The sequence below is a fragment of the Streptomyces sp. NPDC050610 genome (genome assembly GCF_040654875.1).
Lineage (GTDB): Bacteria > Actinomycetota > Actinomycetes > Streptomycetales > Streptomycetaceae > Streptomyces.
In genome coordinates, this window is sequence record NZ_JBFAIV010000007.1 from 230,687 (window position 1) to 324,416 (window position 93,730).

General features: G+C 72.6%; 78 protein-coding genes (1 of these 78 only partly in view). 34 read left to right on the forward strand and 44 right to left on the reverse strand.

What is annotated here, in order from left to right:
* Together AB0I22_RS11795 and AB0I22_RS11800 are read right to left on the reverse strand one after the other, a co-directional pair.
* Positions 1 to 651, reverse strand: the 5' portion of a protein-coding gene (locus tag AB0I22_RS11795; protein WP_363130562.1) for an SCO2525 family SAM-dependent methyltransferase. The gene continues 123 nt to the left of window position 1, outside the view; the window shows 651 of its 774 coding nt (coding positions 1–651); the start codon lies at positions 649 to 651; its stop codon lies off the left edge, out of view.
* A 375-nt stretch (positions 652 to 1,026) separates the two neighbouring features.
* On the reverse strand, positions 1,027 to 1,578 hold the full coding sequence (locus AB0I22_RS11800; RefSeq protein WP_363130563.1) for a MarR family transcriptional regulator: 552 nt from the start codon (positions 1,576 to 1,578) through the stop codon (positions 1,027 to 1,029).
* Between the two features lie 515 nt (positions 1,579 to 2,093).
* Between AB0I22_RS11800 and AB0I22_RS11805 the strand changes: the two genes are divergently transcribed.
* Positions 2,094 to 3,176, forward strand: coding sequence for a methyltransferase domain-containing protein (locus tag AB0I22_RS11805; RefSeq protein WP_363130564.1), 1,083 nt, complete (start codon positions 2,094 to 2,096; stop codon positions 3,174 to 3,176).
* A 200-nt stretch (positions 3,177 to 3,376) separates the two neighbouring features.
* Here AB0I22_RS11805 and AB0I22_RS11810 read toward each other — a convergent pair whose 3' ends face one another.
* The 4 genes from AB0I22_RS11810 to AB0I22_RS11825 are packed head-to-tail and all read right to left on the reverse strand — an operon-like array spanning position 3,377 to position 8,166.
* The gene (locus AB0I22_RS11810; protein WP_363130565.1) at positions 3,377 to 5,092 is read right to left on the reverse strand and encodes an FUSC family protein; all 1,716 of its coding nucleotides are present in this window, start codon (positions 5,090 to 5,092) and stop codon (positions 3,377 to 3,379) included.
* 25 nt (positions 5,093 to 5,117) lie between these two features.
* Positions 5,118 to 6,125 (reverse strand): acyl-CoA dehydrogenase family protein, encoded by a 1,008-nt coding sequence (locus AB0I22_RS11815; RefSeq protein WP_363130566.1) that lies wholly within the window; start codon positions 6,123 to 6,125, stop codon positions 5,118 to 5,120.
* Positions 6,122 to 7,294 carry an acyl-CoA dehydrogenase family protein gene (locus AB0I22_RS11820; RefSeq protein WP_363130567.1) on the reverse strand — a complete coding sequence of 391 codons (1,173 nt, stop codon included), beginning with the start codon at positions 7,292 to 7,294 and terminating at the stop codon, positions 6,122 to 6,124. Before AB0I22_RS11820 ends, AB0I22_RS11815 begins: the two co-directional genes overlap by 4 nt.
* Positions 7,294 to 8,166: an enoyl-CoA hydratase gene (locus AB0I22_RS11825; protein WP_363130568.1), complete on the reverse strand. Its 873-nt coding sequence runs from the start codon at positions 8,164 to 8,166 to the stop codon at positions 7,294 to 7,296. The genes AB0I22_RS11820 and AB0I22_RS11825 overlap by 1 nt, the downstream gene beginning before the upstream one ends.
* A 46-nt stretch (positions 8,167 to 8,212) precedes the next feature.
* Here AB0I22_RS11825 and AB0I22_RS11830 point away from each other — a divergent pair, with 46 nt between their 5' ends.
* Genes AB0I22_RS11830 through AB0I22_RS11840 form a run of 3 tightly spaced genes read left to right on the forward strand, consistent with a single transcriptional unit; the run spans position 8,213 to position 10,847 of the window.
* The gene (locus AB0I22_RS11830; RefSeq protein WP_363130569.1) at positions 8,213 to 9,016 is read left to right on the forward strand and encodes an SDR family oxidoreductase; all 804 of its coding nucleotides are present in this window, start codon (positions 8,213 to 8,215) and stop codon (positions 9,014 to 9,016) included.
* A gap of 30 nt (positions 9,017 to 9,046) precedes the next feature.
* Entirely contained in the window at positions 9,047 to 9,676 is a 630-nt protein-coding gene (locus AB0I22_RS11835; RefSeq protein WP_363130570.1) for a TetR/AcrR family transcriptional regulator, read from the forward strand.
* A 13-nt stretch (positions 9,677 to 9,689) separates the two neighbouring features.
* Positions 9,690 to 10,847, forward strand: a complete 1,158-nt coding sequence (locus AB0I22_RS11840) for an acetyl-CoA C-acetyltransferase (RefSeq protein ID WP_363130571.1) — start codon at positions 9,690 to 9,692, stop codon at positions 10,845 to 10,847.
* Between the two features lie 71 nt (positions 10,848 to 10,918).
* On the opposite strand, the gene AB0I22_RS11845 is transcribed toward AB0I22_RS11840, so the two are convergent.
* The 4 genes from AB0I22_RS11845 to AB0I22_RS11860 are packed head-to-tail and all read right to left on the reverse strand — an operon-like array spanning position 10,919 to position 14,380.
* Entirely contained in the window at positions 10,919 to 11,968 is a 1,050-nt protein-coding gene (locus AB0I22_RS11845; RefSeq protein WP_363130649.1) for a nitronate monooxygenase, read from the reverse strand.
* Between the two features lie 11 nt (positions 11,969 to 11,979).
* The gene (locus AB0I22_RS11850) at positions 11,980 to 12,762 is read right to left on the reverse strand and encodes a CoA-transferase (protein ID WP_363130572.1); all 783 of its coding nucleotides are present in this window, start codon (positions 12,760 to 12,762) and stop codon (positions 11,980 to 11,982) included.
* Positions 12,759 to 13,607, reverse strand: coding sequence for a CoA-transferase (locus tag AB0I22_RS11855; RefSeq protein ID WP_363130650.1), 849 nt, complete (start codon positions 13,605 to 13,607; stop codon positions 12,759 to 12,761). The genes AB0I22_RS11850 and AB0I22_RS11855 overlap by 4 nt, the downstream gene beginning before the upstream one ends.
* Positions 13,608 to 13,636: 29 nt before the next feature.
* Positions 13,637 to 14,380 (reverse strand): enoyl-CoA hydratase family protein, encoded by a 744-nt coding sequence (locus AB0I22_RS11860; protein WP_363130573.1) that lies wholly within the window; start codon positions 14,378 to 14,380, stop codon positions 13,637 to 13,639.
* A gap of 79 nt (positions 14,381 to 14,459) precedes the next feature.
* Here AB0I22_RS11860 and AB0I22_RS11865 point away from each other — a divergent pair, with 79 nt between their 5' ends.
* From AB0I22_RS11865 to AB0I22_RS11875, 3 genes are all read left to right on the forward strand, one after another.
* A complete protein-coding gene (locus AB0I22_RS11865; protein ID WP_363130574.1) occupies positions 14,460 to 15,371 on the forward strand; it encodes an SDR family oxidoreductase in 912 nt (303 codons plus the stop codon).
* Positions 15,368 to 16,291 (forward strand): SDR family oxidoreductase, encoded by a 924-nt coding sequence (locus tag AB0I22_RS11870; protein WP_363130575.1) that lies wholly within the window; start codon positions 15,368 to 15,370, stop codon positions 16,289 to 16,291. Before AB0I22_RS11865 ends, AB0I22_RS11870 begins: the two co-directional genes overlap by 4 nt.
* Before the next feature lie 94 nt (positions 16,292 to 16,385).
* Positions 16,386 to 16,790: a pyridoxamine 5'-phosphate oxidase family protein gene (locus AB0I22_RS11875; protein WP_363130576.1), complete on the forward strand. Its 405-nt coding sequence runs from the start codon at positions 16,386 to 16,388 to the stop codon at positions 16,788 to 16,790.
* Between the two features lie 397 nt (positions 16,791 to 17,187).
* Here the strand turns inward: AB0I22_RS11875 and AB0I22_RS11880 are convergent, their stop codons facing one another.
* The 4 genes from AB0I22_RS11880 to AB0I22_RS11895 all read right to left on the reverse strand — a co-directional run bounded on the left by AB0I22_RS11880 (position 17,188) and on the right by AB0I22_RS11895 (position 22,701).
* A complete protein-coding gene (locus tag AB0I22_RS11880) occupies positions 17,188 to 17,994 on the reverse strand; it encodes an ABC transporter permease subunit (RefSeq protein ID WP_363130651.1) in 807 nt (268 codons plus the stop codon).
* A gap of 92 nt (positions 17,995 to 18,086) precedes the next feature.
* On the reverse strand, positions 18,087 to 20,774 hold the full coding sequence (locus AB0I22_RS11885) for a CocE/NonD family hydrolase (protein ID WP_363130577.1): 2,688 nt from the start codon (positions 20,772 to 20,774) through the stop codon (positions 18,087 to 18,089).
* Between the two features lie 181 nt (positions 20,775 to 20,955).
* Positions 20,956 to 22,020, reverse strand: coding sequence for an MBL fold metallo-hydrolase (locus AB0I22_RS11890; protein WP_363130578.1), 1,065 nt, complete (start codon positions 22,018 to 22,020; stop codon positions 20,956 to 20,958).
* 99 nt (positions 22,021 to 22,119) lie between these two features.
* A complete protein-coding gene (locus AB0I22_RS11895) occupies positions 22,120 to 22,701 on the reverse strand; it encodes a helix-turn-helix domain-containing protein (RefSeq protein ID WP_363130579.1) in 582 nt (193 codons plus the stop codon).
* A gap of 139 nt (positions 22,702 to 22,840) precedes the next feature.
* On the opposite strand from AB0I22_RS11895, the gene AB0I22_RS11900 reads away from it, so the two are divergent.
* Positions 22,841 to 23,290: a nuclear transport factor 2 family protein gene (locus tag AB0I22_RS11900; protein ID WP_363130580.1), complete on the forward strand. Its 450-nt coding sequence runs from the start codon at positions 22,841 to 22,843 to the stop codon at positions 23,288 to 23,290.
* Between the two features lie 100 nt (positions 23,291 to 23,390).
* Here the strand turns inward: AB0I22_RS11900 and AB0I22_RS11905 are convergent, their stop codons facing one another.
* From AB0I22_RS11905 to AB0I22_RS11940, 8 genes are all read right to left on the reverse strand, one after another.
* Positions 23,391 to 23,930: a DUF1697 domain-containing protein gene (locus AB0I22_RS11905; protein WP_363130581.1), complete on the reverse strand. Its 540-nt coding sequence runs from the start codon at positions 23,928 to 23,930 to the stop codon at positions 23,391 to 23,393.
* On the reverse strand, positions 23,927 to 26,056 hold the full coding sequence (locus AB0I22_RS11910; protein WP_363130582.1) for a hypothetical protein: 2,130 nt from the start codon (positions 26,054 to 26,056) through the stop codon (positions 23,927 to 23,929). Before AB0I22_RS11910 ends, AB0I22_RS11905 begins: the two co-directional genes overlap by 4 nt.
* 8 nt (positions 26,057 to 26,064) lie before the next feature.
* On the reverse strand, positions 26,065 to 29,079 hold the full coding sequence (locus tag AB0I22_RS11915; RefSeq protein ID WP_363130583.1) for a glycoside hydrolase family 38 C-terminal domain-containing protein: 3,015 nt from the start codon (positions 29,077 to 29,079) through the stop codon (positions 26,065 to 26,067).
* A gap of 22 nt (positions 29,080 to 29,101) precedes the next feature.
* Positions 29,102 to 31,195 carry an endo-beta-N-acetylglucosaminidase gene (locus tag AB0I22_RS11920; RefSeq protein WP_363130584.1) on the reverse strand — a complete coding sequence of 698 codons (2,094 nt, stop codon included), beginning with the start codon at positions 31,193 to 31,195 and terminating at the stop codon, positions 29,102 to 29,104.
* A gap of 62 nt (positions 31,196 to 31,257) precedes the next feature.
* Positions 31,258 to 32,514 (reverse strand): glycosyl hydrolase, encoded by a 1,257-nt coding sequence (locus tag AB0I22_RS11925; protein WP_363130585.1) that lies wholly within the window; start codon positions 32,512 to 32,514, stop codon positions 31,258 to 31,260.
* 56 nt (positions 32,515 to 32,570) lie between these two features.
* Complete coding sequence (locus AB0I22_RS11930) at positions 32,571 to 33,401, reverse strand: carbohydrate ABC transporter permease (RefSeq protein ID WP_363130586.1); 831 nt, start codon at positions 33,399 to 33,401, stop codon at positions 32,571 to 32,573.
* The gene (locus AB0I22_RS11935; protein ID WP_363130587.1) at positions 33,398 to 34,291 is read right to left on the reverse strand and encodes a sugar ABC transporter permease; all 894 of its coding nucleotides are present in this window, start codon (positions 34,289 to 34,291) and stop codon (positions 33,398 to 33,400) included. The genes AB0I22_RS11930 and AB0I22_RS11935 overlap by 4 nt, the downstream gene beginning before the upstream one ends.
* An 11-nt stretch (positions 34,292 to 34,302) precedes the next feature.
* A complete protein-coding gene (locus AB0I22_RS11940; RefSeq protein ID WP_363130588.1) occupies positions 34,303 to 35,601 on the reverse strand; it encodes a sugar ABC transporter substrate-binding protein in 1,299 nt (432 codons plus the stop codon).
* Between the two features lie 178 nt (positions 35,602 to 35,779).
* On the opposite strand from AB0I22_RS11940, the gene AB0I22_RS11945 reads away from it, so the two are divergent.
* The 5 genes from AB0I22_RS11945 (at position 35,780) to AB0I22_RS11965 (ending at position 42,107) form a co-directional block, all read left to right on the forward strand.
* The gene (locus tag AB0I22_RS11945) at positions 35,780 to 36,820 is read left to right on the forward strand and encodes a LacI family DNA-binding transcriptional regulator (protein ID WP_363130589.1); all 1,041 of its coding nucleotides are present in this window, start codon (positions 35,780 to 35,782) and stop codon (positions 36,818 to 36,820) included.
* Positions 36,821 to 37,347: 527 nt separating this feature from the next.
* A complete protein-coding gene (locus tag AB0I22_RS11950) occupies positions 37,348 to 38,349 on the forward strand; it encodes an NADPH:quinone oxidoreductase family protein (RefSeq protein WP_363130590.1) in 1,002 nt (333 codons plus the stop codon).
* Positions 38,346 to 39,533 (forward strand): acyl-CoA dehydrogenase family protein, encoded by a 1,188-nt coding sequence (locus tag AB0I22_RS11955; protein ID WP_363130591.1) that lies wholly within the window; start codon positions 38,346 to 38,348, stop codon positions 39,531 to 39,533. Before AB0I22_RS11950 ends, AB0I22_RS11955 begins: the two co-directional genes overlap by 4 nt.
* The gene (locus AB0I22_RS11960) at positions 39,530 to 40,654 is read left to right on the forward strand and encodes an acyl-CoA dehydrogenase family protein (RefSeq protein WP_363130592.1); all 1,125 of its coding nucleotides are present in this window, start codon (positions 39,530 to 39,532) and stop codon (positions 40,652 to 40,654) included. The genes AB0I22_RS11955 and AB0I22_RS11960 overlap by 4 nt, the downstream gene beginning before the upstream one ends.
* A 670-nt stretch (positions 40,655 to 41,324) precedes the next feature.
* Positions 41,325 to 42,107 (forward strand): response regulator transcription factor, encoded by a 783-nt coding sequence (locus AB0I22_RS11965; protein ID WP_363130593.1) that lies wholly within the window; start codon positions 41,325 to 41,327, stop codon positions 42,105 to 42,107.
* A 210-nt stretch (positions 42,108 to 42,317) separates the two neighbouring features.
* On the opposite strand, the gene otr(A) is transcribed toward AB0I22_RS11965, so the two are convergent.
* From otr(A) to AB0I22_RS11980, 3 genes are all read right to left on the reverse strand, one after another.
* Positions 42,318 to 44,297 (reverse strand): tetracycline resistance ribosomal protection protein Otr(A), encoded by a 1,980-nt coding sequence (gene otr(A) / locus AB0I22_RS11970; protein ID WP_363130595.1) that lies wholly within the window; start codon positions 44,295 to 44,297, stop codon positions 42,318 to 42,320.
* 166 nt (positions 44,298 to 44,463) lie between these two features.
* On the reverse strand, positions 44,464 to 45,498 hold the full coding sequence (locus AB0I22_RS11975; RefSeq protein WP_363130596.1) for a methyltransferase: 1,035 nt from the start codon (positions 45,496 to 45,498) through the stop codon (positions 44,464 to 44,466).
* Between the two features lie 377 nt (positions 45,499 to 45,875).
* Complete coding sequence (locus AB0I22_RS11980) at positions 45,876 to 47,390, reverse strand: FAD-dependent monooxygenase (protein ID WP_363130597.1); 1,515 nt, start codon at positions 47,388 to 47,390, stop codon at positions 45,876 to 45,878.
* A gap of 186 nt (positions 47,391 to 47,576) precedes the next feature.
* Between AB0I22_RS11980 and AB0I22_RS11985 the strand changes: the two genes are divergently transcribed.
* Genes AB0I22_RS11985 through AB0I22_RS11995 form a run of 3 tightly spaced genes read left to right on the forward strand, consistent with a single transcriptional unit; the run spans position 47,577 to position 50,058 of the window.
* Positions 47,577 to 47,954: a PPOX class F420-dependent oxidoreductase gene (locus tag AB0I22_RS11985; protein WP_363130598.1), complete on the forward strand. Its 378-nt coding sequence runs from the start codon at positions 47,577 to 47,579 to the stop codon at positions 47,952 to 47,954.
* Positions 47,951 to 49,030 carry a succinyldiaminopimelate transaminase gene (gene dapC / locus AB0I22_RS11990; RefSeq protein WP_363130599.1) on the forward strand — a complete coding sequence of 360 codons (1,080 nt, stop codon included), beginning with the start codon at positions 47,951 to 47,953 and terminating at the stop codon, positions 49,028 to 49,030. Before AB0I22_RS11985 ends, dapC begins: the two co-directional genes overlap by 4 nt.
* Positions 49,027 to 50,058, forward strand: coding sequence for an acyltransferase domain-containing protein (locus AB0I22_RS11995; RefSeq protein ID WP_363130600.1), 1,032 nt, complete (start codon positions 49,027 to 49,029; stop codon positions 50,056 to 50,058). The genes dapC and AB0I22_RS11995 overlap by 4 nt, the downstream gene beginning before the upstream one ends.
* A 118-nt stretch (positions 50,059 to 50,176) precedes the next feature.
* Here the strand turns inward: AB0I22_RS11995 and AB0I22_RS12000 are convergent, their stop codons facing one another.
* The 5 genes from AB0I22_RS12000 to AB0I22_RS12020 form a co-directional block, all read right to left on the reverse strand.
* Positions 50,177 to 50,941: a cyclase family protein gene (locus AB0I22_RS12000; RefSeq protein WP_363130652.1), complete on the reverse strand. Its 765-nt coding sequence runs from the start codon at positions 50,939 to 50,941 to the stop codon at positions 50,177 to 50,179.
* 137 nt (positions 50,942 to 51,078) lie between these two features.
* The gene (locus tag AB0I22_RS12005; protein ID WP_363130601.1) at positions 51,079 to 51,852 is read right to left on the reverse strand and encodes an SDR family oxidoreductase; all 774 of its coding nucleotides are present in this window, start codon (positions 51,850 to 51,852) and stop codon (positions 51,079 to 51,081) included.
* A gap of 98 nt (positions 51,853 to 51,950) precedes the next feature.
* Positions 51,951 to 53,618, reverse strand: coding sequence for an FAD-dependent oxidoreductase (locus tag AB0I22_RS12010; RefSeq protein ID WP_363130602.1), 1,668 nt, complete (start codon positions 53,616 to 53,618; stop codon positions 51,951 to 51,953).
* Entirely contained in the window at positions 53,608 to 54,558 is a 951-nt protein-coding gene (locus tag AB0I22_RS12015) for an aromatase/cyclase (RefSeq protein ID WP_363130603.1), read from the reverse strand. The genes AB0I22_RS12010 and AB0I22_RS12015 overlap by 11 nt, the downstream gene beginning before the upstream one ends.
* Positions 54,559 to 54,608: 50 nt before the next feature.
* Entirely contained in the window at positions 54,609 to 55,397 is a 789-nt protein-coding gene (locus tag AB0I22_RS12020; protein ID WP_363130604.1) for an SDR family NAD(P)-dependent oxidoreductase, read from the reverse strand.
* Positions 55,398 to 55,666: 269 nt separating this feature from the next.
* Between AB0I22_RS12020 and AB0I22_RS12025 the strand changes: the two genes are divergently transcribed.
* The 4 genes from AB0I22_RS12025 (at position 55,667) to AB0I22_RS12040 (ending at position 59,327) form a co-directional block, all read left to right on the forward strand.
* On the forward strand, positions 55,667 to 56,122 hold the full coding sequence (locus AB0I22_RS12025) for a nuclear transport factor 2 family protein (protein ID WP_363130605.1): 456 nt from the start codon (positions 55,667 to 55,669) through the stop codon (positions 56,120 to 56,122).
* A gap of 44 nt (positions 56,123 to 56,166) precedes the next feature.
* A complete protein-coding gene (locus tag AB0I22_RS12030) occupies positions 56,167 to 57,840 on the forward strand; it encodes a class I adenylate-forming enzyme family protein (protein WP_363130606.1) in 1,674 nt (557 codons plus the stop codon).
* A 78-nt stretch (positions 57,841 to 57,918) separates the two neighbouring features.
* Complete coding sequence (locus AB0I22_RS12035; protein ID WP_363130607.1) at positions 57,919 to 58,218, forward strand: antibiotic biosynthesis monooxygenase family protein; 300 nt, start codon at positions 57,919 to 57,921, stop codon at positions 58,216 to 58,218.
* 74 nt (positions 58,219 to 58,292) lie between these two features.
* Positions 58,293 to 59,327 carry a methyltransferase gene (locus AB0I22_RS12040; RefSeq protein ID WP_363130608.1) on the forward strand — a complete coding sequence of 345 codons (1,035 nt, stop codon included), beginning with the start codon at positions 58,293 to 58,295 and terminating at the stop codon, positions 59,325 to 59,327.
* A gap of 74 nt (positions 59,328 to 59,401) precedes the next feature.
* On the opposite strand, the gene AB0I22_RS12045 is transcribed toward AB0I22_RS12040, so the two are convergent.
* The 6 genes from AB0I22_RS12045 to AB0I22_RS12070 all read right to left on the reverse strand — a co-directional run bounded on the left by AB0I22_RS12045 (position 59,402) and on the right by AB0I22_RS12070 (position 66,071).
* The gene (locus tag AB0I22_RS12045; RefSeq protein ID WP_363130609.1) at positions 59,402 to 60,706 is read right to left on the reverse strand and encodes an FAD-dependent monooxygenase; all 1,305 of its coding nucleotides are present in this window, start codon (positions 60,704 to 60,706) and stop codon (positions 59,402 to 59,404) included.
* Positions 60,703 to 62,553, reverse strand: a complete 1,851-nt coding sequence (asnB, locus tag AB0I22_RS12050; RefSeq protein ID WP_363130610.1) for an asparagine synthase (glutamine-hydrolyzing) — start codon at positions 62,551 to 62,553, stop codon at positions 60,703 to 60,705. Before asnB ends, AB0I22_RS12045 begins: the two co-directional genes overlap by 4 nt.
* A gap of 12 nt (positions 62,554 to 62,565) precedes the next feature.
* The gene (locus AB0I22_RS12055; protein ID WP_363130611.1) at positions 62,566 to 62,859 is read right to left on the reverse strand and encodes an acyl carrier protein; all 294 of its coding nucleotides are present in this window, start codon (positions 62,857 to 62,859) and stop codon (positions 62,566 to 62,568) included.
* Between the two features lie 94 nt (positions 62,860 to 62,953).
* A complete protein-coding gene (locus tag AB0I22_RS12060) occupies positions 62,954 to 64,213 on the reverse strand; it encodes a ketosynthase chain-length factor (RefSeq protein ID WP_363130612.1) in 1,260 nt (419 codons plus the stop codon).
* Positions 64,210 to 65,487, reverse strand: coding sequence for a beta-ketoacyl-[acyl-carrier-protein] synthase family protein (locus AB0I22_RS12065; protein ID WP_363130613.1), 1,278 nt, complete (start codon positions 65,485 to 65,487; stop codon positions 64,210 to 64,212). Before AB0I22_RS12065 ends, AB0I22_RS12060 begins: the two co-directional genes overlap by 4 nt.
* Before the next feature lie 56 nt (positions 65,488 to 65,543).
* Positions 65,544 to 66,071 (reverse strand): MarR family winged helix-turn-helix transcriptional regulator, encoded by a 528-nt coding sequence (locus AB0I22_RS12070; protein WP_363130614.1) that lies wholly within the window; start codon positions 66,069 to 66,071, stop codon positions 65,544 to 65,546.
* 146 nt (positions 66,072 to 66,217) lie between these two features.
* On the opposite strand from AB0I22_RS12070, the gene AB0I22_RS12075 reads away from it, so the two are divergent.
* Together AB0I22_RS12075 and AB0I22_RS12080 are read left to right on the forward strand one after the other, a co-directional pair.
* The gene (locus AB0I22_RS12075) at positions 66,218 to 67,888 is read left to right on the forward strand and encodes an MFS transporter (RefSeq protein WP_363130615.1); all 1,671 of its coding nucleotides are present in this window, start codon (positions 66,218 to 66,220) and stop codon (positions 67,886 to 67,888) included.
* A 306-nt stretch (positions 67,889 to 68,194) separates the two neighbouring features.
* On the forward strand, positions 68,195 to 68,950 hold the full coding sequence (locus AB0I22_RS12080) for an AfsR/SARP family transcriptional regulator (protein WP_363130616.1): 756 nt from the start codon (positions 68,195 to 68,197) through the stop codon (positions 68,948 to 68,950).
* A gap of 98 nt (positions 68,951 to 69,048) precedes the next feature.
* On the opposite strand, the gene AB0I22_RS12085 is transcribed toward AB0I22_RS12080, so the two are convergent.
* The 3 genes from AB0I22_RS12085 to AB0I22_RS12095 form a co-directional block, all read right to left on the reverse strand.
* Positions 69,049 to 70,461, reverse strand: coding sequence for a family 2B encapsulin nanocompartment shell protein (locus tag AB0I22_RS12085; RefSeq protein ID WP_363130617.1), 1,413 nt, complete (start codon positions 70,459 to 70,461; stop codon positions 69,049 to 69,051).
* Between the two features lie 169 nt (positions 70,462 to 70,630).
* Positions 70,631 to 72,043, reverse strand: coding sequence for a family 2B encapsulin nanocompartment shell protein (locus AB0I22_RS12090; protein ID WP_363130618.1), 1,413 nt, complete (start codon positions 72,041 to 72,043; stop codon positions 70,631 to 70,633).
* Positions 72,044 to 72,163: 120 nt separating this feature from the next.
* On the reverse strand, positions 72,164 to 73,405 hold the full coding sequence (locus tag AB0I22_RS12095) for a phosphodiester glycosidase family protein (RefSeq protein ID WP_363130619.1): 1,242 nt from the start codon (positions 73,403 to 73,405) through the stop codon (positions 72,164 to 72,166).
* Between the two features lie 221 nt (positions 73,406 to 73,626).
* Between AB0I22_RS12095 and AB0I22_RS12100 the strand changes: the two genes are divergently transcribed.
* Positions 73,627 to 74,496 (forward strand): phosphatidylinositol-specific phospholipase C/glycerophosphodiester phosphodiesterase family protein, encoded by an 870-nt coding sequence (locus AB0I22_RS12100; protein ID WP_363130620.1) that lies wholly within the window; start codon positions 73,627 to 73,629, stop codon positions 74,494 to 74,496.
* Here AB0I22_RS12100 and AB0I22_RS12105 read toward each other — a convergent pair.
* Complete coding sequence (locus AB0I22_RS12105; RefSeq protein WP_363130621.1) at positions 74,444 to 74,941, reverse strand: hypothetical protein; 498 nt, start codon at positions 74,939 to 74,941, stop codon at positions 74,444 to 74,446. The two genes, AB0I22_RS12100 and AB0I22_RS12105, sit on opposite strands and share 53 nt — an antisense overlap.
* A gap of 223 nt (positions 74,942 to 75,164) precedes the next feature.
* Here AB0I22_RS12105 and AB0I22_RS12110 point away from each other — a divergent pair, with 223 nt between their 5' ends.
* Positions 75,165 to 75,713, forward strand: a complete 549-nt coding sequence (locus tag AB0I22_RS12110; RefSeq protein ID WP_363130622.1) for a hypothetical protein — start codon at positions 75,165 to 75,167, stop codon at positions 75,711 to 75,713.
* A 216-nt stretch (positions 75,714 to 75,929) separates the two neighbouring features.
* Here the strand turns inward: AB0I22_RS12110 and AB0I22_RS12115 are convergent, their stop codons facing one another.
* The 3 genes from AB0I22_RS12115 to AB0I22_RS12125 form a co-directional block, all read right to left on the reverse strand.
* Positions 75,930 to 76,799: a YceI family protein gene (locus AB0I22_RS12115; RefSeq protein WP_363130623.1), complete on the reverse strand. Its 870-nt coding sequence runs from the start codon at positions 76,797 to 76,799 to the stop codon at positions 75,930 to 75,932.
* A gap of 123 nt (positions 76,800 to 76,922) precedes the next feature.
* On the reverse strand, positions 76,923 to 78,257 hold the full coding sequence (locus AB0I22_RS12120; protein ID WP_363130624.1) for an SWF or SNF family helicase: 1,335 nt from the start codon (positions 78,255 to 78,257) through the stop codon (positions 76,923 to 76,925).
* Entirely contained in the window at positions 78,254 to 81,229 is a 2,976-nt protein-coding gene (locus tag AB0I22_RS12125; protein WP_363130653.1) for a DEAD/DEAH box helicase, read from the reverse strand. Before AB0I22_RS12125 ends, AB0I22_RS12120 begins: the two co-directional genes overlap by 4 nt.
* A 384-nt stretch (positions 81,230 to 81,613) precedes the next feature.
* On the opposite strand from AB0I22_RS12125, the gene AB0I22_RS12130 reads away from it, so the two are divergent.
* Together AB0I22_RS12130 and AB0I22_RS12135 are read left to right on the forward strand one after the other, a co-directional pair.
* Positions 81,614 to 82,645, forward strand: coding sequence for an acyl-CoA desaturase (locus AB0I22_RS12130; protein ID WP_363130625.1), 1,032 nt, complete (start codon positions 81,614 to 81,616; stop codon positions 82,643 to 82,645).
* A 70-nt stretch (positions 82,646 to 82,715) separates the two neighbouring features.
* Positions 82,716 to 82,898, forward strand: a complete 183-nt coding sequence (locus tag AB0I22_RS12135; protein WP_363130626.1) for a hypothetical protein — start codon at positions 82,716 to 82,718, stop codon at positions 82,896 to 82,898.
* Positions 82,899 to 83,468: 570 nt separating this feature from the next.
* Here AB0I22_RS12135 and AB0I22_RS12140 read toward each other — a convergent pair.
* On the reverse strand, positions 83,469 to 83,732 hold the full coding sequence (locus AB0I22_RS12140; RefSeq protein WP_363130654.1) for a hypothetical protein: 264 nt from the start codon (positions 83,730 to 83,732) through the stop codon (positions 83,469 to 83,471).
* A 523-nt stretch (positions 83,733 to 84,255) separates the two neighbouring features.
* Here AB0I22_RS12140 and AB0I22_RS12145 point away from each other — a divergent pair.
* The 8 genes from AB0I22_RS12145 (at position 84,256) to AB0I22_RS12180 (ending at position 93,619) form a co-directional block, all read left to right on the forward strand.
* The gene (locus AB0I22_RS12145; protein WP_363130627.1) at positions 84,256 to 85,287 is read left to right on the forward strand and encodes a hypothetical protein; all 1,032 of its coding nucleotides are present in this window, start codon (positions 84,256 to 84,258) and stop codon (positions 85,285 to 85,287) included.
* Between the two features lie 288 nt (positions 85,288 to 85,575).
* Positions 85,576 to 86,844 (forward strand): FAD-dependent monooxygenase, encoded by a 1,269-nt coding sequence (locus AB0I22_RS12150; RefSeq protein ID WP_363130628.1) that lies wholly within the window; start codon positions 85,576 to 85,578, stop codon positions 86,842 to 86,844.
* A gap of 212 nt (positions 86,845 to 87,056) precedes the next feature.
* Positions 87,057 to 87,923 carry an FAD binding domain-containing protein gene (locus AB0I22_RS12155; protein WP_363130629.1) on the forward strand — a complete coding sequence of 289 codons (867 nt, stop codon included), beginning with the start codon at positions 87,057 to 87,059 and terminating at the stop codon, positions 87,921 to 87,923.
* A complete protein-coding gene (locus AB0I22_RS12160) occupies positions 87,920 to 90,649 on the forward strand; it encodes a xanthine dehydrogenase family protein molybdopterin-binding subunit (RefSeq protein WP_363130630.1) in 2,730 nt (909 codons plus the stop codon). Before AB0I22_RS12155 ends, AB0I22_RS12160 begins: the two co-directional genes overlap by 4 nt.
* Positions 90,646 to 91,176 (forward strand): (2Fe-2S)-binding protein, encoded by a 531-nt coding sequence (locus AB0I22_RS12165; RefSeq protein WP_363130631.1) that lies wholly within the window; start codon positions 90,646 to 90,648, stop codon positions 91,174 to 91,176. Before AB0I22_RS12160 ends, AB0I22_RS12165 begins: the two co-directional genes overlap by 4 nt.
* Before the next feature lie 59 nt (positions 91,177 to 91,235).
* On the forward strand, positions 91,236 to 92,003 hold the full coding sequence (locus AB0I22_RS12170) for an SRPBCC family protein (protein WP_363130632.1): 768 nt from the start codon (positions 91,236 to 91,238) through the stop codon (positions 92,001 to 92,003).
* Positions 92,000 to 92,656 carry an isochorismatase family protein gene (locus AB0I22_RS12175; RefSeq protein ID WP_363130633.1) on the forward strand — a complete coding sequence of 219 codons (657 nt, stop codon included), beginning with the start codon at positions 92,000 to 92,002 and terminating at the stop codon, positions 92,654 to 92,656. Before AB0I22_RS12170 ends, AB0I22_RS12175 begins: the two co-directional genes overlap by 4 nt.
* 81 nt (positions 92,657 to 92,737) lie before the next feature.
* On the forward strand, positions 92,738 to 93,619 hold the full coding sequence (locus AB0I22_RS12180) for an alpha/beta hydrolase (RefSeq protein ID WP_363130634.1): 882 nt from the start codon (positions 92,738 to 92,740) through the stop codon (positions 93,617 to 93,619).
* The last annotated feature ends 111 nt before the right edge of the window (positions 93,620 to 93,730 follow it).

Sequence of the window (93,730 nt, forward strand, 5' to 3'; positions counted from 1 at the left end):
GACCTTCGCGCTGTCGACCTCGCAGGCGGGGAAGAGCTCGTCGCCGACCAGATAGCCGCCCGAGTTCTCCATGAACGCGGCGGCGAACGGCGCGCCGGGCGCCAGCGATCCGATGAACGCGGCCACCGCGCCCTCGAACTCCCGATGGGAGGTCGACAGCGATTCCGCGACGAAGAACATCGTCCCGACCCCCTGATTCCGCAGCCGGTCCGGCAGCCGGAACAGGTCGCCCTCCTCGACGGTCACGGAACCGGCGAACCGCGCCCGCGGGTTGGTGATGTCCTGATATTCCTCTTCTTTGCACAGGACTTGCCAGAACGGGTCCCAGCTGTCCCCGTACCGAGGGATCTGGTTGCGCAGCCAGTCGACGTTCTGCGCCGACCGCTCGTACAGGGTGATCTCGTCGCACCACGGCAGGAGCGAGAGAGCGGGATAGAGATTGGCCCCCGCACCCACATCAATGCCCGAAACCGGCCATTCCGGGTTCGTTCGGAAGTGATCGGAGAAGTAGTCTCTTACGACATTGATGATCTCTTCGTCGTCGGGACGCAGTGCACTGTAGTTGTGCTGCGTGTATGACTGGGAGTCGAACGAGTCCCAAGGGGCGTCCCTGTTGAGACACAGCGTGTCACCCTCTGACGTGAGATCCATGCAACCGATGTTAGCGCCAAGTCGTCCCACCGGGCCTGCGGAGTAGAGGATTTACGGAAGGCGCATGACAGTGCCGGAGCGAAGGTGACAATGACCTTGAGAAGGCCTGGCGGAAGACGGTGCGTAATGATCGGGAACTGGCCGGGGCAACCCGAAGAATCCTCTTAAGATGTTCACTCGATAGTGAATGCGCGCACTGTTGACACGTTGATAGGGCGTGCTACTCGCAAGCGTTCCGGAGCCCGTACCGGCCATTTCGACCGCGATGGCCGCGGCCGGGACGCCGGACGCGCGTACGCCAGGGGCCGCGGACCGAATACGGACGTACGACTGCGCACCTGACCGGAAACCTTCGGTCCCGGAACCACGGGCCGCTCAGGGCTGAAGGCCGCCGAGGCGCCCCTCCAGCAGGACGAGCAGCTCGCCGAGAGTCTCCGCCAGGGCTGCCTGGCGCTCCGGGGCGACCCCGGCGAGCAGGGCCGACTCATAGCCGAGCTGGTCCGGCAGGAGCCGGTCGATGAGGACGCGGCCCTCCTCGGTGAGCGAGAGATGGGCGACGCGGCGGTCCCGCACATCGGGCCGTCGGGCGACGAGGCCGCGCTGTTCGAGCACGCGCAGCCGCTTGGTCACCGCCGCCCCCGACGCGAACGTCTCGCGCGCCAACTGCCCGGGCGTCAGCTCGCGCCCCGTACGGCGCAGCGTGCCGAGGATGTCGAACTCCGGGCGAGTGAGCCCCTCCCGCGCCAGCGGGGCGTCGGTGGCCTGTTGCAGCAGCGCCGAACAGCGGTTGACCCGGCCGATCACAGCCATCGGGGACGTGTCGATGCCGGGGTGGACCCGCTGCCACTCGCGTACTACGCGCGCGACGGTGTCGTCGGCGCGGTCGACGTTGTCAGCGCCCGCGGTGTCCTTGGCGTCTTCGGCCACGATGTCGGTCCTCTCCGCTCACAGTCCGTCCAATTCTGCCGCTTGCCGGAAGGAGAGACTGCCACCGCACGGCGCGCGGTCCCGCCTGGACCGCTGAGGCACGCGGGGCCGCCGTCGCACCGTCGGCGCCGCCCCGGCTGCGGCGCACCGCCGCCCTCGCGCCGAGGGCATCGATTGAGCTCAACGAGGCCGTCGGCAGGGGGAAATGGCGGCTCGACCCGCATCGTTCCGGCGAGAGCCTGCTGTGATCCAGTTTCGGTGTGTAGGTGTTTGGTAGCGTCGTGTATCTGTCTCGAAGAAGGGTGCGCGATGGGGAAGCACGGCGGTAAGCCGGATCCGGCGGAGAGCGACGGACACAAGCCGGACAAGCCGATTCCGCCTCCACCGCCTCCGAAGAAGTGACCGGGACCGCGGAGGCGGACGGCCCCGGAGAACTGGTGCGCGGTCTCGCCGATGCCGGGTTTCTCGCGCCGTCGTGGCGTTCGGCGTTCGCCGCCGTTGACCGTGGGCGGTTCGTGCCCGATCGGTTCTGGGTCCGGGAGGACGAGGGGTATGTGCCGGTGGTCCGTGCCGACGACCCGGACCGATGGCGGCGGTGCGTGTACAGCGACATACCGCTGGTCGTTCAGGTCGAGGACCCGCCCGGTACCGTTCCGGCCCGTGTTCCGTCGAGTTCGGCGTCCATGCCGCGGATCGTCGCCGCCATGCTCGGCTGTCTCAAGGTCGGTTCGGGGCACAGTGTTCTGGAGATCGGTACCGGTACCGGCTACAACGCCGCTCTCCTGTCCGCGCGCCTGGGGGACGAGAAGGTGACCACGGTCGAGGTCGACCCCGGGCTCGCAGACCGAGCCCGCCGCGCTCTGCGGGCCGCCGGCCACGAGCCCGCCGTGGTCACGGGGGACGGCGCCCGGGGCTGGCCGCGCGCCGCGCCGTATGACCGGCTGATCGCCACCTGCGCCGTCCACCGGGTGCCGTACGCATGGGTCGAGCAGACCGCGCCCGGAGGGATCATCGTGGTCCCGTGGGGCACCGCGCTTCACAACGGAGTACTGCTCCAGCTGACGGTCCATCACGGAGTCGGCGGCCCGGTCGCCCGCGGGCCAGTGGTGGAGGACAGCGCGTTCATGTGGCTGCGTGCCCAGACCCCGCTGCGCGACGTCATGTCCGCGGTACGCCATGCGCCGGAGGCCGTCGTCACCCGCACCCGGCTCGATCCCCGCTATCCGCTGGGCGATACGGATGCCGCCTTCGCCGTCGGCGTCATGGTGCCCGGCGTCAGCAGGTCGATCGGCCACGGGCCCGACGGCGAGTGGACCTTGTGGCTCGCCGACGCGGCCACCGGCTCCTGGGCGTCCCTCGACTACGTACCCGAAGCACGCGACTTCGAAGTCCAGCAGTACGGGCCGCGTGCCCTGTGGGCCGAGGTCGAGAGGGCCTACCGGTGGTGGACACGTGCCGGTTCGCCGCAGCGCACCCGCTACGGACTGACCGTCACGGCGGAAGGGCAGCGGGTATGGCTCGACCGGCCTGACAGCCCCGTTCCCGAGCTGCCATCGGAGTCGACCACCCGCACGAGGGCTCGTCCTCATCGCCCTTGAGAGGGGGCGCCTACGCGGCCGGTCTTCGCCTGCCCCGCGTCTCCGGCAGCACCCGTCGGCGAGAAACCGTTGGAACCGGCCGGCTGCCGCACGCCGCGGGGGACGTCGCTCACCACCTGAAGGGCAGCCCGATCCCTCCGTCCGCCCACGGCTCGTCGCACGATCAGCAGAGTCCCGGGGCAGCCACATGAGATGGCGTCTCAAGCCGCCATCGCCGGGGCGGACAGCCGGCGCACGAGCGACGCGAGGGTGCGGTGTCCCTCCTGTTCCGCGAGGGCCACTCGCTCCTCGGGCAGGGCGCGCTGCCACCACTCGCCGGAGGCGACGTCCACGGCCTCGCGCAGTTCGATGAGGGAGGCCGCGAGGCGGTCGCGGGCCCAGCCCGCCTCGTGGTGGTCGTGTGGCGTGGCGAGCAGGCGCACGGCCGATTCGCGGGCTTCGGAGACGTGGCGCAGGGCGGACTCGATCCGGTCCGTGGCGCGCCGGTTGGTGACCAGTACGCAGGCCAGTACGCCGATCACGGCGCCGACGACCGTATCGATCCAGCGGTCGGCGATGAGCCTCGACGCGGGGAGGTTGTTGGCGAACTCGGTGAGCAGCAGTGCCATCGGGGTCACGCAGACGCTGCCGAGCCAGTAGTTGCGGGAGATGAAGGCCTCCGCGCAGATCTGGAAGGCGAGTGCCAGGAGCACCATCGTCAGGTGCCCGGTGCGGATGAGGGGCAGCAGCGCGGTGAACAGGAGCAGCCCGAGGAAGTTGCCGATGGTGCGCTGGAGCGCCCGGTTCCAGGTGAGGGTGGTGTTGGCCTGGAAGACCGCGGCGGCGGTGACGACCGCCCAGTACGGGTGGCCGACGCCCACCGCCATCGAGGTCCAGCCCGCCACGGCGCACCCCGCCGCGACCCGTGCCCCGATCGGCAGCAGCGGGGAGCCCGGCCGGAGCCGGCGCAGTACGGCGCCGAAGCCATGCGGCCGGTCGGGGGAGGGGCGGCGGGGCTTGTGCCGGTCGCCCTCGGCGCCGACTCCGAGCAGCTCGGCGTGTTGTGCGGGCGTCAGCGCGACGAGGGGCAGCGGCCGGCCCTTGCGCAGGTCGCGGGCCCAGATCTCGAACCGGCCCGCTTCGTCGGCGCCGGGTGCGACGGCTAGCGCGGACTCGGCCCGGATCAGCAGCCGCTCCAGCTCGGTGTCGCGGTCCCGGACGAGGAAGAGGGCGTGCCAGGCCGCGTTTACGGCTGTCGCGGTGGCGTGCCGGGCGCCGCTTCCGGCGCCCGGTTCGGCCCGCAGCGCGCGGGCCGCGGCCTCCAGCGCGCGGGCGGTCATGATGCGTTCGGGCCCGCGCGGCCGGACCAGCGCGGGCGCCATGCAGACCAGCCAGGACAGGGCTCCGCAGGCGAGCACGATGCCCAGGTGGAAGGGGACCTCGCCGATCCGCTGCGGTACGAAGAAGGCGCTGGCCGAGACGAAGGTCACGATGATGTTGCCGGGCGGTCCGATGAGCGTGGCGTCGCAGACCGTCTTGTGCACGGCGGCGAGCAGCGAGGCGATCAGTACGAGCAGCGGCGCCGAGGTGATCAGGGACGAGCTGACCAGGGCGACGGCCACGCTGGCGACCATGCCGAGCACGACCCAGGCGAGGGTGCGGGCGCGGGCCGCGTACGGCTGCGCGTGGCCGTAGAGCGCGCAGAGCGCTCCGGCGGAGGTGTACAGGGCGAACTGGAGGTGGCCGGTGGCGAGCAGCGTCAGGTTGGGGATCGCCATGGCGATGCCCGCGCTGAGCGCGGATTTGTGCCAGATGTCCGCGGCGCGGTTCAGCTGTACGGCGCTGCGGACGGGCAGCGGGCGTGCGCGGACGCCGCGTGCCGGGGTGGACGGTGAGGGCTCCTTGAGGGTTCTCCGATGCTTCGCGTGCTTCGCCATACCTTAAACGTTAGCAGGTGTTTTACTAGCGAAATATATCCAGCGCCCGAGCCCGGCACTCCGCGGGCGTCCCCCAGGCCGAACGCAGCGCCCGCGCCTTCCCGATCCACAGCGACAGATCCAGCTCGGCGGTGTAGCCGATCGCCCCGTGCAGCTGGAGCGCGGTACGGGCCGCCGCGTACGCCGCCTCGCCCGCGGCGACCTTCGCCGCCGCGATCTCGGCCCCGGCGCCCGGCGCCCCCGAAGCGAGCGCCACCGCCGCCCCGAAGACCAGGGGCCGGGCGAACTCCAGACCCACGAGCGTGTCCGCCAGCCGGTGCTTCACCGCCTGGAACGAGCCGATCGCCGCACCGAACTGGGTCCGCTGCTTCACATACGCGACCGTCTGCTCCAGCAGCCCGAGCCCCGTACCCAGCGCCTGCGCGGCCGTCGCGAAGGCCGCCCAGTCGGCGGCGTGGTCGGCCGCGACCCGTACCGCTGGCCCGCTCGCCACCGTCTCGCCTCCCGGCAGCGGACGTGAGAGGCGGCGGGCGGGATCGAGGGAGGGCTGTACGGGGCCGTGCCCGCGGCACCTCCGCAGCTCGTCCGCCGCCGTGACGGCGAAGACCGCGTCGGCGGCGTCGGCGTCCAGCGCGTACGGACTGTGACCGGGCAGCACGAGCGTCACCGCCGCGCGGCCGTCGGCCAGCCGGGGCAGCCACTCCTTCGCCCCGTCCGCCTCGCCCGCTCGCGCCAGCCGGTCCCAGAGCGCGGCCGCGGCGACCGTCTCCACCAGCGGACCCGGAACGGCGTGCCGCCCCAACTCCACGAAGGAAACGGCGAGTTCGACGGGGAGTGGTCCCATGCCGCCGTACGCCTCCGGCACCGCCAGCGCGAACACCCCCGCCTCGGAGAGCCGGCCGAACAGTGCCCGGCCCGGCCCGTGATCGCCGGCCGCCCAGGCCCGTACCGCCGACGGCGTCCCGGCCTCCGACAGCATCCGGTCCAGGGTGCGGCCGAACTCGGTCTGCTCGTCGTCCAGGAGGAACCTCACGACCGACGCCCCTTCGGCAGGCCCAGCAACCGCTCGGCGATGATGTCGCGCTGGATCTCATTGGTGCCCGCGTAGATCGGACCGGCGAGCGAGAAGGTGTAGCCGTCCGCCCAACTCCCGTGCGCGGGCGCGTCCTCGGCGCCGTCCGACAGTTCGCCGAGCGGCCCGAGCAGGTCCAGCGCGCACTCGTGCAGCGCGATGTCCAGCTCGGACCAGAACACCTTGTTCAGGCTCGACTCGGCCCCGATGGAACCCCCGGCGGCGATGCGCGAGGCGTTGCCGTAGGTGAACAGCTGATACGCGCGGGCGCCGATCACGGCGTCCGCGACCCGGTCGCGCAGCGCCGGAACGCCCGTATCCGCGCTCTCGCGCCACAGGGCGACGAGCCGTTCGGCGGCGGCCGTGAACCGCCCCGGACTGCGCAGCGTCAGGCCCCGTTCGCTGCCCGCCGTGCTCATCGCGACGCGCCAGCCCTGGCCGGGCTCGCCGATGACGTCCTGGTCCGGGACGAAGACCCGCTCCAGCGACAGCTCGGCGAACGCGGGCTTGCCGTCGAGCCGGCCGATGGGCCGCACCGTCACGCCCTCCGCGTCCAGCGGGAACATCGCATAGGTGAGCCCGCGGTGCGGCCGGTCCGCGTCCGGATGGCTGCGGAACAGGCCGAAGGCGAGGTCGGCGAAGGCCGCCCGCGACGACCAGGTCTTCAGGCCGCCGAGCAGCCAGCCGCCGTCCACCCGCGTCGCGGTGGACCGCAGCGCCGCCAGGTCGGACCCCGCCCCCGGCTCGGACCACGCCTGCGCCCAGATCCGCTCGCCGCTCGCCATGGCGGGCAGCACGCGGGCGCGCTGCTCCTCGGTGCCGTGCTCGAAGAGGGTGGGCGCGAGGAGGTTGATGCCGTTCTGGCTGACGCGGCCGGGCGCCCCGGCCGCGAAGTACTCCTCCTCGAAGACCAGCCACTGAAGGACGGAGGCGGCCCGGCCTCCGTACTCCTCGGGCCACGAGACCACCGACCAGCGGTCCGCGTGCAGCGTGCGCTCCCACTCCCGGTGCGCCGCGAACCCCTCGCGCGTCTCCAGCGAGGGCAGCGGCACGGCCGGTACGTGCTCGGCGAGCCACTGCCGGGCCGCGGCCCGGAACGCGTCGTCCTCGGCGCCGAAGTCGAGATCCATCAGGAGCCCGCCTTCTTCATGGCGCGTACGTCCATGCCGCCCAGTGGGTCGGCCGCCGTCTCCGCGTTGTGGGCGTGCGCGAGGTGGTGCAGGCCGAAGACGGAGTCCAGGCCGGTGTGCAGGCCCTGGAGGTCCTCGGCCTGGTTGACGGCGCGCTTGGTCAGCGCGAGTCCCATGCGCGGCATGCCGGCGATACGGGCCGCCAGTTCGCTTGTACGGTCGGCGAGTTCGGTCCGCGGTACGACGCGGTTGACCATGCCCACCTCGTACGCGCGCCGGGCGCTCATCCGCTCGCCGGTGAACAGGAACTCCTTCGCGATGCGCGGCGGCATGACCCACGGGTGCGCGAAGTACTCGACGCCGGGGATGCCCATCCGCACGACCGGGTCCGCGAAGAACGCGTCCTCGGCGGCGACGATCAGGTCGCAGACCCACGCCAGCATCAACCCGCCCGCCACGCACGCCCCTTGGACGGAGGCGATCACCGGCTTCGGCAGCTCGCGCCACCGCCGGCACATGCCGAGGTAGACCTCGGACTCGCGGGCGAAGCGGCTCTCCGCGCCGGCCTTGTCCGAGTGGTCCCACCACAGCCCGGCCGTCCGGTCGAACGGCAGGTGGGCGTCGCGCTCGGGGGTGCCGATGTCGTGCCCGGCGCTGAAGTGCTCACCGGCTCCGGCGAGGACGACGGCCTTCACCGCGTCGTCGTCGGCGGCGCGGTAGAAGGCGCGGTCCAGGGCGTAAGTCATCGCGGAGTTCTGGGCGTTGCGGTAGGCGGGCCGGTTCATGGTGACGGTGGCGACCGAGCCGCTCACCTCGTAGCGCACCACCTGGTCATGGGCCGTGTCGTGGGGTTCGTCGTGGGCGGCGGTCATCGGCGACTCCTTCCCTAACAAGTGTTTGGTAGGTTAACGTACGGCCATGAGCAGCGTCGAGGAATCCCGCGCCCCCGTGCCGTACGTCCCCGGGCACGGACTGCTCGCCGGCCGCGGCGCGGTCGTCACCGCCGCCGCCGGAGCCGGCATCGGCGGGGCCACCGCCCGCAAATTCCTCCAAGAGGGCGCCCGCGTCGTCCTCGGCGACCTGCACACCCGCCGGCTCGCCGAGTCCACGGCCGCGCTCGCCGAGGAGTTCGGGGCGGACAACGTCGCCTCACTGCCCTGCGACGTCACCGACGAAGCCCAGGTCGCGGCGCTCTTCGACCTCGCCGAGGAGCGGCACGGCCACCTCGACATCGTCGTCAACAACGCCGGACTCGGCGGCACCGCCGACCTCGTCGAGATGACCGACGAGCAGTGGGACAAGGTCCTCGACACCACCCTGAACAGCACGTTCCGCTGCACCCGGGGCGCCCTGCGCCGCATGCGCGCGTCCGGCCGCGGCGGCGCCGTCGTCAACAACGCCTCCGTCGTCGGCTGGCGCGCCCAGCGCGGCCAGGCCCACTACGCCGCCGCCAAGGCCGGCGTGATGGCGCTCACCCGCTGCGCGGCCGTCGAGGCCGCCGACTACGGCGTGCGCGTCAACGCGGTCGCGCCCAGCCTCGCCATGCACCCGCACCTCGTGAAGGTCACCACCCCCGAACTGCTCGCCGAGCTCACCGAGCGGGAGGCGTTCGGCCGGTACGCCGAGCCCTGGGAGGTCGCCAACGTGATCGTCTTCCTGGCCAGCGGCTACGCCTCGTACATGACCGGCGAGTGCGTGCCGGTCAGCAGCCAGCATGCGTGAGCGACGAAGCCGGGGGACGAGAATGGGGGAGTGCCGAACAGCAAGAAGAAACCCACCGTGACCCCCTCGCCCGAGCGGCGCGGCGAACTGCTCGCGACCGCCGCCGAGGTCTTCGCCGCCCAGGGATACAACGCCACCACCGTCCGCCGGATCGCCGACGAGGCGGGCATGCTCGCGGGCAGCCTCTACTACCACTTCGACTCCAAGGAGTCGATGCTGGATGAGATCCTGACCGCCTTCCTCGACGAGCTCTGGGCCGGCTACGACGCCGTCCTAGCCGCCGGACTCGACCCCCGGCAGACCATCGAGGCCCTGGTCACCGAGTCCTTCCGGGAGATCGACCGGCACCGCGCCGCCGTCGCCATCTACCAGAAGGAGTCCCGCCACCTCGCCGCCCAGCCGCGCTTCGGCTACCTCACCGAATCGCAGCGGAAATTCGAGCAGGCGTGGCTCGGCACCCTGGAGCGCGGCGTCGCGGCCAAGGTCTTCCGCGCCGACCTCGACATCCGCCTGACCTACCGCTTCGTCCGCGACACCGTGTGGGTCGCCGCGTCCTGGTACCGGCCGGGCGGCACGCACAGCCCCGAGGAGATCGCCCGCCAGTACCTGTCGATGGTGCTGGACGGCATCGCCCTGCGAGAACCGCCACCGAACCGTTAGGGAGAGACACCCCATGGCCGAGGCCTACATCGTCGAAGCGGTACGCACCCCCGTCGGCCGCCGCCGCGGCGGACTCGCCGGAGCCCACCCGGCCGACCTCGGCGCGCACGTCCTCAAGGCCCTCGTCCAGCGCTCCGGCATCGACCCGGCCGCTGTCGAGGACGTCGTCTTCGGCTGCCTCGACGCCGTCGGCCCGCAGGCCGGCGACATCGCCCGCACCAGCTGGCTGGCGGCCGGGCTCCCCGAGGAGGTGCCCGGCGTCACCGTCGACCGGCAGTGCGGCTCCTCCCAGCAGGCCGTCCACTTCGCGGCCCAGGCCGTGCTCTCCGGCACCCAGGACCTCGTCGTCGCGGGCGGCGTCCAGAACATGTCGCAGATCCCCATCGCCTTCGCCAGCCGCAAGGCCGCCGAACCGCTCGGCCTGACCGACGGCCCCTTCGCCGGGTCGAGCGGCTGGCGCGCACGCTACGGCGGACTGCCCGTCGACCAGTTCCACGGCGCCGAACTGATCGCCGGGAAATGGGGCATCTCCCGCCGGGACATGGAGGAATTCGCGCTCCGCTCCCACCAGCGGGCCGTCCGCGCCCTCGACGAGGACCGCTTCGCCCGCGAGAGCGTCGCGTACGGGGACGTGACCGCCGACGAGGGCCCGCGCCGCGACACCTCGCTGGAGAAGATGGCCGCGCTCAAACCCGTCGTCGAGGGCGGCAGCCTCACCGCGGGCGTCTCCTCCCAGGTCTCGGACGGCGCCGCCGCCCTGCTCCTCGCCTCCGAACAGGCCGTACGCGACCACGGGCTGACCCCGCGCGCCCGCGTCCACCACCTCTCCGTACGCGGCGAGGACCCCATCCGGATGCTGTCCGCGCCCATCCCCGCCACGGCGCACGCGCTGAAGAAGACCGGCATGGCGATCGACGGCATCGACCTGGTCGAGATCAACGAGGCGTTCGCGCCCGTCGTCCTGGCCTGGCTGCGCGAGACCGGCGCGGACCCCGAGAAGGTCAACGTCAACGGCGGCGCCATCGCGCTGGGCCACCCGCTGGGCGCCACCGGCGTCCGGCTCATGACCACGCTCCTGCACGAGCTGGAGCGCACCGGCGGGCGCTACGGCCTCCAGACGATGTGCGAGGGCGGCGGCCAGGCGAACGTCACGATCATCGAGCGGCTGTAGCGGCGGCTCCCGCGGATCGGCCCCCTGGGGGAATCACCGGGGGGCTCGGCCCCGCCGCCAGGCGCTCCGCGTCACTCGGGGGCGGGCAGCCCTGCCAGCGTCGCGCACGCCTGCTCCATCACGCGGTCCACCAGCTCCGCGCAGGTCGGCAGGTCCTCGATGAGGCCCGCGACCTGGCCCGCGGCCATCACGCCGAGATCGGTGCGGCCCTCCACCATCGACGCACGCAGCAGCATCGGGGTGTTGGCGGCCAGCAGGACCTGACTCCAGGTCAGGTCCTTGCCGTGTTTCATCGCGAGCCCGTCGCGCACCATCGCCGGCCAGCTCAGCCCCGAGAGCTTCCGGAAGGACGCGGCGTGCCGCAGCGCCCGTACGAGCGAGGCGGCGCGACCCGAGCGCTCCAGCTCCGCCACCAGCGCCGTACGCAGCATCCGATGGGGGAGGCCGTCGACCTTGGTGGTGAGCGTGACGTCCTTGACGGTGGCCGCCAGGTACCGGGCCTTCACCGCGTCCGGCACCGTGCTCTCGGCGGTGAGCAGAAAACGGGTGCCCATGGCGATGCCGGCCGCGCCGTGCGCGAGGGCCGCCACGAGACCGCGCCCGTCGCGGAAGCCGCCCGCCGCGACGACGGGGATGCCGACCGCGTCGACCACCTGCGGGAGCAGCACGGTCGTGGCGACCTCCCCGGTGTGGCCGCCGCCCTCGCCGCCCTGGACGATGACCGCGTCCGCGCCCCAGGCCACCACCTTCTCGGCGTGCCGGCGCGCGCCGATGGAGGGGATGACCACGACGCCCGCGTCTTTGAGCCGGCCGATCAGCTCGCGCGAGGGCGCGAGCGCGAAGGAGGCGATGCACACCCCCTCCTCGATGATCACGCCGACCCGCTCCGCCGCGTCGCCCGCGTCCGCCCGCAGATTGACGCCGAACGGCGCGTCCGTACGGGATTGCACCTCCCGTATCGCGGAACGGAGTTGAGGAACCGTCATGGTCGCGGAGGCGAGAATGCCGAGCGCCCCGGCGTTCGCGGACGCGGAGACCAGCCGGGGGCCCGCGACCCAGCCCATGCCGGTCTGCACCAAGGGGTGGCGCACGCCGACCAGTTCGGTGAGCGGGGTCGCGATCCGCCGCTCGCTCACGCCCGTACCTCCCGGTCCCGCAGCCCCCGGGGATCGATGACCTCCCTGATCAGCCGCAGCTCCTCGGCGGTCGGCTCACGCGTGCGGGGCACGTCGGCCGGCACGTCCAGCGGGAAGCCGGTGGCCTCGCGGAGCCGGTCCGCGCTCACGCCGGGGTGCAGGGACCGTACGCGCATGCGGTGGTCGGGCGTCTCGAAGTCGAGGACGGCGAGATCCGTGATGACCCGCGGGATGCGGTGGAAGCGCGTCGCCGACGGCCCGGCCGCCGCCGCCCGCTCATAGCCGACGCCGCAGACCATGTCGACCTTCTCGACCAGCACCCGCGTCGAGTGCCTGGGCACCCAGTAACTCGTAGGGTTGTTCAGGGTGTTGGCCGGTGCTCCGCGTACCCCGAGGAGCTGCCGGGCGGGCCGCTGCCAGTCGCCGATGCAGGAGATGTTCTGGTTGCCGTAGCGGTCGAGCTGGCTCGCGCCCATCATCACGTGCCGCTTGCCGCCGGTGACCATCGCCAGATGCCGCCGGTAGGGCAGCCACCCCTCGATGACGTGCGCCGCCTCGCCGAGCGCCGGCACGTCGCCGATCAGCAGCGCCTCGCCGTCCGTGAGCAGCAGCTCGGGCGAGAAGGTCAGCTTCGCGAGCCGCGCCCCGATGCTGGGCACGGTGCCCATCGGGCTGGCCAGGATCTCCCCGTCGCCGCGCCACGCCTCCGCGCAGGCGATCACGCAGTACTCGGCCCGCGTCGCCCCGGAAGCGGTCCCCGGCTCGTTCCCGTCGCTCATGCGCCCTCCTTCGCGAAGGCCGCGACCGCGGCCTGATAGGCGTCCTCGTCCCCGCCGAGGAAGCGCTCGGTGAACTCCCGCCAGGCGGCGGGGTCGGCGGCGGCCTTGGCGTACGCGGCCTGGAACGGCTCGTCGCGGCCGTAGTCCGGCACGCAGGACGTGAAGTGCGCGCCGTTCGGCGCCTCCACGACGCCCGTCACCTCCTGACGCCCCACCAGAAGCGTCTGCGGGCCGCCCGCTTCGGTGAACTCGGTGGTCTCGACAACGCGTTCGCACGAGACGTACGCGTCGGTGGCCGCCTCGCAGAACAGGTCGTCGAAGTACGGGTCCGGGCCCAGGTACTGGCCGTTCCCGCGCGCGTCCGCCCGGTTGAGGTGGACGAGCGCCGCGTCCAGCCTCAGCGCGGGCGCGGCCACGAACTCCTCCCCGTCCTCGTACGGCGAGGTGACGGTGCGCAGCGACGGGTTGACCGTCATCACGTCGGAGCCGAGCCCGGCCCGTACGGGCAGGAACGGCAGCCGGTGGGCCGCCGCCGTCAGCCCCCACATGAACATCGCCTCGTCCAGCTCCATCAGCTCGAAGTCCCCGCGCTGGCGGGCGGCGCGGAAGTGGGGTTCGAGGGGGATCGAATCGAGCGTCGCGAACGCCGCGACCAGCTTGCGGATCTTTCCGGCGGCCGCCAGCAGCCCCACGTCCGGGCCGCCGTAGGAGACCACGGTCAGGTCGGTCACCTCCGAGCGCAGCAGCGCCCGTACGAGAGCCATCGGCTTGCGCCGTGACCCCCAGCCGCCGATGCCCACCGTCATGCCGCTCTCCAGCCGGCCGGCGACCTGATCGGCCGTCATGAGCTTCTCGGTCCTGTCGCGGGCCACGGCTACTCCTCGCCGCCGAAGGTGGAGCGGACGCGGTCGGCGGCGCCGCTGAGGTTGGCCTCGAAGGTGAAGCCCTGCTCGAAGCGGTAGCTGCGCCGTACGTCCACCGGGTCGATGCCGTTGATGGCGGCCTTGGCGAGCCGGATCAGAGCGCCGTCCTTCGCGGCGATCTCACGGGCCAACGCCAAGGCGGCGTCCGGCAGTTCCGCGCGGCTGACGACCTGCCAGACGGAGCCGTGGTGGTGCAGCTCCCGGGCGGTCGCGGTCCGCGAGGTGTAGTACAGGGCGCGCATCAGGTGCTGCGGGACCAGCCGGGCGAGGTGGGTGGCCGCGCCGAGCGCACCCCGGTCCAGCTCCGGCAGGCCGAAGACGGCGTCCTCGCTCGCCACGATGGCGTCGGCGTTGCCGACGAGCCCGATGCCGCCGCCGAGGCAGTGCCCGTGCACGGCCGCCACCACCGGCACCTCGCACTCGTAGACCGCGGCGAACGCCTCGTAGCAGCCGCGGTTGGCGCCGATGAGCGCCTCGTGGCCCGCCGAGCGCTGGATCTCCTTGATGTCGACGCCCGCGTTGAAGCCGCGCCCGGCGGCGGTCAGCACGACGCAGCGCACGCCGGGATCGGCGCCCGCGTCCCGTACGGCTTCGGCCAGTTCGTGCCAGCCCCGCACGGGGAGGGCGTTGACCGGTGGGAAGTCCGCCGTGACGACGCGGACACCGTCGTGCGGTGCGGAGGTGGAGACACCCATGAGCGGATCAGCTACCTTTCCACCAAACGTTTGTTAGGTGAGAAGGTAGCAGCGGATCGCCCGCTGCGGGAGGTGCCAAGTGGCGGTCACCATCGATCTGTCCGGCCGCGTCGCCGTTGTCACCGGCGGGACCCGGGGGGTCGGCGCGGGCATCAGCCGCGCCCTGCTGGCGGCCGGGGCCGAGGTCGTCGCCTGCGCCCGCCGCCCGCCCGACCGGCCCGTCGAGGCCGACGGCAGAACCGCCCGCTTCCACGCCGTGGACCTCCGCGACCCGGACGCCGTCGGCCGCCTCTTCGACCGGGTCGAGGGCGCGTACGGACGGCTGGACGCCCTCGTCAACAACGCCGGCGGCAGCCCCTACCGACTGCTCGCCGACAGCGACCCGAGGCGCGCCGCGCGGACCGTCGAACTCAACCTCATCGCCCCGCTGACGGCCTCGCTCGCCGCACACCCGGCCCTGGCCGCCGCCGGCGGCTCCATCACCATGATCGGCAGCGTCAGCGGCGCCCGCCCCTCGCCGGGCACGGCCGCGTACGGGGCCGCCAAGGCGGGCCTGGAGAACCTGGCCCGCTCCATGGCCGTCGAATGGGCGCCGCGCATCCGCGTCAACACCCTGATCCTCGGCATGGTCCGCACCGAACTCTCGCACCTCCACTACGGGGACGAGCAGGGCATCGCGGCCGTCGGCCGCACCGTGCCGCTGGGCAGGCTCGCCGAACCCGCCGAGATCGGCGACGCCTGCGTCTACCTCGCCTCCGACCTGGCCGCGTACGTCACCGGAGCGAGCCTGCTCGTCCACGGGGGAGGGGAGCGCCCCGCGTTCCTGGACGCCGCGACGGTCAACCACGACGCCGCCGGACCGGCCGAACGCGTGGCCGGCGGACCGGCCGGACGCGCCGCCGACCGTGCGGCCGGACGCGCGTCCGGCTCCCCTGGAGATTCGTCTTCCGGCGCTGCCCGACCCACCGCAGAACAAGGAGAGATGACATGACCGGAATCTGTGCCGGACGCGTCGCCGCCGTCACCGGCGCGGGCCGCGGGCTCGGCCGCGCCCACGCGCTCGCCCTCGCCGCGGCGGGAGCGAAGGTGGTGGTCAACGACCTCGGCGTCGGCCTCGACGGAGACGGAGGCGGCGATGCCACCCTTGGCGGCCCCGCGCTGCGCGTCGTCGACGAGATCCGCGCGGCGGGCGGCGAAGCCGTCGCGCACGGCGGCGACATCGCCACCGCCGAGGGCGCCCGGTCCCTGATCGCCACGGCCCTGGACGCGTACGGGCGCCTCGACACCCTGGTCAACAACGCGGGCTTCCTGCGCGACCGGATGCTCGTCAACCTGGACGAGGACGACTGGGACGCCGTCGTACGGGTCCATCTGCGAGGCCACTTCCTGCCGCTCAAGCACGCCGTCGCGCACTGGCGCGCCGAGTCCAAGGCGGGCCGTACCCCAGAGGCCCGCGTCGTCAACACCAGTTCCGGGGCCGGCCTGCTGGGCAGCGTGGGGCAGGGCAACTACGCGGCCGCCAAAGCCGGAATCCTGGGCCTGACCCTCGTCGCCGCCGCCGAGACGGCCCGCTACGGCGTACTCGTCAACGCCATCGCGCCCGCCGCCCGTACCCGGATGACCGAGCGGACGTTCGCCGAGACGATGGCCGCCCCAGACGGCGACGCGTTCGACGCGATGGCCCCGGGCAACGTCTCCCCGCTCGTCGTCTGGCTCGGCTCCGCCGCCAGCGCCGGGGTGACCGGCCGGGTCTTCGAGGCCGAAGCCGGGCGCATCACCGTGATGGAGGGCTGGCGCCCCGGCCCCACCGCCGACAAGGGCGCCCGCTGGACACCGGCCGAGGCGGGGGAGGCGGCGCGTGAACTCCTGGCACGGGCCGAGGAACCGCAGCCGGTGTACGGGGCGGGGTGAGCGCGCGGGCCCGGGAGCCGCGGAAGGGGCGTAGGACCATGGTCCGAGGCGGCCGTCCGATGCGCTCGGCGCGCGGCGCGGGTGCAATGGGCGGATGAGTGATCTTGTGAGTCCGCTGGGGTCCGCCGTCCGCGCCCGCCTGGCGCGGGAGAAGAACGTCTGGCTGTGCACGGTACGGCCGGACGGCTCCGCCCATGTCACCCCGGTCTGGTTCGTCTTCGAGCGGGCCAGGTGGTGGATCGGCACGGACAGCGGCTCGGTCAAGATCGCCAACATCGAGTCCGAGCCCCGCGTCTCCCTGGCGCTGGAGGACGGCCGGTACCCGGTCGTCGCCGAGGGCGACGCGGCGCTGCACCGCGACGGCTTCCCGGCGGACATCGTGGCGGCCTTCGCGGCGAAGTACGAGTGGGACGTCACCGCCCCCGAGAAGCCGGGTAGCGACCGCGTACTGCTGGAAGTCCCCGTACGGCGCTGGCTGTTGGCGGGCACGGCGCGATGACGCGGGGCGCTCGCGCCCCGCGTCGGGTTGGGCCCGCGTCGGGTTGGGCCCCGCGCCGGGCTCGCGCCTCGCGAAGGGGCGTGTCTCTACTGGGCCGGACGAGCCGGACGAGCCGGACGAGCCGGACGAGCCGGACGAGCCGGACGAGCCGGACGAGCCGGACGAGCCGGACGAGCCAGATGAGCTAGATGAGCCAGATGAGCTAGACGAGCCGGACGGCCCGGATCGCGTCGCCGTGTGTCAGGGCATGCCGCCCGCTCCAGGGCGCATCCCCACCGCGCGACGCACCGCATCAAGCGCCGTCCGGCCCAGGCCGCGTCGCCCGCATCGGGGAGCCACGCTGCCCTGCGCCGGGCCAGGCCGGATGCTCGGCGGGCGGGGTGTCAGGACACAGGTATCAGGACACGACATCCTTCGCCCTGAAGTGCCGGAAGGCCAGCGCGAAGAGCACCAGCGCGTACGCCACCGAAACCGCCGAGCCCCTGATCATGCCGCCCCACTCCAGCTGCGGCTGGAGCGCGTCCGCCCACGCGAACTGCCAGTGCGCGGGCAGGAAGTCGCGCCAGTGGCCGAGCGCCGTGACCGCGTCCAGGACGTTGCCGACGATCGTGAGGCCCACCGCGCCGCCGACCGCGCCGAGCGGCGCGTCGGTGACCGTGGAGAGCCAGAAGGCGAGCGCCGCCGTGACCAGCTGGCCGACGAAGATGTACGCGACCACGAGCAGCAGCCGCGGCACGGCGTCCCCGGAGGGGAGCGCGCCGCCCGTCGGAAGCCGCAGGTCGCCCCAGCCGTACGCGGCCGTGCCCGCCGCCAGGGCGACCAGCGGCAGCAGCACCATCGCCGCCGCGCTGAAGCCCAGCGCCACCGCCAGCTTGCTCAGCAGCAGCCGGGCGCGCGGCACGGGCGCGGCCAGCAGATAGCGCAGCGAGGACCAGCTCGCCTCGGACGCCACCGTGTCGCCGCAGAACAGCGCCACCGGCACCACCAGCAGGAAACCCGCGGAGACGAAGAGGCAGGTCGCCGTGAAGTTCGCGCCGGAGGCGGTCGCGGAGTCGATCAGCGACACCCGGCCGCTCTGGCTGCTCGGCTGCCCGCCGATCGCGAACGCCGCGATCAGCACGAACGGCAGCACCGCCAGCACCGCCCCGACCACCAGCGTGCGCCTGCGCCGCAGCTGCCGCATCGCCTCGACGCGCAGCGGCAGGGTGTGCCGGGCCCGGTAACCCGGCGCGGACGCCGGCGCCGCGCCCGGCTCCGGCGCGCTCGGGGACGTACTCGGCGTACTCGTGGACGTGCTCACGCGGAGCCTCCGATCAGGGTCAGGAACGCGTCCTCCAGGCGGCGGTGCGGACCGACGCTCGCCACCGGGATCTCCAGCCGGACCAGCTCGACGAGGAGTTCGGAGGCGCCGAGGCCGTCCAGCCGCACCAGCAGCCCCTCGTCGGCGGGGACGGCCGAGGCGACGCCCGGCAGCGCGGCGACCTTCTCGCACACCGCCTCGGACAGCCCGCCCGCCACGCCGACGAGCAGCGTGTCGCCCGAGCCGATGATCTCCGCGACCGGCCCGGCTCGCACCAGCCGCCCGCGGTCCATCACCACCAGGTGCGTACAGCTCTGCTCCACCTCGGAGAGCAGGTGGCTGGAGACGATGACGGTGCGCCCGGCCGCCGCGTAGCGGATCATCACCTCGCGCATCTCGCGGATCTGCGGCGGGTCGAGGCCGTTCGTCGGCTCGTCCAGGATCAGCAGGTCCGGCAGTCCGAGCATGGCCTGCGCGATGGCCAGCCGCTGCCGCATGCCCTGGCTGTACGTACGGACCGCGCGGTCCAGCGCCGAGCCGAGCCCGGCGATCTCCAGGGCCTCATCGACGTGGGCGTCCTCGGCGGGCCGGCCGGTCGCTCGCCAGTACAGGTCGAGGTTGGCCCGGCCGGTCAGGTGCGGCAGGAACCCCGCGCCCTCGACGAACGCGCCGACCCGCGACAGCACGGGCGCGCCCGGCCGGATCGCGTGCCCGAAGACCCGGATGGAGCCGCCGTCCGGCCGGATGAGGCCCATCAGCATCCGCAGGGTGGTGGTCTTGCCCGCGCCGTTGGGGCCGAGCAGCCCCAGCACCTGCCCGCGCTCCACCCGGAAGGACAGGTCCCGTACCGCGTAGCGGTCGGCGGACTTCGCGTACCGCTTGCTCAGGTCCGTGATCTCCAGCGGCACGTCGGCCAGGGCCGGGTCGGGCGCGGGCGTCGCGGTGCGGCGGCGGCCGACGAGCAGTAGGACCACGGCGACGGCCGCGCCCGCGGCCGGCAGCCCCCATGTCCACCACGGCAGTCCGGCGGAGGCCGTCCGCACCTCCGGCGCCGTCGGCGCCCGCAGCCCCGGGTCCGCGAGCGAGACGGTGTACGAGGCGGGCTCGACCGGCGAGGCGTAGCCCATGTCGGTGGCGGCGAGGACCAGGCGCATCCGGTGCCCGGCGGCGAAGTTGTGGTCGACGGCGGGCAGCCGCACCTCGACGGTGCGGCCGTCCTTCGCGCCGGTGATCCGGAGCGGGGTCACGATCTGGGACGGCAGCTGCTGCCGGCCGTTCGGCCCGACGTCGTAGACCTTCGCGAACAGCACGGCCTCGCCGCTGTCCGCCTTCACCCGCAGTTTCACGCTCGGCGATCCGGTGACGCGCACCCCGGTCGACAGGGGCGCGGAGTCGAAGCGCGCGTACTGGCCGGGGAAGTCGAGGGAGAGTCCGGCGCCGAGGCCGGAGAGCTGCGAGACGGCGCCGATGCCGGGCACCGAGGAGATGGCGGCCGGGCCCGCGCCGGCCGGATTGGCGAAGGTCTGCTCGCCGCCCGTGAGCCGTACCGTCCGCTCGTCGTTCGCGAGCCCCGGATAGCGGTCGCCGCTCGCGCCGCGCAGCTGCGCCGAACCGTTGGTGGAGTCGACGCCGCCGGTCCGGGTGACGCGGAAGGCGGGCCCGGTGTTCGCGCCCTCATCCCCCTTGAGGTAGCGGTCGAACCACGCCTCGGTGCGCCGCTCCACCCGGCCCGTCTCGCGGTCGCCGCCGTCGTGGCCGCCCGCGATCCAGTCCACGGCCACGGGCGCGTCGTTGGCCCTGATCGCCCTGGCCATGGCGTCGGCCTGGCCGAGGGGGAAGAGCGAGTCGGTCTGGCCCTGCGTGATGAGAGTGGGCACCTTGATCCGGTCGGCGACCGCGGACGGGCTGCGCGCCTGGAGCAGTTCGCGGGCCCGCGCGTCCGGTTTCCCGGCGACGGCCACCCGCTCGTACATGTCGCACAGCGCCTTCTCGAACCGCCCGCACCCTGAAGACTGCGACGGCGCCGCCCGCGCGTCGCCGATCCCGGTGGTGGTCGAGCCGGTGGTGAAGAAGATCCCGGCCCAGAGCTTCTTGAAGACGTCGTCGGGGAAAAGGGATTCGGCGAGATCCCAGTAGGTGATCTGTGGGGCGATGGCGTCGACGCGCTTGTCGTACCCGGCCGCGAGCAGCGAGATCGCTCCGCCGTAGGAGGCGCCCGCGATGCCGACCCGCGGGTCGCCGGGTTTGTCGAGCCGCACCTCGGGGCGTTTCGCCAGCCAGTCGATGAGCTTGCTGGTGTCGGCGACCTCGTGGTGCGGGTCGTTGAGTCCGATCCGGCCCGTGGAGCTGCCGAAGCCGCGCGCCGACCAGGTCAGCACGGCGTAGCCGTCGCGCGCCAGTCTCTCCGCCTGGCCGCGCAGATCGTCCTTGCTGCCGCCGAAGCCGTGCGCGAGGAGGACGGCCGGTCTGCGGCCCGTACCGCCGGAGGTGAAGAACGACGTGTCGATGCGGACCGTGTCACCGGACCCCGGCGATTCGGGCAGCGACAGTACGTGGTCTTCGCGGTGTACGGGGGCTTCGCCGCCGGCGGCGGCAGCCGTCCAGGTACCGGCCCCGGCGAGCACGGCGACGGCGGCTATGGCGGCGAACAGCCGCCCGCGCCGGCGGGGCATACGCAGCTTCATGCCCGAATGCTAAACGGAGTCGTCATCCATCTGCCGCGCCACCAGCGCGAAGGCGCGCTGGCGAGGGCCGGGCGCGCCCCGGACCGTACGGTGTGCGCGGTACGGTCCGGGGCGCGCGGGAGGCGATCGGCGAGCGGACGGCGAGCGGTCGGCGAAGGCTCGTGAAGCGGCCCTCCAGCGATCAGGAAGCGCCGTGCGGGTCGCCCTGGGCCGCCCGGCCCTGGTGGGGGAGACGGTCCGCGAGGCCGGACTCCGGCGCCTTCGCCCCGCGTTCGGCGGCGATCTCCGCCATCATCGTCAGCAGCTCCAGGGCTTCCCCCGGAGCCGGTGCGCCCACCTCGCGGTAGACGGCGGCGACGGCCGTCACCACGCGCTCGGACAACGGCCAGTCGGCGTACGCGCCGAGCGGTATCGCACGTGCCGCGGTCTCCAGCGGCACCCCCGCCGCCGCGGCGCGCGCGGCCTCCTCGTGGACGTAGCGGAAGTAGTCGCGGAAGCGGGCCATGTCGGCGCGGCTCGCGAGCCGGCCGTGGCCGGGCACGAAGGTCCGCGCGCCGGTCGCCAGCAGGCGGTCGCACGCGTCGGCCCAGGCGAGGACCGGGCCCGCCCACACCACCGGGTGGTCGTCCTGGAAGAGGACGTCCCCGCAGAAGACCGTGGACGCTTCCGGGACATGGACGACCACGTCGCCGCCGGTGTGCGCCGGGCCGACGTTCAGCAGCTCGACGTCGAGGTCGCCGACGCGCAGGTCCAGCCGGTCGCCGAAGGTACGGGTGGGCGGCGCGAGCTCGATGCCGGAGAAGTCGAAGTGACCGAAGTGCCGGATGAAGTACTCGCCGCCGGGGCCGGGCGGGGGGTTCCGCTGGAGCTGCGGGTAGGCGGCGGGCGGCACCTCGTGGTCGATCCCGGCGGCGTTGGCGTCCGAGGTGATGACCTCGGCGTCCGGGAAGAGCTGGTTGCCGTGGCAGTGGTCGCCGTTGAGGTGGGTGTTGACGACGGTGGTTATTCGGGCGCCGGGGGCGGCGTCGGCGACGGCGGCGCGCAGGCGCCGGGTCTGGGGGAGCGTGTAGAAGGTGTCGACGAGGAGCGCCTCGCCGCCGCTCGCTATGAGCCCCGCGTTGGACCAGCCCCAGGAGCCGTCGCCCTGGATGAAGGCGAAGACGCCCGGAGCTATGGTCTCGGTCCGCAGCCGTCCGGGGTCGGCGGGGCCGTCGTGCGCGGTGTCGTTGATCTCTGAGTCTGCCATGACCCGATCATGGTCGACGGGGTGCCGCCGACGCCAACCCGCCGACGGCGTACGGTGTCAACTTCCCTGCGCTCGCTGCCTGTTGGGGTGGTTCGGTGCTCAGGGGGAGGGGGTCAATGCGGCGCGGGCGAGCGCGGTGAGCCCTGAGCGGATGTCGGCCGGGGAGGTGCCCGCGGCGGTGAGGTGCTCGATGAGATCGCTCCGTACGGCCGCCAGCAGGGCGTGGGCGAGGAAGTCGGCGTCCCGCTCGCCGCGGGCCTCGGCCAGTAGGGCGGCGAGTTGCGCGTGCCAGGGTCCGTAGGTCTCGCTCAGGTACGGACTGCCGCTGCCCGCGTTCTCCAAGGCGAGCATCAAGGGGCGGTTGTCCAGCTTGAAGCGGAGCAGGGCGTCGAGGAGCGCGAGGGCGCGTTCGTCGGCCGCGCCGCCGGGGCCGAGCGGCGGTGGGCCCGTCGCGATGCCGGCCCGCAGGGCTTCGGAGCGCTGCGCGACCAGCGCCTTGATCAGGCCGACGCGGTCGCCGAACCGGCGGAAGAGCGTGCCCTTGCCGACCCCGGCCGCCGCGGCGATGTCGTCCATGGACACCTCGCAGTCGCCGCGCTCGGCGAACAGCCGGTCGGCGGCGGCGAGTACCGCCTCGCGGTTGCGGGCGGCGTCGGCCCGCTCCTTGCGTGCGGGGGGCATGGCTCCTCCTGAAAGCGGCGTGTTGCCGGGGCTAGATATCCGGACCGACGGTCCGTATGGTGATGTGGACCGACGGTCCGCATCCTATCGCGGCCGCCTCGGCGCATCGCGCCCGCCGCTCCATCGAGAGGAACACACCATGACGGACACCACCCCCGCCGCCGTCTTCCGGCACGGACTCGACCTCCTGGTCGCGGGCGACATCGACGCCTGGGTCGACCTGTGGGCCGATCACGGCGTTCTCGAATTCCCCCTAGCCCAGCCCGGGGCTCCCCGCCGACTGGACGGCAAGGCCGCCGTACACGCCTACATGGCCGCCTTCCCGGACCTCGTCGACATCACCGGCTTCCCGTACGTCGAGGTACACCGGAGCGAGCGCCCCGAGGTCGTCATCGTCGAGATGCGCGCCGAGGGGCGCGCCCTGGCGACCGACCGCCCGTACGAGATGACCTACATCGCGGTCGTCACCGTCGAGAACGGTCTCATCACCCACTACCGCGACTACTGGAGCCCGCTCGCCGCCGCCGAGATCGCCGGCGGCAAGGACGCACCGTGGAGCGGCACGCCGTCCTCGGCCGAGCGGCGGTAGCGTCCCGGCCTTGACCGGCCAGGGGTATGACACAGGCTCATTACTCCTCGCGGACTCGCGGGATCTCCGCCGAAGCGGCGCCCCGTCACACGGCGCCCCGTCACACAGCCGCCAGCTCCGCGAGCTTCAGCACCGTGTTCCAGTTGCGGGCCGTGGCCGTCACGCCGAGGCGCTGGTCGTTGAGGAGCGGTGCCAGCTTCGCCTTGTGCACGCCGTCGGGGAAGTGGCAGTACACCTCGCGCTTCCCCGCGGCGAACTCCTCCGGGGCGTACGCCGCCGGATCGATGCCCTCCAGTCGGGCCGCGTCCAGCGGCCCGGACAGGAAGGTGACCAGGAAGCGCGACGGGTCGAGGGCGGTGACGTCGAAGGGGTTCTCGTCGATGACGCGCCGCAGGTCGCCGCCCGCTCGCACCACGCAGGGGACGGCGAACCCCAGCTCACCGGCGATGGCCTGCTCCAGCTCCGCCGTCAGCCGCTCCTCATCGGAGGCGGGGTGGGTGAAGACGGCGTTGCCGCTGTTGAGGTGCGTACGCACCGCCTCGCACCCCATCCCCGTCAGCAGCTCCCGCAGCATCGCCATCGGGACCCGCTTGTGCTTGCCCACATTGATGCCGCGCAGCAGGCCCACGTAAGTCGTCATCCGCTCACGTTAGCCCCCGGCCATGACAGTCGGGCCGTCGCCGGAGCGGAGCGGGTTCCGTCCGGGGCGACCGCCGTGAGCTGGAGCGTCGTGGACCGCTCGCGGTCCGCGCGCTTCAGCGACTTGACGTAGAAGACCTCGTCGTAGATCCGGCCGAGCGCCTCCTGGCCGCCATCCGCGCGCAGCCGGGAGACGTCGTAGTACCAGACCCCCGAGTCGGGCAGCCGCCACGACAGGAACACCTCGGCCGAGCCGCCCGCGACATGCGCGGCGTCCACCGTGAAGTGAACCGGCCGGTCCACCCGCATGCGCCGGCCGCCCGCGAGCAGCGCCAGTTCGCCGACGTTCAGGGCGCAGGGGCCCGTGCGGTCGGCGGAGACCCGCAGCCCGATCGCGGCGATCGTCCGGCCCTTGAAGCGGCCGAGGGCGAAGGAACGGGTGTGCCAGCCGTGCGGACCCGCCTTGCCGGCCCGCAGCCACACGAATTCCTCTGGGGAGTCCTCGAAGATCAGCCCGGCCTCCAGAGCCGCCGCCCCGGCCCGCCCCACCGCGTACGTGAGGCGCAGCGACTCGCCGCCCCCGACCGCCACCCGCGTCTTGAAGAGGCGGACGGTCGTGGGGTTGCCGGGGCCCAGCTCGCCGGAGATCCTCAGCGAGGAGCCGCCGTCGTACGCCGTCGTGTAGTCGTAGTCGACGCTGAGCGGTGTCCCCGGGCTGGTGGCCCAGAACTGCCAGGTGGGCAGGATGTCCTGGACGCTCGCGTTGTTCCACTGCGCGCCGCTCGCCCGTCGGCCGTCGACATAGAAGGCGCGCCCGTGCCCGGTGTTGAAGCGGGTGACGAAGGGGAACGAGCCGATGACCGACCGCTCGGTGATGTAGTGGGCGACGCCGTCCCACTTCTTCGGGTTGTTCTCGTCGCGCCCCTTGCCGTCGTCCTCGTCCGGCCACGGCATGTACTCGGTGCGGCCGGTGCGCGTCGGGTCCTCGTTCGGGCCGGACCAGTACTGCCGCTCGCGCCGGAAGACGCCCGCCTGCGCGTCCGGGTTCTCCCGGTCCGGATAGCGGTCCCAGGCGAAGTGCGAGCCGAACAGCGCCCAGCTGGTACGGGCCGGCTGCCCCTCGGGGAAGATCAGCCGGGTGTCGTACGGCGGATTGAAGCCGTACTTCTCGTTCTCCGTACCGAGGAACGCGACCTTGTACGGGTCCAGCCCCAGCTTCTTCGCCGTCTCCCGCGACGTGGCGACCCGCTCCTCGTTCCACGCGTAGTTGGCGAAGAGGCTGTTCATCACCGGGGTGTTGCCGTCCTGAATCCACGGCGCGTTACGGCTGTTGAGCTGATTCTGGTAGGACAGCCGGCCATTGACCATGATCGTGTCGTACCACTGGAGATGGAATCCGGCAGGAGCCTTCGCCCGCAGATACTTGAGCATCTTCATCAGCCCGGCGGCGTCCTGCTCCGAAACAGTGGCTTCCTGGTTGATGAAATAACCGTCGAAGCCGAAATACCCGGCCATCTCGATCAGCTTGTCCGCCACCGGGAACGACCCGTCCGCGCGCTGCTCCAGATAGTCCGAGAACGCGCCGTCACGCGGCCAGAACCAGCACCCCAGCGACCGCACGCCATTGCGGTGCGCCGCGTCCGTATAGGCAGGGTTGGGCAGGTTGATCAGACCGTGCACCGGCTTGTCGACAGGCGAGCCCTCGGTGGGCATGCCGTGCCACGAACCGTACAGATCGCTGTACTGCCAGAAGCGCAGCAGCCGGCGGGCGAAGGTGTCGTTGTATTTGAACGCGGTGAAAAAGGAATTGTCATAGTCGAACGACAGATTCATCAACTGCGGGGCCGTCGCCAGCTTGGGATTCGCCTGGGTCGCGGCGAACGGCGCGATGCGCTCGGCCAGCGGCACCCGCGAGCGCAGATACCTCGCGTGCGGATCGCTCTCGGGAGACCACCGCTTGAGGGCCGCCGCGTCGTAGCCGTGCATGAACGGCTGGTGCGGCGCCCGGTCCGGGGCCGGCGGCCCGTCCGCCGCGGCAGCCGCCGCGGCGAACGGGCCCGCCTGCCCGGCGAGGCCGACGGTGACGCCGGCCGCACCGAGCATGGCGATGAACGCTCTGCGTTCCATCGAGTGAATCACTCCTTCACAAGGCGCAGCGTCACGATCTCGAACGGACGCAGGGACAAGGCGATCTCGCCGCCGGCCGCCTCGGCATCGGCGGTCGGCCGCTCCAGCAGGTCGCAGTACGAGGCCGAGGCCAGCGCGAAGCCGGCGGCGAGCTTGGTACGGGCCCGGCCGCCCCGCGACTCGTACAGCCGGACCACGACATCGCCGCTGCCGTCGTCCGCGAGCTTCACCGCCGTCACCACCACGGCGTCGTCGGCCACCGACACCAGCGGCGCCACCTGCGCGTCGCCCGGCACCCGGCGCTCCGGCAGGTTCACGCGGTAGCCCTCGCGCACCGCGTCGCCGATCGACGCGCCGGGCACCAGCGCGTACCGGAAGCGGTGCACGCCCTGGTCGGTGCGCGGGTCCGGGAAGCGCGGGGCGCGCAGCAGCGAGAGCCGCACCGTCGTGGTCGTGCCCGTGTCGCTCTCGCGCACGGCGCGCGTCACGTCGTAGCCGTACGTCGAGTCGTTGACGACGGCCACGCCCCAGCCCGGCTCCTCCAGGTGCACGAAGCGGTGCGCGCACGCCTCGAACTTCGCCGCGTCCCAGCTGGTGTTGGTGTGCGTCGCCCGGTACAGGTGGCCGAACTGCGTCTCCGCCGCCGTCCGGTCCGCGTGCACGTCCAGCGGGAAGGCCGTCTTGAGGAACTTCTCCGTCTCGTGCCAGTCCACCTCGGTGTCGATGTCCAGGCGCCGCTCACCGGCCGGGAGGGTCAGCAGCTGCTCGACGCGGGACTCGCCGAAGGCCCGTACGACCCGCACGGAGCCCCCGTCCACCAGCTCCACCGACTCGACGTCCGTGAGGTCGGTGACGGTGTTGCGGTAGAAGTGGTCGACGTCCCAGGCGTCCCACATGTTCGGGAAGTCCGGGTGCAGCTGGAGGAGGTTGGCGGCCTCGCCCGGCGCGATCGTCTCGCGCTCCGCCACCAGGTCGTACGCCGAGACGACGAGCCCGCGGCCGTCGACGACGACCCGCAGCAGCCCGTTCTCCAGCACGAAGGAGCCGTCCTCGCGCGCCTCCGCCGACACCGGCCGGCCGCTCCCGGCGGCCACCGCGGCGGCGCCCGCCGCGATCCCGGCACGGGCGTGCGGGGCCGCGTTGAAGACCACGGACGTACCGGCCGCCGCGTCACCGGCCAGGGCCGTCTGCGCCGCCTCGATGATCTCCGTCAGCTCCGCGCCGATCGCCGCGTACCGCTCGGCCGCCTCGCGGTGCACCCAGGCGATCGAGGTGCCCGGCAGGATGTCGTGGAACTGGAGCAGCAGCACGGCCTTCCACAGCCGGTCGAACCGCTCGTACGGGTAGGCGAAACCGGCCCGCACCGCGGCCGTCGACGCCCACAGCTCCGCCTCGCGCAGCAGGTGCTCGGAGCGCCGGTTGCCCTGCTTCGTCTTCGCCTGGCTGGTCAGCGTCGCCCGGTGCAGCTCCAGGTAGAGCTCACCGACCCACACCGGGGCGTGCTGGTACTCCGCGTGCGCCTTCTCGAAGAACTCCGACGGCTTCTCGAAGACGACCTTCGCCGAACCCTCCAGGTCCTTGAGGCGCTTGGCGCGTGCCAGCATCTCGCGGGTCGTGCCGCCGCCGCCGTCGCCCCAGCCGGTCGGCGCGATCGACCGCGTCGCGCCGCCCTTCTCCTGGAAGTTGGCGACCGCGTGCGCGACCTCCTTGCCGGAGAGCTGCGCGTTGTACGTGTCCATCGGCGGGAAGTGCGTGAAGACGCGGGTGCCGTCCAGCCCCTCCCACCAGAAGGTGTGGTGCGGGAACTTGTTCGTCTGGCTCCACGAGATCTTCTGCGTCAGGAACCACTTGGCGCCCGCCTGCTTGACGATCTGCGGCAGCGACGCCGAGTAGCCGAAGGTGTCCGGCAGCCAGACCTCCTGCGGCTCGATCCCGAACTCGTCCATGAAGAACCGCTTGCCGTGCACGAACTGCCGGGCCAGCGCCTCCGAGCCGGGCATGTTGGTGTCCGACTCCACCCACATGCCGCCGACCGGCACGAACCGGCCCTCGGCCACCGCCTTCTTGACCTTGGCGTAGACCTCCGGACGGTGCTCCTTGATCCACGCGAACTGCTGGGCCTGCGACATCGCGTAGACGAACTCCGGCTCGTCCTCCAGCAGCGCCGTCATGTTCGACGTCGTACGGGCCACCTTGCGGACCGTCTCGCGCAGCGGCCACAGCCACGCCGAGTCGATGTGCGCGTGGCCGATCGCGCTGATGCGGTGCGCGGAGGCGTGCGCCGGGGCGGAGAGCACCTCCGTCAGCTCCTCGCGGGCGCGCGCGGCCGTGCCGCCCACGTCCTGGAGGTCGACCGCGTCCAGCGCCCGCTCCACGGCCCGCAGGATCTCCCAGCGGCGCGGCGAGTCCGTGGACAGCTCGGCCATCAGCTCGCCCAGCACCTCCAGGTCCTGGACCAGCTCCCACACGGCCTCGTCGAAGACCGCGAGGTCCATCCGCGCGAGCTTGTACTGCGGCTCGCTGCCCGCGGTCTCCTTGTCGCCCAGCTCGGTGGGGAGGAAGGGGTGGTAGTCGAGCAGCACGGGGTTGGAGGCCGCCTCGATGTGCAGCTCCACCTTCTCCCCGCCCTCGGCCGGAGCCCCGATCCGCACCCACTGGTTGCGCGGGTTGAGGCCCTTGACCGGGGTGCCGTCGGGCCGGTAGATCAGGCCCTCGCACTGGAAGCCGGGCATGTTCTCGTCGAAGCCGAGGTCGAGCACGGCCTCCACGGTCCGCCCCGCCCACTCGGCCGGCACGGTCCCGGTGACGGTGAACCAGCTGGTGCCCCACGGCGGGCCCCAGGGGGCGCCCACCTCGATCGGCGTACGGGCGGCGGCGATCCCCTCCTCGACGGGTACGGGCTCGCCGGGCGCGTTCCACACGCCGACGGTCAACGGCACCGACTCGGGGTAGAGGGCGGGGCGGATGCGCTCGTCGAGCACCCGCTTGAGGCGGGCTTCGGTGATGGAACGGTCGTTGTGCATGGAAGGGAATCCTTAGCGAGAGCTACCAGTGGAAGGTGGTGGATACAGGGTCTGATGAGGCGAACAGCTCGTCCACGGTACGGAGCTCGACCCGGGTGGCCGCCTCCTGGGACGTGCGCCGCAGCGACGGCACGTAGAACGCCGTGCCGCAGGTGCCGCCGAGGAAGCGGCGCGCGCCCCCGGGCAGTACGTGGTGCAGTTCGTAATGGCGTACGGGGCCGGCCGCCCGGCCCCAGGACAGCCGCAGCGCCGCCGTGCCGTCCGTCCCGCGGCGCGAAGCGGTGACGTCGAGCGCGTCCGGCTTCCGCGGTCCGGACGCCTCCGCGTCGCGGATCGCGAGGGAGCCCAGCCGCCAGCGCACCGGAGTGCCGTCGGCGGCGGTCAGGCGGATGCCGACGGCGCGCAGCGTACGGCCCTTGGCGCCGCGCAGCGCCCGGCCCAGGCGGAGCGTGGCGGTGGACCAGCCCTGGCCGCCCGCCGGGAGGGCGCCCGCGTCGATGTAGGTGAAGCGGTGGGGCTCCTGCGTGGACACGGCCAGCTCCACGCGCACGCCGCCCGAACCGGCGTCGGTGCGGTGGGCCAGTTCGACGACGGTCGCGTCCGAGACCGGCAGCCGCGCCGTGAACAGCTCCACGGTCGAGGGCGCCCCGAGCGCGCCCTCGACGAGCAGACTGGTCCCGCCGTGCCAGGCGTCCGCGAAGTCGAAGGAGACCTTCGGCCGCGCCCCGTCGGTGTGGATCACCCAGCGGCGGCCGGGCAGCCGGTCCTGGAGCCCGAGGTGGTTCCAGGCGCCGTCGCCGGTGCGCTCGCCGCGCTCGTACCAGCCCGTGCCGTGGCCGGTGTTGAAGCTCGTGGCGAAGGGCAGCGCGGTCAGCGTGGAGCGGTCCGCGACCGACGCGGCGGCCGGCCGCCAGGACCCGCCCGCCGGAGCCGACGGGTCGAGCGAGGAGCCCGTCCAGAAGCGGTCGTCGCGGGCGTGGAACTCGGCGGGCGAGCGCTTGTCCTTCGGCAGGCTGGTCCAGGTCCACTCGGGGCGGTAGAAGCCGTACGAGACGACGTGCCGGCCCGCGGCGGGGACGACCGAGTCCCAGTCCACCCGCGTGTCCCAGCCGTTGGACTCGACGTCCACGCCCGCCCACAGCTCGTACCGGCCGCGGCCCAGCCGCTCGGCGAACTTCCCGGACGCGGCGAGCCCGGAGCGGGTCCAGTTGAAATTCAGGAACATCGAGTCGGACGCGCGGAAGAAGGCCGCGTTGCGGTCGTTGAGCGCGTTCTGCCAGTCGACGGAACCGGCCTCGGTCATCGCGTCGTACCAGGTGACGCGCAGCCCCTCGGCGCGCTCCCGCAGATACCCGACGAAGTCCCGCATGGCCGCGCCCAGCGCGGCATCGCCGCCGCCGGTCTCGGCGTTCAGGAACCAGCCGTCGAAGCCGTACGCGCGGGCCACCTCGATCAGCTTGTCCGCGATCGGGAAGCTCCCGTCGGCGGCCCGCCGCACGAGGTCGCGGGTCCACGCGAGCTGCCCGCCGTACGCGGCCGGGGGCAGGAAGACCGTGCCGAGCACCGGCACGCCGTTGCGGTGCGCGGCGTCCACGATGGGCGCGTTCGGGGCGAGGATCAGCCCCTCGGCCGACGACCCGCCCCAGAAGACCAGTTCGTCCAGGTACGCCCAGTGGGTCAGGGCGTAGTAGTCGGCGGTCGCCGCCCCCTGCGAGGGGTTGCCCGCGGTGTGGTCGAAGGCGGCCAGCGCCGAGACGCGGGCCTGGCCGGCGCGGGCCGTGCCGTTCGCGGGCGCGGGCGTGAACCGCTCCGCGAGCGGCACCGTCGCCTTGTTGAACGCGAGGTCCGCGTCCGAGGCGGGCGTCCACTTCTTGAGGGAGCGCCAGACGACGCCCTCGCCGGGGCTGCCGGCGGGCAGGGAGTCGGGGAACCAGTACGCGGCGTACGGCTGGAGGCCGCCCTCCGCCGCGGCCCCGGTCCGTCCCGGGGGACGGGCCCCGGCCGCGTGCGCGCGGCCGGCGGGCAGGGCGAGGGCGGCGGCCGTCGCGGCCCCCGCCCCCAGCAGCAGACGGCGGCCGGGGCCGGCCGGTACGGGCTGTGCGGGTCTCTCGATCATGGTGCGCTCCTTTGCGCGGGGGTGACGAGGACTCGGTGGTACTGCGGACCGGCCGGTGACGCTCAGCCGGCCTGGTCGATCGTGATGACGTCCGTGATGCCGCGCGCCGCCAGGTACTCGGCGTCGCCCGCGAACCGGGCGAGCACCGCCGCCGGACGCACGCCCCGCGCGGCGAGCCGCATCCACGCCTCGAAGTACGCGCCGCCCGGCCCGCACTGTGAGCGCTCCGGCCTCGTCTCGGCGGTCTCCAGGTCGCCCGCGTCCAGGACGAGCGCCGTGCGCCGCGGCTCGGGCCGGTACTCCCGCCCCTTCCACTCCCGCACGATCCGGGCGATGGCCTCGCCCGCGGGCTTCACGCGGCGGTCGTTGGTGAGCAGGCCGAGACCGTACTCCAGCTCCGGGAAATCGCCCAGGGCGCGGTCGACGTCGTGGGAGCACCACCACGTCACGCCCCAGACGTCCGCGCAGTCCAGCGCGTTCGCGACGGTCGCCTCGGTGAAGGCGGCGGCGTGCTCGGCCGGGATGTGCGGGGCGGGCGCGCCGACCTCCTGGAGCCACACCGGGTGGTGCGCGTCCAGCGCCCACGCCTTGGACAGCTCGATGAGATAGGCGGCGTGCTGCTCGGTGGCCGCGCCGTCGCGGCCGTGGCGCTGCGCGGTGCCGTTGAAGACCCAGGAGTGCACGGCCGTCGCGGCCCCGATCCGGGCCGAGTGCGCGGGGGTGAAGGGGTGCCCGTCGAGGTACCAGGCGGCGTCGTACGACGCGTGCAGGTGCATCTTCCCCGGAGCGCCCTCCTCGCAGGCGTCGACCATGCGGCGCAGCCACCGCCCGGCCTGCGCGACGTCGATGCGGTCGGGGTCGGGGTGCGGGTCGCCGGAGAACTGGTTGACCTCGTTGCCGACGGTCATGCCGAGGAAGTTGGGCCGGTCGGCCAGGGCCGCGGCGAGCGTCCGCAGGTACGCGGCCTCGCCCTCGACGACCTCCGGGTCGCTGAACATGTTGCGGCGGTGCCAGGTGGCGGTCCAGGACGGGATGAAGTCGAAGCTGGAGAGGTGGCCCTGGAGGCCGTCCACGTTGACGTCGAGGCCGCGCTCGCCGGCCGCGTCGACGAGCTGGACCAGCTGCTCGACGGCGCGCGGCCGGATCAGGGTGCGGTTGGGCTGGAAGACGGGCCACAGCGGGAAGACCCGGATGTGGTCGAGGCCGAGCTCCGCGATGGAGTCGAGGTCGGCCCGCACCTCGTCGAGGTCGAAGTCGAGCCAGTGGTGGAACCAGCCCCGGGTGGGGGTGTAGTTGACGCCGAAGCGGGGTGCGGTCATGCGGGGGAGATCCTGTTCGGAGTCGTGCGGTGTGGGGTGTGCGAGGGCAAGGCTTCTCAGCCCTTGACGGCGCCCTCGCCGACGCCGCGGAAGAAGAACCGCTGGAGGCAGGCGAACATCACGATGAGCGGGGCGACCGCGATGATCGTGCCGGCGGCGACGAGCCGCGGGTTCTGCTGGAACGTGCCGTGCAGGAAGTTGAGGCCGACGGTCAGCGTGAAGTTCGAGGAGTCGGACAGCACGATCAGCGGCCACAGGAAGTCGTCCCAGGCGCCCATGAAGGCGAAGATCGCGACGACCGCGATAGTCCCCTTGACGGAGGGGAGCGCGATGCGCACGAACCGCTGCCAGACGTTGGCGCCGTCGATGACGGCGGCCTCCTCGATCTCGTACGGCAGGTTCGAGAAGGCGTTGCGCATCAGCATCACGTTCAGGGCGCTGACCGCGCCCGGCAGCACCACGGCCGTGAGCGTGTTGTTCAGGTTCAGGTCACGCATCATCGTGAACTGCGCGATGATGATGGCCTCCAGGGGCACCAGCAGCGCCATCGCGACGGCCAGCCCCGCGATCTTGCGGCCCCTGAAGCGGAGCCGCGCCAGCGCGTAGCCCGCCATGGACGCGCCGACGACGTTGGTCACCACGTTGGTGAGGGCGACCTTCAGCGAGTTCAGCGCGTAGTCCCAGACCGGGATGATGTCCGCGACGCCGGAGTAGTTCTTCAGCGTCGGATGCTCGGGCAGCAGCTTCGGCGGATAGGTGTAGATGTCCTCGGTGGTGCCCTTGAGCGAGGTGGACAGCTGCCACAGGAACGGGCCGACGGTGATGGCGAGGACCACCAGGAGCAGGACGTAGCGGAGGGTCTTCTCCCACCCGGACAAGCGCTTCACCGGGGGTCCTCCTTGCGGTCGGCGCGCAGCACCAGAAGCATCAGCAGCAGCGCGATGACGAAAACGATCAGTGAGATGGCCGAGGCGTAGCCGACCCGGCCGTTGAGGCCGGTGCCCACCCGCTGGACGAGCATGACGAGCGTGGTGTCCTCGCCGGCCGGGCCGCCGGAGGGGCCGGCCAGCAGGAAGACCTCGGAGAAGACCTTGAAGGCGTTCACCGACGAGAGCGCGCCGACCAGCACCATGGTGGGACGGACGGAGGGCATGGTGACGGAGACGAACCGGCGGATGGGCCCGGCCCCGTCGACGGACGCCGCCTCGTGCAGTTCCCGCGGCACGTTGGCGAGCGCCGCGAGATAAATGATCATGTAGTAGCCGAGGCCCTTCCAGATCGTCAGGGCCATCGCGCTCAGCAGCAGCAGCCACTGATCGCCGAGGAACTTGACGGGCCCGGCGCCGAGGACGTTGAGGATGCCGTTGACCAGGCCCCGGTCGTCCAGGATCCACACCCAGATCAGACCGACGACCACGACGGACGCCACGACCGGGGTGTAGAACGCGGAGCGGAAGAAGGTGATACCGGGAATCTGCTTCTGCACCAGCATGGCCAGCAGCAGGGGCAGCAGAACCGTGAAGGGCACCACCAGGAGCACGTACAGCCCGCTGTTGCGCAGCGCGGTCCAGAACTGATCGTCGTGGATCATCGTCTGGAAGTTCTGGAGTCCGACCCAGTTGCCCGAGGTCAGTGTGCGGGCGTCGGTGAACGCCTTGTAGACGGTGGTGAAGAAGGGATACAGGTTGAAGGCGGCGATGACTCCGACGCCGGGCAGCAGAAAGAGCCAGGGGCTGAACGCCTTATGGGTGCGGATGCGCTTGGCGGGCCGTTCCATGTTCTTTACCGTCAGTTCTGCTTGAGCAGCTTGTTGCTCTGCGCGACGGCGTCGTCGAGCGCCTGCTTCGGCGACTTCTTGCCTTGCAGGGCCTTGGCGACCTCGTTCTTCAGAATGGTCTTCATCTCGTCGCTGAGGACGACGGGCGTGTAATTCACCGCGCCCTTCAGCATCTTGGCCGAGGCGACCCGGACGCGGCCCTCGTCGGTGCCGTCCTCCTTGGTCCAGTACGGCTCCTCCAGCGACCCCTTGGTGCTGGGGAAGACGGTGACCTTGTGCGCGAAGGCTTCCTGGTTCTTCTTGTCCGTGACGAAGTGCGCGAAGGCGATGGCCGCGGCCTTGTGCTTGCTCTGGTTGTTCACGGCCAGGCCCATGACGTACATGTTGGGCTTGCCGTTGTTGTTGGGCGCGTCGGTGATGCCCAGATTCTTGTAGAGCGAGGGCGCGTTCTTCTTGAAGTTCGACAGGTCCAGGGCGCTGCCCGGATTCATGGCGACCTTCTGCTCCAGGAACTTCTGGCCCGCCTTCTCCGGGGTGTTGGTGAGCGACTGCGCGTCGAGGCCGCCGCTGTCGTACAGCTCCTTGTACTTGGTGAGGACCTCCACCCCCTTCGGCTCGTTGTACGTGAACTCGGTGGAGTCCGCGTTCATGAGCTTGACGCCGTAGCGGCCCATGTCCTCGATGGCCGGCGTGGACGCCAGGGTGGCTATCTTGCCGCCGGACTCCTTCGCCATCTTGTTGGCGTCGGTGAACAGGTCGTCGAACGTCTTCGGCGGCTTCTCCGGGTCGAGCCCGACCTTCTTGAACAGCGCCTTGTTGTAGAACAGCGGACCGGTGTTCAGATACCAGGGAAGGGCGTACGAGCCGTCCAGACCGGGCATCGAGGTGCCCTTCCACCCCTCGGGCGTGTACTCGCCCTTGAACTTCGAGGTGGCCGGCTCCTTGTCCATGTTCATCAGCACGCCGGCCTTGGCGAGCGGATAGGCCAGGTCCGGTGAGAGGTTCACCACATCGGGCAGCGTGCCGGCGCCGGCGTCCGCGCTCAGCTTGTCGGCGTAGTTCTCGGCCGGCTGGTCCAGCCACTTCACCTTGACGCCGGGGTTCTGCTTCTCGAACTCCTTGACCAGACCTTCGAAGTAGTCCTTGAAGCCCGCGCGCAGATTCCAGGTCTGGAAGCTGATGTCGCCCTCGATCTTGCCGGTGGCGCTGCTGCCGCCGCCGCTGTCACCGCCCGAACCGCAGGCGGTGAGCGTCAGGGCACAGGCGAGCGCCGGTGCGGCGAGGACGAGGGTTCTACGAGATATGGGCATGGCCGACGAGCTCCTTCGATCGGGCCAGGAGGGGGCGGACAAAACTTTCGCCCCGAAGAAGGGTTAAGTCAATACTTCCGCGGAAGACTAATGCGCTTTAGTGTGTTGTCACTCAAGCGCTTTAGTGGAACGGACCCGCCGGACCTGCCCCGGCGGGCGGGGGAGCAGGAGGAGACGCATGCGCCGCACGCCGGCCAGACGACCCACGATGAAGGACATCGCGCGCCGCGCGGGCGTCTCCGAGAGCGCGGTGTCCTTCGCGCTCAACGACCGCCCCGGCGTCTCCGAGACCACCCGCGACCGCATCCGCCGGGTCGCCGAACAGCTCGGCTGGCAGCCCAGCACCGCCGCCCGCGCGCTCTCCGGCGAGGGCTCGGCCACCATCGGCCTGGTGCTCGCGCGCCCGGCCCGCACGCTCGGCGTCGAGTCGTTCTTCCTCCAGCTCGTCTCCGGCGTGCAGGAGGTGCTCTCGCACCGCAGGCTCGGCCTGCTCTTCCAGGTCGTCGAGGACATCGACGCCGAGTGCGAGGTCTACCGCCGCTGGTGGGCCGAGCACCGGGTGGACGGCCTGCTCGTCGTCGACCCGCGCGACGACGACCCGCGGCCCGCGCTCCTCGACGAACTGGGACTGCCCGCCGTGGTCGTCGGCTCGACGGGCGCCGCCCCCGCCGAAGGCCCCGCCATATCCAACATCTGGGCCGACGACACGGGCGCGATGGCCTCGATCGTCGACCACCTGCACGGCCTCGGCCACCGCCGCATCGTGCACATCGCCGGCCTGCCCGAACTCGCCCACACCCAGGCCCGGATGGCCTCCCTGCGCGCCGAGGCCGACCGCCGTGGCCTGCCCGAGGCGCGCTCCGTGACCACCGACTACTCCGACGCGGGCGGCGCCGAGGCCACCCGGCGGGTGCTGGCCGGGGACCCGCCGCCCACCGCGCTCGTCTACGACAACGACGTGATGGCGGTCGCGGGCCTGGCCGTCGCCGCCGAGCGCGGCGTGCCCGTACCGGACCGGCTCTCCATCGTGGCCTGGGACGACTCCGTCCTGTGCCGCGCCACCCACCCCGCCCTGACCGCCCTGACCCGGGACACCGCCACCTTCGGCCGGCACGCCGCCGAGCAGCTGATCGCGCTGCTGGACGGGGGAGCGGCGGTCCGCATCCAGGACGAACTGCCGTCCCTGGAACCGCGCGGCTCCAGCGGGCCGCTGGCCTGAGCAGCCGGGCGGGCAGGCGGGCGGTCGGGCGGCTGCGCGCGGGCGGGTTGTGCGGGGCCGGTCGCGTACGGTCGCCCGGCGCGTGGCCGGGCCGTCGCGCTGTCACGACGTTGCGTCGTCGGGCCCGAGCGGCCTGCCTCCGCCGGGCCGTCGGCTTGAGCGGTCGCCCGTGGCGTGGTCGGCCGCGTGCCCCAGGCGGCCGGCTCACGTGGTGCCGCCGGTCGGCCACTCGGTGGGGAGGAGCGTGCGCCGCCACCGGGCCGCAGCCTGAGCGGCCGGCCGCGCGTCTTGTGCGGTCCGCCCCGGTGCCCCGCCGACCTGGGCGGTCACCCGGTACGGTCGGGCCGTGCGTACCCCGCACGGCCGGGAGCCCCGGGCTGCCGCTGCCCCTCGCGAGCCCTGGCGACCGCGCCCCTGGCCCCGCCGGAGGCGTCCGGCCGCCCTGTCCCTCCCAAATACCGACTGGTTAGTATGCGGCCAGCGCGGCTCCGCGCGCATACGCGAGAAGGCTTGTGGGAGGCCACCCAATGCAGGCATGGCGAGTGCACGAGAACGGCGAACCCCGCGACGTGATGCGGCTGGAGGAGGTGCCCGACCCCGCACCCGGCCCCGGCGAGCTGCTGGTCGGCGTCCGCGCCGCGAACATCAACTTCCCCGACGCCCTGCTGTGCCGGGGCCAGTACCAGGTGCGGCCGCCGCTGCCCTTCACCCCCGGCGTCGAGATGTGCGCCGAGATCCTCGCTCTCGGCGAGGGCGCCGAGGGCCAGGTCGGGGAGCGCGTGCTCGCCCAGCCCGCGCTCCCGGCCGGCGCCTTCGCCGAGCGCGCGGTCGTCGCCGCCCGTACGGTGCTCCCCGCCCCTGAGGCGCTGGACGACGCCGAGGCGGCCGCCTTGCACATCGGCTACCAGACCGGCTGGTTCGGCCTGCACCGCCGGGCGCGCCTCGCGGCGGGGGAGACCCTGCTCGTACACGCCGCGGCCGGCGGCGTCGGCAGCGCGGCCGTACAGCTCGGCAAGGCCGCCGGCGCCACCGTCATCGGCGTCGTCGGCGGCGCCCGCAAGGCGAGCGCCGCCCGCGAGCTGGGCTGCGACCTCGTCATCGACCGCCGCGAGGAGGACCTCGTCACGGTCGTCAAGGAGGCCACCGGCGGCCGCGGCGCGGACGTCGTCTACGACCCCGTCGGCGGCGACGCCTTCGTGAAATCCACCAAGTGCGTCGCCTTCGAGGGCCGCATCGTCGTCGTCGGCTTCGCGAGCGGCGACATCCCCAAAGCCGCCCTCAACCACGCGCTCGTCAAGAACTACGCCATCCTCGGCCTCCACTGGGGCCTCTACAACACCAAGGACCCGGACGCCGTACGGGCCTGCCACGACGAGCTCACCAAGCTCGCGGCCGAGGGCAAGGTCAAGCCGCTCATCAGCGAACGCGTGCCGCTCGGCGGCGCGGCCGATGCCGTGCAGCGCGTCGCCGACGGCGCCACGACCGGCCGCGTCGTGGTCGAGCCCGGCGCGCGCGAGGAGCGCCGGTGAACGCCCTCGACGCGGACGGTCTGCGCCGCCGCACCGCCGCCCTGCTCGCCGGACACGACCCCGCCACCACCGGCCGGCTCGACTTCCTGCGCGCCCGCTTCGACGCCGGACTCGCCTGGGTGCACTACCCCGAGGGGCTCGGCGGGCTCGGCGCGCCGCGCTCCCTCCAGCCGTTGGTGGAAGGCGAGTTGGCGGCGGCTGGCGCCCCCGACAACGACCCGCGCCGCATCGGCATCGGGCTGGGCATGGCCGCCCCCACCATCCTCCGGTACGGCACCGAGGAGCAGAAGCGCCGCTTCCTGCGCCCGCTGTGGACGGGCGAGGAGGTGTGGTGCCAGCTCTTCAGCGAGCCCGGCGCGGGCTCCGACCTCGCGGCGCTCGCCACGCGCGCCGTACGCGACGGCGACACCTGGACCGTCGACGGGCAGAAGGTCTGGACGTCCGGCGCGCACCTGGCCCGCTGGGCGATCCTCATCGCGCGCACCGACCCCGAACTGCCCAAGCACCAGGGCATCACCTACTTCGTCTGCGACATGAGCGACCCCGGCGTCGAGGTGCGGCCGCTGCGCCAGATCACCGGGGAGGCCGAGTTCAACGAGGTCTTCCTCAGCGGAGTGCGCATCCCCGACGCACACCGGCTCGGCGGCGTCGGCGAGGGCTGGCGGGTGGCGAGCACGACGCTGATGAACGAGCGGGTGGCCATCGGCGGCGCCCGCGTACCGCGCGAGGGCGGTATGATCGGCGTCGCCGCCGAGACCTGGCGCACCCGCCCCGAACTGCGCACCCACGAACTCCACCAGCGGCTGCTGACCCTATGGGTGGAGGCGGAAGTCGCCCGGCTCACCGGCGAACGCCTGCGCCAGCAGCTCGCCGTCGGCCAGCCCGGCCCCGAAGGCTCCGGCCTCAAGCTCTCCTTCGCCCGCCTCAACCAGGAAATCAGCGGCCTGGAAGTCGAGTTGCTGGCCGCCGACGGACTCACCTACGACGACTGGACCATGCGGCGGCCCGAGGGCGTCGACTTCACCGGCCGCGACGCCGGATACCGCTATCTGCGGACCAAGGGCAACTCCATCGAGGGCGGCACCTCGGAGGTCCTGCTCAACATCGTCGCCGAACGCGTGCTGGGCCTGCCGCCCGAGCCGCGCACCGACAAGGACGTCGCCTGGAAGGACCTGCCCCGATGACCGAGCCGGACCTGCTCTACTCGGAGACCGAGGACGATCTCCGGGCCGCCGTACGGTCGTTGCTCACCGACCGGGCCGCGCCCGCCGCCGTCCTCGCCCAGAGCGAGTCGGAGGATCCGTACGATGCTGGCCTCTGGCGCGCGCTCGCCGCCGACATGGGAACGGCCGGGCTGCTCGTGCCCGAGAAGCTCGGCGGCCAGGGCGCGAGCGCGCGCGAAACCGCCGTGGTAATGGAGGAGTTGGGCCGATCCGTCGCGCCTGTTCCGTATCTGACCAGTGCCGTGCTCGCCGTGTCCGCGCTGCTGGCCTGCGACACGGGGCAGGACGCGGTGTCCGGGCCGCTGCGTGCGCTCGCCGAGGGCCGCCGGGTCGGGGCGCTCGCGATCCCCCTGCCGACCGCGCCGGGCGCGCTGCCACCGGTCACGGTACGGGCGGACGCCGCCGGGACCCTCAGCGGCGAGGTCGCGACGGTCGCGGGCGCGGCCGGTGCCGAGCTGCTGCTCGTACGGGCCGACGGCGGCCTCTACACCGTTGACGCGGCGTCAGAGGGCGTACGGGTCACGGGCATCACCCCGCTCGACCGCACCCGGCCGCTCTCCCGCGTCACCCTCGCCGAGGCGCCCGCCCACCGGATCGCGGGGGAGGAGCGAGCGGCGGCGGCCGTCGATGCGGCGCTCCTCGCCGGGGCCGGGCTGCTCGCTTCCGAACAGCTCGGCGTCGCCGAGTGGTGTCTCGCCGAGACCGTGCGGTACGCGGGGGAGCGCTATCAATTCGGCCGCCCCATCGGCTCGTTCCAGGCGATCAAGCACCGGCTCGCCGAACTCTGGCTCCAGGTCGCCTCGGCCCGCGCGGCGGCCCGCAACGCCGCCGACGCTCTGGCGGCCGACAGCGCCGGCGGCGCCGACACGGCCCTCGCCGTAGCCGTCGCGCAGTCCTACTGCGGGCAGGTGGCGGTGCGGGCCGCCGAGGAGTGCGTACAGCTCCACGGCGGTATCGGCATGACCTGGGAGCACCCCGCGCACCTCTATCTCAAACGAGCCAAGGCCGACCAGATCGCTCTCGGCGCCCCCGGCCGCCATCGCGAGACCGTGGCCGCCCTGGTGGATCTGCCCGCGCCGTAACGGTCCGCCGTGCCGTATGGATCGGCGGATTGGCGCACCGCCCAGGACGACAGCACCCGGTCGATCGAGGCCGGGTGCTGTCGTGTGCCGGGGCCGCACATAATTCGTCGAATGGGCCGTTCGCCGCAATGGATTTTGGTAACGGCTCCGATGCTCACGAGATATGGCCTCCCGAGTGAGTGGCGGAGCGGTACGGACCTGTCGTTCGGGGGAACGCTCCCATGACGACTTCGCGGATGCTTGGTGCCGCATTAGAGGCGGCGTCTCCACTCTCGGGTGCTTATACACCAGTTCCGTTCGGAACGGAATAACAAAATGCGTCAAATCGGACAGGGTATTCGAGGGGTGCGGGCGGTCGGCAGGCGCTCGCAGCGCCCCGGAGGCGTAGGCTCCGGAGGCCGGGTCGCCGGTGTGAGCAGGGATTTTTTGATTGGGGAATGCGAGCGTGGGGCTTGACTCTCGCGTTGTGGTTGAGATCTCCTTAGGGACGTTCGATGCGCGGTGAATATGCGCCACGACGCGGGGTATGGATGCCCTTACCGTGGTTGGGTGTGCGTTTGGTGGGGGGCCGCACTTCGTAATTGATTTCGACTGACTTTTCTTTCTCGGGGACCGGATCGCCGGTGGCCCAAGGCATTCCTGGTAGTTGAACGTGGTCCTAGGAGATCGCTTGACGACCGGTGTGCTGTTCGAACAAGATGCTCGCGCTGGTGCTGTGCGGGGACGGACCGGGAAGATTGGTGGCGGGGAGAGAGTGGCGATCAATAGCGCGATTACGGTCCTGGTGGTGGACGACCAGGGGCTACTCCGGGAAACGCTGTGCGAGGTGCTGGCCAAGGAGCTCGATATCGAGGTCGTCGGCGGCACCGCCGATAGTGAGACGGCGATACGCATTGCCGCGGAGAAGCGGCCGGACGTCATTCTGCTGGATGGCCCGGACGCGAGTGGAATTGTGTCGATGCTCGCCGAGATGAAAAGAGTCTCGCCGAATTCTCGATGCATCGTGCTGACGTCCTGCAATCATCCGGCGCTCGTCCGGGAGGCCCTGCGGCTGCGGGTGAGCGCGTTCCTCGCCAAGAACGTCATGCGGGAAGAGGTGATCACCGCTATTCGCAGCGTGGTCATCCATCCCGATCAGATAGTGCTCTCTCTGCCCTCCGAGAGCCTGGTGGCCGCGCGCGACCAGGACGGGCCGCGACTGTCGGCGCGTGAATTACAGATCATCGAGAATGTGGCGCAGGGCATGAGCAATGGGCAGATCGCCTCCCGGCTGGAGATCACCGAGGCGACGGTCAAACGCCATCTCCGCAATATCTTCGACAAGCTGGGCGCCGTCTCCAGGATCGACGCGGTGAACAAGGCCAAGTCCGTGCTGATCGTCACGCCGCCCCGGAACAGGACCGGCCCGCCCGCGCCCCGGGCCGGCGCCTTCAGCGTCCCCTCGTGGTCCTGAAGGAGCCCGAACGGTCCTGCATCCGTTCCTGACGCCGGACCTCCCTGGCACCGCTCTCTTCCTGATCCTGCGGCCTTCCCGGCCTGGACCCTTACGGCCCTTTCGGCCCTTCGCCCCTTTCCGGTCCCGAACGCGAATGCCCCGGCCGGTCCGTCTCCCCCGAAGAGCGAGGGAGCGGACCGGCCGGGGCATTCGCGAGCTACCCGCCGGTCAGAGGCGTTTGACCGTGTGCAGGATGTACTCGTCACGGTTCAGCGGGTTCGCGCCCTCGGGCCGCGGCCGCGACGGGAAGCGCCCCCGCACCGCCTGGTAGCCCTGGAACTCGGAGAGGAAGACCCCTTCCCCCTGGGTGAGCCCGGGCACCTGCTGCTCGAACTCATGGACCTTGCTGGACTCCAGGGTCCCGGTCAGCCGGTAGGCGTCCTCCCGCGCCGTGGGCGGCTGCGGATGCGCGCCCAGCTCCGCCAGCTTCGCCAGCACCGGGCTCAGGCTGTCCGGCGGCAGCTCCATGTCGAAGCCGCTCACCGGCTCGTACACCTGCGTCCCGGCCTCCTTGAGCGCCGTCATCAGCACCAGCGGTGTGACTTTGCGGAAATCGTCCGCCGCGCTCACCGGACTCGCGTAACCGGTGTGCGTCAGCGTCACGGCGATGTCCGTCACCTGCCAGCCGTACAGCCCGTGGTCCAGCGTCGTGTGCACGGTCTCCTCGATGGCCGTGTGGAACGCCCGCGGCAGCGAGCCGAGCTCCACGCCCAGCCGGAAGACGACCCCGGCGCCCGGCTGCGCCGGCTCCACCCGCAGGCCCACCGTCGCCCAGAAGTAGTTGCGGGTACGGGTGTCGAGCTCCTCCAGCCAGGCGCCGACCCCCACGGGCTTCTCGATGTGCACGGTCCGGGTCTGCTCGAAGTACGCCTCGACGCCGTACACCTCCGCGAGTGTGGTCCTGATGATCTCCTTCTGCACCTCTCCGTAGAGCCGCAGCACGGCGCCGTCGGCGTACTGGTCCTGCCGCAGTTCGATGTGCGGGTCCTGCTCGCTCAGGGCCTGCAACGCGGCGTGCAGCCGCGCCGACTCCCCCGGGCGCTCGGATCTGACGACCGTTTCCAGACTGGGCGGCGCGAAGAAGTTCCGCGGCGTCTGCTCGTCGTCGGGACCGAGCCGGTCGCCCACGCGCGCTTCCTTGAGCCCCCAGATCTTCGCGATGTCCCCGGCCGTCGCCCGGGTCTCGACGGTCGTGGAGCCGTGCTCGAAGACCTGGAGGGAGGTGATCTTCGTCGCGTACTCACTGGTGAGGCCGGAGTGGTCGGTGCGATGGAACGTCACCTGGTCGCGGGTGCCGATGGAGCCGGACCGCAACCGCAGATACGCGACCTTCTCACCGCGCGCGCCCCGGTCGACCTTGAAGACGGTGCCGCCGAGCGGTGCGTCCGCGTCGGCGTGCACGGAGGGCAGGAAGACCTGCACGCCGTGCAGCAGTTCGTCGATGCCCTCGCCCGTCATGGCGGAGCCGAAGAACACCGGGTGGATGCGGCCGCGCCCGGTCTGGAGGGCCAGTTCCGCGTCGTACTCCTTCTGCGTCAGCCGGCGGTCGTCGTCGAGGTAGGCGGCCAGGAACGCGTCGCTGTCCTCGGCGAGGGCTTCCGCCAGCCGCGCCGCGAACTCGTCGTCCTCCACCGTGCGGGCGCGGGCGCGCGCCCGCCGGGTCCCGATGTCCTCGACGAGGGACATCGCGACGGCGTGCGGGGTCAGCTTCTTGCCGATGTCGTCGAGCAGTCCTTGGTAGCGCGCGCCGGAGCGGTCGATCTTGTTGACGAACAGCAGGGTGGGGATCGCCAGCTTCTGCAGCGTCCGCATCAGGATGCGGGTCTGCGGCTGCACCCCTTCCACCGCCGATACCACCAGCACGGCGCCGTCGAGCACCCTGAGCGCACGCTCCACCTCGGAGATGAAGTCGGAGTGGCCCGGAGTGTCGATCAGATTGACTTTGAGGTCGTCGAGGACGAAGGAGGCGACGGCCGAGCGGATCGTGATGCCCCGCTGCCGCTCCAGCTCCATGGAGTCGGTCTGTGTGGTCCCCTTGTCGACGCTGCCCACCGAGTCGATGACGCCGGTCCGGTGCAGGAGGCGCTCGGTGAGACTGGTCTTGCCGGCGTCAACGTGGGCGAGAATCCCCAGGTTCAGCTTTTTCATGAATGCTCTTCGCTGTCTGATATGTGGCCATTCGGTCTTCTTCCGTCGAGATCTCGGTCGCCTGCCGCATGATGTCCTTGCTCTCCATTCGCCGAACTGGTCCCCGGTGGCCCGAACGTGTCGCCTCCGGCGGTCGCGTCACGGTAGCAAGAGCGGTTATCCCTCGTCAGCGCTTTGTGGCGACAATCAGCCAGTCCCCGAGGAGATTGTCGAGCTGCTCCGTCCGGCTCACCTCGAACCCCGCCTCCGCGACGGCCGCGTGGCACTCGGCCAGCGTGCAGGACGAGCTGTCGCCGCGGATCAGCCCATGGTTGAGCCGCTGGAGCACGTCGTGCACGGACTCGGACTCCGGGTCGGCCATCAGGTCGTAGATCATCAGCGCCCCGCCCGGCCGCAGCGCGCCGTGGATGCGGTGCAGCAGTTCCCGCCGCTGCGCCTCCGGCCAGTCCGGCAGCACATGCCCGGTGACGACCACATCCGCCTCCGGCAGCGGGTCGGCGAGGAAGTCGCCGCCGTAGAACCGCAGCCGGTCGGCCACCCCGCGCGCCGCCGCCAGCTCGTCGAAGAGGGGCTCCAGCGGCGGCAGGTCGAAGACCGCCCCGGACAGGTGCGGATGCGCCAGCGCGATCCGCGACGCCAGCTGGCCCCGGGCGCCGCCGATGTCGACGAAGGACTTGTACGGCCGCCAGTCCACGCGGCGGGCCAGCTCATCGGCGGTGAAGGAGCTGAACGTATCGAAATGCGCCATCGCCTGCCGCGCCTTGTCCGGGTCGGCGTAGTGCATCGGATAGGCCTCGGGCCCGTGCGCCTCGGCCCCGGACTCGGCCCGGCCCTCGCGCAGAGCCGTCGTCAGCTCGCCCCACACCCGGTAGTGCTTACGGGCGTGCTGGAGGACGCTGCCACCCAGGTAGGAGGGGGAGCCGGGGACCAGGAACGCGGTCGCGGCACCGCTGTTGGCGAACCGGCCGTCGGCCGCCTCCAGCAGGCCGAGGGCGGCGAGGGCGTCGAGGAACTCCTGGGCCAGCGGGTGCGCGATGCCGAGCCCCTTCTTCACCTCCTCGACGGTCGCGGGACCTTGGGCCAGCAGTTCGAACAGGCCCAGCTCGACGGCGGTGTGCAGCACTTTCGCCTGGTGGTAGGCGGTGTTGAGCTGAAGGATCGTGCGGGCCTGGGCGACCGGTGCGAGCTGTGAAGCGGACATGGCTCTCCTTGATCATCTTGGCTGGGAGTGAGCGCTCGGCCAGGGGGCGGCACGAACGCCGAACGCCGGTACATGCGGAACCGCGCGCGACCCGACGGAACCGCACATGCGGAAGTGCGCGGTACTGCGCGTACGGAACTGTGCGGTACTGCGCGTACGGAACCGCACCGGATCGCGTGTACGGAATTGCGCCGCGCTACGCATACGGAACTACGCCGCGCTACGCGTACGGAATTACGCCGAGCCGCGCGTGCGGAATTGCGCCGGGCTACGCGTGCGGAATTACCCCGTGCCGCGCGTGCGGAACTACCCCGTGCCGCGCGTGCGGAACTACACCGCGCCGCGCGTGCGGAAGCGCCCCGCGAGCGCGCCGCGCGCTACGCGGCCGGCGGGCCGAACCATGTGTGCAGGGCCTCCGTGAGCCCCTCCTGACTCCCCGCCGGCCCGGCCCAGCAGACATAGCCGTCCGGGCGCACCAGCAGCGCGGAGACCTCGGGGTCGGGGATATACGGCTCCCGCACGCCCGTCGCGGCCACCACGTCAACCCGGCCCTTCCAGCCCGTGACGAGATCGGCCGCGTCCGGCGCGGAGGGGAGCGTGAGCAGCACGCCGTGCGCGCTGTGGAAGTACTCGCTCAGCCGCCGGTCGCCCTCCGCGGTGGCCAGCGCCAGATCAGGCACGCGCCGTCCGACCAGCGGGTGCTCGCCCGGGATGTCGTAGCGCAGGTCCAACGCGGAGACGAGCCCCGCCAGATACCGGTTCGTCTCCGGCAGATGCAGCAGCTCGATCATCAGCTCCCGCATCCCCTCGTACCGCGGGTCCGGGTCGATGAGCACCGCCTGCGCGCGCGTGTTGCGCAGCACCCCCTGCGCGACCGGGTAGCGCTCCGCCTCGTACGTGTCGAGGAGCCCCTCCGGCGCCGTGCCCGCGACCACCGCGCCCAGCTTCCAGCCGAGGTTGAACGCGTCCTGGAACCCCAGGTTCAGGCCCTGGCCGCCGGCCGGCAGATGGATGTGGCAGGCGTCCCCGGCGAGCAGCACCCGGCCCGACCGGTACCGCTCGGCCTGCCGGGAGGTGTCCGTCAGCCGGGACAGCCACCGCACGTCGTGCATCCCCAGATCGCTGCCGGCGACCTCGCGCAGCGCGGCCCGCACATCCTCCTCGGTGATCGGGGCGCGCCGGTCCGCGTACGGCCGGTCGAAGAACGCGATCGTCGCGCGGTAGACGTCGGGTTCCAGCGGGAACGCCGCGAACCAGGCCCGCAGATCGTGCCGCATCACCCCGTACGGGCGCATCGGCCCCATGCCCTCGCCCCGCGGCAGCTCCTCGCTGAACTTGGCGTCCGCGATCACCGCGAACATGTGCGGCTCCTGGCCCGGGAACCCGACGTCTAGGAGCTTGCGCACCGTGCTGCCGCCGCCGTCACACCCCACCAGATAGCGGCTGCGGACCCCGTACGGACCGTCGGGGCCGGTGACCTGGACCGTGACCGACTCCTCGTCCTGCGCCAGCGCGGACAGGGCGTGCCCGCGGCGCAGCTCACCGCCCAGCTCCAGGACGCGCCGGGTGAGCAGCTCCTCGGTGCGGACCTGGGGGATGAACAGCACATACGGGTGCCGGGTGTCGAAGTCCTGGAACTGCAGCGGCACGCCGAGGCTCGCGAAGTTGCCGCCCTTCAGCGTCGAGGCGCCGTCCAGGAAGTCCTGGGCCTGGCCGCGCATTTCGAGGATTTCGACGCTGCGCGAGTGCATTCCGAGGGCCTTGGAGAAATCGACCGGCTCCGCCAGCCGCTCCACCACAAGAACGCGGGCGCCGGCCAGCCGCAGTTCCGCGGCGAGCATCAGACCGGTGGGCCCGGCCCCGGCCACCACCACATCCACGTCGTATCGCATCCATGCCTCTTTCGAGTTCCGAAAACGAGTGATCGTGCCGAGCATGCTGGCAGCGCGGCTTAGAGCCGCCGTCCAGCCCAATTACCCGCCCCGGCCTGGACGGGTGCTTCCCCGCACCGGCCTGGACGAGCGCTCTAGGAACGCTGTCTACCGTGTCCGCGTCCCCTACGGATAAGAGGGCGTGAAATGCCGTTCAACGCACAGCAGATCGCCTACCTGCGCCAGCAGGGCTACGGTCGGCTCGCGACGGTCGGGGCGAGCGGCGAGCCGCACAACGTCCCCGTCTCGTTCGAGGTCGACGCGGAGCGGGGCACCATCGAGATCACCGGCCGCGGCATGGGAGAGAGCCGGAAGTTCAAGAATGTCAGGGCCGACGGCCGGGTCTCCTTCGTCGTCGACGACATTCCCAGCAGGGACCCCGAAGTCGTGCGGGCCATTGTCATCCACGGAATCGCCGAGGCGCTGACGACCGGCGGCCGGCTGCGCCGTCCGCACTGCGCGGACGAAATGATCCGCGTCCACCCCCGCCGCATCATCGCCTGGGGAATAGAGGAGCAGAAATGAAGGACATGCCCGAATTCCCCTGGGAGGTGATTCTGCCGCATCGCAAGCGTGCCGCCGAACACCCCGGCGGGATCGTCAACCTGGCCATGGGCGAACCGGTCGACCCCACCCCCGGCCCGGTGCGCGAGGCCCTGGCGCGCGCCGCCGACGCCCCCGGCTACCCGCCGACCGAAGGCACCCCCGAACTGCGCGCGGCGGCCGCCGGCTGGCTGCGCCGGCGGCACGGCGTGCGGGTGGACCCCACGGCCGTACTGCCCGCGGTCGGCACCAAGGAACTGATCGCCTGGCTCCCGGCGATGCTCGGCGCCGGCCCCGGCGACTCCGTCGCCTTCCCCCGGCTGGCCTTCCCCACCTTCGACGTCAGCGCCCGGCTCGCCGGTGCCGACTCCCGGCCCGTCGACTCGCCCCTGGACCTGGCCGGGGAGCGCCCCCGGGTCGTCTGGCTCAACTCGCCGTCCAACCCCGACGGCCGGATACTGACCGTGGCCGAGCTGCGGGAGCTCGTGGCCTGGGCCAGGGAGCGGGGCACGGTGCTGGCCAACGACGAGTGCTACATCGAGTACGGCTGGGACCGGCGGCCGCCGTCCCTCCTCGACCCGCGGGTGTGCGGCGACAGCCACGACGGGCTGCTGGCCGTCTACTCGCTCTCCAAGCGCTCCAACCTCGCCGGCTACCGCGCCGGGTTCTGCGCCGGCGACCCGCACCTCGTACGGCGCCTGCTGTCGGTGCGCAAGCACGCCGGCCACGCCGTGCCCGGTCCCGTACAGGCCGCCATGGTCGCCGCGCTGGACGACGACACGCACGTGGACGAGCAGCGCGCCCGCTACGCGCGCCGCAGGGAGACGCTGAGCGGCGCGCTGCGGTCCGCCGGGTTCACGATCGAGCACTCCGAGGGCGGTCTGTTCCTCTGGGCGACCCGCGACGAACCGTGCTGGACCACGGTCAAGGACCTGGCCGAGCGGGGCATCATCGTCGCCCCCGGCACCTTCTACGGCACGGCCGGCGAACGCCATGTCCGGATCGCCTTCACCGCGACCGACGAGCGGATCGACGCGGCCGCCGGCCGGCTCTCATGACGACGGCCGCGGCGGCGGACCGGGACTCGGGGGCCCGGCCCGGCGTCCCCCGGCCCGTGGCGCTGCTGATGCCCGGTCAGGGCTCCCAGCACCAGGGCATGGCCGCCGGCCTCCATCCGCACGAACCCGTCTTCGCGGAGGCGTTCGACGAGGTGCTCGAAGCGATGGGCCGGCATGGTGCGATGATGCGCGCGGACTGGCTGGCGCCGGAGCGCCCCGAGGTGCCGCTGGACCACGTGCTGCGCTCCCAGCCGCTGCTCTTCGCCGTCGACTACGCGCTGGGCCGGCTGGTGCTGAGCTGGGGCATCCGGCCGGTGGCGCTCCTCGGGCACAGCATCGGCGAACTCGCCGCCGCCACGCTCGCCGGGGTGTTCCCGGTACGCGACGCGGCCCGCGTGGTGCTCGACCGGGTGGTACGGCTGGCCGACTCGCCGCCGGGCGGCATGCTCGCGGTGGCGGCGACCCCCGAGCGGCTGGCCCCGTACCTCGGCGGCCAGGTGGCGGTCGGCGCGGTCAACGCGCCCGGGCAGACGGTGCTCTCGGGCCCCGGCGACGAACTGCGCGCCGTCGGCGAGCGGCTGCGCGCCGACGGGCTCGTCTTCCGGCCGGTGCCCGCCCTCTCCGCCTTCCACAGCCCCGCGCTCGCACCGTACGCCAAGGGCGCCGAGCGGCTGCTCGCCGAGGTGGAGCGGAAGCCGCCCGGCACCCCCGTCTACTCCGGCTACACGGCGGCCCCGCTCACCGCCGAACAGGCGCTGAGCCCCGCCTTCTGGGCGCGCCAGCCCGTGGACCCCGTGTGGTTCTGGTCCGCCCTGGGCGCCCTGCTGGAGACCGGCGGCCGGGTGCTCGTCGAGGCGGGCCCCGGGCAGGGGCTCGCCGCCGTGGCCCGCCGGCACACCGCCGTACGCCGCGGGCACAGCCGGGTCGTCGCGCTGCTCCCGGCCCGGCCGGGCGGTCACGAAGCGGACCGGGCGGCGCTGGCGGCGGCCAAGGACGAACTGCGGGACGAGGGGTACGACATTCCGTGACAAGGGGGCGGGGCGGGGTGCGGAACCACCCCGCCCCGCCCCCTCGTCAGTTCTCGCGCGGCGGCCCGTACCGTCCGGCTCTACGGAACCGGACGGTACGGGGGCGTGGGGTGTCCGCTCACTCCTCGACGACGGCCACCGCCCGCGTCCAACCCGCCCCCGCCCCCGCGATCTTCACCGGGAAGCACGAGACCATGAAGCCGGTGGGGCCCGGCAGGGCGCCGAGGTTGGCCAGCCGCTCGATCTGGCAGTACTCGCGCTCGCGCCCCACGAAGTGCGCCGGCCACAGCACACCCCTGTCGCCGCTGCGCTGATACTCCTTGATCATGTGGCCGAAGGGCGCGTCCAGACTGAACGCGTCGGTGCCGATCACCCGGACCCCGAGATCGAGCAGCAGATGGGTGGCCGCCGCGTCGAGCCCCGCGAAGTCCGTGAAGAACTCCGGTGTGCCCGCCAGCCGGTCCGCCCCCGTATACAGCAGCACGATGTCCAGCGGCCGGGGAACGCTCCCGGCCTCGTCCAGCGCGCGGCGCACCCGGTCCGCGCCGATCGCCCCGACGGGCTCACCGCGCAGGTCCAGCCGGAACCCCGGCCGGTGGAACCAGTCCAGCGGCATCCGGTCGATATGGCGCGGCGTGCCGTACGCGGCGCGCGACCCGTAGTGCGACGGCGCGTCGACGTGCGTACCGGTGTGCGTCGTGAGCGTCAGCGTGTCCAGCGACAGCAGCTCGCCGCCGGGGAGTTCGGCCGGGTCGAAGTCGATGCCGTGGTGGCGCCGCATCCCCTCCGCCATGTGCCGGCCGCCCTCGGCGGGACTCATGATCTCGTGCTTGACCGGATCGACCTCCCACTGCCCGGCGTCCACCGCCTGCGACAGGTCGATGAACCGCGCCGCGCCGCCGGAGCTGTTCCCGCCGCCCTGCCGTACGGGCTCCGTCTCAGCAGGCCCGTCCCCGATGTTCTGCCGTCCTGAATCCGCCCCGGCGGACCCGATCCCGGCGTCCTCGCGCACCGTCTCCGTCACAGCAGCCCGGCCCCGCCGTCCACGGTGAGCACCTGGCCGTGCAGAGCGGCCGCCTCCGGCCGGCACAGCAGCGCCACCACGTCCGCCACCTCGTCGGCGGCGGTCAGCCGGCCCGCGGGCGTCCGTGCCACGATCCGCGCCAGCGCCTCGGCCGGCAGCCGGTCCGGGGCGTCGGGTGCGAGCTTGCCCGCGGCCACCGCGTTGACGGCGATGCCCCGCCCGGCCAGCTCCACGGCGAGATAGCGCACCATGGACTCCAGCGCCGCCTTCGCCATGCCCAGGCCCGCATAGCCCGGCACCACGGAACGGGCGCCCGCGCTGGAGACCGCGACCAGGCGTCCGGCGCCCGGCGTCAGCAGGTCGCCGAGCCGCCCGGCCCCGTACACCAGCGGTCCGAGCGCCACCGCGCCGTCCCGCAGGGCCCCCTCGACGCGGGGTGCGGCGGTGGACATCGGGTGGAACGAACCGGCGCTGTGCACCAGCACGTCGAGCCGGCCGTACGTGCCGCGGATCTCCTCCAGCAGCCGCACCACCCCCAGCGGCGTACTGATGTCCGCGCGCATCAGCCGCACCGTGCCGCCGGCCTCGACCAGTTCTTTCTCGGCCGTCAGCGCCCGGTCCTCGTCGTGGGCGTAGTTCATCAGGACCTCGTGCCCGGCGGCGGCGAGCCGCCGGGCCACGGCCAGCCCGACGCCGCTCGTCGCCCCGGTGACCAGCGCCAACGCCCCGCTGTTCACGCCATTGGCGGTGTTTTCGGCTTGTGCAGTCATATCTGTGGCCCTTTCCCTTCGTCTTGTCCGTACGGGGCCGGCGCCCGGCCCGCGGCGCTCAGCGCCTGTGTCAGCTCCCTAGCTCCCTGGCGCGGCGCTCACGCGCCGGCGCGCTCGCCGCCGGGCAGCAGGTGGAAGCCGTCGAACACGGCCGCGAGACCCGTGAAATCCGTCAGCGGTCCCCGGTCCGCGAGATAGCCGTCCGGTCTGATCAGCGCGTACGCGCCCGGGCCCGGGCCCAGCGCCCGGCCCAGCGCGCCGTCCGGGTCGGCCAGCGCGTACGGCTCCTCGCCGCCCGCGGACGAGGGCGTGACGACGCGTACGGACACGGCCCCGCCGTACGCCTCGTCCATCCGCGCCGCGCACCGCTCCCCGTCGCCGTCGCCGTCGAAGAGCAGCAGCGTCCAGCGCGGATCGGTGAGCTCCTCGCACAGCGCCCGCCAGCCGGGGTGCCGCTTCTCCTCGTCGGCCGAGCACCCGACCCGCTGTCCCGGCCGGATGCCGTCCATGGAGCCCGTCGCTGGGCGCGGGGTCAGCGGCCCGTCCTCGTAGTGGAGGGCGAGGCCGGACATCCCGGCCATCATCCGGTGTTCGACGCGCCGCTTCGCCGGCCGCAGCGCCTTGAGCGCGGTCAGCCCCACGGGCATCAGCACGGGGGCGGCCGCGTTGCGCAGCGCCACGAGGGCCGTGGCCTTCTTGGTCGAGCCCAGCAGCCGGCCGCCCACCGGCAGCCGCTCCGCCGGGTAGGTGTCGAGCAGCGCGTCGCGGGCGTGCCCCCGCACCACGTCGGCCAGCTTCCAGGCCAGGTTGTAGGCGTCCTGCATGCCGGTGTTCATGCCCTGGCCGGACGCCGGGCTGTGCACATGCGCCGCGTCCCCGGCCACGAAGCAGCGCCCGGACCGCATGGCCGTGATCATGCGCTGCTGCACCCGGAACACGGAGATCCAGGTGGGCGCCGACACCCCGACGGGCTGTCCGAGCGCCTTCTCCAGCTTGTGGCTCAGCTGGACCCGCACCGCCTCCGGATCGTCGGCGTCCACCGTGTCCTCGGCGTACTCCGTGTCCACGATCCGCCACTTGCCGGGCGCGGGGAACGGGACCAGCAGCAGGGTGCCCTGCCCGGTGTGCAGCAGGTGGTTGGAGTCGCGGGGGAGCGGGGCGTCCAGCACCACGTCGGCGTTGAGCCAGGTGCGGGCCGCGCCGCCGTGCAGCCGCAGCCCGAGCTGGGCGCGTACGGTGCTGCGCGAGCCGTCCGCGCCCACCAGCCACCCCGCGGTGACCTCGTGCACGGCCTCCGCGCCCGTGCTCCGCAGCCGGGCCGTGACCTGCCGCGGCCCCGGCGCGAAGTCCACCAGCTCCGTGCCCCACTCCACCTCGACGCCCAGCCGCCGCAGGCCGTCCCGGAGCACCTCCTCCGTCAGCACCTGATCGACCATCAGCGTGTACGGGTATCTGGTGGGCAGCTTCGCGTAGTTGGTGTCGAAGCGGATGAGCGGCCGGCCCCGCATGTGCAGCGTGAAGTGCTCGACCCGCTGGCCCCGCGCGAGCAACTCGTCGGCCAGCCCCATCTGGTGGCAGACCTCCATGGTGCGCGGGTGCGTGGCCAGCGCGCGGCTGGTCGTCGCCGGCCCCGGAGCCCGGTCCACCACCCGCAACCGCACGCCCCGCCGGGCGAGTTCATGGGCCGCGGTCAGCCCCGCCGGGCCGCCGCCGACGACCAGCACCTCGACGTCCGGGGCGGCCGGGCCCGGCCCGTCACCGCGCATGCGCCGACTCCGTGAACCGCTTGGCGTGGGCGAGGGTCGCGGCGCTGTTGCCGCCGACGGCCGCGCGTACGTACGCCCGCGCGGACGCCGGGGTCGCCTCCGCGCCCAGCACGGCCGGGATCGCCGACGCGTTCAGCGCGATGGTGTGACGGGACGTCACCTTCAGCCCGTCGGCGGTCTTCTCCAGCAGCCAGGTGCCGGTGTGCGTGGTCATCAGGGGCGGGGTGACGAGCTGCTTGTAGACGATGCGGTCGCCGGGGAAGCAGATGCGCACCGACTCGGTGGTGTGCTCCGAACCGTTCCCGGCGCGGGTGACCATCGTCATCGCCTGGACGTTCGCCACCGGTTCGGTCAGCTCCATCCGCGAGACGTGCGGCAGCCGGTCCGGCCACTTCGCGGCCTGGTGGAGGAAGTCGTACGCGACGTCGGCCGGGCCGTCGATCAGCACCGAGTCGTCGAAGGAGAAGACCAGCTCCGAACGGTCCTCCCAACTCTGCGCCAACTCCTTGATGTTGGCCAGCTCGGTCCGGCTGTTGCGGTCGGTCGCCGTGCCGATCCACGCCACCTGGTCCGCATCGTCGTCGACGGCCTCGAAGTCGTGGTGCAGGACCAGCCGCGAGGCGCCGCCGGTCCGCTCCTCGACGACCCACTCGCCGCCCATCGCGGCGACCGGCGGCGAGCACACCTCCTGCCGGAACCGCACCCGGCGCGCTGCCGCGTCCAGGTCGCGGTGCGAAGTCCAGTGCTTCACCTCGCCGTTGGCGGTGGCCCAGATCCGCAGCCGCTCACTGGCGGCGTCGAGCGCCTCGCGCTCGACATGGACGGTGGGCGCGAACCGGCCCGGCCACGCCGCGGCGTCCGCGATGATCGCGTACACGGTGTCGGCCGGAGCGTCGATCTCGGTCTCGTGCACGGTGCGGTGGCGTCCGTACGAGGTCATGGAGCAGCCTTCCTTCTCGTCGAGGGGGTACGGGGGAGTGGACGAAGGTTTCAGTAACTGCCCAGCCCGCCGCAGACGTTGAGAGCCTGCGCGGTGATCGACGCGGCCTCCTCCGTCACCAGGTAGCCGACCAGTCCCGCCACCTCCCGCGGAGTGGAGTAGCGCCCCATCGGGATCTTGTCGTTGAAGCGGCCCAGCACGTCGTCCTCGGTGGTCTCCCAGGTCGCCGCGTACGCCTGCCGGACCCGCACCGCCATCGGCGTCTCGACATAGCCAGGGCACACCGCGTTGACCGTGACGCCCGTCGTGGCCAGCTCCTTGGCCAGCGCCTTGGTGAAGCCGATCACGCCGCTCTTGGACGCCGAGTACGGCGCGCCCAGCGGCACCCCCTGCTTGCCGCCCGTCGAGGCGATGCTGATGATCCGCCCGCCTTCCGTGCCCTCCAGGCCGCCGGTCGTCAGCGCCTCGCGCGTCATGCGGAAGACACTGTTGAGGTTGGTGTCGATGACGTCGTTCCACAGCTCGTCGCTGATCCGCGCCGTCGGCCCGCCACCGTTCCGCCCGGCGTTGTTGACCAGCACCGTCAGCGGCCCGTACCGGTCGACGGCCGCGCGCACCACCTGCCGTACCGACTCCGGTGACCGCACATCCCCCTCGCGGCCGTCCACGTCGAGTCCCTCGGCGCGCAGCTCCTTGACGACCGCCGCCACGTTCTCGGCGCTCCGCGCGCAGAGGAACACCCGTAGGCCGCGCTCGGCGAGCGTCCTCACCACGGCGAGGCCGATACCGCTGGTTCCGCCCGTGACCAGGGCGGTTCGGGGCACACCCGTGCTGCTCATGACCGTTCCTCCATCGTGTCGCGCGTTGCCTGTGCGCCTCAGGGTGCACAGCGCTCTTCGAGGCTGAGCCGACTGCGGGTGGTGCCGCGGTCGCCGCCCACCGCCCGACCGCGCCTCGAAAACCTTTCGAAGACCGGCTGCCACGCTCGCCGGGCGGCTGCGGCGCGGCACCGAACACGGCCGATCCGGCCGAGAGCCGTCACCGACGCACGCCGAACGAGAAAAAGACGGACACCGAACGAGAAAAAACGAGAAAAAGGGGAGAGAGCATGTCGCCTTCGCAGCGGCCGGCCGACGCCGGCCCACAAACGGCGCTCTACCAGGAGGTCCAGCACTTCTACGGGCGCCAGATGCGGTACCTCGATGAGGCGCGGGTCATGGAGTGGGCCGGCACCTTCACCGAGGACGGCGTGTTCACCGCCAACGCGCACCCCCAGCCGTCCACCGGCCGCGCCGAGATAGCCGCCGGCGCCCGCAAGGCCGCGGACCAGCTCGCCGAGCAGGGCATCCAGCGCCGCCACTGGCTGGGCATGCTCCAGGTCGACGAGCAGCCGGACGGCACCGTACGGGCCCAGACCTACGCCCTCATCCTGAGCACCCCGCGCGGCGGCCAGGCGGCCGTACACCTGAGCTGCTCCTGCGACGACCTACTGGTGCGCCAGGACGGGAAACTGCTGGTCAAGCACCGCAAGGTCGAGCGGGACGACCTGCGGACCGGCCGGTGAGCCGAGCCCCTCACCAGCCGCCGCCCAAGAAAGAGCCGACCCCCATGGCCACGCCCCGATCCGCGCCCGCCCGCGACAGCACCGCCCCTGGCGACAGCACCGCCGCCCGCGACAGCACAGCCGTCCGCGACAGCACCGCCGTCGGCGCCCCGCTGGAGACGCTCGGCGGACTGCTCGGCGGCCCGCGCATCGACGACCTGCTGCGGCGCGCCGCGGCCCGCGCCCCCGAACGGCTCGCGCTGAGCGGCCCCTCGGGGGAGCTGACCTACGCCGCCCTCGACGAGCGCGTCAGCCGCTGCGCCGCCGCCCTGCGCGCCGCGTTCGGCGGCCCCGACACCGTGGTGGGCATCGCGGCGGCGCTCGATCTGCCCTTCGCCGTCTCCTACTTCGGCCTCGCCCGGGCGCGGAACGTCAGCGCCATCTTCAACCCGCTGCTGCGCGAGGAGCGCCTGGAACACGTCCTGGCGTCCTCCGGCGCACAGGCGGTGATCGTCCCGCCCGCGATGCACCCGCTGATCGAAGCGGTACGGCCGCGCCTGCCCGCCCTGCGGCACATGGTGCTCACCCACCGGGACGAGCGGGACGGCATCGCGGGGGTGCCGACGCTCGACGAGCTGATCCGCGACGCCCCGGCACAGCTGCCCGCGGTCGAGCACGACGCCGACTCCGTGGCGAACCTCCAGTTCACCAGCGGCACCACCGGCGCCCCGAAGACCGTCATGCTCACCCACCGCAATCTGACCGTCAACGCGGCCCAGACCGCGCACGTCCACCGGCTGACCCCGGACTCCGTGCTGCTCAACAACCTGCCGTCGTTCCACCTCATGCACCTGAACATCGCGGTGGCCGTCGGAGCCACCCATGTGCTGTGCCCCGAGGACGACAGCGAACACGCGGCCCGCACGGCCGCCCGGCACGGCGCGACCCACTACTACAGCCTGCCCGTCCGGCTCGCCCGGCTGGCCGCCCATCCCCGGCTGCCGGAGCTGGCGGTGCCGACCCTCCGGGCCGTGCTCTCCGGCGGCTCGGCGCTGCCCGGCCGCACCGGCTCGGTGCTGAGCGCGCACTTCGGCGTACCGGTCGGCCAGGGGTACGGGCTCGCCGAGACCTCCCCGTCCACGCACTTCGACACCCTGGACCGCCCCGTCGCCGGGTCCTGCGGGCCGCCCGTACCCGGCACCGAGTGCCGCATCGTCGAACCGGAGACCCGGGCCGTACTGCCCGCGGACACCCGCGGCGAGATACAGGTCCGAGGCCCGCAGCTGATGAAGGGGTACCTCGACCCGGCCACCGGCGCGCCCGGCGCCGTGGACGCCGACGGCTGGTTCTCCACCGGGGACATCGGCTACGCGGACGCGGCGGGACGGCTGTTCGTCGTCGACCGGATCAAGGACGTCTTCAAGTGCGACAACTGGCTGGTGTCGCCCCTGGAGATCGAGAGCGTCCTGCTGCGCGCCCCCGGGATCGCCGACTGCGTGGTCTTCGACCACCCGGAGGAGACCAGCGGGGCGGTCGCGCACGCCTGGATCGTGCCGCGCGACGCCACCGCGGCCGGCGCCGATGTCGACGCCGCCGTACGGGAGACCAACGGACAGCTGCCGTACTACGCGCACATCCGGTACGTGGACGTGGTGGAGCGGATACCGCGCTCGCCCACCGGCAAGGTCCAACGCCGCGACCTGCGTGAACAGGCCCTCGCTGGCCGCCTGCCGGAGTAAGCGCGGACCACACGGACCACGAGGCCCACACAGCCCCCGCACACACCACCGCAGTACGCACGGAGAGGACGACGCCCCATGTTCACCTTCATCAACCGCTTCACCGTCACCGGCGACACCGCCGAATTCGAGGCCCGGATCGCCGAGATCACCGAGCACATGACCCAACAGCCGGGCTTCCGCTCCCACCGGCTCTACCACTCCGCCAAGGACGCCGCGGCCTATGTGGAGGTGGCGGAGTGGGACGACGCCGACTCCCACCAGCGCGCCGTGCGCACCGAGGGGTTCCAGCGGGCCGTACGCCCCGTCATGTCGCTGGCCACCGCGGACCCGGCGCCGTTCTCCCTGGTCACCACGCACACGGCGGCAGCGCACTAGGTCCCGCCGCCCGTACGGCCCGCAGTACGTCCGCACATCAGCTCATCCGCACCGATCGGAAGGGACCTCACCCCGTGACCGACGCATCGCCCACGGCCATACCGCCCGCAGTGACGCAGCTGCGCGAGCTCGCCCTCAGCGCCGCCTGCGCCGCCGCCGTCCGCGCGGCGGCCCGCCTCGGCGTCATGGACGCGCTCGGCGACGAGCCCGCCACCGCCGACCACCTCGCCGCGGCCGTGAACGCCCAGCCCGAGCCGCTGGCCAGGCTGCTGCGCGCCCTCGCCTCGCACGGCATCGGCGCCGAGCTCCCCGACGGGCGCTTCGCGCACACCGACACCTCGCGGCTGCTGCGCGAGGACGCCCCGCGCAGCCTGCGCTACACCTGCCTGTGGGCCACCGAGCCCTGGACCTGGGAGCTGTGGCCGCACCTCGACGAGGCGGTCCGTACGGGCAAGAGCGCCTTCGCCGACCTGTTCGGCACCGAGTTCTTCGACTATCTGCACACCAGCGAGGCGCGCGAGTCGTCCGAGGTGTTCGACAAGGCGATGACGCAGTCCAGCGTCCTCTCGGCGCGGGCCATCGCCGATGTGCTCAGCCTCGACGGCGCCGAGCGGATCGTGGACATCGCCGGAGGACAGGGCCGGGTGCTGGCCACCCTCCTGGAGCGGCACCCGGCGCTCCGGGGAACGCTCTTCGACCTGCCCGACGTCGTCGCGGGGGCCGACCCCCGGCTGCGGCCCGGCGGTGAACTCGCCGACCGCGCGAAGCTGGTGGGCGGCGACTGCCGCCAGGAGATCCCCGTCTCCGCCGACGTCTACCTCCTGAAGAACATCCTGGAGTGGGACGACGAGAGCACCGTGCGCACCCTGCGCAACGCAGCCGCCGCGGCCCGCCCCGGCGCCCGCGTCGTGGTCATCGAGAACCTGGTGGACGGCAGCCCCGAGGCCCGCTTCACCACGGCCATGGACCTCATGCTGCTGCTCAACGTCGGCGGGAAGAAGCACACCGAGGCCGGGCTGAGGGCGCTCGTCCAGCAGGCCGGCCTGCGGCTCGACGCGGTCACCCCCGTCAACTCCTACCTCCACATGTTCGAGAGCACCGTGGTGTAGGAGCGGGCCCCCGGCCGTACGAAGAACCCCACCGCTTTGGGGAGCGGTGGGGTTCTTCGTATCGGAGGGGCCCTTCAAGCGGCCGTGGACTCCTCCTCGCGGAACAGGTCGGAGCGGACCTCGACGGCCTCGTTGCCGAACGCGATCCGCCGCAGCAGCGACCGGTAGGCCGGGGTGCGCGAGACCAGGGCCGCGGCCCGCGGCCGCACCATCGAGGAGACGCGGCCCCGCGAGAGCATCATCCGGCTCTGCATGACCTGAATACGCGTCATACTCCGTATATCGCGCGCGCGTTGAGCCGTGAACGGCGCCAGCAGCGCCTCGCTCACCGCCCCGCGCCGGATGCCCTCGCACAGCGCCGGGTGCGCGGCCACCGCGTCCTGGATGGCGAGGTTGATGCCCTGCGCGCCGATGGGGCTGTGGGTGTGCGCGCTGTCGCCGATCAGCAGCAGCCCGTCCCGCGCCCACCGCCGTACGCTCCCGGCGAAGACGTCCAGCAGCGACACGTCGCCGAAGCCGCGCAGTTGGGCGTCAATGGCGTCCGCGTAGTGCGGCGCCGCGCGCCGGAGCTGCTCCTTCACGTGCGCGAAGCCCTGGCTTGCCATCGCGGGATAACCCCCGTGCGGCAGCGTCCAGCCGAGCTGCACGCTGTCGGGGAAGGACGTATAGGCGAGCAGGGGACTCCCGCCGGCCCGGAAGATGCGGACGTTCTCCAGCGCCGGCTCCGCGAGCCGGAACCACAGCACGTCCTGGTCGAAGAGGTCCAGCCGGTCATGGACGAGGCCGGCCAGCCGGCGCACGGTCGAGAAGCGGCCGTCCGCGCCCACCACGCACAGCGCCCGGACCTCCAGCGGCGGCCGGTCCCCGGCGGCCCGGCAGGTCACGCCCCGCACCGCGCCGCCCTCCTCCAGCAGCCCGGTGACCTTGGCCCCCTCGACGTACTCGAAGCCCGGGTACGCGCGGCAGCGCTCCAGCAGCTCCGCCAGCAGATGGCGCTGCGGGATGCTCAGCAGGCAGTTGTACGGGCCGGCCAGCCGCCGGTAGTCCCCGTCGATGAGGACCTTGCCGCGCTCCTCCAGCCGGAAGCCGCCGTGCTCGTGGCAGCCCCGCCGCTTGGCGCCCGCCAGCACCCCGAGGGAGTCCAGCAGCCGCTGCCCGCCGGGCTGGAGGATCTCGCCCCGGTAGGCCCGGTCCAGCGACCGGCTGCGTTCGAGGACGGTGACCCGCGCGCCGGACCGCACCATGAGCAGCGCCAGGGTCAGCCCGGCGGGCCCCGCGCCGACGACGCACACATCGGCCCGGCGGGCGTCGCTCGCGCGCCCGCCGCCCTCGCGCCCGCCGGGCTCCTTGCGCTCGCCGGGCTCCTCGCGCGGGCTCACAGTTCGAGGGTGATGCCGTAGGAGGTCAGCCACGCGTTCAGCCACAGCACCAGTTCCAGGCTGCCGCGGTCGTACGGGCGGCTGACCGCGCCCACCGGCCGCCCGGCCGTCGCCCGCGCCCGGTCCAGGTCCAGCAGGTCCCGTACGGGCGCGTCCCGGTCGGCCAGCACCTCGGCCAGCTCCCGCCGCAGCAGCAGCTCGTACCCCGGGTCCTGGGTGGCCGGGTAGGGCGTCTTGACCCGGTCGAGCACGGACCTCGGCAGCAGATCGCGGACCGCGGCCCGCAGCAGGCTCTTCTCCCGGCCGTCGAAACTCTTCATGGCCCACGGCACGTTGAAGACGTACTCCACCAGCCGGTGGTCGCAGAACGGCACCCGGACCTCCAGCCCGGTCGCCATGCTCATCCGGTCCTTGCGGTCCAGCAGGGTCTGTACGAACCGGGTCAGGTTCAGATACGTCACCTCCCGCATCCGCCGCTCCCCGAGGTCCTCGCCGGGCAGCTCCGGCACCTCGTCGAGCGCCTCCTGATAGCGCGCCCGCCGGTACCCGGGCAGGTCGAGCTTCTCCAGCAGCCGCGGATCGAGCAGCGACTTGCCGCCGAAGTAGCGGGCCGAACCCGACGTCAGCCAGGGGAAGGTGTCGGCGTTCACGGCCGCCGGGCGGTGGAACCACTGGTAGCCGCCGAACAGTTCGTCCGCCGACTCCCCGGACAGCGCCACCGTGCAGTGCCGCCGCACCCGCTGGAAGAAGAGGTAGAGCGAGGGCCACATATCGCCCCAGTACACCGGCGGCAGATCGGTCGCCCCGAGCACGGCCGCCCGTACGGCCGAACTGCTCAACTCGTCGCTTTCCAGGAGGATTTCGGTGTGCTCGCCCCCCACATGCCGGACCATGTCCCGGATGAACGGGGCGTCCGGGGACGCCCGTACGGCGTCGGGCTCGAACGCCGCGTCCGCGCCGACGAAGTCGACGGAGAAACTGCGCACCGCGCCGCCGCCGGACGCGGCGCGCGAGCGCGCCGCGAGCGCGGTGACGGCCGAGGAGTCCAGGCCGCCGGAGAGCAGACCGCACAGCGGCACGTCGGACACCAGCTGCCGCGAGACGATGTCCTCCAGCAGCTCGCGCACCGTGGCGATGGTGGTCGGCAGGTCGTCGGTGTGCTCCTCGGCCCGCAGCGACCAGTACCGCTTCGCCGCCGTGCCGGCCCGGGTGACCCGTACCAGCTCGCCGGGGCGCACCTCCCGCAGCCCGGCGAAGACCGCCTCCCCGGGCGTCTTCACCATGTCCAGCACCTCGCACAGGCCGGTCGCCGTCACCCGCCGCGGCATCAGCGGGTTGGCCAGCACCGCCTTGGGCTCCGAGCCGAACAGCACCCCGCGGGCGGTCGGGTGGTAGTAGAGCGGCTTGACGCCCATCCGGTCGCGGACCAGCAGCAGCTCCTGGCGCCCCTCGTCCCAGATGCCGAACGCGTACATGCCGTTGAGCCGGTCGACGAGCGCCGCGCCCCACTGGATGTAGGCGCGCAGCACGACTTCGGTGTCGCACCGGGTACGGAAGCGGTGCCCGTACGAGAGGAGTTCGGCGCGCAGCTCCTGGAAGTTGTAGATCTCGCCGCTGAACGTGATCACCGCGGTGGACCCGGCCCCGGTGTCGGCGGACATCGGCTGACCGCCGCCCGCCGGATCGATGACCGCGAGCCGGCGGTGGCCGAGCGCCGCGTGCGCGCCGAGCCACAGCCCTTCGGCGTCCGGGCCCCGGCAGGCCATGGTGTCGGTCATCGCCTGGGCCGTGGCGCGCTCCCGAGTGAGATCCTTGCCGAAATCGATCCAGCCCGTGATTCCGCACATGTCGTGGGCCCCTCACACCTTGCCGTGGGCGGCGCCGTCGGACGCGGACTGCCCGGCGCCGAGCGCCGTATTGGTCATGTCGATCAGGTCGCGGGGCGTCAGCGCCTTCTCCACGGTGTCGTCCCCGAGCTGCACGGAGCAGTCGCGTTCGATGCGCCCCACGGTGTTGAGCAGGGCCAGCGAGTCATAGCCGAGGTCCTCGAACGGGACATCCAGGATGTCCCCCTCCAGATCGACCGACTCCTCCTCGCCGGCGCACTCGCGCAGCAGAACGAGGAGGTCACCGACCGTGAGCATGGTGGGCATGGGGGAGTCCTTTCCTAGGGATCTCAGGAAGCGGTGGGAAAGCAGTGGGGTACGGGCGGCGCGGCGGGCCGGCCCGTCGGAGTGAGGGCGTGCCTCACTCCGGGCGGCGCACCACCAGCGCCGAGTTGAACCCGCCGTAGCCGCGCGCGAGCACCAGCGCGCAGCCCAGCTCCGCCTCGCGGGCCGAGCCGGTCACCAGGTCGAGGGGGGCGGGGGTCCCGTCGACGTGCGCGGTGGGCGGGATCACCTGGTCCCGCAGCGACAGCAGCGCCGTCGCCACGTCCAGCGGGGCGCCGCCCGCCAGCAGCCGGCCGGTCATCGTCTTCGGCGCCGTCACCGGCACGCCGTACGGGCCGAACACGGCGGTCAGCGCCGCGGCCTCCGCGGCGTCCAGCTCCGGTACGCCCATGGCGTCGGCGAACACCACGTCCACGGCGTCCGGCGACAGCCGCGCGTCGGCCAGCGCCAGGTGGATCGCCCTGCGCAGCCCGGGCTCGCGGTCCGAGCCGGGGCGGGGGTCGAAGGTCGCGGCGTACCCGGCGATCCGCCCGTACTCGCGCGCGCCGCGATCGGACGCGGCCTTCGCGTCCTCCAGTACCAGCAGGGCGCCGCCCTCGCCGGGCACATAGCCCGTGGCGTCGGCGGTGAACGGCAGATACGCGCCGCGCGGATCGGTCCGCGGGCTCAGCCGACCGGAGCGGCTCGCGCACAGCCACCCCCAGGGGCACAGCGCGCCGTCCACGCCGCCGGTCAGCATCAGCGGCGTCCCCGTACGGACGTGCCGCCGGGCCTTGGCGACGGCGTCCAGGCCGCCGGCCTGCTCGGCGACCAGGGCGCCGCCCGGGCCGCGCATGCCGTGCCGGATGGAGACCTGTCCCGAGTTGACGGGATAGAACCAGGCGAACGACTGGTACGCGCTGACGTACGAGCCGCCCTTGCTCCACAGCGCCTCCAGCTCGCGCTGGCCGAACTCGAAGCCGCCCGCCGACGCCGCGGTCACCACGCCCGCCGCGTACTCGGGCATCTTCTTGGGGTCGGTGCCCGCGTCGGCCAGCGCTTCGTCGGCGGCGACCAGCGCGAGCCGGGTCATGTGGTCCGTCTGCGGCAGCAGCCGGCCGGGCAGGTGGTCCTGCGGCACGAAGTCCTTGATCTCGCCCGCGAGCGAGCAGGCGTAGCCGCTCGGATCGAACCGGGTGACCCGCGCGATGCCGCTCTCCCCGCGCAGCGTCGCCGCCCAGTAGGGCTCGACGCCGAGGCCGTTGGGGGCGATCACGCCGAGGCCGGTGACGACGGGGAGCGCGGCGCCCGCCGCGCGGGGCGCGGAGGAGAGCGCGGGTGCGGGGGAGGCGTTCATGCCGCCCTCCCCGGCTTGGTCACCACGATGGCGCTCTGGAACCCGCCGAACCCGCTGGCCACGGAGAGCACGGTGTTCACCGTCAACTCCCGTGCCACCAGCGGCACATAGTCCAGATCGCACTCCGGGTCGGGCTCGTGGAGGTTGGCGGTGGGCGGTATCAGCGAGTGCTCGACGGCCAGCGCGCACGCGGCGACCTCCAGCGAGCAGATCGCCCCCAGCGAATGGCCGATCATCGACTTGATGGAGCTGATGGGCGTGGTGTAGGCGTGTGCCCCCAGGCTCCGCTTGAACGCCGCCGTCTCATGGCGGTCGTTCTGCTTGGTCGCCGAGCCGTGGGCGTTGACGTAGTCGATGGCCGACGGGTCGATCCGGGCGTGGTCCAGCGCGGCCCGGATGGCCTCGGCCATCTCCTTACCGTCGGAGCGGAGCCCGGTCATGCTGTACGCGTTGCACCGCGAGGCGTACCCGGCGACCTCGGCGTAGATGTGGGCGCCGCGCCGCCGGGCGTGCGAGAGCTCCTCCAGCACGAAGACGGCCGAGCCCTCGCCGAGCGCGAACCCGTTGCGGGTGCGGTCGAAGGGCCTGGAGGCGGTCTCCGGCTCGTCGTTGCGGGGCGTCGTCGCCTTGATCGCGTCGAAGCAGGCCACGGTGATGGGGGAGATCGCGGCGTCGGCGGCCCCCGCGACCATCACATCCGCCTCGCCGTCCCGGATCAGGTCCACGGCGTGGCTGATCACGTCGATGCCGGAGGTGCAGCCCGTCGAGACCACGCCGACCGGCCCCTCGGCCTCCGCGAGCCAGGCGATCTCGGTGGCCATGGAGGAGGGCACGAAGTAGTCGTAGAGATACGGGACGCCGTGCGCGTCGTCGACCTGCCAGAGCCGCCCCTCGTCGCTGACCACGGCGTATTCGCGGTCCAGGCTGATGGTCATGCCGCACGCGGTGCCCATCATCACGCCCGTACGGGCCGGGTCCAGCTCCCCGCTCGCGCCGCTGTCCGCCAGCGCCTCCTTCGCGGCCGTGTAGCCGAACTGCGTGGTCCGGTCCCACTTGCGGATCTGCAACTGGCTCAGGCCCGCCGCGACGGGGTCGAAGTCGCACTCGGCCGCGACCCGGGAGCGGAACTGCGAGGCGTCGAAGGAGGAGATGAGGCGAGTGGCGGTGCGCCCCGCCGTGAGCATCTCCCAGTACGCCTTGGTGCCGACGCCTCCCGGGGCGACCACACCGATCCCGGTGATCACGACGCGTCGCGTGCCGTTGGTATCGGACACTGCGTCTCCTCTGCTGTCATCCCGTCGCCCCTGCCGGGCGGCGAGATCGATTCAGGTCAGAGTGGCCCGCGGTGTTCAAGGCGGCTTGGAGCCCGCTTCGAGGGTCGGCCGCCGCCCCGCGGGGCCGGGCCGCTCTCGTCCAGCTGCTCGTCGAGCTTGGTGCGCAGCGCCCGCAGCACCCCGATCGCGGTGCGCAGATCCCGGGCGGGAATCCCGGCCGACAGCTCGTCGAGCCAGCGCTGTTCGCGCGGTGCGAGGTCGTCGAGCGCGCCCCGGCCGGCGTCGGTCAGTTCGACCAGCGGGCTGCGCTGGTCGTGCGGGTTGGGGCTGGTGGCGACCATGCCCTCGGCGCGGAGCCGGTCGACGGTCTGCTGGACGGCCTGGCGGCGCAGCCCCCGTTCGCGGGCGAGCTGGGCGACGGTGGCGGGCCCGTCCAGCAGCAGGCCGGCCACCTGCCAGCGGGCCGAGGTGAGCCCCGCGTGGGCGGACAGCTGGTCTCCGGCGCGCAGCAGGCGGCCGTTGACCGCGAAGACCTCGGTGGTCAGCTCCACCATGGCGTCCGCTCGGGGCGTTGACGATGTCATGGCTTCAGCCTATTTCGCGCCACCCGTATTTCGACAAGAGCTTGTCAAAAAGACTAACCTCTGACTACCTTCGGCACACGACAAGGGCTTGTCGGAACGTCTGCGTACGGAGCCGGTGAGCCGACCGGCCGGGGAATGAGGAAACCGTGTCACCCACGAGTCCGAGCGCCACCACGGATAAGGGCGCCGCCGGGTTCACCCACGCGCAGATCATGACGGCCATGTCCGGTCTGCTGCTGGCCGTGCTGCTCGCGGCGCTGGACCAGACCGTCGTCGCGACGGCCATGCGCACCATCGCCGACCAGCTGCACGGACAGACGGTGCAGGCATGGGCGACCACCGCCTACCTCATCGCCGCCGCGCTGTCGATGCCCTTCTACGGCAAGCTCTCCGACATCTACGGCCGCAAGCCCCTCTACCTCGCGGCCATCGGCGTCTTCATCGTGGGCTCCTGCCTGTGCGGCATGGCCCAGAACATGGAGCAGCTCGCCCTCTTCCGCGCCCTCCAGGGCCTCGGCGGCGGCGGGCTGATGTCGCTGCCGACCGCGATCGTCGCCGACCTCGCACCCGTCCGCGAACGCGGCCGCTACTTCGCCTACCTCCAGATGGCCTGGGTCGCGGCGAGCGTCATCGGCCCGCTGGCGGGCGGCGCGCTCGCGGGCATGGGACACACCCTCGGCCTCGACGGCTGGCGCTGGATCTTCGTGGCCAACGTGCCCCTCGGGCTGCTCGCCCTGATCACCGTGCGCAAGGCGCTCGACCTGCCGCACCAGCGCACCGAGCACCGCGTCGACGTCCTGGGCGCCCTGCTCCTCGCGCTGTTCCTGGTGCCCCTGCTGATCGTCGCCGAACAGGGCCGGGCCTGGGGCTGGTCCTCGCCCGCCGCGCTCGCCCTCATCGGCCTCGGCATCGTCGGACTCGTCCTGTTCCTGCTGGTCGAATCGCGCCGGGGAGCGGAGGCCATGCTGCCGCTGCGGCTCTTCAAGACCGGCGGCGTCGCCCTGTGCACCGGAGTCAACTTCACCATCGGCGTCGGCATCTTCGGCGCGGTCACCACCCTGCCGCTCTTCCTCCAGCTGGTGCAGGGCCGCACGCCGACCCAGGCGGGGCTCGTCGTCATCCCGCTGATGGTCGGCACCATCGCCTCCCAGATCGTCTCCGGCAAGCTGATTTCCGCCTCGGGCAAGTTCAAGAAGCTGGCGATCGTCGGTCTGGGCTCGATGGCCGGCGCCCTGCTGGTCCTCAGCGTCATCGACGCCGACACCCCGCTGTGGACGGTCGCGCTGCTCGCCCTCTGGCTCGGCGTCGGCATCGGCCTCGCCCAGACCGTCGTCACCCTGGCCATGCAGAACGCGGCCCCCAAGAGCGAACTGGGCGTGGCCAACGCCGCCTCCGGGCTGTGCCGCCAGATCGGCGGATCGACGGGCGTCGCCGTGCTGTTCTCCGTCATGTTCGGGGTGGCCCTCGGCAAGATCGCCGACATGCTGCACGGGCCCCGCCTCGGCCCCGTCGTCGCCGACCCCGCGGTCGCGGCCGACCCCGCCAACCACCGCTTCCTGGAAATGGCGAAGTCCGCGAACGGCAAGGCCATCGACCTGAACGACACCTCGTTCCTGCACGACATCGACAAGCGGATCGCCCACCCCGTCATGGACGCCTTCACGAGCGGCTTCCACGTCATGTACCTCATCGGCGGCGTGGTCCTGCTGGCCGGCTTCGTCATGACGTGGTTCCTGCGCGAACTGGAGCCGGAGGAGGCGCCGGCCGAGGCCGCCCCGGCCGAGGCTTCGGACGGCCGGGCCGCCGCCGAGGGGTAGCGGTCCGGCGGGCCGCCGGCGGTGAACGGGCCGGCGGCCCGGAGGTCCGGCGGACCGTTGGCGGTGACGGGTGCCAGCGGTCCGGCGGGCCGTCGACGACGCGGCCGGCACCGGCGCCCTCGGCAGGCGGCCCGGCGGTACGCAGCGGCGCCCGGTGCCTCCAAGGGAGTAGTTTGATTTCCGAAGCCCCGGGGATCACGGTCTCTTCGGTTCTCTTCCCTTGAAGTCCATTTCCCCCGCTCCTATGGTCCCCAAGAGACGCGGTCGACGGCGGGCCGCAGCTCCTCGGCGAGGTCAGGAGAGGCAATGGAATTCAAGGTTCTAGGTCCGATCGTAGCCGTCAATAAACGACTCGTATTCACACCGAGTGCGCCCAAGGTCAAACAGGTATTGGCGCTCCTCGTACTGCGCGCGAATCATGTCGTCAGCCTGGAGACCATCATCGACGAACTCTGGGGCGACAACCCGCCGCGCACCGCGATCACCACCGCGCAGACCTATATCTACCAGCTGCGCAGGGCCTTTGTGATGGAGCTCGGCGACAAGCTCGGGGACCGCGCCATCGTCACGGCGCCGCCGGGCTATGTGCTGCGCACGGCGGAGGAATCGCTGGATTTCCGCGACTTCGAGCGGCTGGCGGAAAGGGCGCGGGCCTGCCGGACCGCCGGCGACATCGAGGCGTCCGCGCGGTGGACGGAGTCGGCCCTCGCGATGTGGCAAGGGGTGCCGCTGGCGAATGTCGAACGCGGCACAGTACTCCAGAACTATGTGAGCCGGCTGGAGGAGAAACGCGTCTCCGTCCGCGAACTCCACATACGGTCGGCGATGGAGCTGAAGAGGTATCACGAACTGGTCGCGGAACTGCGCTCCCTGGTCGTGGAGTATCCGTTCAACGAATGGTTCCAGACCCAGCTCGTCCTCGCGCTCAACAAGGCGGGGCGCCGGGTCGAAGCGCTCCAGGCGTACCAGAAGGCCCGCGTCCTGCTCCGGGACGAACTCGGCCTCGACCCCTCCGACGACCTGCGGCGCGCGCAGCAGGAAGTGCTCAACTCACCGTCCTGAGGGCCCGCGCCCCATGCCCGGCCGGGGAACGGCCGGGGCCGGGCCGCGTCACCCCTGCGACACGGCCCGGCCCCTCGTCGCGCCGACCGGCGGCCCGGTCAGCGGCCGATCTCGACGTCCTCCAGCACGCCGAGCGCGTCCGGCACCAGGACAGCGGCCGAGTAGTACGCGCTGACCAGGTAGGACGTCACCGCCTGCTCGTTGATCCCCATGAACCGGACGTTGAGGCTCGGCTCATACTCATCGGGGATGCCCGTCTGGTGCAGGCCGACGACGCCCTGGTTCTCCTCGCCCGTGCGCAGCGCCAGGATCGAGCTGGTGCCGGCGTCGGTGACCGGGATCTTGTTGCACGGCAGCAGCGGCACCCCGCGCCAGGCCCGTACGGACGCGCCCTGGAAGTCGAGCTCCTTCGGATACAGGCCGCGGCTGCTGCACTCCCGGCCGAAGGCCGCGATCGTGCGCGGATGCGCGAGCAGATACTGCGTCTTGCGGCGGCGCGACAGCAGCTCGTCGAGGTCGTCGGGGGTGGGCGGGCCGCTGCGGGTGTGGATGCGCTGCTTGAGGTCGGCGTTGTGCAGCAGCCCGAACTCCCGGTTGTTGACGATCTCGTGCTCCTGACGCTCCCTCAGCGCCTCGATGGTGAGCCTGAGCTGCTGCTCCACCTGGCTCATCGGGTCGTTGTAGAGGTCGGCGACGCGGCTGTGCACCCGCAGCACGGTCTGGGCCACGCTCAACTCGTACTCGCGCGGCGAGAGTTCGTAGTCCACGAAGGTGCCCGCGATGGCGGGCTCGCCGACATGGCCGGAGGCCACCGCGATATCGGCCTCGCCGCGCTTGTTCTGCGCCGGTACCGACCGCGACGCGAACCCCGCCAGATGGGCGCGCAGGGCCTCGGACCGGTCCGCGAGGACCTGGAAGGCGGAGCGGGAGAGGGTCAGCACCGTGGTGCGGGTGAGGGCCCGCGCCGTGAACTCCCAGGTGCCGTCCGGCTCCAGCGGCACCCGCTCGCCGAAGAAGTCCCCGTCGGCCAGCACGCCGAGCGTGCTCTCGTCGCCGTACCGGCCGGTGCCCACCTTGCGGACCTTGCCGTGCGCCAGCAGGTAGACCCGGTCCGCCGGCTGCCCCGCCTCGGTGATCGCGTCCCCCGGCGCGTACTCCCGCTGCACGAAGGCGCCCGCGAGCGACTCCAGTACCGCGCTGTCCTCGAAGCCGCGCAGCAGCGGCAGCTCGCCCAGCTCGGGCGGGATGACCCGGACCTCCGAGCCGTGCGTGACGAACTCGACCCGGCCGTCGCCGACGGTGTAGGCGAGCCGCCGGTTCACCCGGTACGTGCCCGCGGACACCTGCACCCAGGGCAGCACGCGCAGCAGCCAGCGCGAGCTGATGCCCTGCATCTGCGGCACGGACTTGGTGGTCGTCGCCAGCTGACGCGCCGCTGCCGTGCCCAGGCTCAGCGGTGACGGTTCCTCACCCGGCTGCGCGGTACGTCCGGACTCCACTGACGTGGTCATATGTGATCATCCATCTCTGTGCGTAAACGGCGAAGCGGTGGCGCTACGGTGCTCGTACGCGCGCATACGGGCTCGCGCCGCGATGCTCGTACGGCGGCTCTCGCGCGGCCCGTACAGCGGCTCCCGCGCGAGCGGATCAGGCGAGGGCGGCCCTCAGAGCCTCAGAACTTCAGAGCCCGACCTCGACATCCTCAAGAACACCGAGGGCGTCGGGCACCAGAACGGCAGCCGAGTAATAGGCGCTCACCAGATAGGAAATGACGGCCTGTTCGTTGATGCCCATGAAGCGCACCGAAAGGCTCGGCTGGTATTCATCGGGAATTCCCGTCCGGTGCAGTCCCACGACGCCCCGCTCGTCCTCGCCGGTGCGCATGACGAGCACGGATGTGGTGCCGGCCGCCGAGACCGGGATCTTCCCGCACGGAAGGATCGGCACGCCGCGCCAGGCGGGGATCGCGTGGCCGCCGACGTCCACGCTCTCCGGGTAGATGCCGTGGCTGCTGAACTCCCGGCCGATCGCCGCGATGGCGCGCGGGTGGGCGAGCAGGAACCCCGGGTTCTTCCACACCGTGGCGAGCAGCTCGTCCAGGTCGTCGGGGGTGGGCGGGCCGCCCCGGGTGTGGATGCGCTGCCCCAGGTCGGCGTTGTGCAGCAGCCCGAACTCCCGGTTGTTGACCATCTCGTGCTCCTGGCGCTCGCGCAGCGCCTCGATGGTCAGCCGCAGCTGCTGCTCGACCTGGTTCATCGGGTCGTTGTAGAGGTCGGCGACGCGGCTGTGCACGCGCAGCACGGTCTGGGCGACGCTCAGCTCGAACTCGCGCGGGGCGAGTTCGTAGTCGACGAAGACGCCGGGCAGGACCGGCTCGCCCTCATGGCCGGAGGCGAGGTCGATCGCCGACTCGCCGTGCTCGTTCTGCGGCCGGCCGCGGGCCGCGCGGAACGCCTCGACATGGGAGCGCAGCCCCTCCGAGCGGCCCAGCAGCTCCTCGAACGCCTGGCGCGGCAGCGTCAGCGCCGTGCCCGAGGTGAGCGCCTTGGCCGTGAAGACCCAGTCGCCGCCCTCGGCCGAGGCCAGCGCCCGGTCGCCGAAGAACTCGCCGCCCGCCAGCACCCGCAGCACGCCCGGCCGGTCGTACGCGCCCTCGCCGACGAGGTCGACCTTGCCGTGCGCGATCAGCACCACCTGGTCCGCCGGCCGCCCCTGCTGGGCGAGCACGTCCCCGGGGGCGAAGTCGCGCTGGGCGAAGCCGTCCGCGAGCGTCCGCAGAATCGTTGCGTCTGTGTACCCGCGCAGCAGCGGCAGCTCCCCGAGCTCCGCCGGGATCACGCTGACCTCGGAGCCGCGGGAGACGAACTCCACCCGGCCGTCGCCGAGCGTGTGCGTGAGGCGCCGGTTGACGCGGTACGTGCCGCCGGGAACCTCGACCCAGGGCAGCATGCGCAGCAGCCAGCGCGAGGAGATGCCCTGCATCTGCGGTACGGACTTGGTCGTGGTCGCCAGATTCCGGGCCGCTGCGGTGCCCAGACTCAGCGGCGCCGGTGAATTCTCGGTACTGGAGCCCGATTCCACTGACGTCGTCATAGTTGAATGCCACCCAATCACCGTGCGGAACAGCAGCCTGATCGCCACTGGAGCAACACAGAAGCTAGCAGCGGGCTTTGGCGATCGCAGTCACTCGAAAGGGTGGCATAACCCCTTTGGTTAAGGTCGGGTAAATACTCCGAGGGCATTGGGCACGGGACGCTCCGCGCCGCCCGACGGATGATTGCGCACACGCGCCCCGGCATCGCCCGCGGCGCGCGTCACCAGGGTCGACGAGCCTCCGCCGTCCAGGTTCAGCGCGTCGTCGGCCCCCAAATCCCGCATGACGGAGGCCAGTTCACTGACCGTCAGGCCCGATCGGTACTCGGCGGCGCCGTCCAGCGCGAGCAGATACAGCCGGCGCCCGCGGTCGCCGACGCCCGCCGCGGTCCGTACGGCCGCGGTCACCGCGTCGAGGCCGTCCAGCGGCACATCGTCGCGCAGCACCGGGAAGCCGCCGACCGCGAGACGCAGCGGCGTCCGCCCCTCGGACCGCAGCCGCTCCGCGACCCGCACCCGGTCGCCCACCCGCAGCCTCCGCAGCTCCCGCGCGCCCGCCTCGCGGCCGAGCAGCACCACCGAATCCGCCGCCACCGGCCCGCCGCCCGGCTTCTCGGCGGCGGAGACCACCCGCCCGCGCCGGACCGTCACCTCATAGGTCTGAGAACTGCACGGCGCGGACCGGTCGGCGTCCGTGCCGCACGTCGCGCGGACCCGCGACGCCGCGCCCCACAGCGAGGTGAACGCCCCGACGCCGCCCACCGGCAGCGCGTACTGGTTGAACCCCCGCAGCCGCAGCGCACCGCGGCCCGTCAGCACCGCTCCCTCCAGCGTGAGCCGGTCCAGCCGCGCCCGGCGGTCCGTACCGACGCCCAGCACCGCCTCGGTGGTGACCCCCGGCGGCATCGCCGGGCCGAAGCGCTGCCCGTCCGGCACCGCCGCCTTCAGCGGCCGGCCGGCCGCGACGGCCGGGCCCACCGGGGCGCCGGTCGGCTCGACGCCCGGATGCTGCGCCTCCGTGATGTTGAAGAAGTCCCCGTTGACGGCGCCCACCGCGCCCCGCCCGTCCGCCAGCCGGGAGACGGGGGCGCGGGCGGCCACCGCGCCCGGATACAGCAGGTCCAAGGAGACCCGCGGCTCGCGCAGATCCACCGTCAGCAGATGCCCGTAGGCCGGGCCGTGCGAGGCCGGCAGCGAGAACTCCTGGTAGCCGACGCCCGGCGCGAGCGCCGTCCGCGCGCCCAGCCGCAGCGCCGGGGACGGATCGCCGTCACCGGCCCACGCCGTGCCCCCGCCCACCAGCGCGAGCCACGCCGCGCACACCGCCACCGCCGTACGCAACCGGCCGGCCCCTCGTCCCACGGTCCCCCCAGCCACCCAGATGTTCCCCGAACTCTCCCACGACACAGGGGAGTTCACCATGGCGCCGAAGGCCGACGAGAACGGCGGGCGACGGGGCGGCGTCATCGTGCGTAACTCTTCACGCGCCCCTGCCAGACGGCCCGCCCCGCCCCGATACTCACAGGGAGCGACTCAGGCCCGCGCGAGGCCGCCGACCAGGAAGCCCGGACCCAGGAGGCACCATGACAGCGCCCACCCGGACCCCGCACACCCGCCGCGCGGCCGTGGTGACCGCCGCGGCCGCCCTCGCGGGCTCCATCGCCACCCCCGCCCTGGCCGGCACGGCGGACCGCGGACGCGGCAGACCCCCGCTCCGCCGCGCCCACGCGCACAACGACTACGAGCACCCGCACCCCCTGGCCGACGCGCTCGGGCACGGCTTCGGCAGCGTCGAGGCGGACATCTGGCTCGTCGACGGCCGGCTCCTCGTCGCCCACGACGAGTCCGAACTCGATCCGGCCCGCACCCTCGAAGCCCTCTACCTCGACCCGCTGCTGCGCCGGGTACGGGCGCAGCACGGCCGGGTGTACCGCGGCTACCGGCTCTCCCTGCAACTGCTCATCGACATCAAGACCGCGGGCGGCCCCACGTACCGCGAGCTCTCCCGCCGCCTGCGCCGCTACCGCTCCATGCTGAGCGTCTGCGCCGGCGGCCACGTCCACCCCGGCGCCGTGACGGCCGTCGTCTCCGGCGACCGCGGCGCCCGCGCGCCCATGGAGGCCGAGACCGTCCGGCACGCCTTCTACGACGGACGCCTCACCGACCTCGGCGGCTCGGCGCCCGCCGCTCTCATACCGCTGATCAGCGACAACTGGTCGCTCAGCTTCACCTGGCAGGGCGTCGGCCCGATGCCGCCGGGCGAGCGCGCCGAGCTGCGCCGGATCGCCGCCGCCGCGCACGACGAGGGGCGGCGCGTACGGTGGTGGGCCACCCCCGACCAGCCCGGCCCGCCCCGCGAGGCCGTCTGGCGCGAGCTCCTCGACGCGGGCGTCGACTACCTCAACACGGATGATCTGGCGGGTCTTGAGGCGTTTCTGCGCGCAGCTCGCTGAGCACCTCGCGCACCTCCGCGTCCGCCACCGAGGGCAGCAGCATCGCGACCGCGAGCACCAGCCCGCCCAGCACGAAGGTGGTGTCGGGCGTGGTGCGCACCAGCTCGCGCACCGCCTCGACGTCCCCGCGCCAGACGGACTCCAGCAGCGCCGCCGCGTCCGGCGCGGCCTCCTCGTCGGTCTGCACCCAGCCCGGCTCGTCGGGGGAGCGGCGTGCGAGGTGGCGCAGCACGCGGTCGGCGACGTCCGGCTGGTACGCCTTGCGTACGGACTCGTTGGCGACCCAGGCGAGCGCGGAGACGAGATCCTTCGACTCATCGGTCCCCATGTCCTCGGGCAGGGCGGCGTCGAACGATTGCTGGTTGCCGTGGCGGAAGGCCAGGAGCAGGCGCGCGGCCCGCGCCTTCGCCTCGGCGACCCGTGTCTCGGATATCTCGGCGGTCACCAGTGTTCGCCATTCGTCAGCGGCGGGAATATGTCGATCTTGGCGGTCACCGGTAAATCGTACTGTTTTTGGATCTTTTTACCGGGCAACGCCGCGCTGTGACCGTGTCATGACGTCGCATCCGGGGCTGCGGCCGACCGGAATGTAGCGGTCCGTGACGAAACGTGTCCTGGATTCGTCACGGGCGCGCGTCCGCCTGGCGCGGGCCGCGACCCTGGTCCGTATGGCCACGCCACCTGGACAGCCGCCTGGACGCCGGCCCGCCCCGCCGTCCGGACCTCCGCCGCCGTCCCATCCGCCGCCCGGCCACGGCGGCGGGTACGGCCCGCCCGGCGCACCACCGGGCGGAGGCGGCGGCCACGGTGGAGGAGACGGCCCCGGCGGCTTCGGACCAGGCGAGCCGCCGTGGTCCCAGCCGCCGCCGGACCCGGGCAGCCGCCGCCGGATCGTGATCGCGGCCGTCCTGCTGATCGTGATCGCGGCCATCGCCGTCGCGGCGGTACTGGCCATCGACAGCGGGGGCGGCGGCGAGCCCGCCGAGGACGCGTCGCCGAGCGGTTCCACCCCGGCCACCTCGAAGCCGCCCCGCCTCCCGACGCGTGTGCCCACCCGGGTTCCGACGGGCCTGCCGACCGGCATCCCCACCGAGGTGCCCAGCGACATCTGGAGTTACCTGCCGACCGGCGTCCCCACCGAGGTGCCTACGGCGCTGCCCACCGGCGGGCTCGGCGAACTGTCGCAGCGGCGGCCCGCGCCGGGTCCCGGCGGCTGAGAGCCTGCGTCCCTGACCGGATCAGCGCGCGGCGTCCGGTGCGTGCGATCGCAAGGCGCCGGAAGGTCCTCGTGGCGGAGCTACTGGCGCGTTTCGGCAACGCCGCCGGGGGCGTCTCTCAGCGGCAGCCGGGGAGTGCGTGCCAGGCGTCGGGCGCCCGGCCAGGGCATGACACAGGCTCCGAGCGCACATCGCCGCCGTCGCGGGCGGCGGCCGCTACTCGTCGCGAATGGCCTGGATGTCGAGCTCGATGCGGATCGTCGCGCCGATCGCGGCGATGCCGCGCGCGAGCATCGTGCGCCAGTCCAGCGTGAAGTCCTCGCGGTGCAGCTCGGTGGCGGCCGAGCAGGCGGTGCGGGTCTCGCCCATGATGCCGGTGCCGATGCCCAGGTAGCGGGTGTCGAGGTTGATGCTGCGGCTGACGCCGTGCAGGCTCAGCACGCCCTGCACCGACCAGCGGGAGCCGCCCCGGTGCACGAAGCGCTCGCTGGCGAACTGCAGGTACGGGTAGTGGTTGACGTCGAGGAAGTCCTGCGAGCGCAGGTGCTCGTCGCGCGCCTCGACGCCCGTGTCGATGCTCGCCGCGTCGATCGTCACCTCCAGTTGCGACTCCTCCATGCGCTCGGCTATCCACAGTGCGCCCTCGAACCGGTTGAACCGGCCGTGGATCTCGGCCAGCCCGATGTGCCGCGCTATGAAGCGCACGGCCGTGTGATCCGGGTCGATCTTCCACCGGCCGGGGTCGGGCATGGGCGGGGAGGGGGCCAGCTCCATCCGCATCGGGCCGGTGGCGGTACGTACGCCCACCGTCGCCTCGCAGGTCTGCCGTACGGGCTGAAAGCCGTCGGACGTCACGGCGATGCTGTACTCGCCCGGCGCCACGGTCGCCGAGAAGCAGCCGTTCGGGTCGGTCTGGCCGTGCACCACCTCGCGCCCCTCCGTGTCCCGGACCGAGACCTCCGCCCGGTGCAGCGGCAGCTGCACCGGGTCGAGTACGACGCAGTCGAGGGCTCCCGCGCCGCGCGGTATCGGTGCGGCGGTTCGCGGGGCGGAGCGGTTGCTGCGGCGCAGCAGGGCGAATGCCATCCCGGTGGGCCTTTCTGAATCAGTCGGTCGTCGAATGCGAGAACACCACATTCTGTCACTGCTCAGGAAGAGCTCACCCATCGCCTATGAAACCGTTGGTATCGCCCCGCTTAACCCTTCGATTCACTTCTCCATGAGGGGTGCGGCGAGGATCATCGCCAGTGCCGCCGCCGGATCCGCGTCGCCCGGACCGGCCGGCTCCCACTGCCCGCGCTCCTTGCGGTACGGCCACCAGAGACCGTCCCGCGCCCACCGCAGCTGAGCGCCCGCCCCCACCGCCGTCCAGCGGTTCCCACCGGCCGCGCGCAGCCGCGGCGGGCGCTCCTCCCCCTCCCACGCGGCGGCCAGCCGGGCGCGGGCCCGCGCCAGCTCCGCCGCCTCCGGCGTCCACTCCTCGTCGAGCACGGCGAGCGCCGCCGCCCCGCCGTGCTCCCACGCCCGTACGGCCCGCGCCAGCCCGGCGCCATCGCGCCCGCAGCCCGCCGCGAGCCGGGCGGCTATCCGCGGCCCCGGCCCCGCCGCGGCGAGCCGCACCGCGTCCTGCCCGACCGTGAGCCGTGCGACGGCGGCCCCCTCGTGGCCGGGCGCGAGCGCCCGCGCCAGCAGCCGCTGGGCCTGTACGGCGGCGACCGACGCCAGGAACTCCAGCGCGCCCGCGTCGATCCCCGCCGCCGGGGCCGCCGTCCCGTCCAGCGCGGGCGGCCCGCCCGCCTCGGCCACGGCGGGCGGCGGTCCGGGCAGCGGCGGCACGACGGCCGCGAACGCTTCCCCGGCGTCGACCCCGGCCTCGGCCCCGCCCGCCGCCGGCCCGCCCGCCGGGCCGCCGCGCTCCGCGTGCGCCGCGCTGCGCCGCTGCAACTCGTCCAGCAGCTCGCGCTCGCCACGGCCGCGCATCAGCAGCAGCACGAACGGATCCTGGTCCAGCAGCCGCGCCACCTGGTAGCACAGCGCCGCCGAATGCGGACAGTGATCCCACGCCTCGCAGCCGCACTCCGGCTCCAAGTCGCCTATCTCCGGCAGCAGTTGAACCCCGCAGGCCGCGGCGTCCTCCGCCAGGTCCGGCGGCATGTCACGGTCCAGCAGCGCCGCGATGTGCCCCGCCCGGTCCGCCGCCATCTCCAGCAGCCGGTCCCACTCGCCGTCCGGCAGGACCTGGACCAGCACATCGGACCGGACCTGCGTGCCGTCCCGGTCCCGCACCACCGCCGTGATCCGCCCCGGCCGCACCGACACGGCGCCCACCGCGCCCTCCCGCGCCCGCTGCCGGCCCTTCTTCAGCTGCGAGCCGTCCAGCGCCGTGTCCTCCAGCGCCTTCAGCCACGCCAGACCCCACCAGCTCTGCGCGAAGCCGCGGCCCCGGGCGGGCGGCAATGCCGCGAACGTCCGCTCCCCGCCCCCGAGTTCGCCGCGCTCCGTACGCGGCCCGTCCGCACCGCTGATCTCCCGCGTCCCGCTCATCGGGCCACCCCCCTCAACTCGACGAGCTCGGCCAGATCGGCGTCGCTCAGCTCACTCAGCGCGGCCTCGCCCGAACCCAGCACCGCGTCGGCCAGCGCCTGCTTGCGCGCGAGCATGTCGGCGATCCGGTCCTCGATCGTGCCCTCGGCGATCAGCCGGTGCACCTGCACCGGCTGTGTCTGGCCGATGCGGTACGCGCGGTCGGTGGCCTGCGCCTCGACGGCCGGGTTCCACCAGCGGTCGAAGTGCACGACATGCCCGGCGCGCGTCAGGTTCAGCCCTGTGCCCGCCGCCTTCAGCGACAGCAGGAACACCGGCGCCTCGCCGTCCTGGAACCGGCGCACCATCTCCTCGCGCCGCGCCACGGACGTACCGCCGTGCAGGAACTGGGTGGACACCCCGCGCGCCGCCAGATGCTCCCGCAGCAGCCGCGCCATCTGCACGTACTGCGTGAACACCAGCACGCTCGCGCCCTCCGCGAGAATCGTGTCCAGCAGCTCGTCGAGCAGCTCCACCTTGCCCGAGCGGCCCTGGACCCGCGCCCCGTCGCCCTCTTTCAGATACTGGGCGGGGTGGTTGCAGACCTGCTTGAGGCCGGTCAGCAGTTTCACGATGAGCCCCCGGCGCCGCATCCCGTCCGCCGCGGCCACCTCCGCCATCATCTCGCGCACCACGGCCTCGTACAGCCCGGCCTGCTCCTTGGTGAGCCCGACCGCCCGGTCCGTCTCGGTCTTGGGCGGCAGTTCCGGGGCGATGCCCGGATCGGACTTGCGGCGGCGCAGCAGGAACGGCCCGACGAGCCGGGCTAGCCGCTCCGCGGCGGCCAGGTCCGCGCGGCTCTCGACGGCCTGCGCGTAGCGGGTACGGAACCGGGCGAGCGGGCCGAGCAGCCCCGGCGTCGTCCAGTCCAGGATCGCCCACAGCTCGGACAGGTTGTTCTCGACAGGGGTGCCGGTCAGGGCGACCCGCGCCTTGGCGCCGATCGTCCGCAACTGCCGCGCCGTCGCCGAGTACGGGTTCTTCACGTGCTGCGCCTCGTCGGCGACGACCATGCCCCAGCCGGTCCCGGCGAGGCTCCTGGCGGCCAGCCGCATGGTGCCGTACGTGGTGAGCACGAACTCGCCGTCCGCCAGCCCGGCCAGGCTGCGCGAGCCGCCGTGGAAGCGGCGCACCGGTGTGCCCGGCGCGAACCTCTCGATCTCGCGCTGCCAGTTGCCGAGCAGCGACGTGGGGCAGACGACGAGGGTCGGACCGGCCGACGCCGAAGCCTCCTGCCGGTGCAGATGGAGGGCGATCAGCGTGATCGTCTTGCCGAGCCCCATGTCGTCGGCCAGGCAGCCGCCGAGGCCCAGTTCCGTCATCCGGCCGAGCCAGCCGAGGCCGCGCAGCTGGTAGTCGCGCAGCGTCGCGGCGAGGGCGGCGGGCGGACGGACCAGTTCCGGCGCCGCCGAGCCGGGACCGGCGAGCCGGTCGCGCAGGGCGGCGAGCCAGCCGGTGGCCCGCACCTCCACGCTGTCGCCGTCGGCCTCGGCGCGCCCGGTGAGGGCCGCGCCGAGCGCCTCGACCGGCGCGAGCTTGCGATCCGGCCGCTCCCGGGCGCGACGCACCGCCTCCGGGTCGACGAGCACCCACTGATCACGCAGCCGGACGGCGGGACGGCTCGCCTCGGCCAGCGCGTCCAGCTCACGCCGCGTCAACTCCTGTCCTCCGACGGCGAATTGCCAGCTGAAGTTGAGCAGTGCATCGGCCGAGAGCACGGACGGCATGCCGGACTCGGCGCGCCCGGCTCCGCGCCCGGACCGCCGCCCGGGATCGCCGGACCGCTCGGGACCGTCGGTCTGGCCGAGACTGCCGGTCTGGCCGAGACTGTCGGACTGGCCGAGATCGTCGGGCGGGCCGAGATCGTCGGGCGGGCCGATGACGGCGTGCGTGGTGAGGCCCCGTACCAGCTCCTTGGGCCAGTGGACCTGGACACCGGCCGCACTCAGCGAACGGGAGGCGGTGCCGAGCAGTTCGGCCACCTCCTCGTCGGCCAGGTCGAGCGCGTCGGGGACCGCCGCGGACAGCAGCGGGCCCAGCGCGGGCCAGGCGCGGGCGGCACGGCGCAGCGCGAGGAGCGCGTCCATCCGGGCGCGCGGACCGAACGCCGCCGCGTCACCGGCGCCGGACCAGACCCCGACGGCGTCCGCGACGAGCGACGGGTCGGTGAGGCTGTGCAACTGGAGAACGGCCCGCAGATGCAGCCGGACCGGCGCACCCTCTTCACCTGTGGCCTCTCCGCCCGTGTCCCCTTCGCCGGTGTCCTCCTCGGGCACTTCGCGTGCCTCGACGCGCAGCGACAGGCGCACGCCCTCGTCGTGCCCGGCGGCGACGTCGGCGGCCCAGGCGCGCTGTTCGGGCAGTTGCCGCGGTTCGGCGGCGGCGAAGGCGGGGCCGCCCGCCGCGAGGGCCGCGGCGGGGGAGCGGGGCAGCCCGTCGGCGACGGCGTCGAGGAACGCGCGCACCAGCCGCTCGGGCTCGGGCAGCAGCGGAGGGTCCGTATCCGGGAGCGGCGCGGCGTGCGCGGCGGGCGGCATCGCGGCTGCCAGCTCACGAATCCGCTGGAGATCCTCCGGCGCGAGCGGCCCCACCCGCCACGCGTCATGGTCGGTCGCGGACAGGCCCGGCAGTAGCCGCCCCCGTGCGGCGAGTTGCAAGGCCAGTACCGCAGCCGCGCCCCAGAAGGCCGCGGCCTCGTCGGCCCCGGCCGTGCGGGCGCGGGTGAGGACGGGCAGCGCTTCGCGTACGGGCAGCAGGAGGGCCCGTACGGGCACGGTCGCGATGCCCGTGCCGTCGGGCACCACGACGGCCAGCTCCTCGACGGGGCCGGCGGCCGAGGGCGGCTCCTCGCCGGGCCGCCAGAAGGCGACGCATCCGGTGCGCGCCGGATCGCCGGGGAGGAAGACGGCCGAGCAGCGCGCGAGCAGCGCGATCTCGGAGGGCGTCGGGGCGGAGACATCGGAGGAGACGGAGAGGGGAGAGGAGGCGGAGAGGGGAGAGGAAGCAGAGAGAGAAGAGGGAGCGGAGAGAGGAGAGGGAGCGGAGGAGACAGGGCGAGCAGAGGCAGGTGTCACGGCGTCGACGCATTCCTCAAATTTGACCACTGGGGGTTGGGAGTCGCCGAGGGTACATGCCTCGCGGGCGCGCGCATAACGGCTGGCCGGTGGCCTCCGCTACCGGCCGGGTCATGGTGTACTCAACCCCCCTGTCCTTTGCGGGGGTTGTCCCCAGGGTGATCGGGGTGGTGACGCCATGGTCCGCTTGCGCCCCGAACCATACCTTTCGTGGGGCCAGTCATAACGATCCCCGGAGACCTCATGCCCCAGTCAAGCGCCGTCCTCGCCGAACCATCAGCGGGCAGCGACTTCGCCCCGCTCCTGCGCCAGGTGCGGGAACAGGGGCTCCTCGAACGGCGCAGGGGCTGGTACGCGGCGGGCATCACCGTCAATCTGCTCGCCCTCGCCGCGATCGGCGCCGGGATCGTCTTCCTGGACGGCTCCTGGTGGACGCTGCTGCTCGCGCCCCTCGCCGCGGTGTTCTGGGCCCGTACCGCCTTCGTCGGACACGACAGCGGACACTCCCAGATAGCCGCCACCCGCCGCGGCAATCGCCTCACCGGACTCATTCACGCCAATCTGCTGCTCGGCATGAGCGTCGGCTGGTGGAACGACAAGCACAACCGCCACCACGCCAACCCCAACCACATAGACAAGGACCCCGACGTCGGCGTCGGCGCGCTCGTATGGACCCAGCGGCAGGCGGCCGAGCGCGAGGGCTTCGCGCGCTGGCTCACCCGCAACCAGGCCCGGCTCTTCGTCCCGATGCTGCTGCTCGAAGGCATCGCGCTGAAGATCTCCAGCATCCAGGACCTCAAGCGGCAGCAGCCGCGCGAGCGGGCCGTCGAGGCCGCCCTGCTGGCCCTGCACTACATCGGCTACTGCACACTGCTCCTGTCCTGCATGACGCCGGGGATGGCCGCCGCCTTCGCCTTCGCGCACCACGCGTTCTTCGGGCTCCACCTCGGGATGGCCTTCGCCCCCAACCACAAGGGCATGGAGATGCCCGACCCGGACGGAGAGCGCTGGGGCCACCTGCGGCGCCAGGTCGTGACCTCGCGGAACGTGCGCGGCGCGGTGCTCACCGACTGGTTCCTGGGCGGCCTGAACTACCAGATCGAGCACCACCTCTTCCCGAACATGCCCCGCCCCCACCTGCGACTCGCCCAGCCCCTGGTGCGCCACCACTGCCGTGCGGTGGGGCTCCCGTACACGGAGACTGGACTCATCGACTCCTACGGGCAGGCGCTGCGCCACATGCACGAGGTGGGAGCGCCGCTGCGGACCGGGTGAGGAACCGGGCGGGCCCGGCGGACGTTGCAAGGAGACGAAGCGGCAGTCGCCGCAGGAGGAGGCGGAAAAGATGACCAACAGGGCGAAGGTCGCCGTCGGCGGTGTGGCGGTGGGAGTGATCCTGCTGTGGCTGCTGCCGTTCTGGGCGGCGGTGCTGGTGATGGTCGGGGTGCCGGTCGGCGCGTATCTGCTCCTCGACCCGTCGCAGCGGCGCCGGCTCAAGCGCGTCTCGCGCAAGGAGCTGAACCGCTGACGGCCGCGCGGCCCGCGCCCTGAGCTCCGGTCCCGGCCCTTACGGCGTCGTAGGCGTCTTGGGACGGTGGCCGGAGCGCGGGCTCTGGGGCCGGGCGGCAGGCGGTGGTGGCGGCGGAACGAGGCGTTCCGCCGCGCTGCCGGACGGATATACACAGTGCAGCGGCGCGGCCCCGGCCCGTGTCCAGCAGCCGCAGCAGCTCGTACGCCAGACCCGTACGAGATCACGAGAATGGTGATCCAGTCGGCGGCCGTGGTCGCGAGCCGGTCGGCGAGCATCGTGCGAAGGGGTGCCGGGGAGCGGAGACGCTCCAGGACCCGGACCGTCTGCTCCGGCCCCGGAACCTCCTTCGGCAACTCTCCCGCGATGTAATGAGTTTGACGCTGCGTCAGTGACCGCATTCGGCACGGATGACAGCGGTCATGGCCGTGGTCCGCGCGGCGGGATCGGCCCGCGCGCCGCGCCGATACGGCAGGCGGCGACGAGGGGAGGGGGACCGGCCGTGGTGTTCCGGCCGCCCCACCCCCGCGGGCGCTGCCGCCGCCTTGCCGTTTCCGCCGTACGTCCGCGTCAGGCGGCCGGCAGGCCCAGCAGCGAACGGGCCACCGTGTGCGGCGACTCGTCGCGCTCGCGCGCCAACGCGATGACCGCACGGCAGGCGAGCTCGTTGACCCCGAAGGCGAGCGCCTCCGGCGCCACCCAGCGCGCCGCCTCAGAGCTCCGCTGCTCGTCGTTCTCGGCGCACGCGGCCACATAGGTCGCCGCCGCTTCGAAGAGGTTGCGCTGCCTGCCGACCGGACGCACCGTCCCGGGCAGCGTCCACGCCGCCTCGATTCGCTTGCGGAGTCTGTAGAACACGCGGATCACCCGCCCCACGCCGAGGTCCGTCCCGCGGACCGTTCCAGTGTGCCCGGGGGCGTGGACGTCAACCCTTCGGGAACGGAGGGCGGCGGGCGCGTGGGCCGGACCGTACGGCCGCCGTCGCGCACGCCGGCTGTTACGTACGTCCTCCGACCCCCCAACAGCCGGACGCGCCCGGAAAATTCGCCGCGCCTCCGCCGCCCCCCGTGGCGGCCCCCCCTGCCCCACCTCCTGAGCAGGCAAGACGGCGTTCGCGTGGCCGTCGTGACGGAGTCCGGCGGGGGAGGCGAAGGGGGCGCGAGCGGCGCCGAAGACCGCCGGGGGCCTTGCCCCGACGGGTTAGTACGTGTTCGGATTATCTCTGTCGGGACGCCAACCCCACCCGCGTTTCCGCTGCTCATGGCGGGTATGCGGCGGGCTGTTCGGGCTGCCCTCAGGCACCTTCGCGCCGTTGCCCGAAGCCCCGTACTCCGAGACGACTCCTGGAGGACAAATCGTGTTCGACTTCTCATCCGTCGACCTGCTGGACGCCTTCACCCGCGAACTGACGATGTGCCGGGTACGCCCCGGCGAACACGTGGTCGTCCTCTCCGAACCAGCGAGCCGGGGCGACTACGTCGCCGCGGCCTTCGGCGCCGCCAAGGCCTGCGGCGCCCACGTCATCTCCGCGACCGTCCCCGGCGGCAGCCCGGCCCCCATCCCCAGCACCCACACCGGCGCCGGCCCCGGCCTCACGTCCGTACTCAACGACACCACCGCCCAGGACCTGCTGAAATCCGCCGACCTCGTGGTCGACCTGACCCAGGAAGGCTTCATCCACGCGCCCGTACAGCAGCAGATCCTGAAGGCGGGCACCCGCATCGTCTTCGTCTGCGACGCCCCCGACGTGCTGATGCGCAACCTTCCACAGGACGGCGACAAGGACCGCTGCCTTCAGGCCGCCGACCTGCTGAAGCGGTCCGTCGAAATGCGGGTCACCTCCCGCGCGGGCACCGATCTGAGCGTCCGGCTGGAGGGCTCCCACCCGGAGTTCCAGTGCGGCTACGCCGACGACCCCGGCCGCTGGGACCACTGGCCCAGCACGATGGTGCTGTGCTGGCCGGAGATCTCCAACGGGCGGATCGTGCTGGCGGAGGGCGACATCCTGCTCCCGTTCAAGGAGTACGTACGCGAACCCGTCACCCTCGAAGTCCGCGACGGCCACATCGACGGCGTCACGGGCGGCGCGGAGGCGAAGTTGCTCACGACCTTCTTCGAGGACGCCGACGACCAGTGGGCGCGCAGCCTCTCCCACATGGGCTGGGGCCTGATGCGCAGCGCCGACTGGTTCGCCACCGCGCTGTACGGCAAGGGCGATCTGATGGGCATGGACGCCCGCGCCTTCGCGGGCAACTTCCTGTGGTCCACCGGGCCGCACCCCGTCCTCGGCCGGGAGTCCTACGCGCACCTGGACATCGCGATGCGCGGCTGCACCGTCTCCGTCGACGGCACCGAGACCGTGACCGACGGCGTACTCGCCGACCGCTGACCTGGGCGAACGCTGCCCCCGTGGGCTTGGCGGCGGCCCTGCCGTCGTCCCGCGGCCCGCGAACATCGACCGCCCGCGGCCCCCTACCGGCCTGCGCGGCCCACCCGCATCAACCGTCCCACCGGCCCGTGCGGTCCACCTGCCTCAACCGCCCCCACTGGCCTGCGCGGCCCGCGCACCTCAACCTCTCCCACCAGCCCGCGCGACCCACTCGCCTCAAACCGCCCCCTCGGCTCGCCCGGCCCCACCGCCGCGCACCGCGAGCCCCGCCCTCGCCCTGGAGGAGCCTTGGCGCCCAGCCAGTCGTACGAAGTCACCGTCGTCGGCGGCGGACTCGGCGGCCTCACCGCCGCCCTCGCCCTGCGCCACCGCGGAATCCGCGTCACCGTGCTCGAACAGGCCGACCGGCTCGGCGAGGTCGGCGCGGGCATCCAGACCGCCCCCAACGCCAGCCGGGTCCTGCTCTCCCTCGGCCTGCGCGCACAGCTCGAAGCCATCCACACCGAACCCCAGGACCAGGTCCGCCGGCGCTGGAAGGACGGCAGAATCGTCGCCCTCACCTCGCTCGGCGACTACTGCAAAGACACCTACAACGCCCCTTACTGGCACTACCACCGCGCCGACCTGCACCGCGTCATCATGGACGCCTGCACCGACCCCGACGGCCCCGGGCCCGCCGTCCGGCTGCTCACCGACAGCAAGGTCGTCGGCCTCGACCGCGCCGACCCCGGCCGTCCCACCGCCGTCACCGAGGACGGCGCCCGCTACAGCGCGGACGCCGTCATCGGCGCCGACGGCATCCGCTCCCGCGTCCGCGACCTGATGGGCGCCGAGGACACCCTCGTCTTCTCCGGCGAAATGGCCTACCGCGCCCTGATCCCCGGCGAACTGATCGCGGCCGACCCCGCCACCCGCTGGCTGGTCGACCGCTACCAGAGCACCATCTGGTACGGGCCCGACCGGCACCTCGTCCACTACATGATCCGCGGCGGCCAGTATCTGAACATCGTCGCCTGCGTGCCCTGCACCGACGACGTCGCCGAGCGCTGGAGCGCGCCCGCCGGCCCCGGCGAACTGGCCGGGGCGTTCCCCGGCTGGGACGACCGGGTGCCCGCGATGCTCTCCAAGGCCAAGGACGACGTCTCCTGCTTCGCCCTCTACCACCGCCGCCGCGACCCCGTCTGGATGGACGGCAACGTCGCCCTGCTCGGCGACGCCTGCCACGCCATGCTGCCCTATCAGGCCCAAGGCGCGTCCCAGGCCATGGAGGACGCCGCCGTACTCGCCGAGGAACTCGGCGCCGTCACCGCGAGCGGCATCGAAGGGGCCCTGCGCCGCTATGTGAACCGGCGCGCCACCCATGCCGGGATGGTGCAGGAGGCCTCGCTGCGCAACAAGACCTTCTACCACTTCCCGGACGGCCCGCTGCAACAGGAGCGGGACGCGCAACTCCGCAGCTTCGACGGGGAGTCGGACGTGTCCTACGACTGGCTGTGGAGCGGTTCCCCGATCGCCACCCCCGATCTGGGCGCGTTCTCCTACCCATTCGCGCGCTGACGCCAAGCCGCGCCAACCTCCCGGAAAGCCATCCCTAGAAGGTTGCTTGACGAGTCGTCAGGCGGCAGAACCCGGGCCTTCCTGAGACTCGGCCCCCCACAGACAGGGGCGTCGTACGGGCCACACTCCCCCCTGAGTCCGTACGACGCCCCGCTCACCGCACCACCCCCCGGCCCGGCTCCAACCGCCCCACCAGCACGAAGAGGAGGACCATGAAGCCCGCCGCGTTCACCTATCACCGCGCGCGCGACGTCGACGGCGCCACCCGCCTGCTCGCCGAGCTCGGTGACGAGGCGAAGCTCATCGCCGGCGGCCAGAGCCTGGTCGCGATGATGAACTTCCGGCTGGCCAGGCCGCGGCACCTCGTGGACATCGGCTCCATCGACGGCCTCGACCACCTGCGCACCGACGCCGACGGCGCGCTGCGCATCGGCGCCCTGGCCACCCACCACGCCGTGCACACCGCGCCCCCGGACCGCCTCGGCCCCGGCCACGCCGTCATCCGCGACACCATGCGCTGGATCGGCCACCTGCCCATCCGTACGCGCGGCACCGTCGGCGGCAGCCTCGCCCACGCCGACGCCACCGCCGAATGGTGCCTGCTCGCCGTCCTCCTCGACGCCGAACTCACCGCTCGGGGGCCGGAGGGCGAACGCCGCATCGCCGCTCAGGACTTCTTCCACGGCTACTACACCACCGCCCTCGAACCCCACGAGATGCTCACCGAGATCACCTTTCCCCGACCGGCGCCCCACGCCGCCCTCACCGAATTCGCCGAACGCCAGGGCGACTTCGCCACCGTCTCCGCCGCCGTGGCGCTGGACCTCGCGGACGACGGCACCCTGCGCGGCGGCCGCGTCGCACTGGGCGGCGTGGACGCGCTGCCCGTACGCGTACCCGAGGCGGAGGAGGCCCTGGGCGACGGCCGACCGCCCGGCCCCGAAGCGTTCGCCCGCTGCGCGGAAGCGGCAGCCGCCGCCATCGACCCGCCCGCCGACGCGAACGGCAGCGCCCACTACCGCAAGGCCCTGACCCGCACCCTTGTCACCCGCGCCTGCGAGGAGGCGATGGCCCGATGAGCGGCGACACCCGCACCGCGAACCCGGACGGCGCCACGACCGGCGAGCCCGGTACCGCCGGCCCGGACGGTGCCATGAGCAGTGACCCCCGCACGCCCGAGGCCGACGGCGCCACGACCGGCGAACCCGGTACCGCCGGCCCGGACGGCATCACGAGCGGCGACACCCGCACCGCGAACCCGGACGGCGCCATGAGCAGCGACCCCCGCACGCCCGAAGCCGACAGCGTCACGAGCGGCGAAGCCCGCACCCCCGCCCCGGACAGCGCCTGGATCGGCGCGTCCGTAGGTCGCCGCGAGGACCCCCGGCTGCTCACCGGCCGCGGCCGGTTCACCGACGACATCCACCTGCCCGGCATGCTGCACGCCCAGTTCGTCCGCAGCACCATGGCCCACGCCACGGTCGTCTCCATCGACCTCGACGAGGTGCGCCAAGTGCCAGGCGTCGTCGCCGCGTTCACCGCCGCCGATCTCGACCTCGGCGACATCACCGCCCGCCTGGACCGCCCCCGCTCCGAGTACGTCCCCACCGACATGCCCGTACTCGCCCGCGACCGGGTCCGCTACGCGGGCGAGCCGCTGGCCATCGTCGTGGCCCGCGACCCGTATGCCGCCGAGGACGGCCTGGAGGCCGCCAAGGTCGCGTACGAGGCCCGCCCGCCCATCACCCGCGAGGCCGATGCCCTCGCACCCGGCGCGCCCCTCGTGCACGACGAGGCGCCGGCCAACACCCTGGTCGACGTGTCGATGTTCGCGACCGAGGGCATCGACGCCGTCTTCGACGACGCCCCCTGCGTCGTCGCCGTCGAAGCCCGTACCGGCCGCCAGAACGCCCTGCCCCTGGAGACCCGCGGGGCCGTGGCGAGCTGGGACGACCGCGAGGAACAGCTGCTCCTCCAGACGTCCAGTCAGACCCCGCACCAGGTACGGACCGTGGCGGCCCGCTGCCTGCGCCTGGACGAACGGTCCGTACGCGTCGTCGTCCCCGACATGGGCGGCGGCTTCGGCCAGAAGTGCGCCGTCGGCCGCGAGGAGATCGCCACCGCCGCGGCGGCCCTGCGCCTGAACCGCCCCGTAAAGTGGACCGAGGACCGCAAGGACGCGCTGACCGCCTCCTTCCTCGCCCGCGAACAGCACTACGACGCCCGCGCCGCCTTCGACGCCGACGGCCGCATCCTCGCCCTCGACGCCGCCATCGTCTGCGACATGGGCGCCTACTCCTGCTACCCCTTCACCGCCGGCATCGAGCCCCTGATGGCCTCCGCCGAGATGCCCGGCGTCTACAAGGTGCCCGCCTACCGGGTCCGGGCCCGCGCCATCACCACGAACAAGGCCCCCTCCGCCCCTTACCGGGGCGTGAGCCGCCCCCAGTACGTGATGGTGATGGAGCGGCTCTTCGAACGGGCCGCCCGCGAGCTGGGCGTCGACGCCGTCGAGCTGCGCCGCCGCAACCTCATCACCGAGTTCCCCTATACCGGCGTCAACAACATCACCTACGACCCCGGCTCGTACCGCGAGGCGCTGGACCTGTGCGAGCGGACCCTGCGCGACGAAGGCTGGTACGAGCGGCGCGAGGCCGCCGCCGCGCAGGGCCGCCACATGGGCATCGGCTACTCCTGCTTCAGCGAACGCACCGGCTACGGGTCCACCGCGTTCGCCCAGCGGAAGATGGAGGTCGTCCCCGGCTACGACATCGCCGAGGCCCGGATGGACACCAGCGGAGCCCTCGTCGTCACCACCGGCACCATGAGCCACGGCCAGAGCCACGAGACCACCATGGCCCAGATCGCCGCCGACCAGCTCGGCCTCGACCTCGCCAAGGTCCGTATCCACCAGGGCGACACCGACCGCGTCAGCTACGGCTGGGGCACCTTCGCCAGCCGCTCCATCGCCGTCGGCGGCAGCGCCGTCCGCCTGGCCGCCGCCAAGCTGGGGACCAAACTCCGCCGCATCGCCGCCTCCCAGTGGGGCATCCCCCTGGAGGACACGGAACTGGGCTGGGGGAGCGTACGGCGGCGCGGCGACCACGACGAGCAGGATGAGCACGGTGAGCACCTCACCTACGAGCAACTCGCTGACATCGCCTACCTCAAGGCGCACCTGCTCCCCAAGGACGTGGAACCCGGCCTGAGCGCCACCGCCACCTTCGACGTCTTCAACGACGGCACCTTCTCCAACGCCGCCCACGGCGTCGTCGTCGAACTCCACGAAGGCACCGGCCAGGTGGAGATCCTGCGCTACGCCTGCGTCGAGGACTGCGGCGTCGCCATCAACCCGAAGGTCGTCGAAGGCCAGGCGCGCGGCGGCATCGCCCAGGGCATCGCCGGCGCCCTCTTCGAGCAGATCACCTACGACGACCAGGGCGAACCCTCCGCCACCAGCTTCATGGACTACAAGGTCCCCACCGCGCACGAGATCCCGTACATCTCCGTCGCGCACCTGGAGACCCCCTGCGCCTTCACCGAGACCGGGGCCAAGGGCGCCGGCGAGGGCGGCACCATCGGAGCGCCCGCGGCCGTGCTCAACGCCGTCAACGACGCCCTGCTGCCGACCGGCGTCGAGCTCGACAGCACCCCCGTCACCCCGGAGACGGTCGCCCGCGCCCTGGAACAGAGCCCGAGGGAGCAGCCCCCGCGGAAGCACGTACGACCGGAGCGCACACGACCGGAGCAGAACCGACCAGAGCAGAGCCGACCGGAGCAGACTCGACTGGAGCGCACCCGATGAGCGACACCACCCACCACCCGCACCACCAGCAGCTCATCAGCCTGCACGTCAACGGCGAGCAGTACGAGATCCTGACCGAGCCCCGCCGCACCCTCGCCGACGCGCTCCGCCACGACCTGCGGATCACCGGCACCCACGTCGGCTGTGAGCACGGCATCTGCGGCGCCTGCACGGTGCTGCTCGACGACGCGCCCGTACGGTCCTGCCTGATGTTCGCCGCCCAGGCCGAGGGCGCGCGCATCCGCACCGTGGAGTCGCTGTCCGACGGCCGTCAACTCAGCGACCTGCAACAGGCGTTCAGCGCGCACCACGGCCTTCAGTGCGGCTTCTGCACACCGGGATTCCTGATGCTCGCCGAGGGGTTCCTGGCGGAGCGGCCCGACGCGACCAAGGAGGAGATCCGCGAGGTCGTCGCCTCCAATCTGTGCCGCTGCACCGGCTACCAGACCATCGTCGAGGCCATCGACGACTGCGCCGCCCGCCGCCGGGCCGCCGCCCTCGCCCCCGCGCAGACGCAGAACGACTGACTGTCCGCCCGGACTGTCGCGCAACCGCGCCGCCGCCGGGCGGCGGACAAGGAGATTCCATGCAGCTGAACCACACGGTGCCGGTGAAGGCGGCCCCGGACGAGGTGTTCGCCCTCGTCAACGACGTCGAACGGGTCGCCTCCTGCATGCCGGGCGCCGCCCTGGACGGCCGCGACGGCGACGCCTGGCGGGGGAAGGTGCGGGTGAAGGTCGGCCCGATCACCGCCGCGTACGCGGGCACCGTCCGCTTCCTGGAGAGCGACGCCGAAGCCCGCCGGCTGCGCGTCCAGGCCCGCGGCGCCGACACCCACGGCAGCGGCGACGCCGAGGCGCTCGTCGCCCTCGCCGTCACCGAGGCCCCCGAGGGCGCGCGGCTGGAGCTGACCACGGACCTGGTCATCCGCGGGAAGATCGCCCAGTTCGGGAAGGGCGCGGTGGCCACGGTCTCGGGCAAGATCCTCGAACAGTTCGCCCAGAACCTCGGCACCCTGCTCGACCAGGACCGCGCGGCGGGACCGGCAGCGGCGGCCGCTCCCCAGACAGCTCCCAGCTCGCAGCCAGGTTCCGTACCGCAGCCCGGCACCGCCCCACAGACCGGCTCCGTACCGCAGGTCGCGCCCGCCGCCGCCGGTGCCGCGCTGCCGCAGCAGCCCGCCTTCGCCGGGCAGAGCGAGCTGAACGGGATCTCCATGGTCGTCGGCCCCGCGCTGGCCAAGTACGGGCCGCCCGCCGCGGCCTTCGCCTTCGGCCTCTTCGAAGGCTGGCTCCTCGGCCGCGTCCTGACCCGCGAGAAGCACTGCTGCCGCGCCGCCGGGAACGCCCGGTGAGCGGCGGCCGGTACGGACCGGAGACCGACCGCACGTACGAGCGCGCCGGTTTCGGCGCCGCCGTACGGCGCGGCAGCCGCCCCGCCCTCGTCATCGTGGACCTCACCCGCGGTTTCACCGAGGACCGCTTCGCGTGCGGAGCCGACCTCACCGAGGTGGTGGAGGCGACCGCCACGCTCGTACGGGCCGCCCGCGCGGCCGGGGCGCCGGTCCTCTACACCGCCATCGCCTACACACCGGCCGAAGCCGAGGGCCACTCCGTCACCTGGCTGGACAAGGCCCCCGGCCTGCGCGTACTGACCGAGGGCAGCGAGGCGGTGGCCGTCGACCCGCGGCTGCCCCGCGAGCCGGAGGACGTCCTGGTGGTGAAGAAGGGCGCCTCCGCTTTCTTCGGCACCTCGCTGGCCGCGGCCCTCGTGGCGTTCGGCTGCGACACGGTCCTGCTGTGCGGGGCCACCACCAGCGGCTGCCTGCGGGCGACCGCCGTCGACGCCGTGCAGAGCGGCTTCCCCGTGCTGGTGCCGCGCGAGTGCGCGGGCGACCGGGCCCAGGGCCCGCACGAGGCGGCGCTGTTCGACATCGAGGCCAAGTACGGGGACGTGATCGACCTGTCCGACGCGCTCGGCTACCTCCGCCGCCTGCCGGACACCTGACGCTCCATCCGCGGTCGCTCCGCAAAAGACATGACGCCCCATTAGCCAACGACCTGACCCGCCATCACCAGGAGGAACCCCGTGTCGCCACGGTCCCTCGGCCAGCCCGCACTCGCCGATCTCGCCGACGTCCCGGCCGCCGACCGCTGGGTCCGCTCCGGCTCACTGCGCCTGCACGTACTCGACTACGGCGGCGACGGCGTGCCGCTGCTCGTTCTGCCCGGCATCACCAGCCCCGCGATCACCATGGACTTCGTCGCCCGCGAACTGACCGATCTGGTGCGGCCCGTGGTCCTCGATGTGCGCGGCCGCGGCCTCTCCGACGGCGGCGACGGCGACGCCTACGACCTCCAGGCGTACGCACGGGACGCCGAAGCCGTCATCTCGGGGCTGGGTCTGGAGTGCCCGCTGCTCCTCGGCCACTCGATGGGGGCCCGCATCGCAGCGGTGACCGCCGTACGCGCCGCGGAGGCGGTCGGCGGCGTCATCGCCGTCGATCCGCCGTTGAGCGGCGTCGGCCGCGACCCGTACCCCACCTCGCTGTCCGCGTTCCTGGGGCAGCTGGAGCAAGCCGTACGGGGAACGGACGCCGACGAGGTGGCCCGTTCATGGCCCCGATGGCCGCGCAGGGAACAGGAGTTGAGGGCGCGTTGGCTCGCGAGCTGCGGCGAGCAGGCGATCGCTGCAACCCACCGAGGATTCGAGTCGGAGGACTTCTTCGACTGGTGGCCCGGCGTGCCGGCCCCGGTGGCTCTGCTCTACGGAGTGCAGAGCCCCGTGGTCACGGCCGAAGGGGTAAGGGAACTGACGGCCAGTCATGCCGAGGCGCGCTTGATGCCGGTCCCGGAGGCGGGCCACATGGTGTTCTGGGACACCCCGTCCACCGCGCTGAAGCTGCTGCGCGAGGCGATCGCCTACGTAGCCGACCGGGCCGAGAGCGCGCCAGGGCGCTCTCATGGCTGACGCCCCTCCGGCGCGCGCGGACACGCCGCCCACAGCTCTGTCGGCTGCGCCGGGGTATCAGGTGCGGCGGTTGTATCAGGCGTATGTGGCGGCGTGGGTGCGGTTGGTGGA

Coding starts and splice junctions, on each gene's coding strand:
- AB0I22_RS11810 (WP_363130565.1), bottom strand. CDS start 5,092: ATGGCGAAGCACGCGAAGCATCGGAGAACCCTCAAGGAGCCCTCACCG.
- AB0I22_RS11820 (WP_363130567.1), bottom strand. CDS start 7,294: ATGGATCTCGACTTCGGCGCCGAGGACGACGCGTTCCGGGCCGCGGCC.
- AB0I22_RS11825 (WP_363130568.1), bottom strand. CDS start 8,166: ATGACCGCCGCCCACGACGAACCCCACGACACGGCCCATGACCAGGTG.
- AB0I22_RS11830 (WP_363130569.1), top strand. CDS start 8,213: ATGAGCAGCGTCGAGGAATCCCGCGCCCCCGTGCCGTACGTCCCCGGG.
- AB0I22_RS11840 (WP_363130571.1), top strand. CDS start 9,690: ATGGCCGAGGCCTACATCGTCGAAGCGGTACGCACCCCCGTCGGCCGC.
- AB0I22_RS11850 (WP_363130572.1), bottom strand. CDS start 12,762: ATGAGCGACGGGAACGAGCCGGGGACCGCTTCCGGGGCGACGCGGGCC.
- AB0I22_RS11855 (WP_363130650.1), bottom strand. CDS start 13,607: ATGACGGCCGATCAGGTCGCCGGCCGGCTGGAGAGCGGCATGACGGTG.
- AB0I22_RS11860 (WP_363130573.1), bottom strand. CDS start 14,380: ATGGGTGTCTCCACCTCCGCACCGCACGACGGTGTCCGCGTCGTCACG.
- AB0I22_RS11870 (WP_363130575.1), top strand. CDS start 15,368: ATGACCGGAATCTGTGCCGGACGCGTCGCCGCCGTCACCGGCGCGGGC.
- AB0I22_RS11875 (WP_363130576.1), top strand. CDS start 16,386: ATGAGTGATCTTGTGAGTCCGCTGGGGTCCGCCGTCCGCGCCCGCCTG.
- AB0I22_RS11885 (WP_363130577.1), bottom strand. CDS start 20,774: ATGAAGCTGCGTATGCCCCGCCGGCGCGGGCGGCTGTTCGCCGCCATA.
- AB0I22_RS11890 (WP_363130578.1), bottom strand. CDS start 22,020: ATGGCAGACTCAGAGATCAACGACACCGCGCACGACGGCCCCGCCGAC.
- AB0I22_RS11895 (WP_363130579.1), bottom strand. CDS start 22,701: ATGCCCCCCGCACGCAAGGAGCGGGCCGACGCCGCCCGCAACCGCGAG.
- AB0I22_RS11900 (WP_363130580.1), top strand. CDS start 22,841: ATGACGGACACCACCCCCGCCGCCGTCTTCCGGCACGGACTCGACCTC.
- AB0I22_RS11905 (WP_363130581.1), bottom strand. CDS start 23,930: ATGACGACTTACGTGGGCCTGCTGCGCGGCATCAATGTGGGCAAGCAC.
- AB0I22_RS11910 (WP_363130582.1), bottom strand. CDS start 26,056: ATGGAACGCAGAGCGTTCATCGCCATGCTCGGTGCGGCCGGCGTCACC.
- AB0I22_RS11915 (WP_363130583.1), bottom strand. CDS start 29,079: ATGCACAACGACCGTTCCATCACCGAAGCCCGCCTCAAGCGGGTGCTC.
- AB0I22_RS11920 (WP_363130584.1), bottom strand. CDS start 31,195: ATGATCGAGAGACCCGCACAGCCCGTACCGGCCGGCCCCGGCCGCCGT.
- AB0I22_RS11925 (WP_363130585.1), bottom strand. CDS start 32,514: ATGACCGCACCCCGCTTCGGCGTCAACTACACCCCCACCCGGGGCTGG.
- AB0I22_RS11935 (WP_363130587.1), bottom strand. CDS start 34,291: ATGGAACGGCCCGCCAAGCGCATCCGCACCCATAAGGCGTTCAGCCCC.
- AB0I22_RS11940 (WP_363130588.1), bottom strand. CDS start 35,601: ATGCCCATATCTCGTAGAACCCTCGTCCTCGCCGCACCGGCGCTCGCC.
- AB0I22_RS11945 (WP_363130589.1), top strand. CDS start 35,780: ATGCGCCGCACGCCGGCCAGACGACCCACGATGAAGGACATCGCGCGC.
- AB0I22_RS11950 (WP_363130590.1), top strand. CDS start 37,348: ATGCAGGCATGGCGAGTGCACGAGAACGGCGAACCCCGCGACGTGATG.
- AB0I22_RS11960 (WP_363130592.1), top strand. CDS start 39,530: ATGACCGAGCCGGACCTGCTCTACTCGGAGACCGAGGACGATCTCCGG.
- AB0I22_RS11975 (WP_363130596.1), bottom strand. CDS start 45,498: ATGTCCGCTTCACAGCTCGCACCGGTCGCCCAGGCCCGCACGATCCTT.
- AB0I22_RS11980 (WP_363130597.1), bottom strand. CDS start 47,390: ATGCGATACGACGTGGATGTGGTGGTGGCCGGGGCCGGGCCCACCGGT.
- AB0I22_RS11985 (WP_363130598.1), top strand. CDS start 47,577: ATGCCGTTCAACGCACAGCAGATCGCCTACCTGCGCCAGCAGGGCTAC.
- dapC (WP_363130599.1), top strand. CDS start 47,951: ATGAAGGACATGCCCGAATTCCCCTGGGAGGTGATTCTGCCGCATCGC.
- AB0I22_RS11995 (WP_363130600.1), top strand. CDS start 49,027: ATGACGACGGCCGCGGCGGCGGACCGGGACTCGGGGGCCCGGCCCGGC.
- AB0I22_RS12005 (WP_363130601.1), bottom strand. CDS start 51,852: ATGACTGCACAAGCCGAAAACACCGCCAATGGCGTGAACAGCGGGGCG.
- AB0I22_RS12010 (WP_363130602.1), bottom strand. CDS start 53,618: ATGCGCGGTGACGGGCCGGGCCCGGCCGCCCCGGACGTCGAGGTGCTG.
- AB0I22_RS12015 (WP_363130603.1), bottom strand. CDS start 54,558: ATGACCTCGTACGGACGCCACCGCACCGTGCACGAGACCGAGATCGAC.
- AB0I22_RS12020 (WP_363130604.1), bottom strand. CDS start 55,397: ATGAGCAGCACGGGTGTGCCCCGAACCGCCCTGGTCACGGGCGGAACC.
- AB0I22_RS12025 (WP_363130605.1), top strand. CDS start 55,667: ATGTCGCCTTCGCAGCGGCCGGCCGACGCCGGCCCACAAACGGCGCTC.
- AB0I22_RS12030 (WP_363130606.1), top strand. CDS start 56,167: ATGGCCACGCCCCGATCCGCGCCCGCCCGCGACAGCACCGCCCCTGGC.
- AB0I22_RS12035 (WP_363130607.1), top strand. CDS start 57,919: ATGTTCACCTTCATCAACCGCTTCACCGTCACCGGCGACACCGCCGAA.
- asnB (WP_363130610.1), bottom strand. CDS start 62,553: ATGTGCGGAATCACGGGCTGGATCGATTTCGGCAAGGATCTCACTCGG.
- AB0I22_RS12055 (WP_363130611.1), bottom strand. CDS start 62,859: ATGCCCACCATGCTCACGGTCGGTGACCTCCTCGTTCTGCTGCGCGAG.
- AB0I22_RS12060 (WP_363130612.1), bottom strand. CDS start 64,213: ATGAACGCCTCCCCCGCACCCGCGCTCTCCTCCGCGCCCCGCGCGGCG.
- AB0I22_RS12070 (WP_363130614.1), bottom strand. CDS start 66,071: ATGACATCGTCAACGCCCCGAGCGGACGCCATGGTGGAGCTGACCACC.
- AB0I22_RS12080 (WP_363130616.1), top strand. CDS start 68,195: ATGGAATTCAAGGTTCTAGGTCCGATCGTAGCCGTCAATAAACGACTC.
- AB0I22_RS12085 (WP_363130617.1), bottom strand. CDS start 70,461: ATGACCACGTCAGTGGAGTCCGGACGTACCGCGCAGCCGGGTGAGGAA.
- AB0I22_RS12090 (WP_363130618.1), bottom strand. CDS start 72,043: ATGACGACGTCAGTGGAATCGGGCTCCAGTACCGAGAATTCACCGGCG.
- AB0I22_RS12100 (WP_363130620.1), top strand. CDS start 73,627: ATGACAGCGCCCACCCGGACCCCGCACACCCGCCGCGCGGCCGTGGTG.
- AB0I22_RS12110 (WP_363130622.1), top strand. CDS start 75,165: ATGGCCACGCCACCTGGACAGCCGCCTGGACGCCGGCCCGCCCCGCCG.
- AB0I22_RS12115 (WP_363130623.1), bottom strand. CDS start 76,799: ATGGCATTCGCCCTGCTGCGCCGCAGCAACCGCTCCGCCCCGCGAACC.
- AB0I22_RS12120 (WP_363130624.1), bottom strand. CDS start 78,257: ATGAGCGGGACGCGGGAGATCAGCGGTGCGGACGGGCCGCGTACGGAG.
- AB0I22_RS12130 (WP_363130625.1), top strand. CDS start 81,614: ATGCCCCAGTCAAGCGCCGTCCTCGCCGAACCATCAGCGGGCAGCGAC.
- AB0I22_RS12135 (WP_363130626.1), top strand. CDS start 82,716: ATGACCAACAGGGCGAAGGTCGCCGTCGGCGGTGTGGCGGTGGGAGTG.
- AB0I22_RS12155 (WP_363130629.1), top strand. CDS start 87,057: ATGAAGCCCGCCGCGTTCACCTATCACCGCGCGCGCGACGTCGACGGC.
- AB0I22_RS12160 (WP_363130630.1), top strand. CDS start 87,920: ATGAGCGGCGACACCCGCACCGCGAACCCGGACGGCGCCACGACCGGC.
- AB0I22_RS12165 (WP_363130631.1), top strand. CDS start 90,646: ATGAGCGACACCACCCACCACCCGCACCACCAGCAGCTCATCAGCCTG.
- AB0I22_RS12170 (WP_363130632.1), top strand. CDS start 91,236: ATGCAGCTGAACCACACGGTGCCGGTGAAGGCGGCCCCGGACGAGGTG.